Genomic DNA, 86,737 nt, shown 5'->3' on the forward strand with positions numbered 1-86,737 from the left:
TTGAATTCTATAATACAAAGCGCGTGACGTTGAAGATGGGATTAAGAATTCCAGCATAAGAAAAGCCATGCTTGAAAATCATACATGGCACAAAATAATTTGTTTTTTTACCTGTCTACTTGACAGGGGGCAGTTCATGATACTTGGCTTTCTTTCATTATTTATTCCGTTCTAATTCTAATTGACGTAATTCGACTCTCCGAATTTTTCCCGATGAAGTCTTCGGTAATTCATCCATAAATTCAATTTTTCTTGGATATTTATATGGTGCTGTATGTGCTTTCGTATAGTTTTGTAATTCTTCCATTAGCACTTCTTCGTCTTGTGCTTTTCCTTCCCGTAATACAATAAATGCTTTGACGATTTGTCCACGAATGTCATCGGGACTTCCGACGACAGCACATTCCTGAACAGCAGGATGTTTCACTAATACATCTTCAACCTCAAATGGTCCAATCGTATAACCAGAACTTACAATAATATCATCGTCACGACCTTCAAACCAAAAATATCCGTCTTCGTCTTTTTTGGCACGATCACCTGTAATGTAGTACTCCCCTCGGAATGACTTTTTTGTCCGTTCGTCATCTTTATAATAATTTTCAAATAATGCTGGACAGTTTATTTTTACGGCAATATCACCAACTTCCCCGATATCGACAGTTTCCCCGTCATCATTTATGACTTCGACTTCATTTCCAGGTGTCGGTTTTCCCATCGAACCGGGCTTTACTTCCATCCCTTTCATAATGCCAAGCAATAATGTGTTTTCAGTTTGACCGTATCCATCCCGAACCGTAATCGAAAAATAATTTTGAAACGTATCAATTACTTCACGATTTAAAGGTTCACCAGCAGAAACGGCACTATGTAAGTGACTTAAATCAAAATTTGCTAACTTCTCTAATTTTGCCATCATCCGATATTCTGTCGGCGTACAACATAAAACATTTATTTTTTCATTTTGTAAAAGGGTTAAATATGTTTCAGGATTAAATTTTCCATTATAAATAAAGCCTGTTGCTCCTGAACCTAGCACAGATAGAAATGGACTCCATACCCATTTTTGCCAACCTGGTGCTGCTGTTGCCCATACTTTATCTTCGCTTCCAATTCCTAACCAATTGGCGGCGACTGTTCGTAAATGTGCATAACCCCAACCATGCGTATGAACGACACCTTTAGGATTTCCTGTCGTTCCTGAAGTATAGGGTAAAAAAGCAACATCGTCTTTCGATGCTTCCACAATCGTTAATTCACTAGAAGCATGCTCTTTCAATTCATCTAGAAAATACCAGTTATCCACTTGTTGTCCAATCGAAAATTTCTTTAATGTTTCATACTCTTTTATTCCTTCATACACATGAGTATATGTATGATAACTAACAACTCCATCTACTTCCCCATGTGTCACACGATACTGTAAGTCCTCTGTCGTTAACATTTCAGAACTCGGTATAATAATGATGCCAGTTTTTAATGCAGCTAAATAAACTTCATACGCTTCTAGAATTCTCGGAACCATGATAAGGAGTTTATCCCCTTTTTGTAACCCTTTTTCTAAAAAAACATTTCCAATTTTATTCACATTTTTGAGTAGTTTTTCATATGTAATTTCTTTACTATTTCCCACTTCATCCATATAGACTAAAGCTATTTTTTCTTTCTCTTTCGCATGTTTTTCTATTTCCATCACAATATTATACTCATCTGGAGCAATTAAACCATCACGATCCATGATACCAACTCCTATTCCCTTTCTTAATAGTATAGCAAAGTAGATAGCCGATTTACATTATGAAGAGTTCATACTATAACTATTCCGAAACAATTCCCAGCGGATTCGCTAAAAAATTCGCTTTCTTTCATATGAATTTTATTCCAAATAAAACTTGGTTGTGATGCATTTATCCCTACCTAAAAATTAAACTTTTATAAGTCACGTCTCAGTAATAAAATGAGCTAATAAATTGTAGTTTAATAGTTTGACAAATCGAAATACTTCAAATATGATTATTTTAGAATTACTACCTCATTAAAGTATATTACTAGATATATTTTATATTGCTTTAAATTATCTATCTAACACAACATTTTCCAAATCTATGAAATCTAACAAAATTTAGCTTTATTGAATCTTTCCTTAAGGAGGTCTTATAATTGTTTCAATCAAAGTTGGCATTTTATTCCACAAATGAACTCCCTCATAAAATGAAAGAGCTGGAAAGTAATTGGGAATATTTTATGTTAGAAAATCAAATGCTTGAGACGATGCGACCTATCGTATTTCAATCTTGGAAGCGCTGTCAAAGATATGATGTTGATCCATTACAAAAGCAAACGCCAATAATAATGGATGAAAGCAAATTAATGGAATTAATTAGTCGCTCCAATTTATATGATGTGTCACTACCAGTTATTGAAGATTTGTACAATCAAATTAAAGGTACACAACATCTAATTACGCTAAGCGATAGTAAGGGAAGAATTATTCACTTAAAAGGTGATTATAAAATAGAAAGTCAAGCTCAAGAAATGAACTTTGTAGCAGGTGCGGACTGGAGTGAAAAATTTGCTGGTTCCAATGCAATTGGTACGTCCCTTGCATCTGGACAGCCAATCCAAATACTATCTCATGAACACTATTGTGAAGGTGTTCACCCTTGGGTTTGTTCGGCTGCTCCTATTAGAGATCCGTTAACGCGGAAAATATTAGGTATTATTGATTTGACTGGACCAAGTCAGTCAGCTCAATCACACTCATTAACTGTCGTGCAATCTGTTTCAGGAATTATTGAACAACGTTTATTACAAAGTTCCTATAAAATATTAGACCACTTACAAAGAAAATATGAAGAAGTGAAAAATAAACCATCAGCTGTCCATGTCGTCGTGGTGGATGAAATGTTAAATGTAGTTCGTGCCGATTCAAAATGTCTTTCTTTATTACAAATTAATGACTGGGATCAATTGTGGAAAAAAGAAGAATTGAAGCAATTAAAAACATCGCTTATCGATAGTAGTATACATGAATGGGAATGGGATATTACTTCATTAAAATTAAAAATCTTTATACAAAGTGTTACATTAGACTCTGAGCGTATTGGATTTGTCTTTTGTTTTGAAAAGCTTTATCAATTCCATCCTTTAGACTCCAATAGTGAAACAGTATTAAAAGGTGTCATTGGGAAATCTGATGCAATGAAAAAGGTAATCCAAAAAGTACAGGTTATTTCAGAAGTCAATGTCCCTGTCCTTTTAACTGGTGAAAGTGGAACAGGTAAAGAAGTTTTCGCCTATGCAATTCACCAAAAAAGTTTAAGAAAAAATGAACCATTTATCGCAATAAATTGTGGAGCTATTCCCGATAACTTAATTTCAAGTGAGTTATTTGGTTATGAGGCTGGTGCATTTACTGGGGGAAATCCCCAAGGTAAAAGAGGGAAATTTGAAGAAGCAAATAATGGTACTATATTATTAGATGAAATTGGAGAAATGCCTCTTGAATTACAAGTCCATCTATTACGAGTATTACAAGAAAAAGAGGTCGTACGTCTTGGCTCTTCCAAACCACTCCCTATTAATGTACGAATTATCGCTGCAACAAATAAGAATTTACAAAAGCTTGTCAACGAAGGCTTATTCCGTTCAGACTTGTACTTTCGTTTAAATGTTGTCGAATTACATTTACCACCGCTTAAAAAAAGAAAAGGTGACATCCGACTATTATGTGAGTTCTTTGCCAATGAACTTGCAAAAACACATAAAAAACAAATTCCAACGATTGATCAACAGGTTCTTGACTTTTTTCATCGTTATCAATGGCCTGGTAATATTCGTGAATTAATGAACGTAATGGAATACGCTGTACTATTTTGTGAAGAGAATCACATTACGTTAAAATCATTACCGAAATCCATTTTAGAAAACAACAATGATTACTTAACTCATAAAGATAATCATCTATCTCCTTTGGAACATAAGGAAAAAGAAAAATTAAAACAATTAATTTACGAAACAAATGGAAACCTTTCAGAAGTGGCACGTCGTTGTAAAATAGCTCGGACAACACTTTATCGTAAAATAGAAAAATATAACCTAGGTCATGTTTCAAATAAATGATCACACTACAATACTAATTAGTTTAATAAATCAAAAATTCATTCCTCACATCTGCTTGGAATGAATTTTTCTTTTTATAATGGATTATGACAATGTATCATTATCGGAGCCTTAGAATCCGATGTTTTTAATAAGTATTATATTCCACGGTTGTGTCTATGATCAAATCTGCTTCTGTTACCTTTTGTATTTTTTCAATATTATACCCTTGGGCAATCTCAACAAGCTTCAATCCTTTATCCGTCACATCGATAACTGCTTTATCTGTAATTATCCGATCCACAACTCGTTCACCTGTTAATGGTAAGTTACATTCCTTTAATATCTTAGCTTTCCCATACCGATCTACATGCTCCATCATGACGATAATTTTATTAGCACCATGAACAAGATCCATCGCACCACCCATCCCTTTAACCATTTTTCCAGGAATCATCCAATTCGCTAAATCCCCTTGCTGTGACACTTGCATTGCACCTAGAATGGCAATATTAATATGCCCGCCACGGATCATCGCAAATGATTCCGCACTATGAAAAAAAGTAGCCCCTTCAATAGCTGTTACCGTTTCCTTCCCTGCATTAATTAATTCTGGATCTACTTCTTCCTTTTCTGGATATGGTCCAATACCTAATAGTCCATTTTCCGAGTGCAATATAACATGTTTATTTTCAGGAATAAAATTAGCTACAAGCGTTGGCATACCAATACCTAAATTAACATAATCTCCACTTAGAATTTCACGTTCTGCTCGCCGTGCAATTCGCTCCCTAATGAACGATTTTTCTCTTTTCATAACCACCTATCCTCCTTTTCTTCAACTGTCAATTGTTATGCTGTTGTCAATCGTTCAATTCGTTTTTGTTGAACACCTTCAATCATTCGTTGTATATATATTCCAGGTGAATGAATAAAATCGGGTTCCAGTTCACCTATTTGTACAATTTCCTCCACTTCGGCTATTGTCACCTTTCCAGCTGCCGCCATAATTGGATTAAAGTTTCTTGTTGTTTTCTGATAAATTAAATTCCCCATCGGATCTGCTTTTTTAGCATAGATAAGACTAAAATCTGCTGTTAATGCATCCTCTAATAAATATTTCTTCCCTTTAAATGTACGCACTTCTCTTCCTTCAGCAATTGGCGTTCCAACTCCAGCAGGTGTATAAAAGGCAGGAATACCAGCACCACCCGCGCGAATTTTTTCCGCTAATGTACCTTGGGGTGTTAATTCTACTTCAAGTTCACCTGCTAAAAGCTGTCTTTCAAACTCATCATTTTCACCTACATAAGACCCTATCACTTTCTTAATTTGTTTTTTCTTTAATAATAACCCTAATCCCCAATCATCAATTCCACAGTTATTTGAAATAACCGTTAAATCTTTAACACCTTTTTCTACTAAAGCAATAATTAAATTTTCTGGAATTCCTACAAGTCCGAATCCACCAACCATTAAGGTCGCTCCATCTTCTATATCTGCGACCGCTTCTGAAAATGATGTTAGTATTCGTTTCATTTTTAGGACTCCTTTCAACATTGAATATTTAGTGTAAAAAGCGATAGCTATAAAAGCTATCGCTCCTTATCTTTACTTAACTTTAGGGAGTGGTACTTTCACCCAGTCATTATAAAAAGCATCAATATCTGGTTCGAAATCATGGATTACTGGATACCATGGAGTTACTGCCTCTACTTCAAGTTGTGACGCACATTCTGGACAATAATACTCTCTAATGACTTGCCATTCTGGATCCGGCGACATTAACTTCGGGTACACTTCGTTCATCTTTTCTTCAGAATCTCTGACAAAGACGTTCGCATGTAGCTTCCAGTTTTCTTTATAGTCACAAAACTCATGTCCACAATCACATTTCACCATTCTCTTGCCGTTTTCTTTTTGGACAATATATAAGTGTAGCCCTAATGGTAGAAGAATTGGATCGTCCCAGTCGACTCGACTTTGCATTACTTCTCGATATAACTCAAAGCGTTCTGCGTCTTTATAGCTCGACATCATTTCTTTTATCTGATACCATTCTAACGTTCCTTCAACTAATTCATTAATGACCTGTTTACTATATTTCCCCATCAACCTTCACCTCTTTTATCGTGTTAATTTCCTTTATTTTTAAACCGGTTAATATGAACCCCTAGTCTAGTTACATCTAAATCATCTTCATAAATCATCCAGTCTTCGTCTATACCCCAAAACTCTTTAAACTCGTCTGTAAATTGCTCACTTAGTGCAAAACTTTGCGCATACATATGTCTAACTTGTAAGGAAGCTTCTTTGTCTAATATATTTTTCTTTTCTGTTTTCATCCATTCTTTTGTTGGAACACTACGATTTAATCGTTCTTTTCGAATTTGTACTCGTTTTTGGGCTGTCGCTACTATATCAACTGTATACTCACCATCTTTCTCAGAGAACACACAACCGTAAACACTTTCTGCGTAACGAGGTAGGATATACTTTTCGTTTAAATCCGATTCTACATCTTCTGGTTTTCTATCGAGTGGATCACCGAACCCTGGACCTCCACGTAGATAGTTCATAATAACATCGTAATCACCAAACTCTTCTTGCGTTGATACAGCTTGCCTATCACGGTGAATGATCTCGGCGTTCATATTCTTTTCAAACGTTGGATTATCTGGATCAACATCTGCACCTAATGGAAGAGGTAATTTTTTATCAATTCGTTCCTTAAGATCTGTATCATATGCTGTAAACCGGTAACCAGCTGCTGCAGGGTATCCACCCATTAAGCCACAATCAGTTGCCATCGCGCCAGCTCCAGCGACGAACATTGTCCACTCTTTGGCACCCCATCCCAGTCGAAGGGACTGCCAACCGTTTCCACCACGATACTTACCTGCACCACCTGAGCCTGGTAATATTTCACGTCCTAAGTAGATTAAAGGTTCAAGTAATTCCCAAATCTCCATATCCCCCATATCACCCTCAGGGTTCCATAAAGCAGCCGAATGACTAATTCCATCCTTTACAGCACTTGCCCCGACGCCGCAAGCAGCAGTTTCAAAACTATTTAATGCGGATAGTTGACCATATTGATCATACCCTCCACCTTGTAGCCAGTTGGACGTATGTGCATTACCCGCATTAATTTCTTCCAAAAATCCTCGACCATAGTATCCACGGCTCAGTCCACGCCATAATGGGGTCCAGCCAGCTACAAGAGCATGCCAAGTATTTGAGTGTGCCGAACGTATATCGTCTGGATTAAACCAAGATCCCAATGGAATACCAAATTGACTAGCATAGTAAGCGCCATCATTTATCCGATCATTTGGTACGAGCGTTTGCGATAACATAACCCATATTCCACTCGTAATCGATACAGGCGTTGCATTAAACGGGTGCCATCCCCAACGGCTTGCACCTTCAAAGTCAATTTCTAGTTGCGCATCTTTATGAACAGTGATTTCTGACGGTGAATGAATGATAGAATCTTGTTGAGCGAATTTAGGTAAATCTAATCCTTCAAATGGTACATCGATAAAGGAAACACCACGATACTTACCAGGAATTAACATTGTTTTTACTTGGTTTACAAATCCACGTCGTCCATCTTCAATAATTTCACGAATAAACTGTTTGTAAGCGTCAACCCCTTCTTCTTCAATGACGTCTAAAACGAGATCTCGGATCATATGACAACCAGCGACACGAGTTTTCTCATCTAGTGTCCAATACTTTTCACCACGAACAGAGCGTGTACTTTCAAGTAGCCAATCTTTCGATAAGACATCATTTTGTCCAATTTTTCGGCATGTTACTTGATAACCATCATCATATCTTTGTACTGGACCCATTGGCATACTACCTGGTCCACTTGCTCCTGTATCAATAACGTGCGTTACTCCCCCAACCCAGCCAATAACTTCGCCTTCCCAAAAAATCGGTACGAGTGTATGGACATCACATGTATGCACATTACCTACGTGATTATCGTTATTACAGAAAATATCTTTATCATTTATTCCCGGGTTATTTTCATAATCATTCTCAATCATGAACTTGATTGCTGCACCCATCGTTCCAACGTGAATAATAATTCCAGTTGATGTAACGATTGAGTCTGCCTCAGGTGAATATAAACTAAAACATAATTCACCTTCTTGCTCAACAATTGGAGAAGCTGCAACTTTTTTCGCTGTCTCTCTTGCATGTACAACGCCACCACGAAGCTTTGAATATATTTTTTCAAATCGAATTGGATCGGATTCTTTAAAAGGAAGCTCTGTTAATCCAGCATAATGCCCTGTTTCTTTACTTACTTTATCCATCTCGTTACGCATTTCTTTTAACGTTTTACCGTCCCAACCAATTGGAGCTTTCTCCTCTATACGAAGTTCATCTATTACTTTTGCCAAAATGATAACCTCCTTATTTTTTTGTTACCTTTCGTTTATGATAGTTCCTTTAAATGGAAGATTCGATTTTGATCTAGATACGTTTCAAAACCAATGGGAACAACTAATGTTGTCGCAGTTGATTCAATAATAGAAAATGCTGAAATATGGTTTCCTGGCAACAATTTTTCCATTTCATATATGTTTGCTTCCACCCATTCTCCATCCCAGTAGATTTGACGTGTTCCTAAAAATGCTTCATCTGGTGGAGTTTCCCCTGCTAATGGTTCTTCTGGTATTTTGGGTTGGGCAACATCGACTACCCCACGAACAATTGCACCAGTAATGGAATATCCTAATTCAGGTGATAAAGCAGATTTTGCATAAACTCGTGTATACATTTCCTCAAATGTTTCAACAAGCGTTTGGTAATCGCTTACATTATTAAAACTAGAAATCGGAGCTTCAATTTCTAAATCATTTAACTGTCCTTGGTATTGCATACGATAAAGTAGTCGGTAATTTACCTCATCACCAGAGTAACCATTTTTCTTAAATTCTTCTTCGACCCTAGCTTTTAATTCATCCCAAGCTTCTTGAAGTTCCTTCCCAGCTGCTAAAATAGTGTCATCGTCTGCTTTTTCAGCTATATTAAGATCGAGTGTTTTATCATAACGATACTCAAAATCAGCTGCACCACAGCCAAATGCAGAAAATCCAGCAGCCCAAGCAGGGATAAGTACATCTTCAAATCCTAATCCTTTTGTATAACCCGCTGTGTGAAGTGGTCCACCGCCACCATAAGAGAAACAAACATATTGAGATGGAGAATATCCTTTTCCTAAAATCATCGATTCTAAATAATTTTTCAATTGTGATTCTAGTAATTCGGTTACTCCATATGCTGCATCCTCAACAGAAAGTCCAAGTGGTTCAGCAATTTGTTCTTTCACTGCTTGATATGCACGTTCTCTTGATAATTTAATCGTTCCACCGATAAAATTATCTGGATTAATTAAACCGAGAACAACGTGACAATCAGAGACAGTAACTGTCTCAATTCCACTATTTGGATTACATACACCAACTAATGAACCAGCACTATCAGGACCTAATGTTAAATTTCCATAGTTTGGATCAATCCGAACGTAACTTCCTGTTCCGGCTCCTGTCGTATCCATCGAAACGAGTGGTAAAGATAAAACAAGTCGTGCCATATCTGGACTTGATTCAATTGCTAAGTCTCCTTGAGTAATTAAACCGATATCAAAGCTCGTTCCACCGATATCTGAACAGGCAACATTTTTTATTCCGAGATTATCACTTAAATATTTTGCACCAACCATCCCACCGATTGGACCAGATACACATGTTCTTGCAAGCTCATTTGCTTTAATACTTATTGTTCCACCATGACTTGCCATAATTCTTAAATCAAAGTTTGTTCCATGATCTTGTAAAGCTTTATCAAGTTTAGCTAACGTTTCACGTGAAGGTTCTGCTGCATATGCTTCAACAATTGTCGTATTTGTTCGATGTGATTCTTTTCTTACAGGATAATAATCGACTGTCGCAAATACTTTAATATCTTTCTTCTGATCCTTTATCATTTTTTCTGCAACATCTCTTATCTTTCGTTCATGTTCAGGATGTTTATAGGAATGTAGTAAACTAATAACAATTGCTTCAACATCCTTATCAATTAACTCTTGTATAGCACCTTCTAATTCATGTTCATATAATGGGATAACTACATTACCAAACATATCGACTCTTTCTGTTACACCAACAGTCCACTTTCTTGGAACAAGTGGAGGATCAAAATGATGTGTATTCACATGAATTCGATCAGCATATGAATAACCTAAATGTGATTGAACTCCACGACCCATTCGGTGACTATCTTCCATTCCTTTATTAAGAATAAGTCCAACTCGAAGGCCAACACGAGAAACTAAACGGTTTAACATTGCTGTACCTGAATATACGCCTGCCAATAGATTTGGAAATTCTGCATCAATCGTTGAATCCCATTGTTCTAGTGCATCTTTGGCTGAATTTATTAGACCAATATGCTCATCATTTGGTGTTGTTTGCGCCTTTCCAACAACAAAATCCCCCTTTTCATCAATAATGAATGTGTCTGTCATTGTACCACCAGCATCAATAGCAAGAATCTGTGATTTTGCCAAATCAATGTCTCCCCTTTCTTTTTGAATTACTATAATATATTGCAAATTTCGTGCCAACTTTTGAATGAACATAAAAAATGCATCATAATAGTAACTTTACGACAGATTCGTTTGAAAAAAATAATAAATATAAAATAATAAATTGTTTTATTTTGCTACAGATGTAGCGATACATGCTACATAATAAGTACCAATACAAAAAGAAAACAAAAGACATTCTTAGAAAAGAATGTCTTTTGCAAAAGTATGTTTCATCATAAGTTCATCTAAACTTCTAAAGGTATACCCTTCTTTTTTCAATTGAATAATGACCTTTTCTAAAGCTTCAGCGTTATCTTCCGAAACAGTGTGTAATAATACAATTGCACCAGGGTGGACTTGATTAACAATTTGATCATAAGCATACTTCCAACCCTTTTGTTTATTCGTTTCCCAATCCCTAAAAGCAAGGGACCAGAAAATATGAACATAGCCAAATTCATCGGCCCATTTCAGTGTGTTTTCATTAAAAGTTCCTCGGGGTGGGCGTAGATAAGTCAGTTCCTTTTGAGCGGAAACTTTTGCAACAGCTTCTTCTAACATATCTAGTTCTTTTTTCATCGCTTCTTTTGACATGTTCGTAAAATCAGGGTGATTATATGAATGGTTCCCAATGATATGACCTTCATTTACCATTCTTTTCACTAATTCTGGCTCTTCTTCAACATAATGACCAGTGACGAAAAATGTCGCATGGACTCCTGTCTTTTTAAGTACATTGAGTACTTTCTCTGTATATCCTTGCTCATAGCCATTGTCAAAGGTAAGGTATATTTCCTTTTCATTTGTCATATCCGCGTAAAAAGCGTGATGATTTTTAAGCATTTCACCATACTTTCCTACATCTGGCAATTTATTATCATTATTTTTTTGATATCCCCAGCCATATCCATAAACGATGTCATTACTGGAAAACAATACAGCTAGCAAAAGGACATACGTAATGAACGACTTGCATATAGTATTCATTAAAAGACCCCTTTTTGATTAGGTTTCACTCTTAATTCTAGAATATGCATGCTTTCCATTGTAAAAAAAAGGGTGATTTGACAGTTACTTAGGAAATGGTTATTATATACCTTATGTATTTAAATATGAAAGGAGTAGAATAATGAAATTACTGAAGGGAAATTTGTTAACGCAAATTCTCATTGCTTTTGTAATCGCAATCATTCTTGGTTTAATTTTTGGGCAATCAATTGAAGTGATAAAACCACTTGGTGATTTATTTTTACGTCTAATTAAATTTATTATCGCTCCACTAGTTTTATCCACACTGGTAATTGGTGTTGCTAGTATTGGAGATCCAAAGTCACTTGGTCGTGTTGGCACGAAAACAGTTTCTTACTATTTAATTACGACAGCGGTTGCAATTATCATCGGTTTAAGTATCGCATTTATTATTTCACCTGGAAAAGGACTTTCAATCGAAGTTCCTAGTACTGAAGTAGAGGTGAACGAAACTGAAGGCGTTATTCAAACATTTTTAAACATCGTTCCAGAAAATCCGTTTTTATCCTTAGCGGATGGAAACATTTTACAAATTATCTTTTTTGCCATTTTTATCGGACTTGCAATTACTTTAGTTGGTAAGAAAGCGGATCCGGTTTATCGTTTTTTTGATGGATTTGCCGAAGTAATGTTTAAAATTACTGGAATCGTTATGCGCTTTGCACCAATTGGTGTACTAGGATTAGTCGCACCGATTATTGGGCAATATGGTCCACAAGTATTATTACCTTTATTAAAAATTATTATCGCAGTTGTACTTGCTTGTATTTTACACACTATTCTCGTTTATTCTATGTCTGTAAAAATATTCGCTAAAATGAATCCGCTTACTTTTTTTAAAGGGATTGCACCAGCTGCTGTTGTTGCTTTTAGTACAGCGAGTAGTGCCGGTACTCTACCGGTTACTATTAAAAACACACAAGACAATTTAGGTGTATCGAATAAAATTAGTAGTTTCGTCCTTCCTTTAGGAGCAACAATTAATATGGATGGTACGGCAATTTATCAAGGTGTTGCTGTTATTTTTATTGCACAGTTTTATGGATTAGAGTTATCAGCTATGCAATTATTAACGGTAGTGATTACGACTGTTTTGGCTAGTGTAGGTACTGCGGGAGTTCCAGGTGCGGGCATGATTATGCTGGCAATGGTTTTAGGGGCTGCTGGCTTGCCTTTAGAAGGGATTGCCCTAATTGCAGGGATCGACCGAATTCTTGATATGTTCCGGACAACGGTAAATATCGTTGGAGATGCATCAGCTGCAGTAGTAGTTGCTGGTACGGAAGAAGAGCTAGACCGATCAGCATTCGAGAAACAAGCAAGTTAAAAATCGAGAGACTAAATGACTACTTACATGTTTTACTTGCTTAAAAGGAATGAAGGAAGAGCATTACGTTAAAAGAAGGAATCATGAAGGAGTTTAGCGGGCTGATCTATATGATGAAAAGAACTAGGTGTTAAAAGGTATTTATGCTTTAACACCTAGTTTTATTTATGCAGCTGAATCTACATCAACATCTGTTTCTACTTCCGCGATTTTATTATTTTTAGCTTTCACAAAGAATAGAACTGCGAGAATTCCAGTTAATACAAATCCAATAATGAAAGATATCGTTAAATCTAAATTAAAACCAATTTTTTGATTTAGTATATATACAAATACCATGTAAGAAATAAATAGTGCTGGTATTAACGATATAAAGTAGTTTTTCCCTTTAATAAATAAATACATCGTCCCAATCCATAATGCGATCGCAGCAGTTGCCTGATTAGCCCACGAAAAATACCGCCACAAAATATTGAAGTCGATTTGTGTTAATAAAGCAGAGATCGCAAATAATGGAATAGCAATCATTAATCGTCTCATTAATTTTTGTTGATCTATTTTTAAATAATCAGCAATAATGGAACGTGCCGCACGGAATGCTGTATCACCTGAAGTAATCGGTAAAACAATTGCACCTAAAATAGCAATCGTTCCGCCAATAGCACCTAACAATGTGATCGATACTTCATTTACGACAGAAGAAGGTGTACCTGTTGCAATAAACTCACTCAATGTTTGTCCATCTAACAAGCTCATTGCAGCCGCTGCCCAAATCATAGCAATAATGGCCTCAGCAATCATCATACCATAAAATACATATCGTCCTTGTGATTCTTTTTGGGTTGTTCTTGAAATAATTGGTGACTGTGTTGCATGAAAACCTGATAATGCCCCACATGTTATCGTAAAGAACAGAATTGGGATAATTGGGATATTATCTGGATGCATGTTCGAAATCGTCATTTCTGGAATCGTATAGTCAGAAAATAATAAAGCACCTCCGACACCAATCGTTCCAATTAACAACACTGCACCAAAGTACGGATATAGTCTCCCAATTATTTTATCAATTGGTAAAATGGTTGATAAGAAATAATAAGCGAATATAAAGAGAATTAATAACGATATGGCGACTTTACCTTTCAAAACAATTGCGAGTAAAGATGCTGGCGTTGTTACAAAGACAGTACCAACTAAAAGAAGTAATAATAATGCGAATGCGTTTACAATATGTCTTGAAAATTTTCCAAGAAATTTCCCCGCTAATTCAGGAATATGTGCTCCTTTATTCCGAATGGAGATCATACCCGTTAAATAATCGTGCACCGCTCCAGCAAAAATTGCACCAAAAACAATCCATAAAAAAGCAACAGGTCCAAATAATGCACCCATAATCGGGCCGAAAATTGGTCCTGTGCCCGCAATATTTAATAGTTGAATTAATGCGTTTTTATGTTTATTCATCGGTACATAATCAATACCATCACTATTTGCATATGCAGGTGTTTTACGCTCTTCATTTACGCCGAATACCTTTTCTACAAACTTGCCGTATGTGAAATAGGCCACGACTAAAAGAGCAATTGATAAAAGAAAAGTAATCATTGACATCCCCCTATTTTCCATCTGATATCGTTTTCATCTTTTTAAAAAATAAAAACAGATCGATACAATCAATATCATTATAATGGAAACATACGAATAGACGCCTTTTTTGTCATAATATGTAATGGGGATGGAATTACATGTGGGAATCGAGGAACAAGACACATAAGCAACAAAGTTTATAATTCAAGACGTTCTCGTAAGTCCTTTACATAATTTCTACTTACAGGTAGTTTATCTCCTTCTCCTTCCAATTCAAGTTGATAAGCTCCATTAAACCACGGAGTTAATCTAGTAACATATGTTAAATTTACTAAAAAACTGCGATGAATACGAAAAAAAGAAAAAGGAATTAAACGGTTCTCTAGTTCCTTTAAGGAAGATTTCACTACGTATTCATTTTTACGTGTTTTTATCATTGTAGTCTTCCCGTCAGGTGATAAATATAAAATATCACTGATGAATACATAGTCAATTTCACCGTCTTTTTCAACAGCCAATTTACCAAGAGGAGTCGAGTGAGGTGCACTTTTCACTGGAAACATGATGTTTCTAATCCGTTCCATCGCTTGTGTCAATTGATCTATATCATAAGGTTTTAATAAATAATCTACTGCATTTATTCGAAATGCTTCTGCAGCAAATTGTGGGTAGGCTGTTGCGAATACTATTAATGGAGATTTTTTTAATTCTAACAATGACTTGGCTACTTCGATCCCATCCATTTTTGGCATTTCAATATCTAAAAATACTACATCTGGTTGCAGTTGTATCGCTTTTAAAATTGCCGCCTCCCCACGCTCTGCTTCTGCAATAACTTTACTTTCCGGAAAATTCTCCAATAAAAAAATAAGTTCTTCTCGTGCAAACCGTTCATCATCCACAACTAATACTTTAAAAGTCCCCACTAAATGTTCACTCCTTCTTTACTTATATGAAATGAAATGACTGTTCCTTCATGTTTTTTACTATGTATGGACAAAGAGGCTGATTCATCAAATGTCATCATTAATCGACGGTTTACATTATACAATCCCATTCCTGTTCCTGTCTCTGAATTAACTTGATGTGTGCCTAGCTGATCAATCCTGTCTGGTGAGATTCCCTTTCCGTTATCTTCTACTTTCACTTCTACTTTTTCTCCCACACCTTTCACAGTAACTTTAATGATACAATTTTCATCCATGTCCTCTATCCCATGATGAATGGCATTTTCCACTATTGGTTGCAATGTAAAAGGTGGAATTTTTTCCGTTAATAAATTTTCATCTATATCATAAATAATCGTTAATCGATCAATAAATCTTGCTTCGATAATTTCTAAATATGCTTTGACATGAGACAGTTCTTCTTTTAAAGTGACTTTACACGCAGTAGTTCCCGTCACATTTTGACGCAAAAAATAAGATAATGATCTTACTAACTTTCGTGCTTGTTCTGGATTTGTACGAATTAAAGACATAATAATATTCATCGAATTAAATAAGAAATGAGGGTTAATTTGAGCCTGTAATGCTTTTATTTCTGCCTCTTTAGCAAGTTGGTATGCCCTATTCGTTTCAGCTAACTCTAATTGATTACTCAATAATGAACAAAGACCTTCTATTAATTCAGTGCTTACCCCTGTCATTAATTTATTGGAAGGGTAATACAATTTTAATGTACCGATTATTTCATCACGTTGCTTTAATGGTGCAATAACAACAGCTCCTAATGGACAGCCAGGATAGTTACAATGAACCATCCCTTCTTTGATCACAACTAGTTTTCCATTTCGAATCACTTCTTTTGTTTCCTTTGTGCGAATCGGTATATTTGCTTGATGATGGTCAGATCCTATTCCAACATGAGCTAAAATCTCAGTCTTATTCGTCATTGCTACAGCACTTGGTTCAAGTTCACGGTATAAAATATTACAGACAGCGAGAGCAGTCGAACGATTCATTCCCTTTCGTAAAAATCCTAATGTTTGATCTGCAATCCTTAATGTTTTCTGTGCTTGGAGTGCAGTCACTTTTTCTTGTTCCCCAATCACATTATGAACGATCAACATAAACAGTGCTGCTCCAACACCATTTGCCAAAATCATCGGTAAGCCAATTACTTCAACTAATGTAAGTGCTTTTTCAAAAGGTTGAGCAAGCAGAAGGATTAAACCCATTTGTAATGATTCCGCTAATGCACAAACACCGAAAGTAAATAATGGCTTTACCTTTTTTCCTTTTCTATAAAAAACACTTGAAATAATTCCTGCTATAATGGTTGAAACACCACAAGCAAAGGCAGTAAAACCTCCTAAAGTCATTCGTTGTATTCCAGCAATTAAGCCTGCGCTAATTCCAACCCGATAACCGCCCATTAGACCTGCAACGACGACTCCAATCACTCTTGAGTTGGCAATTGCTTCATCTTCTACTAAACCTAAGGAAACATTAGTAAACTGTAATGTAGACGTATGAAGTGCAACTCCTAAATACGTACCGATAATACCAAAAAAACCAAAAAAAAGGATGGCTGTGATCTCTTGTCTTCCCGCTAATTTATCGTGATTAATTAAGTTTTTAAAAAATTGAAATCTCGTTAATATAAATGCTACTGCAATGATTGTTCCAACTCTTTCTAACATGATGATTAGTAAATCAAGCAACAAGATCCCTCCTACGTCGAAAGGGTTTTCTAAGATTATACATCATCTTAGTGACAATATACATTAACTTTCTTTCTGAGTGGACTTGGGGAAAAACTTCGTAAAATAAGCTGCTAAAAATAATAGAATGATATTTATTGTCCAAAATAATAACCCTAGTTTCTCCAACCAGACTAGAATAATGGAGTTTATAGCAATTAAGTAAAAACAAATGGGCGTTAAAGCTGTTTTAAACCCTGTGAAACCAAGTTTCTTTCTTTTTCTTATAACGAAACTTATCGATATCATTAAAATAATAATTGTAATGATTGTAAGTCCAATTTTCAACATGATTCACCCTCTCCTTTTTTCTAAGAACAAAAGCGCAAGCGCTCGTTTAGCGACGTACAAATTGCGCCCTACCAAGTAGGGTGGGTCGACGTTGCCACGCAAAGTGGCGAACTTAGTTGATCTTCCTTCTCCAACGAGATAAAGGAAACATGCCCCTTCATAGGGGTATGCCGGCGTTGGGCGCAAAGCCCGATTTTAGTCGGCCTTCCTTAAAACTTGAACCGATGTTGACTTTCACCCAAGGGCATAAGTGCGACTAAGCCTCTGTCTAAAGCCAATCGGTAAGTCTTCTTTATCGTAGGAAGAAGCTTGAAATTTGCTACAGCTTTAGCGCTTAAGCTAAACGCGACTAATATTGCAAATAAACTTTATCCACAAGTATAATCAAATATAATTTCCTAGACAACAAAAAAAGGATCAAATCATTGACCCTCTTTTCATTTTAACATATACAATTGTTGTTTTGGCTGCAGATCTTCAATAGAATCAATGTCCATGTAGTCAGGAACAACTAAGCCAATTTTCGCCCCGACTAAATTTGGTCCTAAGTCAACAAGTACTTTAATTGTTTCGCTTTTAAATAGATAGCATAAGTGAATTACCGCGCCATTCTTCTGTCATATAATCCATGATTGACTTATTTACTTGATAAGGAGCCTTTTGTACAATAGGTTCGTATTGTTGAATATCACAAATTGCATAATTCGTATGTGAAACATCTTTTTGAATCATTATTTTGGTATCTTTACCATACTGTGTAGGTGATTGAATTTTTTTTAACATATCAACAATTTCTTTTAAAATATACCTTTTTTCCATCGTCGGTATATTAACCAATTTAATTACTACATATTCTGAAGTATAATATGTATGAATCATATATTCCAAATAATTTTTCAATAATGCTGGTAATATTTCTAACTTCGCTTCATTCATAGAAGATAAGTTTACAGAAATATTTGTTTCAAATACATCCGCTAAAATTTTCATTCCTCGTAACTGTATTTGTTCATGGTTTTTAAAAACGAAGGTAACTTTATTTCTTTGATTATATGGTATAATTCTTTTCAGTAAACCTACTGCTGATAAAGTACATATCGGTTTAGTCGATTGTAATTGTATATCAAAACAACTTTTCGTATGATATGTGACATGATGAAGATCCCATTTTAAACATTGATTAACAGCCTTTATAAAGTGGTGATCAATACCAATTACAATCATTTCATGTTGTTCATTCGGTATTTCTCGAATCATATTTATATCATTAATATCAAAATATATATAGTCCGAAGTTTGCATCGAAAATACATTTTCCTTTAATGTATGAAACAATATTTGTACATGATTATATATATTTTTAGTTTTTGTACATATGATACTATCTATAATATCTTGCAGTAATTTAACATGTTCTTTCATCCATTTTTCATTTGATCCATTGTGATGGTTAAAAGAAGATTTTAATATTTGAAGTAACAATTCTAATTTATCTACCGTAAAAAAATGACGATATTTTTCTTTAAACTGATGTTCTATTTGTTCATATGACATGATTGTTGATTGAAAAGAAACATTCACTTGTTTACCGTCTCTTACATTCATTTGTTTCCCACCTCTTTTTAAATAAAAACAGCTAACATACCAACTTTATGGTAGGTTAACTGTTTTTAAAGAGAAGCAAAAAAACACTATACGTAAAGTATAATTTTTATTTCGCTTCTACCTCTCAACCCCCGAAGAAAGTATCGCTTCTACGAATATAGGCAGGTCTCCTGACTTCGCACATCATATCATCAATATTACCTTCCCGTATGTACAGTGGCATTGTATATTGATTATCCGTGCTTACAGTTGCGGGGACAGTTTCGTTTCACGAATTCCCTTTTAAACCAAAATATAGTACCTTCTATTCGTCCGTTTATTTAATTCTTAACAATCATTGTAATTGAACATTCGGAAATTTGCAATTTACTTCATGAAATTACTTGATCACAAATATTAATGACTGACTGTACAGCATTTGCCGAAACAGCTAAACCATCTTTCTCTTCATTCGTTAATGGTAACTCAATTACACTTTCTACACCATTTCCACCTAAAATAGTAGGAACACCTAAGTAAAGATTATGATAGCCATATTCACCTTCTAACAGTGTGATAGATGGAATAATTTTTTTCTTATCGAGAATAATCGCTTCTGCCATTTCTACAATTGCAGCTGCTGGTGCATAATACGCACTACCATCTCCTAATAAAGAGACAATTTCTCCTCCACCCTTTCTTGTTCTTTCAATAATTTCTTCTAGACGCTTTTCTGGAATTAATAATTGTAAAGGGATACCTCCAGCATATGAATAGCGGATCAATGGAACCATTTCGTCACCATGTCCTCCTAATACAAAACCAGAAATATCTTCAACTGAAATATTTAATTCTTCTGCAACAAATGTATTAAATCGTGCCGTATCCAATATTCCCGATTGTCCAATGACACGATTTTTAGGAAACCCTGTTACGTTATGACATACGTAAGTCATCGCATCTACTGGGTTACTTAATACTAAAATAATACTATCAGGTGCATAAGTTTTCACTTGTTCTGCAACAGACTTCATTACACTTACATTCGTATTTACTAAATCATCTCTACTCATACCAGGCTTTCTCGGTATACCTGCTGTGATGATAACCATATTCACACCTTCTATATCTTCATATGAAGAAGTGCCAATAATGTTTGAGTTAAACCTTTGGATTGGAGAAGCTTCTAACATGTCTAATGCTTTTCCTTTTGTAGGATTTTCTACATTTGGTAGATCTAATAAGACAACATCTCCTAATTCCTTTTGCGCCAACATTAATGCAGTCGTTGCCCCCGTATAACCTGCACCGATTACTGCTATTTTATTTCTTTTAAAAGACAATGGATCATCTCCCCTTTTGTCTTACTTTTTGTTTTCATTTTTCTTTTTTATTTCTGTTGCTTTCGGTGGTCTTGTTTTTGTCTTTTTTTCTTGCAGTTCTTTCGGCTTTATCATTTCATAAACAGCATCAGTTGCACGCGGAATAACGTGTGCACTTAATAATTTCCCATTCATTCTTAATACTGTTTCTTTACCAGTATCTACTGCTGCTTGTACTGCTCCTACATCACCTTGCACTGTCATTGTGACAATACCGCCATCTACTAAGTTGTGGCTTACCAATTCAACATTTGATGCTTTCATCATTGCATCAGCTGCTTCAATCGCATAAACTAAACCATGTGTTTCAATCATACCTATTGCTTTACTCAAACGTTCCACCTCTTTCTATTTCGGTCGAATCGACAATACCGATGATGACAGCATCAATTGGAATTGAGCGTTCTTTTAAAATATATCTTGAAGATCCTCCACTTGTAACCAACACTTTATCTCCTATACCAGCTCCAATACGGTCAGCCGCTACGATATGGTTGCGAATTGGTGCCTCATGTCCATCAATTGGTTGAATAATTAAAAGTTTTAATCCTTCTAATCCATCTTCCTTCCGGGTGGCCCAAACATTACCAATCACTTGACCTAATTGCATCTTCCATCACTGCTTTCTTACACTATTTTAATTTGTTTTTTCTTTTCTCGAGCATAATCATAAGCTAATGCGGTTACAATTGTTTGTTTACTTATATGGATCATATTCGCTTCAATCTTTTCCATATCTTCTCTTGATAATAGTTTTTTATCATATTTTTCAATGGAAGGTTTTGTCGTTTCATGTGCCATTGTTTCTACACTTTGTGTCTTAATTGGTCTAGCTGTCACTGCAGAAGTGATAATTTTACCAATTGTTCCTTTAGATATAAACGCTGCATTTGCTTCATCTGTATCGACATGCATTTCTAGACGAAATCTTTCAGATACCCTTATTTTCACATGATTAAATGTCATTGGACGCTCGCTATTTATAGCAATGTTTACATATTGACCATCTTCTACTTGAAGTACACTCGCTTCTTTAAAATTCATATGAATATGTGCTTGTGCGATGATTAATCCTTCTTGTAAATAGACAGTTCCTTTAGGACCAATAAGAGTGATTGGGCTTGAACCATTAATATCACCTGATTCTCGTAAAGGTGGTTTTACACCTAATTTAAATGCATCTGTTAAACTAACTTCCACTTGTGAAGCCGGTCTAACCGGACCTAAAATACGTACTCGTTCAATGCTTCCTTTAGGTCCAGCAATCATTAAAGTTTCATTTGCCGCAAATTGACCCGGCTGTGATAAATCTAATTTTTTCGTTAGTTCGTACCCTTTTCCAAACAAGATTTCTACATGTTCCTTCTGTAGATGAATATGACGAGCTGAAACTGCAATTGGAATTGGACCATCAGATGTTAAATCTGTCGAATCATTGTTTAACTTAGCAATTACTTGCTGGACAATTTTCTCAATCATTTTCTCCTTCATCTACATTCATCCTTATTGTATTATTTTTCAGTCGTTGGTAAAATTTGCTCTAATTCGTTGTGTGGTCTAGGAATTACGTGAACAGATAATAATTCTCCAACACGTTCTGCAGCAGCAGATCCTGCATCAGTCGCTGCTTTTACAGCACCGACATCTCCACGTACTAATACTGTCACAATTCCTCCACCTACATGTACTTTTCCTACTAAGTTTACAGAAGCGGCCTTTACCATTGCATCTGCTGCCTCAATTGAGCCTACTAACCCTTTTGTTTCTACCATTCCTAAAGCTGTTCCTTGGATATTCATAATAAATTCCTCCTAAATAATTTTATGACATTTTTTTAATTACTTTTTCTACAACACTTTGAATTAATGCTTGGTCTAATTCGTTAGAGATATGAGCATTTAAAGTCTCTCTTATTTCATCATCATCAAATAAATCTTGATATGTTGTTACTTGTTTCGGTAAATCAACCGATTTATTGCCGTATGCTATACGTTTAATATTAATTAAATGTTCTGCGGAAATATTATCTGACGTAATATTTCCACCGTATGACCCACATCCAAGTGTCATTGACGGCTTTAATCCTGTCGTTCCTCCAACCGCTCCAATCGAACTCATCGTGTTCACTAAAATTCTAGATACTGGCATTTCTACTGCAAATGTACGTGCAATTTGATCATTTTCTGTATGGATAGATAATGAATGCCCTCTTCCACCTAAATTTAATAATTGTGTACAAATCCGTTTTGCATCAACGAGATCTTCTGCTACATATAAAGCGAAGATAGGAGCTAACTTCTCTAATGAGAATGGGAAGTTCTTCCCTACTTTATCTTCTAAACCGATGATAACTCTCGTGTTTTCAGGAAGCGTGATCCCTGCTTCTTTTGCGATAAATGAAGCACTTTTTCCGACAATTGCTGGATTCACTCTACCTGGTTGTGGAGAGATTAAACACTCCATTTTCTTTTTCTCATCGTTATTTAATATATATCCACCTTGTCGTTCCAGTTTTGCAATAAATTTGTCTTTAATTGTTTTGTCCACGATAATTGCTTGTTCCGTCGCACATATTGTTCCATTATCAAATGACTTACTATCTATAATATGCTTAATTGATACGTCTAGTTTCGCGCTTTTTTCCACATAAACAGGCACATTTCCCGGTCCAACACCATACGCTGGTTTCCCAGAACTGTATGCCGCTTTTACAAGTCCTCCACCTCCAGTTGCTAAAATTAACTGAATATTTGGATGCTTCATTGCTTGAGAAGTAGCCTCCATCGATGAATACGTTAAAATTTGCAATAAATCTGCAGGTGCCCCGGCTTCCTCTGCTGCTTCTTTACAAACTTCTAATGCTGCTTTCGTACATTGCACTGCATAAGGGTGTGGGCTAACAACAATAGCATTTCTCGTTTTCAAAGCAATTAATGTTTTAAAATATGCTGTCGAAGTTGGATTTGTTGTCGGTATAATAGCTAATACTACTCCGAACGGATCGGCAATTTCTAACAGTTTATTTGCTCTATCTTCTCGAACGACCCCAACAGTCTTTAAATCTTTAATACTTTCATATACATCTTTAGAACCTACTTGATTCTTAATTATCTTATGTTCGACAACACCCATTTTCGTTTCTTTTACAGCCATTTTTGCTAAGCGTTCTGAAGATTGATAAGCTTTTTCTGCAACATGTTTGACAATTTCATCAACTTGTTCTTGGGTAAATGTTTGATAAATTGCTTGAGCTTCTTTCGCTTTTCTTACAGCAGTTCTCATTTCTTGTAACGCTAATAAATCTTTATCATAAATAGTTGCGCTAGACATATATACACTCCTTTCTCAGTAATCTAACGGATGGGCCGTTATTTGATAGACTTTATCACGAAAAGTATCTACTGCCGCTGCACATGAGGATTGACTACCTTTTAAAATTGCACCAGCAAAATTCGTTTCTGTCGGCGGTGAAAACAGCTGACATATTTCCACATCTGCTGCTTTTAATGCAGCATCAACCGCAACGAGTGCTTCTATCGGTGGAGCAATTAAATATGCTAAAGATTGCCCTTCTTGTACATCGTTTTCTTTCGCCAAATATGTTCCACAACTTGATATCGTCTTTGCAAAAAGTAAATGTTCATCATTACCATTAATTTTCTCAAAATATAATGTAGATTGAACAATTTGTTGGATAGAATCTAGGCCACTTTTCACTTCTTCAGGTGTAGATCCGGCAATGATACCAATAAATTCACCAGATAAAGGACCTGAAGCGAAGTCTGATCCTGCATAAAAACTTTTTGCATAAACAACTGTAACATCTGCTGCCTTTGTCGCTTCATCTAACGCTACATAACCTACATCATCCAATGTTAATGTCACTAACCCTAAACTAGTTTGATCATTTTTTAAATGGAATTTTTCTTTTAATGCATCACTCGCATTAGATATTAATTGTAAAGAACAAATATTTGCATATACTTTATTATCAAACATGTCATCAACTACCCTTCTTTTTGAATCAGCTTGACACCACTAGCTTTATGCTTTAACATTCGTTCCACTACTGTGCCTAAATATGCACCAGCTTCAATTGGAGGAATTCCACCTTGATGAATATTAGAGATGACCATTCTGTCTGATTCAATCGTACCGTGACGTGGTTTATAACATAAATACGCACTCATCGATTCAGCTGATACAAGCCCTGGACGTTCTCCGATTAAATTGATGACAACTTCTGGCTCTAATACTTCTCCGATATCATCCATTAATCCTACTCTACCTTCATGTACATAAAAGGGAGTTCCTACTTGAATGTTTAAGTTCTTCAACGATTGTTGTAACGACAAATAAACATCTTCTAAATTTTCATTAATTGCGCTCGCACTTAATCCATTGGAAGCAATAATTTGAACTATTGGTGCATACTCGCATTTTTTTTTCAATATTTGCTTTGATTCTTCTGAAAGTCTTCTACCCAAATCTGGTCTACGAATATATACTTCTTTTTCTTCTACCTTCGTATATACTGTAAATAAATTTAGCCTATCTAATAATGTTTGTGACACTTCTCCATATACCGCATCAACTGCAACAGCATGGTCAAATCTAAATTTTAATAATGTGGATGTCCTCGGTCGTGAACCTGCTCTTCCAACAGCAACTCTAGCTGGTGTATATTTTAAATATTCTCCGGGTTCTTCCGTTAAACGATCTGAACTATGATGCAAAAATTCTTCTTCCTCATTTGCTTCTATTATGTCCTGTTTCTCCTGTTTTTCTGGATACAACGGAATAATGGTACTGTATTGATTCGGATTAATTTCTGCTACGTCTTGTTCATTGCTTTTTCCATATAACTGAACGACAGATGTCGCCACTTCATCCGTTTGCTTAGATGTATTTGGTTTCGTATTTAATGAACATATATCTTTCGATTGCTTTATTTCTTCTCCTTTATATTTACCTAATTCTTCCACGACGAGCTTCACAATTTTTTCTAGTTTTTCTGTTTGCAATATTATCACCCCCTGCTTAATCAAAAATTGTTAAATCTCCTGCTTTCGCACTTAATTGCCCATTTTCGTAAATGCCCATTTTCTCTAACCATACGAGATATTCTGGAGCAGGTGTTTTATTAAATGTTCTTAATAATGTTGCAATATCATGATAGCTCATAGATTGATAGTTCAACATGACATCATCCCCCATCGGTGCTGCAATAATAAAATTAACACCTGCTGCGGTTAATAACACACCTAAATTTTCATTGTCATTTTGGTCGGCTTTGATATGATTCGTATAACAAATATCTACCCCCATTGGTAAGCCGTGCATTTTCCCCATAAAATGATCTTCTAATCCTGCTCGAATCACTTGTTTACTATCATATAAATATTCTGGACCAATAAAGCCGACAACTGTATTAACAATAAATGGGTCATAATGTCGTGCAAATCCATAGTTTCTAGATTCTAATGTTACTTGGTCAATGTCAAAATGTGCTTCTGCCGACAATTCAGACCCTTGACCTGTTTCAAAATACATCATATTGGGACCTGTACCAGTTCCATATTCTTTTGCTAACTGATTTGCTTCCCCAATTAGTTCTGCTGAAATGCCAAATGAACGATTCGCTTTTTCTGTTCCTGCAATACTTTGAAAAATCATATCTGCCGGTGCTCCTTGTTCAATTGCTTTCATCTGTGTTGTCACATGTGCAAGCACACTATTTTGAGTAGGGATTTCCCATTTCTCCATAAATTCTTTCGTAGCGTGAAAAACTCTTTTTACACTTTCAACAGAATCATCAACAGGGTTGATTCCTAATACAGCATCCCCAATTCCATAAGATAATCCTTCTTTTAACGATGTAATAATTCCATCAATATTGTCTGTTGGATGGTTAGGTTGCAAACGGGATGTTAATGTCCCTTTATGACCGATAGAAATATTTGACGTTGTAATGACTTCTATTTTATTTGCTGCATGTACTAAATCCAAATTAGACATTAATTTAGTGACTGCAGCAATCATTTCGGAAGTTAATCCTCTACTAATCCTCATTAATTCTCTATTTTGTACTTCATCGCTTAAAATGTACTCACGTAAATCTGAAACAGACCAATTTTTTATTTCATGATAAATTTTTTCATTAATATCATTTTCAATAATTCTCGATACTTCGTCTTTATTAGGGTCTAATAATGGCTCGTTTCTAATTTCATGTAATAATAGATCTCCAACTAGATATTTTGCAGCCACTCTTTCTTGAACTGTTTCTGCCGCAACCTTTGCTAAAATATCGCCTGACTTTTCTTCGTTTGCTTTCGCTAATAGATCTTTTAAGTTTTTAAATGAATAATGCACTCCACCAAGATTAATTTGTAATTTCATCTAGATTTCCCCCTTTCTTTATTGTTCAGAAGAATGAAATGTTAAGGTTTTTACAATGACTGGTACTACATCTGTTTTTAATGCTTTTCCAATGTCAATATAATCACCAGTATCTACATGTATTTGATCAATACTTATAACAGGTTGTTGTACCCCTATCGCTATTAATGATTGACCTAACACTTTTGCTAAATCAGATTCAACGACTAAAATAATCGGTAAATCTGGATGATTTCTTTCATTCATCAACCTTTTTATCTCATTGGCAATTCGTTGAATATCGTTAAACTTTACTAAAGGAATATTCGTTAATGATAAAGCAAAATTATTTTCTACATATGCTGTATCATAAATTCTTCTCGCTTGTTGAAATGTCTTTTCTAATGTCGAGATCCCATTTTCAATTTGTTCATGAAAATCATGTTTTATAATTGGGATATTTTTTAACGGTAATTTGGATGGATCTATTTCAATTGTTGCTCCACTAATTTCAGTCGTTTGCGTCCCTGCGCCTAATACTGTTGCACGAACTGTTTCCATCGGTGCCTCTACTATAAATTTTTCGTATATAGAACTTTGTTGAATTTTTGCTGCTAATAAAATGCCGATATCATTATACGAAGCTTTACTTTCGATCGTTTCTAATTGATACATACATTCTGACACACCACCTGAAAATGTGACAACATCAATCGGTAATCGCCAATCTGGTTTATGCCCCAAAATAAGTGGTCTATCTTTTTCTTGTAATTCATTTGTTAATGTTCGAGATAAAGTACCAAGCAACATATTTAATACTTTATCTATGTGAGGATGATTATGGCTGTCTCCAATTTGTAAACGAATTCCCTCTTGTTTTAACATGCTCCTAACTGGAGGCGATATTGATTTGATCACATGATGGTCAAATTCAATTAATCTTCCTCCTACATGTAATGTACATGTACCGAGCAATATTTCATTTTTGTATACAGCTATATTTGCTGTTCCACCACCAATATCAACATTCGCACGAACTAGTCGATTTCCTTTCGATTTCGCAAATACTCCGGAACCTTTCGCTGCGATAATTCCTTCTAAATCTGGACCAGCTGTCGCAACTAAAAACTCCCCAGCTTCTTTGGATAAATAGTGGACCATTTCACTCGCATTGTTTTTCGTAGCTGCTTCTCCTGTAATAATGACCGCACCTGTTTCAATCATATGTGGTAAAATATTTGCTCGGTCATATTCATGTTGAATAATTTGCTCTACTTCACTCGTATTAATTGTTGTTTCATCTAGTAAAGGTGTTCGGTATACTGGGCTTTGATACAATATTTCTTTATCGACTATTTCAATTCTTGGAACATGAGATATACCAGCTACATTTAATAATGACAGACGGCTAATAATTAATTTTGTCGTACTCGTTCCAATGTCGATCCCTGCACTTATGATAGATTCCCTTTGTTTAGACAACTTCTATTACTCACCTCGCAAAATAAAAATAGCCATTAAGACTCTCACTTCCCAAGAGTCTTAATGGCTTCTTTGCCTACATTTATTCACTTTTCTAGCTAAATTATAACAAATGTATAATGTCATGTAAAGGCTTTCTATTCTACGTATAATAACAATGGATCGTTATGCTTTTCGGCATATGCTTTCATCTCTAATAAACTATTACAAATGACTAAAGGTTGTATATGTTTTAAACCTGTTTTATTTACAACACTAGTAATTATGACAGGTCCTCTTAACATGACACGCTTTAATATATTGAAAGAACGTTCAATATCAGCACCCTTCGCATCTGCTTTTGTTATAATGCCAATCGGTAATTTCGGGACACCTCCACCAAATCCTGGTGGAAAGATATTTTTGTGTGTTGTAGCATCTTGTACATATGCTACATGTGTTACTTGAAAAGATGTAGCCATAATATTTTTATAATATAACGGGTTCTCAGTATATTCACCTGGTGTATCTACTACCCAATCATGATATTCTAAAGATTGCGTTTTTCTAGCTTTAGTACCAATATCAACAAGTTCATTTACTAAAGTTGTTTTCCCTGCATCAATTGCACCAATCATCATCACTTTATTTTTCATGTGAATCATCCTAAGATTTCGTAATATTTGATGGTGTGTATCCTAAGTTTTCTGCTAAAAAACGATTAATTTCGATTAATGCTGTTTCCACTTCTGACACATCACCAACAACGACTAAACTGCCTGTAAAACGATCTAAAAAACCTAAATGAACATTCGCTGATTTCGTCGCAATATCTCCGGCTATAATGACAGTTTCACTAGGAGTACAAGTCATAATTCCTAGAGCACCTGCTTTTTCAATGCCGAGCATTTGAAATAGGTCATCATTCGGGTTTGCGATTAAATGACTTAATGTTAATTGTTTTCCTGGTACAAATTCCTGTATGAACCTTTTCTTTTCTTCTTTTTCATTGTTAAACATGGATAATGCCTCCTACTTTAACTCACAGCGGTTTTCTCTTGATCAGATTCATTATCTATATCTAAATACTCTTTTTCACCAATAATTCCTTTTGCTCTATCTTCATTCTCTAATTTCAATGCAGTCGGAACAGATAAATAATAAGCAAAAATAATCGCAATCACTCCACCTGCAAATTTACCAATCATAACTGGTAAAATAATGGTCGGTTGGAAATTCGCTGAAAATGATAAGTGATCCCCTAATAAGAATGCAGCAGTAACTCCAAATGCGATATTAATTACTTTATCTTTTGGAGGCATATAACGAACTAAAGAAAACATTGCTAAAATATTTGCCATCGTCGCTAATAATCCGGCACTACCGACCGATGATAACCCCATCTTCTTACCAATTTTCGCTAAAATACCTGCACCATATTTACGTAATAAATAAACCATCGGGAATGCCCCCGCTAACATAATACCAATATTTCCAGCTGTTTCTAATGCTCTAAACTGATCTTCTTTATCTGCCATAATCGGATCAAAGCCCCATACACCAAATACAGTAGAGAAAACACCTGTGAAAATTTCTACGATAGAGAATACTAATACTAATTTAATTCCTGCATCCATTAATCTTCCAAAAATCATAAATCCAGTAATCATAATATTCGGTACTAATTTTAACCCTAGCGCAATTAAAATGACAAAAATAACTAACGGAAGTAAGTTTACCATAATTTGAAAATAACCTATAGCAAAGTCAATATTTGATAGACCAATCGTATTAATTTCCTCACGAACTTTCGTGTTAAATAATACTAATAAAGATGAAGCAATAAATGCTCCAATTGGAATCGTTAAAACTCCTGACATAATACCTAATGCCATATATTTATGGTCACGTTTATCTAACATCGCTAGTCCCATTGGTACTGAGAATACGATTGTTGCACCAGCCATAAAACCAACAATCATTGCCATAACAAGACCTTCAACAGTTGATTTCAAAGCATCCGCTAATTGATATCCCCCCATATCAGACGCTAAAATCGTTGTAGCCGCAGTTGCTGGGTCTGCTCCAATGGATAAAAATAAAGGGCTAATAAATTTACTAATAAAAATTGTCAAATAAGGAATAGACGCCATAATTCCTGCTGCAGGCACAAAAATATGCCCTACAGTATGTAAACCTGACATAAATTCTTTACCTAATCCATTTTCTGAATCTTTGATTGCTGCAGCAGCACCTAGTACAGCACATATCATGATGATATAAATAACAACATTACCTATCATCTCCATATAAAATTCCCCCAATACTTTTTATTTACTTACTTCGTCATCCTTTTCTAATTTACACCTCCCTTAATGTAAAAAACAAAAAGACGCCAAAAGAGAACTTCTCTTTTAAGCGCCTTTGCTTAATCATATTCACTTGTTTTTGTTTATTATTCTCATAGCTAACTCATACATAGATAAACGATTGGACATACTCGTATCTCGTAAATATTTAAATGCTACTTGTTCAGTGATAGATTTCTGCTCCATCACAATTCCTTTTGCTTTTTCTATCACTTTCCTATGCTGTACTTCTTCTTTCGCACGATCAATATTTTGTTGTAATTTCTTCGCCTTTTTCGCTTGATGTAACGCTACTTCAATTGCAGGAATCAAATTTTTACTTGAAATCGGTTTAACAATATAGCCGATAACATTATCTTGTTGAGCCTTTTTCACAAATTCTCTTTGACTATATGCTGTGATGATAATAATCGGAACATCTAACTGTTTACCGATTATTTTACTCGCTTTTAAGCCATCTAACTTTGGCATTTTTATATCCATTAAAATAATATCTGGTTTTAATCTTAAAGCATATTCAACAGCCTTTTCGCCATCATTTACTTCTTTAATAACTTCATATCCTTCAGATTCAAGCATTAACTTTAAATCCATTCGAATGATAGATTCATCTTCAACTAATAGGATTCTCTTCAAAACTTACCTTCACCTCCGGGCTTTTCTTAAACGAAATAACTGCATGAGTCCCCAAGGTCATGGATTGAAAAGCAAATTCACCTTCTAAATCACTCTCTACTAAATTGCGAACGATTTTTAATCCTAAAGAAGGTTTTAATATTTTTATACCAACCCCATTGTCGGTCACATGAATATGTATCGTGTCATTTTCCACTACAAATTCAATATTAATTTTCCCTTCTTTTTCTTTTTCGAAAGCATGCTTCAAAATATTTTGAATCAATTCATTTATAATAAGCGATATTGAAACCGCTTTCCTTTGACTTGTGAATATTATATTATTATTTGTTTCAATAATCAAGTCTATTTTTTTATAAATTGAATTAATCACTAATTTAGAACATACTTTTCTAGTTAATTCAATAATGTTTACTAATTCTGAATTTGATCCATCTTTAGATAAAATTAGTTCATATACTGCAGATATACTGAAGACTCTGTTCAATGCTACTTCAAAATGTTCATAGCTATCCCCTAAATGACCTTGGTGCATTTGTAACCTTAATAAACTTGCGATTGTTTGCAAATTGTTTTTTACACGATGATGGATTTCTTCAATCATAATAGATTTCACCGATAATTCTTTTTCTTTCATTTTTAATTCTGTTAAATCTTGGATAATTAATAAAGTATTCATTTTATTTTTTGTATGTCTTAATTTAATTTTTTTAATAATTAGACTTTTCTTTCCAATTGTTCGCTCAAACACATACACATCTTCATCATTTCCTTCATAAATTTCTTGCAGAAATGGCAATAATTTCGTTATTTTTTCTTTGTATATTTGATTTGTTTGATTCATTTCTACTAAAAATTTAATACCAACTGGATTAGCATAAATTAATTTATGATGATGATCTGTTAAAATAAACATTTCCATCAACATGTCAGAAACAATTGGTACAGAATCATTGTCATAGGATAAAATAATATCGAGTACTTGTGTCGGAATCGATAAATTACTTTCTTCTATATGAATATTATTTAAATATTTAAGCCCTCTTTCTTCTATAAGTACTGCGATAATTTCTTCGGTTTCATTTCTTACTGGGATAACTGTTTGGTGTACACTTCTTCCTTCTTGATTAATTGCATGCTTTATTATTGATTTTTTCCCCTTTTTAAAACTATAAAAAACACCTGGTTCAAAAATTTCAAACACATTTTTGCCGACAACCGATTTTTTATAGATTGGATGATTAATTTTTGGAAATGCCTCTGCGACAACGATAGCATGTTGATGGTTTTTGCTCAAACAGTCAATAAAAATATATGACTGAGACAATTCCGCAAATAAAGATATTGAAGATGCTATTTTCATTAAAATTTTTATATCAGATGGGGATAAATTCGTTTCTTCTTTACATATTTGTTCTAGTTTTTGAAGCATATAATCACCTAATATTTTTTAAAAGTTTATTTCATCATATCATGTTTATCAATTATCTCAAGATAAGACTTTTTCTCTTCCTGCATCATGCCCACGTTTCTTTAGACGAAATCCATAACTATAATGTGAGATTGATGGGTCATACACCTGTGTAAGAACTTCTCTGTGGGTAAGCACTCATTCTTCCGCTCCATCTCCCTACTTCATTTATTTGATGATGTATCCTTTGGCAGTAAGAACTTTGATTTGTTTGACAATCTCATTTCAAATACACCTAGCCTTATCTGAAGTTCGTGTCCCTTAGGGCGGAGATTTGCCGCCGATTTCCTTCAGATTCCACCTAACGATGAACACCCTTGTCTTTAGCTAACCGCTACTACGGCCTTCGCGATTCAGGACTTTAACCTTATAGAATATGTGCATGCCACGCACAACAAAAAAAGGATCAAATCATTGACCCTCTTTTCATTTTAACATATACAATTATTGTTTTGGCTGCAGATCTTCAATTGAATCAATGTCCATGTAGTCTGGAACAACTAAGCCAATTTTCGCCCCGACTAAGTTTGGTCCTAAGTCAATAAGTTCATCTTTATGCTTTTCGTAAAAATCCTTATGGGTAGCAGGTAACCAAGCGGCTAATGTTGCATCTGCATCACCATTTGCTAAAGATTCAAAAACAATTGCTACATCAACCGGAGTTACAGTAACTTGAAATCCCTTTTGTTCCATTACCTTTTTTACCACACCAGAAGATGCGCGTTCGGAATCCCATGGTGTTGAAACAAGTTCAATTTCAACTCCATCCACATCATTCACACCCTCTGTCCAGACGGCAACTTTTTCTTCATTGTCAGCAACCCAACGTTTAGCAACTTCTTCCACTTCTTCACCAGTTTCTTGAGCCTCATACATAATATTTTCCATATCTTCCACTTCCCACTCAAACTGGTTAATTAATTTGTATGCTTCCGGATTCTCTTCTTCAAGTCCTAGTCTTGTTAAAGTATTAATCCCTTCTTCTCCACCGTAAATTTCTTTTGGATCATCTAAATATTTCATATCGGGATATTTGGCGAACATCCAATGAGGATTCCAACCTGTAATAATAATTGGTTCTTCCTGTTCAATTGCTTTATCTAATTCTGACATCATTGCTGCTGTTGAAGATAACTCAACAGACCATCCTTCCAAAGTCTCATACTCTTCGATCGCTCTTTCTGTCGTAACAGAGATACCAGCACCAGGCTCAATTCCTGTAATCGTATATTCGACCATTTCACTATAATTATCCGCTTGGTCTCCTTCTTGTTGTCCCTCTTCCTTTGAATCATTACTTGAACATGCTGTTAAAAACAGTGCACAAGCAATTCCTATAAATAAAAATGTCTTTTTTATTGGATTTTTCATGATGCATATAATCCTTTCCAAGTAGATTTTATAAAGAAAAGAAAGAAGCTAACCTAGAGCTTCTCTCTTAACCATTTTATTTTATATCTAAATCCTCAATTGAATCGATATTCATGTAAGATGGAACGACTAATCCGATTTTAGCACCTTCTAAGTTTCCACCTAAATCAACTAATTCATCTTGATATTGTTCGAACAATTCACCATGTGTGCCCGGTAACCATGCTGCAACCATTCCATCAGCTTCACCAGTTGCAACAGCTTCCCACATGACAGCATTATCTAATGGTGTAATTGTTACATCATAACCGATGTTTTCTAAAACTGTACCAATAACATTCGTTGAACCAATTTCTGTATCCCACTCAACGTAGACTAGCTCAATTTTATCTCCACTTACCTCATCTACACCTTCCGTCCATTCAGCAACTTTATCCTCATTTGCTTCAATCCATTCAGAAGCAGCTTCTTTTGGATTTGCACCATCGGTAATTTCTAACATTACTTCCTCTAAATCTTCTGCTGCCCACTCAAAATTATCTAATACTGCATAAGCTTCGGGAAGATCATCTTCAAGTCCTTCGCGAACCATCGTATGAATTGTTTCTTCCCCACCAAAAACTTCTTTAGGATCTTCTAAATACTTTAAGTCATATTTAGCAAATTTCCAATGTGGTGACCAACCTGTTACGATAATTGGTTCCTCATTTTCATATGCTTCCCCTAAAGCAGTAGCCATTGCACCACTTGAAGATGCTTGCACTTCCCAACCATCTAAACCATATTCTTCCACAGCTTTTTCCGCTGCTTGGAAGACACCTGCACCAGGCTCAATACCTGTAATAGCATAATTCATTTCTTCCCCATATTTCACATCAGCATTATCTGATGAATTTTTATTATCTTCGTTCGAGGCATCATCTTCAGCACCTCCACATGCAGCAAGTAATAAAGTTGCTGAAAGTCCAGAAATAATTCCGAAACGTTTTAAACTAGTAAACATAAAAAATACTCTCCTTTTAAAATATATATGGAACTTTTCATGAGGCAGATAAGAAAGGATACACTCTTTCTTACTGCTCACTGGCTAAAAACGCGACGTTCTGAGACTGGGACTTGGCTTACTCGTCCCATCGAAGGGCATTTGCACTCTCGCTCATAAAGAATTGTACGTCGTACGTTCAACTAATGCATTCGCTGTAAAGGATTGGTAAATAAGTAATTAGTTACTTACATAAGTGCAACTTCACCTAGTCACCCGCCTTGACGGCTTGCCAAGTTTTTAAATAAGAAACGAACAAAAATTACTTCTTTTTATTCATACTTTGTGTGAATCGGTCAATGATGATTGCCAATATGACAATTCCAATTCCCGCAACAAAACCTGTACCTACTTGAGCCCGTTGTAATGCGGACAACACTTCCCGGCCGAGACCCGGTGCACCAATCATCGATGCAATAACAACCATCGATAATGCGAGCATCACTGTTTGGTTAATCCCTGCCATTATCGTTGCTCTTGCCATCGGTAACTCAACTTTAAATAGTTTCTGCGCACCAGTACTTCCAAATGCATCAGCTGCCTCCACTAACTCTTCCGAAACTTGTCTAATTCCAAGGTTCGTAAACCTAACTGTCGGTGGTGTTGCAAAAATAAGTGATGCAAACACACCTGGCACCATACCGATTCCAAAAAAAGCAACAGCCGGTATTAAATAAACGAAAGCTGGCATCGTCTGCATAAAATCAAGTACGGGGGTTATAATTGCCTCTGCAATTTTACTTTTAGACATTAATATTCCGGCAGGAACTCCGATAATAACTGATAACAAGCTCGATATTAACACAAGAGAAAATGTATCAATTAGATGTTCCCAATATCCTTGGTTGTAAATAAGCCATAAGCCAACGACTGAAAAAGCTGCCAAACCTAGACGTTTTCCAGACAATAAGAACGCTAAGATTGCAACAATAACGATGAACACAATTGGTGGAACTGTATTTAAAAGATCAGCTGTCCATTCCATAAAATTACCGAAATGTGTTTTGATTGGGTTAAATAAAAACGAAAAAGTCTTTGTTACTTGTTTTGTAAACCACTCTGTTCCTTCTGCAATAGGTATTTGAGGGATAATGGAATTGATGATCATCTTAATCATTTCCATTCACTCTCCCTTCACTAGCTAATCCAGCGATAATCGCCCCGCGAACGAGAATCCCAACTAATTTTTCATTTTCTACAACAGCAATTGGAATAGGTGAATTACAAATCATATTAAATATATCATTCATAGGCTTATGTTTACCTACCGTTTGAATGTCGTCACGCAATATCTCTTTCAAATCTGTCACTTCATTTTTTCTTGCCTCTAATACATCATCTGCCGTGACATAACCTTGTAGCTTTCGATCATTATCTACTATTAAAATGCTTGAGATTCCTTCTGCCCTCATTCTCTCTAACGCAACGCGTGGACCATGTCTTTCAATATTTATTGTTTCAGGTCGTTTCATCACATGTTTTGCTGTTAATACTTTGGAACGATCAACATCTTCTACAAATTTTTCAACATAGTCATTTGCTGGATTGACTAATATTTCCTCTGGTGTTCCAATTTGCACTATAGATCCATCACGCATTAAAGCTATTCGGTCTCCGAGTCTAAGTGCCTCATCTAAGTCATGCGTAATAAAAATAATCGTTTTTTTCATTTTTGCTTGTAGGTCGATTAATTCATCTTGCATATCTTTACGAATTAATGGGTCTAGTGCAGAAAATGCTTCGTCCATTAACAAAATTTCGGGATCATTTGTTAATGCCCGTGCTAATCCAACCCTTTGTTGCATGCCACCAGATAATTGACCTGGGTATTGTTCAAGATAGTCACCTAATCCAACCATTTCTAACGCGTTTTTAGCTTTTTCGCGGCGGTCTGTCTTATCCATTTTTTGAATTTCTAAGCCAAATTCCGCATTTTCTAAAATAGTCCGATGTGGAAACAAAGCAAAGCGTTGAAATACCATACTTAACTTTTCTCTTCGTACATCCCGAAGTGATTTTTTATCTAAGTTTGAAATATCTTTGCCATCAATGAAAATATTTCCCTTTGTCGGTTCAATTAGTCGATTAATAAGGCGAATAAGTGTAGACTTCCCACTTCCAGACAATCCCATAATAACGAAAAACTCCCCTTGTTCAACAGAAAATGTAGCTTGATTAACTGCTACTGTACTTCCTGTTTTATTTAAAATTTCTTCCTTGGAAAGTCCTTCATCTAACAGGCTTAATGCCTCTTCTGTCTTTCGTCCAAATACTTTTGTTAAACCTTTTACTTCTATTACTGGCACACATTTTCACCTCTAATAATTTTTGACTAACACATTAGAGAATTTAAAAATGTCACCTTAAAAACATGAAGTTTTTTACTTCCAAAAATGAACAACACATTTTATTAATTCTCTTATTTATAGCCACTGCTATTTAGGTTAACATTGTTTTACTATTCAATTCAAACATGTTTGAACTTCATTTACAGCTACATATTAGTGTATGAATCGGTTAGGCTGATGAAACATGATGAAATCTCACTTTTCCTCGCTTATCCTTCATAATGGTCTATTTTGATTACTTTTATCAACAAATTCTATTACAAAAGGCCGATTAGAATCAAGAAAAGCATCCATTATATGGATGCTTCCCTTCTATTTTCCTTGAAAATATGGTTTCCGTTTTTCTAAAAAGGCTCGTACCCCTTCGCGATGGTCTTTTGTCAGAGCTGCTTCAATTTGTTCTCGTTTTTCCTCTCGTAAAAAATACTGCAACACTTCCTTTTGTTGATGATGTAAAATCATTTTTGTCTTGATGATAGCTTGAAGTGGGGATACTTGTAGTTTTGCAGCAAGTTGTAATGCTCCTTCTTCTGCCGCTCCTTTAGTTAATATGTCGACAAATCCCATCTTTTTAGCCTCTTCTCCATGTACTTGATCAAGGCTCCAAATAAACTGTTTTGCCTGATGTGTTCCTAAACGCTCTTTTAAGAAGAAATGACCGCCTCCATCTGGAATTAAACCGATTCCTGCAAATAACATACCGAACTTTGCATCTTTTTGTGCTACAATATAATCTGAATTTAATGCAATACTCATTCCAAGCCCAGCGGCAGAACCGTTAACTGCAGCAATAACTATTTTTGGCAGCAAATATAATTTCAGCGTAATTTGTTCTAGCGTGTCCATTAAACGATCAAATAATTCCATATCCTTAAAAACAGCCATCATACTTACATCGCCACCAGCACAAAATGCTTTTCCTTCTCCGGTAAGTAAAACGATACGATCATTATTTCCTTCAATTTCGTTCAATATGCCAAGTAATTTCTCTAACGTTTCCAAATCAAGCGCATTATAACTATCAGGCCGATTAAACTTAATCGTAGACACACCATTTTCTCTTATCAGTTTAACTTTTTCCACGTTTCCACCCCTAACTAAAAATGAATGAATGTTCATTTATCTATTATAGTACATATACAGAAAATTTGAAATACACTATAGTAAATAAAAAGTACCAATACAGATATATGCATTGATACGATTACAAGGGTCTAAACTATTTATCGTTTTGGAGGATTTTTAGTTGACTCTGTCCCTATTTCCTTTTCTGTATTTGCCGCTGATTCATTATCAGTCATTAAATCATTAGCTGATTTTTTAAATTCATGTAATGTTTGTCCAGCGGCTTTCCCTATTTCCGGTAGCTTTTTCGGTCCGAAAATAATTAATGCTAGTGTAACAATCAATATTAAGCCTGGGATGCCAATATTAGCTATACCCACCACGTTCACCTCTTCTCGACTAATTTATTCTTTGAAAGACTCAAAATTATACAAGGGAACCTCCACCATTTTTTAAATATTTTTCAATCCCTTCTGCTGCTCGATAAGCGAGCGCTCCAACTGTTGCAGTTGGATGATGGTTACTAAAGTGAGGAAACGCAGAGGCACCAACGACAAATAAATTTTCAACATCCCACATTTGCAAATAAGTATTTACTGCTGAAGTATTTTTATCTGCACCCATAATGACCCCACCTGCATAATGCCCACCTTGGTAAATATGATCGAATTCTTCTGGCACTTCATCTTCATCAACAATATCTGCACCCATTGCTTCTACAACTTCTCGACACTTTTCTACCCCAAATTTGGCGATATTTCGATCTTGATCCGTATATTTAAATGTGACTCGTAGTAGTGGATCATTAAAAATATCTGTATATGTCGGATCTAAATCTGTATAATTATGCCACCAAGACATAACCGCTGGAGTATACCAAACAAGCAGATTACGATTTGCATAATAGATTGCATTTTTTTTGAACTCTGACCCCCATCTTGAGGTTCCTTTTGGCACTTTATTACTTGCAATTGCTCCATCACCATATTGGCGATGTTCCACCCCACCACCGTGAATAAAGTCTAAATCGGTATGATCAAAATTATCGCCTGTTAAATCGGTAAAATTTGCACCTAATGCTCCAGCACCCATATAAAGATTAAATTTTTTATTATTAAAAAATCCGCGTGCTCCTAAAAAAGTAATCCCGAATTGACCGTTATAATTGCGCCCGATAACCCCTTTTCTAGTCTTTGGATCATATGGTTCTCCAATTTTTGATAACATTAGTAACCGATTGTTTGTAAAGGTAAAGGCTGCTAAAACGACTACATCAGCAGGCTGTTCATACTCTTGGCCTGTTACCATATCCACGTACAGAACACCCGTTGCTTTTGTACCATTATGTAGTACACGTCGTGCATAACTTTCTGTCCTAAGCTCGAAATTGCCAGTTTTTTGTGCTGTCGGTATAACCGTTACAATCGGATCTCCTTTTGCACCAAAATCACAACCATATTGCGTACAAAAAGCACAATAGACACATTGATTAATTGTTTCACCATCAGGATTTTCGTAATGCTGTGTAATATTTGCAGAAGGTACTTGATAAGGATGATATCCTAAGCTTTTTGCTGCCTCTTTAAATAATTTTATATTTGGTGTTTCTTTTGTTGGGGGGTTCGGATAATCACTCGAATGTTTTGGTGCATCTGGGTTTGGATCTTGTTCACCAGAAATTCCTGCTGTTTTCTCAAAGCGATCATAATACTTTTCCATTTCATCATAGGTGATGCCCCAATCTTGCAACATCATCCCTTCTGGAATTTTTTCTTTTCCATATCGTTCGACTGTTTGCGTATATATTTCAAAATCATAAGGAATAAATCGATAAGTCGCTCCTGCCCAGTGAACACTTCCACCACCTAAATCAGTCCCTACTCCTATTTCATGTTTTGTTCGAACTGGTAACGCTGTTTCTTCAAGTGTATTACGTGAAGTAATCGTTTCATGGGATAAATCTTGCATCATTTCAAATCGATTTGTAAAACGTAATTCGTCTTTTACACCTATGTAGTCCTTGGTCGACTTTTCTTCTCCTCGTTCTAAAGCAACTACTTGATACCCTGCTTTTGAAAGTTCAGCCGCGATGATCCCACCGGCCCAGCCTGTTCCAACTACAACGACATCAACTTTATTTAGTTTTTTGACCATCTTTTTAACCTCCCGTAGTTAGGACTGATAATCCCTCAAACTTTTTTGTTCCATCTCAATAAACTCCTCGGACTCAATATCATTTATATAAGCTGCACGTGGGCCGGGGTACTCTTTCATTTTCCAGCCTAGCATGTTTTTATTCCCTCCATAAACTGGATCCGCATATGCTCCTTCTATCGTCAATTGAAGTAGTAAATTAAAGAAAGTCCTCGAATCGATCCCAGGCATTGCAATTTCACCATTTTCAAAAGCCGTTAATATTTCGTCTTGTTGTTCACCCTCTAACTGATCAAAGGATGTCCCATATTTTTCTTGACTCACTTGATCGATTGTTCTTATTCCAAGTAAAAAAATTTCTCCACGATTTAATCTCGTTTGATAGCGCGGTGTTGGAACGTCTGGCAATACATCCGTATTTGGTCCTTGTTCAGACTGATCACGATCCTTCTTTTCGTAATCCCGAACAAAACTCGTTTGTAAAAAAGGTCCCTTCATATATACTTTTGCATTTGTTCCCCATGAACTATTTAATTGCTTGTCAATAAAATACGGAACCGCAAGCTCAATCGCTCCAGGTCCACTATCATCTTTTGGAAATAGTCGCTCTGTGGCCGCACTTAAAATAGTAAAATCTTCTTTCCGATCAAAAAACATTCTTGCTTCTTGAAGAGTGGCAGTATCTAAATCTTGAACAGGTGTGTTCGTTCTAGTTTGAAATTGATTTGTTAGAAAACTCCCAATTACTGATCCACCAACAACACCACCAGCTAAAATCCCAGTGTTTTTTATAAATTTTCTACGACTCGGGTCATACTGCTCTTTATTTTTTGAATCATTATCTGACACGATCGTTCGCCTCCTTTTAGTCAATTATGCATTATTATTTTATTTGAGTTATCGTGTAGAGTAATAAAGTAGGTGGGATAAAACTTAGCAAGTGGAAGATGCGAAACTTCTAGTCGGTAGAAGGAAGCTAATGAAAAAATCCTTTACTTGGAGTTCGTCGTGGGAAACGAGTATATTCCATTTGCGATTAGAAAGTAATACTTCCACACTATTTTCTAATGATGATTATTTCTTTAAATAAATGTAAACTTATTTTGTACTATTTTTTAAAAAGTATTACTCCCCCCCTTTAAAAGAACAGCGATGAGAGTATTATGCAACTTTTACCAAAAAAGTTGGAATGTTGGGTGGTTCCGTTTTTAATGTTTCAAGGACAAGCCGGAGAAGCCATGAATGATTCCCATAACATGGATGATTCCAAAATTGTTCATTTACAGAGATGATTTCTACGTAAAGAGTGTAATTTGTCTTTTACACTTCTTTCTCTTTTGATTGACCACATGATTTCATAAGAGGAAATAGATTCGATTTAAGAGGATTTTTATTAATGGTAGAGATGAATTGATGCTATTTGATTAATAAACAGAGTAAGTTTGTCATAGCAATTTGCATTTCCAAAGTGAAACAAAAAAGATAGAGAAGCCAATATTTTCTGCTTCTCTATCCAAATAAAGATTATATTTTTGATAAAAACTCTTCTATTTTTTGTTCAAATTCAACTGTTTCCATTTCATGAGCTTTTATATGACCAACATCAGGGACAAGCCAAAGTTCTTTTTCCCCACTAGCTTCTTCATAAATTTTCTCTCCCATCCAAGTTGGGACTAGTTCATCGGCCATTCCGTGAATGATAAATAAGGGTAGCTTATTTTTCTTCACTTGTTCGATCGTTGACACTTCCTCAAAAAAGTAACCAGCACGAAATTTCGTCACAACACTTGTAATATCAAGTAGTGGAAAAGAGGGTAAACCATAAATATGTTTTAACTGATGAGCTAACTCCTCTTTCATCGTGGAATAGGCACTATCAGCAATTACTGCTTTTACTTGTTGAGGTAAGTTTTCACCGCTCGTCATTAAAACAGCTGCCGCCCCTGCTGAATTTCCGTGCAATACGATTTCCTCTATCCCGTAATCTTCCATTAAAATATGAATCCATCCAATAAGATCAAAGCGATCATGCCATCCGTATCCATAGTATTTACCTTCGCTTTCTCCATGTCCTCGGGAATCGGGCATTAAAATATGATAACCATGATCATGATAAAATTTCGTATAGTCTCCCATCACTGACTTATCTTTACGAAATCCGTGTACAAGAATGACCGCTTTTTTGCTATTTTCTTCATCCTTGATAAAATCAGCCTGCAAAAGTAAATCATCATAAGAAGTTTGAGTTATTTTTTCTGGATGTTGTTCCTCATACCACAATTGGGCTTCTCGTAACAATTGTTCATCGGCAGAAGATTGTGCACTTGCTACGATTGTTTCATCCTCTGGTTCAGTATGTAACTCAACTTCCGATCCACGTTTTACACTTTCTCCATAAAAAAAGTTACCAATAAATAGTAAGATGGTTACTAAGAAAGCTATCACACTTGCCAAAATGATTTTTAGTCTTCTTTTCACTTTACCTACCCCCATTTGAAACCGTTTACCTACTTTTTACTTTATCATAAGTTCGATCAGAAATGGAGAGATTTTTAAATGAAAAGAAGATAGGAACCGTTTTCCCCAAAAATGAATCTTTCATCTTAGATAACTTGGCTTGCCAAACCTTTACCTAATAGCGAGGATGAATGTTCCACTTCCGATGGATAAAGATAATGTTTATTGCGACGGATCATGACAATCCGAGGATGTCGCGTTTTTAGTTAGTAAACAATAAAGTGATTCTTATCTGCATAAAAAACTGCCTAAATCAGTTTAGACAGTTCCTTACTTAAGTTGGAATGAAAATGAAACATGATCTTGAATTGGAATCCAAGCACCGATGCCTTGTTTCGTTACATTTTTAATGACAATTTCTTTTTCCGATCCTTTTAATTGTATATATACTTCTCCAAATGTTATTTTTCCTTTTTCATTTACGGCAGGAGAAAACGCATGTAAATAGCCGATTTTTTTCGTTGGAACGTTATAGAAATTATCTAGTTTGGTATTCGTACCAACTACTGTTGAAAATGAAAGAGGTAAATTTGTTTTTTTCGTTGCTTTTTGTAACATCATTTTTTTAATAATTTCTGGATGTTCAATTTTATTCGTTAATGCCCCTTTTGTCTCCTTTTGATTTTGTTGTACATATCGTATTTCTTGAACAACATCCCCACCAATATTATTTAGTTCATTTTTATTTATTGGATCATAATCCCAAATAACAGATGTGTTTTCTGATTGATAATTTAATGGCCATCTCCCAAGGTATACATGCGCTCGATAACCAAATGCAATTGGAGTCGGCTTGATCGTTGATTCATTTAATAATTTAATAAGGTCAGGGTTATCAACTGGAATATCTACTCCATCCAATAACTCTTTTGTCATCTTACTCGGTTCAATTACTTCAAAATCTTCTGATGTATTTGGAAAGGTATTTTCCTTTGAGATAGATAAAACGTTTTTCGGCAGTTTAAAAGCCTCTTCTTTTTCTTTCTCTTGTTTCTCTTGTTTCTCTTGTTTCTCTTGTTTCTCTTGTTTCTCTTCGGCAACAATCGGTCCATCTACTATATAAATCGAAGCTAAAATGATGATACAACCCAATAATAATAGTTTAATCCGTTCCTTCATCTATCCATGTCACTCCTTTTCAACTAGTTTTTCTAGATAGATGAAATTTATACATCATGAAAATTGTCAAAAAGACTGTCTAATCGATTTTTCGGGCTGTACAGCTTTTCCTATTTACATTATTTCTTTTTTGTACTGCTAATAGAGCGATCATTTCAAATATTATATTGGCTGCTAATGATGCCGTAATGTTGCTCTGGTCATGCATCGGTAACACTTCTACGACATCAAACGCGACAAAATGGATGTCCGTTAATCCTCGTACAATTTGTAATGCTTCTCGTGACATAACTCCACCTATTTCTGGAGTGCCAGTTCCAGGTGCAAAGGCAGGATCAACAAAATCAATATCAAATGTTAAAAATACAGGTGCATCTCCCACCCGTCTTTTAATTGTCTTGATTAATTTTGGTATACCCATTTCAAATAATTCGACGGAACGAATAACTTGAAAACCTAATGTGGTAGCATCATCAATTTCTTCAGGTCCATCTAGCGATCCGCGTAAGCCTACCTGGATAGAATGTGATGTGTCAATTAACCCTTCTTCAACCGCTCGTCGAAATGGGGTTCCATGTGTATATTTCATACCAAGGTGAATATCACCAACATCTGCATGAGAATCAAATTGCAGCAAGGCAACAGGTCCATATTTTTGGGCAACGGCTCTTAGTTCCCCCAAAGTGATCGAATGATCTCCACCCATTACAATTGGAACGATGTTTTTCTCTAAAAGCGGTACTAGATAATTTTCCATCCTTTTATATGATTCATGAATATCTCCAGGGATAACTGGAACATCACCATAGTCAATCCCAGATACATATTCAAAAAGATCAATTTGATGGTCATATGAATAAGTTCTCACCAATGGAGAAGCATTTCGAATTGCTTCTGGCCCAAAACGTGCACCAGCTCGAAAAGAGGCTGCCGTATCAAAAGGAACACCGACAATCGCAAAATCAAGTTCTTCACACAATTCTTCAGACGGTAATCGCATAAAAGTACGTATACCAGTAAACCTTGCATGTAAGGACGGATCTACTGGTCGAAATTTCTTCGTCATCTTACTCCCCTTTCTCAAAGTTCCTTATTTATATAATTCCTTTACTGCGTAAATAAGTCGATCAATTTCTTCTTCTGTATTATATGGAGCAATACCCGCCCGTACCAAGCCACCATTTACACCGAGCTTTTCAATAAGTGTCATTGCGTAAAAATCGCCATATTCTAAATGGAGTGCATCTTTTTGTGCTAAATGATGGCAGACCATTTTGGCTTCCATTCCTTCTACTTGAAAGGCGACGGTCGGCGTTTTAAGAACATCTTCTCCTGCCTGATAAAGGATGGCATGATCGATTTTTGCCAACCCATCCCTTAATCGGTCAGCTAAATTATTTTCGTAACGGACCATTTTTTCATAAGCGGAAACGAGCTGTTCACGAAGTAAATTTCCTTCTCCAATACTTGCAATAAAACGGATTGCTTCTGTTACACCGATAAGTCCTTCGAAATTTAATGTTCCAGTTTCTAATTTTTCGGGGAATTCAGTTGGTGCAGGAATTAATTTAAACGGTTCAAGAGCATGAAACACTTTTTCATTAATCGCGACGACCCCAATATGGGGGCCAAAAAATTTGTATGCTGAACAAAATAAAAAATCTACACCTAAATCATGAAAATGTAACGGAAAATGTGGTACAGCATGAACTCCATCAAGTGCAACTAACGCACCTACTTCTTTCGCTCGATGAATAATAGAAACATAATCATTTATCGTTCCAATAGCATTGGAAGCAAGACCGAGTGCAACTAATTTTGTTCCTTCCGTAATGAACTGCTCGATATTATTTAATGTTAATGTTTTTGTTTCTGGATTTAAAGGAAGCTTATGTACCGTTAAATTAGCGGATTTAGCTGCTGTAATCCACGGATCAATATTTGCATGATGATCCATTTCTGTAACAACAATATTCCCTTCTTCCCCTTCCCATTGCTTACTTAACGCACGCGCAATTCTAAAGGCTAAGGTTGTCATATTAGCCCCAAATGCGATATTTTTCTTATCCGCCCCTAATAAAGTTGCTACATGCTCACGCGCGTTATTAACAAGCATCGCAGTTTCTCTAGAAGTTGGATACACTCCTCCAAGATTTGCCACGCCATTTTTCATATAGGTAGCCATTGCATCAATAACTGATTTTGCAACTTGTGTACCACCTGGGCCATCAAAGTAGGCTACAAAGTGGTCTTGTTCAATTCTTTGTAAAGCAGGAAATTGTTCACGTATTTGGTCTATTGGATACAAATCGATTGCCATGTTGATCTCCTCTCCTATTAGGTCGAATATGTAATTTTGCGAAAATTCACATGCTTTTCTATTTATATAGTACATGAAATTATTTTATTTTTCTACATCTTATTTACTATTAACACGGTGAGAAGCGCCTTCATTTACCAACAGATTTTTTTGAATCATTAACAAGATAATTGTCATTAAATTGTTTTAAATAAGTGAGTTTTTATCTTGACTCCAAAAACCTAATTTATTATAATGAATTTAAATTTATAATTATTATAAATAAGATTCAAATGCTTTTATCACTTGAATTATAAAGGTTTTTTGAAACTGATTATTGTTCTCAATTAGATTTACAATTAACTTTATTCATGGAATTTACAAATTGATTCTCAATTAGATATGGAGGAATGAAAATGACAACCGAGACAAAAGTAAGCAATAAATTACATGTTACAAACAGCAAGGAAGAAAATGTGTTTTTACAAAAGATACTAACTCACGGTGAATTAATCGCTGCCTTACTTAGTGGTGGAATTATTTTAACAACTTGGGCTTTAACAGATCTTATTCCCTATGCAGCCTGGGTTGTGTTGCACATCATTGCTTTTATCATTGGAGGATATGCACAAGCAAAAGAAGGAATTATCGATACGATTGAAGAAAAAGAATTAAATGTTGAATTGTTAATGATTATTGCGGCAATTGGATCAGCAGCCATTGGTTACTGGACAGAGGGAGCAATCTTAATTTTTATTTTTGCACTTGCAGGTGCACTTGAAACATATACATTAAATAAAAGTAATAAAGAGATTTCTTCCTTAATGGAACTTCAACCAGAAGAAGCGCGAATGATCGAAAACGGTGTGGAAAAAATGATCCCAGTTTCACAATTACGTATAAATGATTACATTTATGTTCGAGCAGGTGAACGAATTCCAGCAGATGGTAAAATTACCAATGGATCAACATCAGTAGATGAAAGTCCAATAACCGGGGAATCTATCCCAGTTACGAAAGAAATTAATTCAGATGTTTTCGCTGGCACGGTTGCATTAAATGGATCGATTACGATTCAATTGACAAAAGAAGCACATGAAACTACTTTTCAAAAAATAATTGAAATGATTCAATCAGCGAAAGAAGAGAAGTCACCAGCACAATTATTTATTGAGAAATTTGAAGGGACGTATGTTAGAACTGTCTTAATTTCGGTTGCCATCCTTATGTTTTTGCCATATTTTCTATTTGGCTGGTCTTTAACAGAAAGTATTTATCGGGCAATGATTTTACTCGTGGTCGCCTCCCCATGCGCACTTGTCGCATCCATCATGCCTGCAACATTATCAGCTATTTCAAAAAGTGCTAAAAACGGGGTACTTTTTAAAGGTGGCGTACATGCTGAAAGCTTAAGCCAAATGAAAGCAATCGCATTTGATAAAACTGGTACATTAACGAACGGAACACCAGAAGTAACCGATGTATATGTACATCCTGATTATAATGAAGCAGAAATACATGAGGCTGTCGGAGCGATTGAAAATGAATCTTCCCATCCACTAGCAGTAGCGATTAAATCATATAGTTTGGATTTCTTAGAGAAAAGTCAGTTTGATGTGACAGTAAAAGAAATGAAGACTGTTAGTGGTAAAGGAGTTATTGGTTTCATCCGTGATAAACAATGGTTTGTTGGTAAAGAAAATTTTGCTAGTCATAAAAACACTACAGAACATTTTTACGGAACTAAAGCAAGCGAATTGGCGAAAGAAGGAAAAACAATTGTCTATGTTGGACTTAATGATCAAATTGTTGCTATTTATGCATTAAAGGATACGGTAAGAAAAGAAGCGAAAGAAGCAATTGCTGCCCTTAAAAAGCGTGGAATTTATACGATTATGCTAACAGGTGATAATGAATTAACGGCAAAAGCAGTGGCAAAAGAAACTGGAATTAACGATTTTGTAGCCGAATGTCTTCCAGATGAAAAAGTAGTCTATATTAAAAATTTAATTAAAGAACATGAAAAAGTCGCGATGATCGGTGATGGAATCAATGATGCACCAGCTTTAGCAATTGCTGATGTTGGAATTGCAATGGGAGAAGGTACAGACGTAGCACTTGAAACAGCAGATGTCGTTTTAATGAAAAATGATCTATCGAAAATTACCGAAGCAATTAAAACCTCAAGTAAAATGAATCGAATTGTGAAACAGAATGTATTTTTCTCATTAGCTGTTATTGGAGTATTAATTGTCTCAAACTTTTTCCAAGCAATTGACTTACCACTAGGAGTCATTGGACACGAAGGAAGTACCATTTTAGTTATCTTAAACGGATTACGTTTACTGAAGTAAATAGGAAAAAGGCAGAAAAGGATAATACCACCTTTTCTGCCTTCTTCAATATAACTCAACTTCCGTAGAGTAAAATGAACAAAACCGCCTTCGTAGAATGAAGTGGGATGAAAATACAGAGCTCAAGTTGACTTTGGATGAACTGTTTGCAGGAACAGTCTGTTCTACATCTGAACTCCACACACACTTTTTACAGCTATTGTCACGCATTTGAACGAAGCTATGCAATAACTTAAAATAGTGAATATACCATCGCTACGGAAATGCACTCCGCTTTCACCACAGGGCATAAGAGCGACATCTGTTCTACCTGCGCTATCGCTTGTTTTCACAGAGTCTTCTTTACCGTGGGCGGCTGTTAAGCCTCCTCACTCGTAATTAAAGGAAGGCCAACGTCGGCATACCCCTTGCCGGGGCAGGGTCTTATCTAGGCCTATCCTGAGGGCACTGAAAAAGTCCCCAAGGTTTGTGTACATGTGTTTCATCCGAATCCACTTCGCTTTCCGCGGGCAACGCCTCAACTAATTTCAAACGTTTTATTCAAAACGTTTGAAATGGATTTTCGGCTGTTGCTTTTCCCACAGGAGTCTCCGTGCCTTTCCTTCGCTGGTAGTGTGCTAATAAACAGTACGATACTCGTGCTTCTACTATTTTGGTAGTTGTTTGGAGCGAAGGATCATTGACTCCTGCGGGAAAAGCAAATGTTCTTCGATGGGACGAGTAAGCGCAGTCCCAGTCCAACTTGTCTGAAGACCCCACAGCGGTGGTCTTTCCGCGAGGCAGGTTAAGTACGCGACGTCCTGTCGCAACACCTGCACTAGCACGTCCTGTGCGTCGGAGGCTGAAGCCGTGCCCGAGGAAAGCAGTGATCCGCAGCGGAAAACAACCTAGCAGTTACTGCGCAGTTTATATCTTATGTGTAACAAACAACAAATCTATTTGGTAGGAGAAGGATTCGTAATTCTATTTTTTGAAAACAACTTATTCTACAAAGATTGTCAAGGATATCATTAGAAACATCCCAAGCTCATCCAAGCCGACTGCTTGATCTCACTTTATTGATGTGAAAGTTGAATATATAATATTTAACACTATTGTTATTCTACTATTCTTTCACTACGATCTTTCATATAAGCGTTAATTACTCCGCCAGTTGTAATAATAATGCCAGATAAATAAAACCAAATCATTAAAACAATAACCGTTCCTAAACTTCCATATGTTGCTGAATAATTTCCGAGTGTGTTTACATAAAAGGCAAAAACTAATGAGGTAATTTGCCATAAAGCGGTAGTAAACATTGCTCCCCACATAGCATGTTTTATCTTGATTTTTTCATTTGGGGCTAACTTATATAAAATAAAAAATACGATAAAAAATGTAATCGTTGAAAAGGTCCAGCGAATGAAATTCCAGGATTGGATCAAATCATAAAGCCCGAATAACCCGAACACTTTTTCACCTATGATCCTACCGAAAACAGATAGTAGTAATGCAATAGCAATAACTAAAACTAATCCAATCATTAAACCAAAAGCAACTAACCGATTGACAAAAAATGATCGTTTTTCATCTACCCGATATGCTTTATTAAACGATTTCGTAATGGCATTAAAACCATTTGAAGCTGACCAAAGTGTACCGATAATCCCGATAGATAAAAGTCCCCCACTACGATTCGTAATGAGATGTGTTAAATTGGCATCAATCATCGCAATTACTTCTTCCGGAAGATATGTTCCAAGAATTTCAATGATTGCCCGATCATCTATCGGCAAAAAGCCTACAAGTGTAACTAGAAAAAGTAAGAAAGGAAACAATGATAAAAGAAAAAAGTAAGCTAATTGTGCGGATAAGCCTGTCACGTCCGCCTCATCAATTCGTTTCATTAATTCTTTTCCGAATTGAATCGTTTTCGACATCATCAACATCCTTTCTCAATCCACTGTTTCCTTCGATTCGTTAGATTACTTTTTTAATACTTTATTTAAGGAACTTTCTACCTGTTCAAGCGCATTTACAGCACTTCCAGTATTACTTTCAATCGTTTCATTTAAAGTAAGTACTGTGTCCCGAACAGTGCTAACTGCCTCAGAAGGGTTTTTTGCATAGTAAGAAAGTGTATTACATGACGAGGTTACTAATTCTTTTGCATACTTTCTTGCATCTTCATTTAATAAACTAACTAATCCACCGAGAGAGGCTCCAACAACAATTCCTGTTATTAACGTTCTTTTCCCCATATTCATAACTCCTAATCCTTTAGTTGATGTTTTTTCGTAATATTAGTTAACAATTGTTCACATGCTTCATTGATAAGTTCGTATGTGTAATCAAAATCACCAGTATAGTAAGGGTCTGGTACATTCACTTCGCGTGGACTTTGTACAAACTCCATTAATTTACAGACTGTAACACCTTCACCTGGAATGTTATATTCAGACATTAAATTAGTCATATTTTGATCATCCATTGTAATAACATAATCAAAGTCTCTAAAATCCCCTTGAAAAATTTGTCTCGCTGTCATTCCTTCATACGATATGTTCAACTCATCTAATTTTGCTCTCGTACCTTTATGTGGTGGTTTTCCACTATGCCACAGAGCCGTACCAGCCGAGTCTACTTCTATTTTTTGAGCCAAACCTGCCTGATGAACCTTTTCACGAAATACTGCTTCAGCCATTGGTGATCGACAAATATTTCCTAAACAAACAAATAAAATCCGTATCAATGTAAACCATTCCCCCTTAATAGTTTAACAAATTTCTTTGGTGTTATTTTATAAATAGGCAGGAAGGAAAATAAGTTATCAATTACGTCTCGGCACATTTACGTCAAGATTTTTCAATTAAACAATCTAAACGATTGGCTCAATACATGTTGCATCATTATTTCTAGCATTATTCACAACATTGCTCACTGTGTAAGATGATAACTCCTCTGTTTCGACTGTTTGCAAAAATTGATGGACATCGAATGCCGATGAAAAAGGTTGTTCTATCCAAATATCTTCTTTATCTTTCGGTAAAATAATCGGCATTCGATGATGAATATCTTTCATAAAGTTGTTTGCATCTTTCGTAAGTAACGTACATGTAAATAATGTTTCGTCTTCTTGCTCCCATTTATCCCAAAGTGCTGCAAACGCAAAGAGTTCTCTATTTTTTAATTGAATTCTCTTTGGTACTTTTCCCTTTTCCGTCCGTTGCCATTCATAAAAACTATCAGCAATGATAAGACAATGCTTTCTACCCATTAAATGTTTAAAACTTGGCTTTATATGGGCTGTTTCACTACGAGCATTCATCATTTTATAACCGATTTTGACATCTTTCGCCCACGATGGGACTAGTCCCCAACGTAAATAACCAGCCCGTCTTTTTTCACCGTCAAATATAATCGCAAGCACATTTTGTCCTGGAGCAATATTATAACTTGGTTGATAGGAGTCAATTGCGTATGGAATCTGAAATCGTTCTTTTATTTTCAATTCATCTGCAAGTAACGTATAACGACCACACAAAAGCGCCCCTCCTATCATAATAAAACACGCGAGTTACGAAATATGTACTACTCTAGTATTGCCAATCATATCATGGAGCCCTTTTTTTTCATTTGAAAATGCGACGACAAGATAAAGTAGCTTTAAAATAAACATTATATTATAAATAAATCGTCCGACAACTTCTCTGAACACAAGATCATTCCATGATAATGAATCACTACTTTCGCTAATGACACGAATACCAAGAATCATTTTCCCAATCGTTTGCCCGAAATATTTCGTCATAAGTAAAAAGTAAATGTAATAGACGATCGCACCTAAAATACCGTTTACTGTCCATAAACTAAGTTCTATAGGGTACCCATTATTGATAAAGGCCAATGGGCTAAGTAACAGACCATTTAAACTAAACACGATAATTACATCAATGAGATACGCCCAAAATCGCATCCAAAATCCAGCATATTTATATTCTACATTAGGTGAAGTTGTAAGTTGATTTTGCTTTATTTCCGTTTCTTCTATCTCATTTTCATTATAGGAATCCATTTTCTTACCCCCTTCACTCAGTATATGTACATCGCACGTGGTTTATCAGATTGTCTTAATAAGGACATGACAACATCAAGTTCCGAATTTTTTCCTTGGATCAAATTTTGTGCTTTAACAGCAAACATATTAAAGAAACCAAGACCATATCCATATTGAATTACTTGTGCATCTTCCAAATCATAATCAGCTCTTACTGCATTTAATGTGTCGTCAAACGTTCCTATTTCATCAACTAATCCAACTTCTTGTGCCTGTCTTCCTGTATATATACGTCCATCTCCGACTTCTCGCACTGTTGCTTCATCCATTTTTCTGCCATCCACAATTACTTGAACAAAATCATCGTACATTTCATCAATAATGGATTGTAAAATTTCTTTTTCTTCTTTTGTCATATCGCGTGACGATGACATAATATCTTTATGTTTTCCACTTTTAATTGTATTAAATGTAACACCATATTTTTCAGCCAAGCCTGCGAAATTCATATTTTCCATAATGACACCAATTGAACCGGTAATTGTAGCTGGTTCAGCAAAAATTTTATCTGCTGGTGCAGCAGCATAATAACCACCTGAAGCAGCCATGGAACCCATTGAAACATAAAGCGGTTTATCAAATTCATCTTGCATTTCAGTTAGCGCACGATGAATTTGGGCTGTTTCCCCTACGGCTCCGCCTGGAGAATTAATTTGTAATATAATCGCTTCAACTGTTGGATCTTCTGCTGCTTGATGAATCATACCGATAAACTCGTCATGCTGGTATTCTTGTGTACTAAATAATGAATCATCTCCACCCATAATAATTCCTTCTAAATTAAGGACAGCAATTCGACTATCCCAGTCCCCATCAGCGATAATTTCTTCATCAAAATAATAATCATCGAACGTAAAAACATCATTCAAAAACCCAGATGCTAAATTTATGGTAAATTTAAATCCGATTGAAACAAATAATAATACAATTGCTAAAACTAGGGCTAACCATCGTTTTGTATTCATCTTTTCTAAATCAATCCTTCCTATGTAGAAACTTTTAGTCTATATTAAAATCGTACAATAAATCAAATGTAAATACCACTGTTTGCATTATTAAACATAGCCGAAATAATGAATATTTTTTTTGGAAGGCGAGTTTTTAAGATTCGCCAGATTTATTGCAAGATGCGCCAGATAACTGACAAAAGAAGCCAGGTAAACTGCAAGAATCGCCATATCTTTAGCAAGATGCGCCAGTAAAATTCAAACTTGCGCCATATTACAATAACCTTTTTGGGAGATTTGAATCGTGGAAAGAAGTCCTTTTAGATGGAACCATCATTTCACTTGTTCTAACTTCTAAAAAACGGCCATTAGTCAATAAAAAATCCCGAACAGAGATGTTTCATCTTGTTCGGGAATCGTAAACTTATTTACCAATAAATTGTTGTGTCCAATGATTACCTTGTTCTACATAGCCAACACCGATATGTGTGAAGCTACCATTTAAAATATTTGCACGGTGCCCTTCACTATTCATCCAAGCATTTACTACTTCCTCTGGTGTACGTTGTCCTTTTGCAATATTTTCACCAGCTGAACGATAATTAATCCCATATGTCTTCATCATATCAAATGGAGAGCCATATGTAGGGCTATTATGGTCAAAGTAATTATTTGCTGCCATATCACGTGATTTTTCTCTCGCTACTTTACTTAACTCGTAATCAACCTTTAATGCTGGTAAACCATTTTTCGCTCTTTCTTGATTTGTTAAATCAAATACTTGCTGTTCAAATTGATTTAATTGACCTTTTTCTTCATTTTGATTTTGATTATTATTTTGTTCCGCTTGCTCATTGTTTCCTTGTTCCACTTGTTCATTTTGCTCTGGTTGTTCAGGTTCTTGTGGCTGTGGTTGTTCAACTTCTTGTTCTGGCGCCTTGTCTACAGGTTCCTCAACAACTTGATCTTTTTTCGGTTTTGAATTGTTCTTCCAACCGTTTTCTTTTTGTTTCCAAGAGCTGTCGTTCCACTTTACATTCCATTTGGCTAAACAATTACTAAGAAATTGTTCTAACTCGGCATATTGATCTTTGTCTACTTCTCCTTGATTTACGTATCTATTATTCTCTTTCTGTGTGTCTACATCTTCTTCATTTGCTGATGCACCTACAGTTTGTCCAAAGCTACTAGTTACTAAACCGACAGTTAAAATTCCTACTATTAATTTATACTTCTTAAACATTACTTGCACTCCCTTAAATTATTTGTGATAACATCATATCATCCATTTTTCGTAACAATGGAGCCAGTCATTTCCAGTTTTTAAAATATGGACTCCACCTTTTACAAAGCTTGATAGTTCAATAGTTTCTCTTGTACCCAAATATGGGCAAATGGGTTAAAACTAGACTTGTTACCATTTGTTACATGCTATTTCCTCTTGACAAAATTTAAAACATCCTATTTTATTACAAAAGTATTAATAGCTGTAATTTTTCTGTTACATCTTCCTAATATTTCAGCATACCTATTTACAAAATTTTTAAAATACTATAAACTAATCAATAGGAAGATTCTTTTCACTAAGAATAAATAACGAAACAACTGCCTAACTTGTTTACAATTTAACGCCTAAATTGTCCCAACAAGTAAAAGCCAGTTTTAAATTAACTTAAGGATTTTAAGTTAGTTTGAGCTGGCTTCTTTTATTTTATATAAGGAGGTGACTATTTCAACATGCCTCATGCATTGAGTGGAATAAAAATTTTAGATCTATCACGTGTCTTAGCCGGACCGTACTGTACAATGATTTTAGGTGATTTAGGGGCTGAAGTAATTAAAATTGAATCACCTAATGGTGGTGATGATACACGCAGATGGGGACCACCTTTTCAAAATGAGGTTAGCGCATATTATCTTTGTGCAAATCGGAATAAAAAAAGTATCACGATTGATTTAAAGTCAAAGGAAGGGATTGAACGGGTAAAACAACTTATTATAGAAGCTGATGTTATTATTAACAATTTTAAATCAGGCACCATGGAAAAATTCGGATTAGACTATGAAGCCATTGCCTCGATCAATAAGCGAATTGTTTACTGTTCCATCACTGGATTTGGTGAAACTGGTTCATATAAAGATATGCCAGGTTATGATTTTATTATCCAAGCAATGAGTGGGTTCATGAGCATTACGGGAACAGAAGCATCTGGACCGCAAAAAGTTGGTGTCGCAATTGTCGATGTGCTTACAGGACTGTATGCTACGATTGGGATTCAAGCTGCCTTACTAGAAAGAGAGACTTCGGGAAGAGGGCAAAAGCTAGATTTATCACTTTATGATTCAGCCGTCAGTGCACTGATTAATATAGGAAGTAATTATTTAATGAATGGAAAAATTCCTGGACGGCTCGGTAATGAACATGCGAATATCGTTCCTTACCAAACATTTATCACATCAGATGGAGAGATGGTTATTGCTGTTGGTAATGATCATCAATTTAAAACATTATGTACCATGATTGGTCATCCGACATTAGCAGAAAACCCAAAATTCATGACGAATCCCGCCCGAGTTGAGCATCGTAACGAACTCGTTCCTATTTTACAACGTGCCTTTTTACAAAAAGAAACGTCTTATTGGAAGCGCTTATGTGATGAACATACTATTCCTTGTGGGCCGATTCAAGATTTGGATCAAGTTTTTCATGATGTACAATTAAATGAAAGAGAAATGTTTATACAAAGTGAACACCCGACAGCCGGTACGATACGAATGATTGGTAGCCCACTAAAACTATCAAGGACACCCGTAACATATCGTCATCATCCACCTATTGTCGGAGAACATAATGATGAAGTTTTTAAAAATTAAGGAGCTGATCTAAGATGGATTTTCAATTTACAGAAGAGCAAAATATGTTAAGAAGTTCAGTAAGAAGTTTTGTCGATAAGGAGATTATGCCTCATATTGCAGAATGGGATCGTGCCGGAAAATTCGAACCTTCCATTATGGAAAAATTAGCGGATCTAGGGTTAATGGGGGTTTGTATTCCTGAAAAATATGGTGGAAGCGGAATGGATTATAATGCACTTGCCATCGTTTGTGAAGAACTAGAACGAGGCGATACCGCATTTCGAACAGCGGTTTCTGTACATACTGGGTTAAATAGTATGTCGATTTTACAATGGGGGACCGAAGAACAAAAGCAAAAATACCTCGTCCCACAAGCGAATGGAGAAAAAGTTGGAGCTTTCGGTTTAACAGAACCGGCAGCAGGTTCAGATGTTGCTGCCATGCAAGCAACTGCAGTAAAAGATGGCGATTACTATATGTTAAACGGTCAAAAAACATGGATCTCGCTCTGTGATATTGCTGATCACTTTTTAGTATTTGCCTACACAGATAAATCGAAAAAGCATCACGGTATTTCGGCATTTATTGTGGAACGGGATTGGGAAGGCTTTTCCTCTAAAGCGATTAAAGGAAAATTAGGTATTCGTGCTGGAAATACTGGAGAAATATTTTTTGACAACTTGAAGGTACCAAAAGAAAACCTACTTGGTGAAGAAGGCGAAGGGTTTAAAATTGCGATGGCCTCTCTTGATAATGGCCGTTTTACCGTTGCTGCTGGTGCCGTTGGGCAAATTATGGCTTGTATGGAGGCATCTGTTGACTATTGTCACGAGCGAGAAACGTTTGGAAAACCAATTGGAAAGCACCAACTTGTCCAGCAAATGATCGCTAATATGGAAGCAGGATTACAAATGAGTCGCCTCCTTGTCTATCGTGCAGGAGAACTTAAAAATGCTGGAAAAAGAAATACGAGGGAAACGTCACTTGCTAAATGGCAAGCATGTGATTTTGCAAACAAAGCGGCCGATGATGCTGTACAAATTCACGGTGCTTATGGCTTCTCGGACGAATACCCTGTAGAAAGATATTTACGAAATTCGAAAGCACCTGTTATCTATGAAGGAACAAGGGAAATTCATACGGTTATGCAAGCAGAATATGTTTTAGGTTATCGACAAGATAAGCCACTGAATAAAATGTTACCAGCTTGGGAACAAGATTAAAAAATTCACAAGTCAAAGTGATATGCCCCTTTAACTAAACGAATGTCCGTTTACTTAAAGGGGTAAATTCAATCGCTGATTGTTTTAAAACAGTTCTGTTTGTTTAGTTAAGATACAATCATTTCCAACGGGACTCCTTAGCCGTAGACCTTAACGATGCTTCTAGCTCCAATACGGAAATCAGCGTAACGGATGCTAAGATTATTACAGAAAGACTTATACATTTCTTTGCATAAACTCTTTTTTTGAAATAGCAATTATCTTTGGGACTAGAAGTTCCGATTTCGTTTGTAATCTTTGTTTCCCTTGCAAATGGACAACAAACAATAACAAACACAAATATCTATTTACAAAAAAGGAAAATGGCCCCTTAGGAATATTGATAACGTTAAATCCAAATCTTTTAGCCCCACGATGAATGATTGAAACCCCGTATAAGCCCTTTATTTGTTTATATTTCGGGTGATTTTGTATATATGTGCTCGTTTTTCGCAATGAACTTTCCGTTGCCCGAACCATTTGAACAGCTAGTTGAAGAGGTGATCGACACTTTATCGCCATATTAAAAAGTATTTTATTATTTAGATGGAGTTCCAATATATGGTCTCCCTTTTTTATGACCTCTCCATCTGACAAGTGAATCGGTTTCCCTCGGTATGTTCGAACTCTTGCACATAATAATGGATTCTCCTTATCTATAGGTTGTATGTGAAAAAATTTATAAAATAATTTATCCCATAACATCCATAAAGAAATGATTAATTTCTTCTTTCTACTCACTAGCTATTCCAACTCCATCATCTGATCGATTCGAACACATGTATACCCACGGTGACATATTTCATGAAATACAACTTCCAATGCTTGGATCATATAAAATGGTGCGTCTTGATTGGCTCCCAAAGTTTCACCACTATCATGTAAAAGCACAATTGATCCGTCCTTAATCTTATGTAGCAACTTACGGATGATTTTTTCACTTCCACCTTCACTTCGCCAATCACCAACCATTAAAGACCATAATATGATACGATATTGTTTGTGTAAAAAAAAGTCAAAAAGATTAAGCAACCCCCAGGGTGGTCGGTAATAGCTAGGACGTACACTAGTAAGTTGTTCAATAATGACAGCTGAACGATTTAGTTCTCGACGTATCGTCCACGGTGTCATTAACCAATTTGTTTGATGTGTATAATTATGAATTCCGATTAGATGACCTTCTTGATACATACGACGGATTAGCTCGGGATTCTTTTCCGCCTTCGAACCGAGTACAAAAAAAGTGGCTTTAATATCAAATTTCCTTAGAAGATCAAGTAATTTCGGAGTATACATTGGGTCTGGTCCATCATCAAAAGTAAATGCAACTTTTTGGGCTGATGTACCTTTACGAAATACACCAAGACCAAACCCAGCTGAAAATATTCCTGGAATCAGTCCATACAATAAGAAAAAAACGATGAAGATCCAAAATATCACTTTTCTCAAGTATAGTCTCCTCCCTACTTTATCGACCCAATAAAAAGTAAAAAGATAGTATTCCATCTACTAATGAAGGATTAAATGATTCTTTAGCTATTTTGACTAATGAACTAGCACTACAACTGTCCAAAAGAATCAATTCTTTCCAAGCTTTGAGTTTCTTTCTCACTTGTCGTATTTCTCGTTCGCACAATAACATTTAATGCAGCTAAAAATGATGTTTTCATATGAATTCGTTTTCCATTCTCGATCATCTGCTCTAACTGTTGGGAGTTATTTAGTAAATTCGATATATTAGCCTTTAAATCATTAAGGTTCTTCACGTGAATCGCAGCTCTTTCCCGTACTAAAAATGCAGTATTATCTTGCTCTTGTCCAGGTAGAGGTTTATAAAAGATCATTGGTAATCCAGACGCCATTGCTTCAGTAGTCGTTATTCCGCCAGGTTTTGTAATCATCACATCTGATATTGCCATCAATTCATGAATATAGTCAACATACCCGGTTAAATGAATTTTCCTATTAGAGTATTTTACTACCCTTTTCATTCGATGAAGTAATTTCTTATTATGCCCGCAAACAATAATAAGCTGGATAGATGATGGTAAAGTGTCTAACTCTCTTATAATATTATCCCCAATGATTCCATATCCTCCGCCCATAATCATAATAATTGGTAAATCTTTCTTAAATCCAAATTGGGACGTTAACTCATTTCGTGAATAACTTTGATAAAACTTTGATTTAATCGGAATTCCTGTAGCAGAGATTTTAAAGTGCTCAACTCCCTGTTCAATTAATGCTTGACGTACTAAGCTTGAACCAACAATATAATGATCTATATAAGGGTGGAGCCAAAGACTATGATTCGTATAATCAGTAATAATTGTTACAGCTGGAATATTTGTTAAGCCATGTTCTTTTAATTTTGATATAACTCCAGATGCTATCGGAAACGTACTCACGACAAAGGTTGGCTGAATTTCTTCCAATAACTTTAGCATTTGTAGCATCCTAAATGAAAAAAATTTGTTTAGCTTTTGAGTAAAAGAATTCCTCCGACGTGTTTTTTCATAAAAATGACCGTATAAGCGCGGAAACTTTATAATTCCTTTTAAATACACATTCCGACTTATCGAATAGAAACATGGGGAAATCCATTCCATAAAATCCACAATGATTGATTCTATATCTTCTGAAGCCTGTGTAGCCTCGTGGATTGCTTTAGCTACCTGGCGATGCCCTTCACCAAACGTACAAGTTAAAATAAGTATTTTATCTTTTTTCTCTACTTTTACTTCTTTTACCGATTCTTTCACTTTTTTATCACACCTAAAGGACAATTTTCTAGCTCATAGAGAGACTTTTCCCTTTCCTGTCTCTTTCTATACCTTATTCGGATTAATTTTCGATTATGAGGGGCAATAATGGAATGGAATATAAAATTATCAAGAAGAGGAAAGGAAAAAGGTTCTAAAAAAGTGTGATAATAAAGCAAAACAATATTATTTTTGTTAAATAAAAATGAGACTGACACAAAAGTATTTCATTAAAGAAAAACCGAACTAACTAGATAATGATAAGTGCATACCACTCGTTCCGAAAAAAGACTTCGCTAAGGCAGTGCATTGTTCGTCTTTATATTTAATCCGCTTTCGTTATGTCCCAGCCTCGGCACCATGATAAACGTTTCTTATCTTTTTTCTTATTTTTATTCTTTTCTATAAACAGTTATTTTCAAATAAATCATTTTAAGAATACATTTTTTCATATTGTTTAAATAAATCTTTTAATGCTGATTCCAGTGCACTGCCCGCTTTTCCCAAATAATGTTCGCGAATTTTATTTACTGGTTCAACAATTCCATCTTGTAAACTATATCCTTTTAATAAATGCTCAACAAATTGTTGCGCATGTAGCGTTGCCAATGTACAACTCGTCGAGACGATGACACCGTATTTTTTATCAATTTCTGCTGTAATCGTTAATGTTTCATAGATGCTTTTAGCAGCCATGCCAGATGGAAGTCTAGCATGGCCAGCAATAAAGATAGTATTCATTCTTTTCAACTCCACTCAGTAACGATACCCTAATTGTTTTGACATTTCATTTGCAAATGTTGTACCACTGTCTTTAATATTCTCAAGTCGCTCTCCCATAAAACGGCTTGACAATCCACTAACAGCGAGCGCAGCGATTACTTTTCCCTCATGATTAAAAATTGGAAAAGATACCCCTGTTGTATCAGCATCTTGTTCTCCGATACTAATGGCAAATTGGTTTTTCCTAATTTTTTTTAATTCTTGTTTTAAAGCTATTTTATCAATTTTTTGATTTGTTAAAGTGACTAGTTCACCTTGATTCAATATTTGTTCCCGTTCTTGCTCAGGTAAAAATGCGAGCAACATTTTTGGTCCAGAACCGACATAAAGCGGAGTACTTCGGCCAATTTTCGTATGTAAACTAAGCGCTCTTTTACTATTTACTTTTTCAATATACGTTGCTTCTTGTTGATAAGCAATAACTAAATGGACAACTTCATTTATTTCCTCTGCAAACTTCTCCATGAATGGAAGTGCAATATCTCTTAATTCCAGTCGTTCTGAAACAAGATTTCCATATTCAAGTAGTTTTAACCCGAGGCCATATCTACTATCATGTGGATTTTCCTTTAGTTTGTATAAAATTCCAGAATGCTCTAACGTTGAAAGGAGCCGATATGCAGTCGGTTTTGGAATATCAGCTTTACGTGCAATTTCTTGTAAGGAAAGCTCTTTGTCTTCAATGAATAGGTCTAATATAGACAACGCTTTTATGACACTCTGATTCATACTTATACCTTCCTTCAAATAAATATACTATTAAATCAATTTCATCATTTAATATTTCGGTAAAAATCCGAACAACGGATTAGTTATTCGTTTCCAACTCTAGATGATCGCTTTTTAGCGGGAGGCTGTTAAAAACAAGGCTTAGTTCCTTGTATAGCACAAATCCTCTAAATTGTAGTAAAAGTCCCTCTACGATTTTGTAGAGGGGACCTTTTACTTGGCTTTTGCAATTTTTGTCTGCTTTTGCTTTTTCTTCTCTAAAATGTGTACATCTCGTTTTCGTAATTCTTCCATATAAATATTTCCGGGAACAATTTGTTCAGGTGGATATACGCCACGTTTATTAATCGTCCCCGCACCGATCATTTGAGCAACAATTGATATGGTCGTTGCGGTTGCTCTTGCCATCGCAGTAATCTGGTGTACTCGATCTTTAAATATGGTCATCTCATATTCATACGTCATTTCCTGATTATCTTTTTTCCCTGTGACCATGACACGTAGTAACACAGCATCGTCTTTATCCCCTAACTCAACGATCGGATCAAGCACTTTTAAAAACACTTCTCTTGGGCTAACCTTTTCTCCATTTACATCAACGACATAATCTTTTTTCGTTAAATTTAAATCGACGAGTAATTGGAATTTTTCCGCATGACCGGGATAGCGAATTGTCTTATATTCAAGCGTATCCAACTGAGGAAAAGATAAAGATAGTGTCGATGTCCCCCCAGAAGTATGAAATGCCTCTAATGGTCCAAATTTATCAAAGTAAATTTCCTCCACCTCAGAAAGAGATGGAATTTCTTGCTTTATCCCGTTACGGATAATAAGGGATGGGTCTGTATAATGATCAAATACCCCTTCCATTGAAAAAACATGATTATAAGCGAGTGGTGGATCAGGCTGTAATGGAATACCTCCGACATACAGTTTTAATGACTGGACCTTATCCAATTTACTTGCACCGTAACCTGATAAAATATTGATCATCCCAGGTGCAACACCTAAATCTGGAATAATCGTTACACCTTTTTCCTTAGCAGCGCTATCCAATTCAAGCACTTTATCGGTAATATGTCCGATATGCCCCCCTAAATCAACAACACTCACTCCTACTTTTATACCCGTTTTAGCGACCGTTTCGTTAAACGAATAAAAAAGTGCATTTATAATAACATCAAATCGCTCCATAAAATTGGCTAATTCCTTTTCATTTGAAGCATTTACGGCAAAAGCTGTTAATTTATCTGAATCAAGCTGATGACAAACTTGCTCAGCTCGACTTAAATCAATATCTGCTAAACCTACTTCCATCACGCGATCACTACTTACTAGATCTCTTGCCGCTTCTTTTCCCATTAATCCAGAACCTAAAACACCTACTTTCATCTAATCAGCTCCTCACTATTTAAAATAAGAAATATCATTTTTTAAAGTTCCTTATTCCACATCAATTTGAGCACGTTGTAATTTTCCACTATAGTCGACATAAACAGCTTTCCATTCGGTAAAGACATCAAGTGCTTGCACTCCTGAATCACGGTGACCATTTCCAGTTCCTTTCGTACCACCGAAAGGTAAATGAATTTCAGCACCCGTTGTTCCCGCGTTTACATAGACAATTCCGGTATCTAAATCACGCTGTGCCTTAAATACGCGGTTCACATCTTTTGTAAAAATCGAACTAGATAGTCCGTATGTGACACTATTATTTACTTCAATCGCTTCTTCAAATGATTTCACTGGAATGAGTGAAACGACAGGACCAAAGATTTCTTCCTGAGCAATTCTCATCTCACTCGTTGCATCTGTAAACAAAGTTGGGGCAAAATAGTTTCCATTTGCAAGATCTCCTTCTGTTAATACATGGCCACCCGCTAACAGTTTTGCGCCTTCTTCTTTTCCAATCCCAATATATTTTTTAATTTTTTCCATTCCCGCATCATTAATAATTGGACCAACTTTGACACCGTCATGAAGACCATTTCCAATCGACAACTTTTCCATCTCTGTTTGCAATCGCTTTTCTAATTCTTCTTTTACATCTTCATGGACAATGACACGACTACATGCCGTACATCTTTGCCCGCTCGTTCCAAACGCACTCCATAAAATTCCTTCCACTGCTAAATCGAGATCAGCATCATCCATCACAATAACAGCGTTTTTTCCACCCATTTCAAGCGAAACCTTTTTCAACTGCCTACCACATTCTGCTGCAATATGACTCCCCGTTTCATTCGATCCTGTAAACGAAATGACACGAATATCAGGATGATGAACCATGGCATCACCTACAGTTCCACCAGAACCAAAAACAACATTAATAATCCCTTTCGGCAAGCCAGCGTCTTCATAAATTTTTGCAAGTTCATAAGCCATAATTGGTGTTTCCGTTGCCGGCTTCCAGACGACTGCATTACCTGCAACAATTGCTGGGAATGACTTCCATGTTGCAATTGCAATTGGAAAATTCCATGGCGTAATAATGCCAACAACACCGATTGGTGCACGTACACTCATTGCAAATTTATCTTTTAATTCCGCATTTGTCGTTTGCCCGAATAATCGTCTACCTTCCCCCGCCATATAATAGGCCATATCGATACCTTCTTGCACTTCACCACGTGCCTCTTCTAACACTTTTCCATTTTCAAGTGTAAGTAGTTGGGCTAAATGTTCTTTTCGCTCTTTCATAATATTACCAACTTCATACAACACTTCTGCCCGTTGTGGTGCTGGAGTAAGCGCCCATTCCTTTTGCGCTTTTTTCGCAATTTTCACCGCTTCATCGACAGTACTTTCTTCAGATAACGGAACTTGCACCACTTCTTCTCCCGTAGCTGGATTCGTTACAGCTGTAAAATTTGTTCCTTCTACCCACTCACCATTAATATAATTAGCTAATTTTTTTACATCTAATAATGTGTTTCCCATTGTATAAGCCTCCTATTTATCTGGTTTTAGCATTTTCTCTTATTTGTTCGATCGTTCTATGTGGTGCAATTTGCTCTTTTTCGGTCAAAATTTCGATGACTACAACTTCATTACCTTTTAATGCCTCATCAAAAGCCACCGCGAAATCATCCACGGAATCCACTGTATATCCTTTTGCTCCAACACTTTCTGCCAGCTTTTGAAAAGAAACCTCTCCTAGATCGGTACCAATTACTTTTTCGGGATAATGCATTTCTTGATGCATCCGAATCGTACCGTACATATTATTATTAAATACGAGTGCAATGACAGGAATATGATAACGAACTGCTGTTTCAAGCTCGTTTGCTGTCATCATAAAGCCTCCATCCCCAGCAAGTGTGACAACTGTTTTCTTTGGAAAAGCAAGTTTTGCCCCAATCGCAGCTGGGAGTCCATACCCCATTGCCCCCGAAGTTGGTCCGACATATGTATGAGGTTCATTAAACTTAAAATAATCATGTAGCCAACCAGCAAAATTTCCTGCATCATTCGTAATTAAAGCATCTTGTGGTAAGTTTTTTTGCATATAATGGATCACACTGGAATTGATCACATTTTCATCTAAAATGTCCAACTGACTTGCTTTTTTATATTTAGCATTTTTCGCTAATGTCCACTCCTCCCAGTGACATGGAAGACGCATTCCCATAAACGAACGTAACGTTTCTGATCCATCAGCAACAATCCCAAGATTGGGACTATATACTTTTCCTAATGTCTCATCATTTATATCGATATGAATCAATGTATGATGATCTTTTAAAAGTGAATAATCCTTCGTCGTTACTTCTGATAATCTCGTGCCAAGTGCAATGATTGTATCTGCCTCTGCAATTGCTTCCTCTATATGCTTACTTGTTCCAAGACCTAAATGGCCGATAAATAAAGGATGATCATGGGGAAAAACATCATGTCTCCGAAAAGCTACTAACACTGGAAGGGTAAACTTTTCGGCAAACGTAATGACGAGTTTTTCTGCACAAGAACTTTTTATGCCACCTCCTACAATTAATAGAGGCCTTTTCGCATTAGATAGAATCTCCTCCATTTTCGTCATTTCTGCTTGTGATGGGGCTGGACGTGGTTTTGTAAATGTACTTCTAAACACCATGTCACTTTCCATTGGTAGCACATCTTCAGGTAATGAAATAACGACAGGACCGGGCCTTCCCGACTGAGCAATACGAAATGCTCTTTCCATTATTTCAGGCATTCGTTCGGGGTCACGGACTTCAACAGCCCATTTGGATATCGGCCCAAAAAACTGATCTAAATCGACTTCTTGAAATCCCTCTCTTCCTCTAAACTTACTATGAACTTGCCCAAGTAACACAATCATCGGTGTTGAATCTTGATAAGCTGTGTGTACCCCAATGGAAAGATTGGCAGCCCCCACTCCTCTCGTTGCCAAGACAATGCCTGGTTTTAACGTTGATTTCGCATATCCTTCAGCCATAAAAGCCGCCCCACCTTCATGGCGAGTAGAGATTACTTGAATAGTAGATTCATCATGTAGGGCATCTAAAACAGGTAAATAACTTTCCCCAGGTACACAAAATACGTGCTGAGTCTCTTCCCTTTTCATACATTCAACAATTGCCCTTGCTGCAGACATTCTTTTCTTCTGAACAGTCATGAATGCGTCCCCTTTATTCATTTTTTAGAAAAAGTTCACTATAAGCATATGATTGAAATCGTTTTCAATATACATTTCATTAATTGAAACGATATTTCATAAATCTATCATTAGTATATCGTAGTTCATTTTTGATTTCAATGGCTTTTTTCACTTATTCTCATAAATTGTCTGTGAAAGAAATGGGATTATCGGAAAATAGCGTGAACATCGTTATCTTCACAACCCACAAATCGAACATACTTGCTTTCCTTGATGTACAATGTTTTTATTGCAACAAGTAATGACAGTCGCAAAGGCTATCGGTGGGGCAAGCGAATGCCAATCCCAAAGATTTTGGTGAGACGAGAGTTTAGAAGTCCTAGGGCGTACTTGTGTCAATGTAAGTCACATATCTTTGCGGTGGGACGAACACAAGCGTAGTCCTAGGACAAAACTGCCTTTAGTTAGGTTAGCTGGTTGTCTTAGCCTCCGATGTATGAAAGCATAATGTTGGCATAAGTCAGAAGAACGCGAACGTTTCTAACTTCTCGCCGACTAGGACTAGCATATTCCATTTGCTAGGTGTGCTAACATACTTATTTTCCATACGATACTCTACCTTCCAATCCTTTTATCATTTGCAAAGGACTTTTAAACATAAAAAAAGAGGATATCTTTCATCCTCCGCAAATACTAATATCTCGATAATCTTGTTTCTTGAGTATGTGTAATGTTTCTAATGATCATAATTAAATAAATACCAGAAACAACTAATAATGGTTCAGCCATCAAATTATATAATGCATCCATTTTATAACTTGCGATCGTTTCATCATTTCTAAAGAAACTTTTAGTAAATAACGAGATTCCAATAATAAACGTTAACCACCAAATAATAATTGGCGATGGTGTTTTATTATTTTTCCATTCTTTATCCCCTTGCGAATAAAAGGTTGCTAACCAAATTTCTTTCATTATAATAAGTGGCTTAATTAATCCAGCTATTGGTATGAAGTACCAACATGCTGCCCATTTTGGCTCATGTTTCAATCCTTGGATTTTCGCAATTTGTAAATTTTTATATGTCCAATGTTTCCAAGTTAAAAACATGATGATAAACATAATATTTAAAATAATCCATAAAAAGTTCATATACGTTCTTAATAAAATAAAGATCATTTCTCCATATGATAAATCAAGAAACAGTTGCTCATTACTATATGCTGAATAAATACTTATCTCTATTAGTGTAGACACCGTAGTGACAACCGATAAACTGATAATTAGTTTCATCAATAAAATAGATATTCTTGCTTCTCTTACAACTGATTGATGAGTAAGTTCCAATTGTTGTTCCATTCTTTTTTCCCCTTCTCGAAAATGTATGATCATTTCATAATAAATTTCTGAACTGGATCAACTTATGTCTTACTCCAAAAAATAAATTCTTTCTAAATCAATATCATAATCAACGAATACTTGTTCATGGACATCTTCGAGTTGTTCAAGAATTTCATTTAATTCGTTCTCCATCGGCTCAAATGTTGTTTCTATTTCCTCGATATGTTTATCGTCTAAAGTATTGGTAATATTTTTATCAAAATACTCGTCTACTATTGTTAAGGCTTCAAATGAAATATCATAACCTGAAACGATCATATCGAAATAATTTTCTCCTTCTTTTGTTTTAAGCTTTGGATAATTTTTAATAAATTCGCTTTTTTCCTTTATAAAACTATTCACTTCTTTTGAGTGTTTATCAATTGCTTCTTCTTCAGAAATCGATTCATTTATAAATTCAATTTCAATCTCATCCAATGTAAGAATCAATTCTTCTAACGGTGCTTGTACATTTTCTATAAATGCACTATTTATTTCTTCATATTCAGGCTTACTTTTTCCTCCTACCCCTTTACTACATGCACTAAGCATACATAATAAGAATATCAAACTAATACGAAAGATATACTTTTTCCTCATTTTCTTTACCTCTCTTTATTAAATGTGTACTGAAGGCCTTGAAACAAAACAATAGTTGCATTATATCAGAGCACTTTAAATGGACAAGAGAAATTCGTAACAGGTCTTTGAACCCTAAAAAGAGGATAATTTTTAGTTTTACAGTCCTAATAACTAACAATAAACAATAAAAAATAGGCCTTTCACATCAAATAGGAAAGGACTACGATAGATTGGATCATTATTTTTGTATTTATTCATAAGCTAGTTATTAATAATACTTACTATTGAACTATATGTCTTTGTAAAATTTTGTTTAATTTTGGTTTTTATTCGTCAATTTCTTCATTTCTTGCTTCAATATTTTACTTTCTATTTTTAGTTCAGTTACATCCGCCATCGTAAACAGTAGGCCTGCTAAAGTTAGGCACATCTAACCCTATGTTCATTTTCCATAACCCATTTTATAGTTAGCGCATGTAAATGTACGATTATTAGATGAATCGTGCTAGCCTTTAGTATGCCGAGCGATTTGTCGGAAATAAGGACGCATACATTGCTCCAACATCCTTATTCGTTGTGAAAAATACTAACCGATGAATGTTTCTACAAAATCATCGTTCATACGAAGATCCATTATTAACTTGGGGTATTCTGCCATGAGGAGCTGGAAAACGATAAACTAGGCACGATTGGTTTCTAACTGGTATTTATTTTTTCTTTTTAATTAATGCGTATCCAGCAATTGCTTGTAAAGTAGGTGGTATGATTGTGAAGAACGATGAAGCAGCAGCACACATTAATAAGCACCCTGCTAAATTATCCCCCCATTTCCTATATCACCAATTCCGTTTCTCTTTTTCCAATGTTTCCATCGTAATCTTGCTTTTTTGAAAAGGTGGAGGACAAATAATGTTATATTTTTCAATTTTTTCATTAATGATGATTAGATCTTCCTCTATGGTACACGAATGAATTAAACTAGTTATTTCTTTTTGCAGTTTTAACCATTCAGGCAAAAAACCTGCATCCTTAGCAATCTTTTGAAAATTTTGATACAGATCCATTTCCAAGTAATTTTTAGGTAACGGCTTGCCTTTACCTTCCACTTCCATGTCATCCCCTGATCTTTTTAAAATATCCCCAATTAAATCATTATATTTCTTTTCCACACCTTCACCTCATTAAGTTCAAACTCACTGTTAATTTTTGGATGCAAGTCACTTATTACGTTATAATAAAAGTACCAATTTTTACAATATATTACATTTTTTTTAATAACTTAGACTAATATCAAATTCAAAAAGCATCATCTGTCAAAAGGAGTGAACTAGTTGTCCATCTTATTTAGAGTAGAATTTTATGTGAAAGATATTGAGAAAGCATCTTATTTACCACGCTTCATCCATTTGATACAATTGCCGGTAATATTCATTCGTTTCCATCAAGTCTTCATGACTGCCCTGCAATTTAATATTTCCTTGCTCCAAAAAGATCACTTCATCCATTAATTCCGCACCTGCTAAATGATGTGTAACCCAAATGACGGTCTTTTCTTTCGCCGCTTCAAGCATCGTTACGAGTAAATCTCTTTCTGTCTTTGGATCAAGCCCTGTCGTCGGTTCATCCATTAAAATGATAGGTGTATGTTGGATAAGTACACGTGCAAAAGCGATCCTTTGTCTTTCTCCACCCGAAAAACGCTTTCCCATTTCATCCATTTGTGTATGAATACCTTTAGGTAATTGTTCAATCATTTCTAGAATTTGCGCTTGTTTTAGTGCCTCCCTTATCTCTTCATCCGTCGCATTAGGCTTACCAATTCGAACATTATTTGCAATCGTTGTATGAAACAAATGAGGTTTTTGATTTAAAACAGAAACTGCTTCAGCTAAAAAATCACGCCCCATTTTCACATCATCTAATCGGATTTCCCCTTGATCTGGGTCAATGACACCTGCAATTAGTTTTAACAGTGTCGATTTACCAGTACCACTTTTCCCTAAGATAGCGATTTTTTTTCCTGGTTCGATTGTTAAAGTCAAATGATCGACCGTGTTTCTAGTTGCGTGGTCGTAACGGTAACTTACATTTTCAATATAGAGAGTTGGCGAGTTCCAATTGATTTTCTTTGCTGGGTTCGTATTATTTGCTACAACCCGATCCCCATCGGTTTCTTCCATGCGTTCCAGCGAATCGAGATAAGCAGGAATTTCCTCTACTGCATCACTAATTGGTAAAAGTGCATCCGTAACGGAAAACATCATCAGAACAAATGCCGCGATTAATGTGGCTGAAATCGTTCCATCACCAGTCATGGAATTTGCCCAAAACATCATAGCAACAATAACAATCCCGACAACAAAACGTAAAAATGCATCGCGAATATGATGCCAACGATTTACATCCGCTTCTTTTTTTAATAATGCGCCATTTTCAATCGTTACTTTCCTTATGACTTCATTTACTCTACCACTTACGAGCCAATCAAGTTGACCGAACATCGCATCCGTAATATGTTGGTATAACGTACCTCTTTGCTTTTTCATAAACAAATGGTTTTTCTTCATAACAATATACGAAATAAATGGCATAAGAAATACAATGATGCCGAGCAAACATAAAATCATCACCATAAACATCCAATCAAAAAATCCGATTACGATGGCAACTATACTATAAACAACAATTCCGATAATGCTTGGGAGTAGTGTGCGAATATAAAAATCTTGAAGTTTTTCAATATCATTGGATAAGACACTCAATAGATCGCCTGTTCTAAAACGACTTTGCAAAAATATCGCTTGCGGTTCAATAATATCGTACAATCTTTGTCTATATTTGACCAAAATTCGTAAGACAATGTCATGGCTTACTAATTTTTCTAGGTAAGGAAAAACCGCTTGCCCGATACTGAAAGCACGTACGGAAACAATCGGTACATAGACGACCATAATATTTTCTGGTCTAAGAGAGGATTTCGAAATTAAATAACCAGAAACGAATAAAAGCATCGCCCCTGATGTCACACCTAAAATAGCGAATAAAATTGCAAATACGATGCGAGCTTTATATTGCTTTACATACGGTGTAATCCAGCTATTCATTTTCCTTCCTCCCTTCTCCACTGGATAAATTGTTCATATTTTCCTCGCTTAGCGACCAACTCTTCATGTGTTCCTTGTTCCATTAAGTGTCCCTGTTCTAACATAAAAATATGATCCATCTGCATCATCCAATGAAGGCGGTGGGTTGCTAAGACAACGAGCCTTCCCTTAAATAAGTGGAGAATTAATTGTTTTATTTCATATTCTGTTTCGATATCTAAATGGGACGATGGTTCATCAAGCAAGATGATTGGCTTTTCACTTAATAATGCACGAGCAAGAGCAACCCGCTGTTCTTGCCCACCACTTAATGCCCGACCGCCTTCCCCTATTTTTTCCTCCATGCCATTCGGTAAGGTCGCGACAAAATCTTCTAATCCAATTTTCTGAATGATTTGCTGTACCTGTTCATCTGATGCTTTTGGTCTATAAAAGCGAATATTATCTGCAAGCGATAACGGGAAAATATATGGCTGTTGTGGAATGTACGCAATTTGGGATAGCCAAGATTCGTCGTTTAGCGATTCGACTTTTTTTCCATTCAGAAACATATCCCCTTCGCTAGGCTGAAGCCTTCCCGCAAGGATATGTAGCAGTGTTGATTTTCCAGCACCGCTTGCGCCGACAATACCAATCATTCCTGTTTTCATTTGAAAAGAAAGATTGTTTAAAAGTAATTTTTCCTTCATTTTAATTGTAATATCGTAAAAAGCAAGTGTGCTCGCAGCATCCCATTGTAAGGATGAATTGGCGGTAGTGACTTTCGATCCGCCTCCCTCTATTAACGTATTAATCTCCGTCATCGCAATTTGACCATCCAATGTTGCATGATAATCTTTTCCGACTTGTTTAATTGGCGAAAAATATTCTGGAGCTAAAATTAAAATCGTTAAGGCAGGAAGGAGCGTAATTTCCCCATCAATTAACCGTAGACCTAACCCAACTGCTACAAAAGCAATGGACAAACTTGTAAAAAAGTCTAAAGCAAAAGAAGATAAAAAAGCTACTCGCAACGTTTTCATTGTTGCTTTTCGGTAATCTGAACTAACACGACCAATCTTCTTTGCATGCTGCCGACTTTTACCTAAATAGGTTAATGTTTCGAGTCCTTTTAGCGAATCAATAAAATGATTGGAAAGTCTTGTATATGTTGCATATTGTTTATCTGCCATTTTTTCTGCAGCCATTCCTAATAAAATCATAAAAACAACGACGATCGGTACGGTAACAACTAAAATAATGGAAGATATGGGATCATAAAAATAAACGTAGATAACGATTGCTATAGGGATGATCGCCGTTTTAATCATGCGGATCCCAATTATCTCTACATACTTTTTTACATGGTCAACCCCTTCCATCAAAAGTGTCACTAAATGACCTGTTCCTAGTTGTTGAACAAAAGAAAGGTTCTGATGAAAATAACGATGTAGCAATTTTCCGCGTAACATTCGTGCTGTATTGATCGCGTACCTTTCTGCGATCGCGACTTCTATATGTGTAAGCACATAGCGAATAATAAAAGCAGCAAAAAAGAAGCCAATATCAGTTACCACGTCCCCGATCGGCATTCTTTGAAATAAAAAGGTGATTGCCCGAGCTAAAAAGAACGCTTGGGCAATAATAGCAACAGCTTCACCAATAATTAATATCGTAAGCAAACTATGTGTGAGAAAGGATCCTGGGTAATTAGGCAATCCTTTTTGTCGTTTTTCATTCATTAATATTCCAACTCATCATCTTTTTTAAGTCGTTTTCGGAAGATAAAATAACTCCAAGCAGTATACCCTAATACAAATGGTAAAAGGGTTAATGAAAAGTAAGTCATTACTTTTAATGTGTAAGCGCCTGATGCAGCGTTGTACACTGTTAAACTATACGCATCAGAAATCGAACTGATCATGACGCGTGGAAACATACCGATAAATATACTGCCAGTTAATAATATAATAGTAATAGTTGTTAAAATAAAAGCATTAAGGTCCAATTTTTGATTATTATAAAGGTTAGCAAAGAGTAATGACACCCAAGCCAGAATTGGAATTACCATAAATGTTTGACCATGATACGTAAATACATCTGAAATAAAGTAGCCAACAACGATAAATGCTAAAAATAAAATAATCGTTACAGGCGCGACTTTTCTTCCGATATTTCGAGCGCGTTCTTGTAATTCTCCTGTTGTACGTATCGTAATGAATTGTAGACCGTGTGTAATAGTTAACATAAGGAACATGATCCCACCAAGTAAGGCGAATGGATGTAAAAACTGTAAGAAGCTACCTACCATTTCTTTATCTTGGTTAATTGGCATTCCTGTCATGAAATTAGCTAAAACGACTCCCCATAAGATAGGCGGTAAAAAACTCCCAAACCATAATGCCCAGTCCCACGTATTTCGCCAACGCTGGCTATCTACCTTCCCACGAAATTCAAAGGAAACTCCCCGTAAAATAAGCGCGAGCAGCATAAAGACGAGCGGGATATAAAATCCACTAAACATCGTTGCATACCAATGAGGATAAGCTGCAAACATCGCACCACCTGCCGTAATCAGCCACACTTCATTCGCATCCCAGAAAGGGCCTATCGTGTTAATATATAAACGCTTCTCACGATCATTTTTTCCTAAAAAGCGTGAAACAATTCCTACCCCAAAGTCAAAACCTTCTAAGACGAAAAATCCAACAAATAAAATGGTAATCAATATAAACCAAAATTCATTAAGAGACAACTTCCGCACCTCCTTCTTTATCGAAAGGATCTTGCGCTACATCATGTTCTTTTTCATCATGATCTTTCTTCTTTATATGGCGAACGAATAAATAGATCGTCACAATTGCAAGCACTGTATAAAGCAATGTAAAAGAAATAAGTGAAAATAACATTTCATTTGCTGTTACTGAAGGTGATACAGCATCTTCTGTTTTCATCAGACCAAAGACAACCCATGGCTGTCTACCCATCTCCGTTAAAATCCACCCAGCCGTATTTGCGATAAACGGTAAAGCTATTCCATACGTCATTACTTTTAAATACCATTTGTTATTCGCTATCGTATCTTTTCTTGAGGCGTACATACCGTAAAAGCCGAGTAATAACATGACCCCACCAGCTCCGGTCATAATCCGGAAAACCCAGAACAATGTTTGAACAGGTGGTATATAGTCACCTGGCCCGTATTTTTCTACATACATTTCTTGTAGTTGATTCATTCCTTCCAATGAACCGCTAAACTGATTAAAAGATAGAAAGCTTAGTAAAAATGGGATCTGAATTTCAAAATCATTTTGTGTTTCTTCTGTATTAATTTTTGCAAGTACCGTAAATGGTGCTGGATCTGAACTTGTTTCCCAAAGTGCTTCAGCTGCCGCCATTTTCATTGGCTGTGATTTCACAAGATACTGCGCTTGCCAGTGTCCTGTAAAGAGAATAGCAAATGCGGATACGGCGCCAATTGTAATTGCAATTCGAAAAGACTTTTTAAACATTTCAAGATCATGTTTACGTGCAATTTTCCATGCACTGATTCCTGCGACAACAAACGCTCCTGTTGCCAAAGAAGTTAATAACACATGCGGAAATTGTGCCCATAAATGTGGGTTCGTTAAAATCGCTAAAAAGTCATTCATTTGTGCTCTACCATCAGCAAATTCAAACCCTACTGGATTTTGCATAAAGGAGTTCGCTGATAAAATCCAAAATGCGGATAAAATGGTACCAATTGATACAAGCCAAATAGACGCTAAGTGTACCTTTTTGGAAAGTCGGTTCCAACCGAATACCCAAATTCCAATAAACGTTGATTCCATAAAAAAAGCGAGTAACCCTTCAATCGCAAGAGATGGACCAAATACATCACCGACAAATCGTGAATATGTTGACCAGTTCATCCCAAACTGGAATTCTTGTAATATACCAGTAACTACACCGACAGCAAAATTAATGAGAAATAAAACAGCCCAAAATTTTGTCATCTTTTTATAAATGTCATTACCTTTGATTACATATAAAGTTTGCATAATGGCAATCGTAAAAGCTAAACCAATTGAAACCGGAACGAAAAAATAATGAAAGATTGTCGTTGACGCAAATTGTAGGCGGGCAATGACTAACGGATCCATTTATTAACATCTCCTCTGCCTTAAAAGTACGTGTTCAAAAAGACCGATAAAATGGGGATCTAAGAAGTTCCACTGGCTAATAACGCCACGTCCTGGGACTGCGCGCCTTTAGCCAGTGATCAGTAAGAAAGGATTTACCCTTTCTTATCTGCCAACGGAGAAATTCGATGTGTCATGTTTGTTGGACTTTTTGAACAACCTCTTATAAGTAATCTATTTAAAATAATTGATTATCCACGTAACTGTACTTTTAGTATACGTTATATTTGCTATGCACTCGTTAGCAACTATTACAAACTCCGTACGGTTTCATGGCGGTTTATTGACATTTTGTGGAGAATGCGTTTTCATGTTAATATATGTTATTTATTTTCTATTCCCTTTCATTAATAAGAAAAAACTCCTAATAGAATTAGAAGTTTTTCATGATCTTGCTGCTTACCCTTTATCGTGATTCGTCATTTTTCTCTTTACGGTCACTAATAAACTTTTTCCCAGTTAAGACGATTAAAAATAATAACCAAGAGGTAACAACATAATAAATTAATTTACCTGCTCCTTCAATATCTTTCAGAAAAAAAGTCATCCCAAGCCAGATAATTAATACACCCAAAATTTGATAGCCATAAAACTTTAAATCCACTTTCATTTTAATCATCCCCTAAACGATCATTCCTAAAGCCAATTTTAACGCACTATAGGAAAAAATCCAATGAGAAGGGACAGGAATAAATAATGATTAGCCTCTTCTATAAAATATAAGGTAGGATTAAACTAGTTACGGAAATTCTGCCCATTTAGCTGTTTTTTCATTATCCCATGGTAAATGAGAGCGGAATTGTAACTTGTTTTACATTTTTCCATCATTGAATGGTAGGATTGGAAATTAAGTCCTTATTGGTGAGTAAAAACCCGATCCAAGTCTTCAACCTATTTCTGGTTTCTTATAGTTTGCGCTTGGCTTAAGGTTTTACGCACTTTCCCGAAAATTTCCGCACTAGACTCAAGGGTTTCCGCACTTTCCCGAAAATTTCCGCACTGGGCTCAAGGATTTCCGCACTTTCCCGAAAATTCCCGCACTGGGCTCAAGGATTTCCGCAACTTCTCGAAAATTTCCGCACTAGACTTAAGATTTTACGCACTTTCCCGAAAATTCCCGCACTTTCCCGAAAGTGTTAGCGTCCATTCACTAGTTCCTTCCTTGCGATATGCCGCACCACTTTTCAAATCCATGAATACCAAGACCCTAGTCATAACCGGACGAAACTTGTAGTTTGTCGGCTGTAAAGCGATATTAAGTAAGCTGTTTTACCAGAATGATGGTACAAACATCAAATCGCTTTACTATAGGTTCTTTTTTTCAATTTCTTTTACCAAGTTTGCCATTTCAATTGCCGACACTGCTGCATCTGTACCTTTATTCCCGCTCGTTGTACCTGAACGTTCGATCGCTTGCTCAATCGTGTCTGTCGTGATAACTCCAAAAATAATTGGTTTTCCAGTTTGCAAACTTGCTTGTGCAATACCTTTTGCCGCTTCATTACAGACATAATCAAAATGAGGTGTCGCACCACGTATAACTGCACCAAGCGCAATTACTGCATCATAGGACTGTTCTGCCATTTGTTTTGCAATTAACGGTATTTCAAAAGCGCCTGGTACCCAGGCGACATCAATATTTTCCTCAACTACATCATGGCTCTTCAATGCACCTAGTGCACCTTCTAGTAAGTTTTTAGTGATAAGATCATTAAATCTACCAATTACAATTCCAATCTTCAAATTTGTTCCAACGACATTTCCTGAAAAAGTTTTCCCCACTTTTATCTCTCCCTCTATTAAGTTAATAAATGTCCTAGTTTCTGCTTTTTAGTTGCCAAGTATCTATAGTTTTCATCATGTGCAGCTATTTCAATTGGCACACGTTTTACTACCTTCACCTCGTTTGATTCTAATGCTGCAATTTTCCTCGGATTATTTGTTACTAATTCAACCTCACGAACTTGTAAATCTTTTAAAATAGCAGCACTAATCCCGTACTCTCGTAAGTCATCCGAAAAACCTAAGGCGTGATTCGCTTCAACCGTGTCAAGTCCTGTATCTTGAAGTTCATAAGCACGTAATTTATTAAAAAGTCCGATGCCTCTTCCTTCTTGACGCATATATACTAGCACGCCACTACCGTGATCATTTATCATTTCAAGTGCCGATTCCAATTGGGGACCACAGTCACAACGGAGTGAGTGAAAAATATCTCCAGTTAAACATTCTGAATGGATACGGGTTAAAACAGCTTCATTATGATCCACCTCCCCTTTCACAAGGGCAAGATGTTCCTTATCATCAAGATTGTTGGAGTAACCAATCATCCGAAATTCACCAAACTTAGTTGCTAACGTCGTTTCAGCCTCACGTACCACTCTTGTTCCGTGTTTTTTACGATAGGCAACTAAATCTTCAATCGTAATCATTTTCATCTTGAATGTTTGAGCGATTTTTTGTAAATCGAGAATACGAGCCATCGAACCATCTTCTTTCACAATTTCGCAAATCACACCAGATGGAAATGCCCCACTTAATAAGGCCAAATCAGTCGATGCTTCTGTATGACCTGGACGCTCTAAAACGCCCCCCGCTTTCGCGATAAGTGGAAACACATGACCTGGCTGTTTAAACTCTGATTTTGTTACGCTCTTCTTTGTTAAAGCTTTGATCGTTAACGCCCGTTCAAATGCACTTATGCCTGTCGTAGTATCTTTATGATCGATACTAACTGTAAAAGCGGTACTGTAAGGGTCGGTATTTCGTGCTGTCATTAAAGGTAATTCTAGCTTTTCCGCAAGTTGTGGTGTAATGGACGTACAAACTAGACCTTTTCCATGTGTAATCATAAAATTAATCGTTTCAGGTGTTATTTTTTCAGAAAGTGCTACAAAATCACCTTCGTTTTCACGATCTTCATCATCCACCACAATGATTATCTTCCCTTGTTGTAAATCAGCAATTGCTTCTTCTATCGTATGAAACATTTTTTTCCCTCCCTTTTAGTTTTGTACCTGTAAATAATGGTGTACATGTTTTGCTAACATATCACATTCAATATTGACAATATCTCCAACAGCTTTTTCCCCAAGTATCGTAACATTAACGGTGTGGGGGATTAATGAAATCGTAAAAACACCGTCGCTTGGCTTAATACCAAAGATCGTTAAACTAACTCCTTCGACAGCAACTGATCCTTTCATTATAAAGTAACGGATTAATTTTTTGGACACGTTGATATCATAATAAACGGCATTTTCCACAGGCTCTCTACGAATAATTTTTCCGACACCGTCTACATGCCCTGTTACAAAATGACCGCCAAACCGATCTTGCGCCTGTAAAGAACGTTCTAAGTTAACAGGAGCTCCTATCTTTAGATAAGCAAGTGATGTTGTTTTTATCGTCTCAGGCATGACATCAACTTGAAAAATGGTATGATTAAAGGCAATTACTGTTAAACAAATTCCATTTACAGCAATACTGTCACCAAGTTGAATATCAGCTAATATTTTCTCAGCTTTGATCGATAATTGAATTGCCTGTTTAGACAATTCATGTATATGAGTAATTTCCCCGACTTCCTCTACTATCCCAGTAAACATTACATCATCCCTTTCTTACAGCTACAATTTTCAAATTGTCATCCATTTTTTCTACTTGCTTTATTTGAAATTCCAGCGCTTCTGTTAATTTTTGAAAACCTTCCCCTGCAAACGATGTTTTTGCATTTTTTCCACCAATGATAATCGGGGCTATATACATAATGAATTGATTCATTAAGTTCTTTTGCAAAAAAGCATCATTTACCGTTGCTCCACCTTCCACAAAAACAGAGGTAATGCCTTCCAATGCAACAATTCTTAACACATTTTTTATATCAATTTTTTCACTTTCAACAGTAAAAATACGAACGAACTGGTTATTCTTAAATGGTTCTTTTCTCTCTGCTGAAACTCTCTCCCCAACGAATATCCATGTTTCAGCTTGCTTATCTGTTACAACATTTGCATGTAAAGGTGTTCGTAAATGTGTATCTAATATGATACGAACAGGGTTTTTTCCATTTTGTATTCGTGTCGTTAAGCGTGGATTATCATTTAAGACAGTATTGATTCCGACTAAAATAGCATCATGACAATGTCGATAGTGATGCACATCTGTACGAGCTGTTTTATTCGTAATCCATTTACTATCTCCTTTGGCTGTTGCTATTTTTCCATCAAGACTAACAGCCGACTTTACCGTAACATAAGGTAGTTTGTTTTTAATATAATGGAAAAAAACATCATACAGTTGCAAAGCTTCTTTGTGCAATAGTCCTACTTCAACATCAATTCCAGCTTTCGTTAATTTCATTATCCCGCTTCCAGCAACTTTTTCATGGTAATCTGTACAGGCAATCACAACTCTTTTTATCCCTTTTTTGATGATGAGATCTGCGCAAGGAGCGGTTTTACCATCATGACTACACGGTTCCAATGTAACAAATATCGTTGCATCATGTGCTTTCTCACCCGCCATTTGTAATGCAATAACTTCCGCATGCTCCTCCCCACTTTTTAAATGGGCACCAAAGCCTATTATGGCACCATCCTTTACAACAACTGCACCAACTGGTGGATTCGGGGTTGTTTGACCTTTCACACTTTTTGCGAGTTGCAATGCTAGTTTCATATACTCTTTATCTAACAACCTAATCCCTCCTTTTAAACGTAAAAAAACCCCTGATTTCCTCAGAGGTTTAAACTTAATAGAATGTATTAAATAAGCAAATAGACGTGCTAAAAATACACGTAAACAGACACAACTATCCTCTCTTTTTTCCATTACAAAATATGCAAGCTCAAAGAAAAGAGGCATGTTGCACCATTACCTATTCACTCGTTTAACAATTCTTCTCCCATCCAGACTTTAACTGTCGGCTCTGGAGTTACACCAGATCAGCCATGCCACCCTAAATGTAGCACAGGTCACGGGCTTATAAGGATTGTAGTCCTTATCACCGTCGATTGGGAATTTCACCCGACCCCGAAGAATTAATTTTGTATGCAGTTGTATGTTTACTTTAGCTAAAGTGCGCTTAAATGGCAAGTTTAAAGGCTTTTTGCTTTTTCAAATACGTTATTTTAAGCTACTTTATGCTAGTTTAGGCTGAATTTGGGCAACAATTGGGCAACAATTGCCAACTTGTTGACGAGATATTATATTAATTAGCTTTTCAGCCCTCAATTACATTATAACATCAATCCTTATTATGTAACTAATTCGTGTATAGTATTTTTATAAAAACATGTTCTTGTTTATTAAATAATCAGATAGAGAATACGATAAGATACAAGGTAATTGTTGTATCCCTGACAATTCCCCCCTTTTATCCGAATTAGCACAAAATTCATAACCTTCTATCAGACATGGTATAAATTGACCATTATAAATACCATATAAATCCCACAAAGCCATTATCCACCAAATATGGTATTGCATTTTTACGGATAATATAAAATAATCAAACTATTAAAAAGAAAGAGGTGGTAAATTTTGAAGAAAATAAGTTTAGTGGTTTTAGTAACATTATTAAGTGTTTTTTTAGTTAATTCAGAAACTACCTTTGCTAGCGAGAATTACGATAATAGTGAGGATTACGGTAACTACATTGAATTAGACGATCAGTCATACCGTGTTGTGTTTGAAGAAGAAGTGATTTTAGATTATATGAAAAAAGAAAATACAGACCGAACAACAGCGAAAGAAGCATTAGGGATTACAGATTCCGTCAATGCATTGGCATCATGTACTACTCAATGGAGACACTATACTAGTTCAAAAAAGAAAATTGAAATGGGAGTTTATTTAACCCTTTCACCTTATGTACGCGTACAAAATTGCAGTGGCAATGAGTCTTTCCTGAGTATTTCCAGCGCTCGACCGGGGTATGCGTTTAGCGGTACATTAAGTAAATGGGCCCATCTTACAACAGCTGGGGCTGTTAGGTCGTCAAATAAACGTATAGAATTGCACGCATCAGGATATATGAAAGACCTTACAACACGATACTGGAATTATAGTAATTGTATAAGAGCTAAAACTTCCAAAGGAAGTGCAGGGTGTTTTTAAAGTAGATAAAGAGGTTGTCTCTAAAAAGGAAAAATTCCAGAGACAACCTTTTTATTTTTAAGTTCATCAAGTTTTATCAATCTTCTTTTTCATTAATAGCATCATCATGCATCTCGTTTAAAATCTCAATAATAATGTTATTTTGATCACGTAAATTTATTAAATGATGGATTATTGTTCCTAATCCAACAAAAACTATAAGCGTTAGTATTATTAACATTCCATACCTCCATCTAATGTCCGATTGTTTAATGGTTGCCAACTAAAACATTCCCAAGAGACTAAAGGGGTACTCTCTAGGGACATTATACAACAAACAAATACATTTAGCATCCAAGAATTGCAGAATAATCATATTTTTGATAATGCCAAATTCCGGACGAATCGCAAACGGTTTACGAACATTCGGTTTTAATAAGATTTCTGAAACTTGGATGTTTTGGAATCCTCTTTATTTTACTAAAAACAAAAACGATAAAGATACAAAAGAAGGCAATTAAGCCCTCTGACTAAATAATTTCCATTCGTATATAGCGTATGAGTATTTTTTATATTATTGTGTGCATAAAAACACCGCTATCCTTACCATTGGAGATTAGCGGATTGTTTTGTTATTCGTTAAGGGCGACTTATCCTTCTTTTACTAGAAGTAGTTAAAATATAGGAGTAAGTTAAATAATGTTCAAAACGGTACTTTTTCCATGGTATAAGCCCACATATATTAATAGATCTTCATATTTCTAAATATAACTATTTTACTACTATTCTTACATTTTTTACGATATTATCATGGGCATAAGGAGGAGATACATTGAGGACTATTGGAATAAGAGTTACTCCGAAAACGATATTTTATACAATAATTGTAGACGATGAAAAAATTACACACGAAACACTAATTATCCCCATTGCATTAAACAACGACACTCCTAGGCAATTATCCTTTATTAGGACTACATTACACTCTATTATTTGTGAATATGACGTTCAATATGCAGGGATTAGGACTATCGAAGGGAATGCAAGAACTTGGAATCGTTTTAGGATAAACATAGAAGGAGTAATACAGGAATTATTTTCGGACAGCACAATACTTTATTATTTTGCTGGTACTAAATCTTCAATCCAATCAAGGCTAGGAATATCCGCCACAGAAATTAACGAATGTATTGACGGTACTTCAAATATTTATTTAGTTAATAACTGGGAAAACATAGATCAAAACCACAGAGAAAGTTTTCTAGTCGCAAAATCAGCGTTACTTTCATCAAGGAGAGATTAAAGTTGTTAAAAATAAATCAGGTAGAGATACAATTATCTTTATCACAATGGAAAGAAATTGGAAATAATGAAGGTAAAAATTCAAAGGTTTGGCTTGCAAAAGACGATCAATTAGACCAAGCGTTAATCTTAAAAAAAATAACTAAAAAGTCTCTAGACAAACAAGACGTATCAGATTACTTTGCTGAAGCAAAAATTCTAAATAAAAGTAAGCATCCTAATATAATGCCTATACATTATTCTGGTGAAGACGATGAATTTATTTATATCACTATGCCTTATTATTATAATGGTTCTTTGAATTCGATAATTGAAAAGCGAATGCTGTCCGTAAGAGAAATTATTAAATATTCTTTAGATTTTCTTTCAGGATTATTGTTTATACATATAAACGGACTGGTACACGTGGACATTAAACCTTCTAATATAATACTTAATGATTCCGATAGGGCAATATTAACTGATTTTGGACTATCTGGATACCTTAATGAGCATGGGCTGTTCTCTCAACCAATACAATACCGGACTCATCGATCACCTGAATCATATAATGTAAATGAAAAGTCTATTCACGATGACATTTATCAAGCTGGGCTTACACTATACAGAATGTGTAATGGAAACGATTCCTTCGACAAACAACTTGAGAACTTGATAAAAAAACATAATGGAAAAAACGATAAAATAGTGGAGGATATTCAAAAAGGGAAATTTCCTGACAGACATTCTTACCCTCCACACATCCCTAAAAGTCTTTCTAGAGTTATAAATAATATGCTAAACGTCGATACTGATAAAAGATATAATAGTGTGCTAACAATAATAAATCATCTTAGTAAAATTGATAAAATGCTTGATTGGGTATATAATAAAAATGAAAATAATTATGAATGGACGCTCAATACTGAAAGTTCTATTTTAACCGTAAGTTTATTAAGAAATCAAAATGATTTTATCACTTCTGCGGAAAAATTAACAAAAGGAAGCGGAAACATTCGAAAACAACATAAATTTACGGGCACTCATGATTCAGAAAAAGATGCTTTTAAATTCCTGAGAGACAAATTTTAAAAAATAAAGGGCGGTGTAAATGATGTACTTTGAAGAAGATAAAATAAAAAGAATACATTTATCTAATCCTTCCATCAACACACCATTGTCCAAACGATTAATTAAAAATAATTCTATTGACTTAAGAAACAACTCTTATACTATAGATCATGGTAATGGATATGATGAAATAAAACCTATTGATCCAAATAAGTTAATAAAAGCACATATTAAGAGATAGCCCCTCAACGATCGAGGGGCCCTGTTATTTATTTAATATCCTTTCGACTTAAGCACAGCTTGCAATTTCTCACGTGTATGCGGACCATATACCCCGTCCACTTCATACGGTAAGTAAACCATTTGGAAGCGTCTAATTGCATCTACTGTTTTAGGGCCTAGTATTCCATCAACAGAACCACATTTAAAATAAATCGCATTAAGGGCACGTTGTAGTTGTTTAACGCCATTACCGCGTGAACCATTTCTTAAAATTCCGCTTGGTAATGGGTACTTATAAGATGACTGTGGTTTCTTTGGTTGGCTAGGCTTACGAGTAAATGTATTTTTAGCCTTACCTAAGTTAATTGTCTGACCAACTTTTAACTTTTTAGGATCTCCTTTTGGATTGGCAGTAATTAAATCTTCTACGCTAATGCCATCTAAGTTGTGAGCAATGCCCCAGAACGTGTCACCTTCTTGAATTTTATAAGTACTTGGAGTTTTTGCAGTTGGTTTACTTAAATTCAAAAACTTAAATGCCTCTTTATAATTGTAAACACAGCAAGCCTTCCAACTATAACCAGGCATTTCATGGTGTGATTTATCCTGGTTACCAATTTGATCAGCAACTAATGCTGCATGTAATTCCGCAATGGATCCTTTAGTTGCATCGTCTAATTTATCACTTCGATAATCTCCAGCAACACAGACACCTAAAGAATATTGGTTGCTGTTCCCGACATGATAAGTACGTTGATTAATATCATTTGCATAAACAATTCTTGCACGATTACCTTTATTAGTTTTGACAACGTTTTGAGGTTCAATGATAAATGCATAACCTACACCCGGCCAACCTAAGGAAATATGAAAACGCGCGAATGCTGCTGCAACAGATCCACCTAACGTTTTCTTAGTTAACGAGTGGTGCCAAACACGGTCAGTAATTTTTCGTGTACGTCTTGAATACGACCCATTTTTAAGAATGGATGATCTATGATCTACTAACTGTGGTAACTTTTGAAATGCGTAACTCATGTTAATATCCCCTTTCACAAATTAAAATAGAGCAACGACTTAATCGCTACTCTTTGATTTACTGTTTAACGTTTCTACTGCTTTCCGTAAAACATCTGGTACTGGTAAATTCGTTTTACCGACTGTTTCTAAGATGGACAACAATTCATTCGCTAAATAAAAAAAGATGACTGCGTCACGTATGAATGTGCCATCTCCCATAATTGTATCTATCGAATATGCTACAGCGACTAACGCTAAGATCATTACTTTTTTAGCAATACCCCTAAAGCCGATTTTACTATTTAATTGCCCATAACTTGCAGCAACTAAAACCCCTAAAATATAATCAAATGCAATAAATAATACTAAGACTTGCAACAAAGGCGACCAACCTCCCAATAAAAATGTGACGATCGCCCCAAGGACAGCGACAATTGATTTAAATAAAGTTTCCATAATTACCTCCATTAAATTTTTGACATAAAAAATACGCCCCTAATTGGACGTGTTAATATTTTCTAAAAAAGTTTCTGATAGCTTCAAATCGTATATTGTGACTACAATCTTCGCAT

General features: G+C 35.7%; 78 protein-coding genes and 2 riboswitches. Of the genes, 9 read left to right on the plus strand and 69 right to left on the minus strand.

From position 1 onward, the window contains the following. Positions 1–157 precede the first annotated feature (157 nt). Positions 158–1,738 (minus strand): acyl-CoA synthetase MbcS, encoded by a 1,581-nt coding sequence (gene mbcS / locus DFR56_RS19020; protein ID WP_110397041.1) that lies wholly within the window; start codon positions 1,736–1,738, stop codon positions 158–160. Positions 1,739–2,160: 422 nt separating this feature from the next. Between mbcS and DFR56_RS19025 the strand changes: the two genes are divergently transcribed. After that, positions 2,161–4,122 carry a sigma-54-dependent Fis family transcriptional regulator gene (locus DFR56_RS19025; RefSeq protein WP_244916586.1) on the plus strand — a complete coding sequence of 654 codons (1,962 nt, stop codon included), beginning with the start codon at positions 2,161–2,163 and terminating at the stop codon, positions 4,120–4,122. A 127-nt stretch (positions 4,123–4,249) separates the two neighbouring features. On the opposite strand, the gene DFR56_RS19030 is transcribed toward DFR56_RS19025, so the two are convergent. The 6 genes from DFR56_RS19030 to pdaA form a co-directional block, all read right to left on the minus strand. Then, entirely contained in the window at positions 4,250–4,918 is a 669-nt protein-coding gene (locus DFR56_RS19030; protein WP_110397042.1) for a 3-oxoacid CoA-transferase subunit B, read from the minus strand. Positions 4,919–4,953: 35 nt separating this feature from the next. Continuing rightward, positions 4,954–5,640 (minus strand): CoA transferase subunit A, encoded by a 687-nt coding sequence (locus DFR56_RS19035; protein ID WP_110397043.1) that lies wholly within the window; start codon positions 5,638–5,640, stop codon positions 4,954–4,956. Between the two features lie 72 nt (positions 5,641–5,712). Continuing rightward, complete coding sequence (locus DFR56_RS19040) at positions 5,713–6,213, minus strand: acetone carboxylase subunit gamma (protein ID WP_110397044.1); 501 nt, start codon at positions 6,211–6,213, stop codon at positions 5,713–5,715. A gap of 23 nt (positions 6,214–6,236) precedes the next feature. Next, the gene (locus DFR56_RS19045; RefSeq protein WP_244916587.1) at positions 6,237–8,522 is read right to left on the minus strand and encodes a hydantoinase B/oxoprolinase family protein; all 2,286 of its coding nucleotides are present in this window, start codon (positions 8,520–8,522) and stop codon (positions 6,237–6,239) included. Between the two features lie 35 nt (positions 8,523–8,557). Further along, complete coding sequence (locus DFR56_RS19050; RefSeq protein WP_278250587.1) at positions 8,558–10,693, minus strand: hydantoinase/oxoprolinase family protein; 2,136 nt, start codon at positions 10,691–10,693, stop codon at positions 8,558–8,560. Positions 10,694–10,912: 219 nt separating this feature from the next. After that, entirely contained in the window at positions 10,913–11,701 is a 789-nt protein-coding gene (pdaA, locus tag DFR56_RS19055) for a delta-lactam-biosynthetic de-N-acetylase (RefSeq protein ID WP_110397046.1), read from the minus strand. Positions 11,702–11,843: 142 nt separating this feature from the next. On the opposite strand from pdaA, the gene DFR56_RS19060 reads away from it, so the two are divergent. Then, positions 11,844–13,070 carry a dicarboxylate/amino acid:cation symporter gene (locus tag DFR56_RS19060; RefSeq protein ID WP_110397047.1) on the plus strand — a complete coding sequence of 409 codons (1,227 nt, stop codon included), beginning with the start codon at positions 11,844–11,846 and terminating at the stop codon, positions 13,068–13,070. A 165-nt stretch (positions 13,071–13,235) separates the two neighbouring features. On the opposite strand, the gene DFR56_RS19065 is transcribed toward DFR56_RS19060, so the two are convergent. From DFR56_RS19065 to DFR56_RS19220, 32 genes are all read right to left on the minus strand, one after another. Then, complete coding sequence (locus DFR56_RS19065) at positions 13,236–14,675, minus strand: carbon starvation CstA family protein (RefSeq protein ID WP_110397048.1); 1,440 nt, start codon at positions 14,673–14,675, stop codon at positions 13,236–13,238. Positions 14,676–14,854: 179 nt separating this feature from the next. Then, a complete protein-coding gene (locus tag DFR56_RS19070; RefSeq protein WP_110397049.1) occupies positions 14,855–15,583 on the minus strand; it encodes a LytR/AlgR family response regulator transcription factor in 729 nt (242 codons plus the stop codon). After that, positions 15,583–17,322, minus strand: coding sequence for a sensor histidine kinase (locus DFR56_RS19075; RefSeq protein ID WP_110397050.1), 1,740 nt, complete (start codon positions 17,320–17,322; stop codon positions 15,583–15,585). The genes DFR56_RS19070 and DFR56_RS19075 overlap by 1 nt, the downstream gene beginning before the upstream one ends. Positions 17,323–17,385: 63 nt before the next feature. Then, positions 17,386–17,652: a hypothetical protein gene (locus DFR56_RS19080; protein ID WP_110397051.1), complete on the minus strand. Its 267-nt coding sequence runs from the start codon at positions 17,650–17,652 to the stop codon at positions 17,386–17,388. A 576-nt stretch (positions 17,653–18,228) separates the two neighbouring features. After that, the gene (locus DFR56_RS19085) at positions 18,229–19,257 is read right to left on the minus strand and encodes a hypothetical protein (protein WP_110397052.1); all 1,029 of its coding nucleotides are present in this window, start codon (positions 19,255–19,257) and stop codon (positions 18,229–18,231) included. A gap of 143 nt (positions 19,258–19,400) precedes the next feature. Then, positions 19,401–19,578, minus strand: a riboswitch (cobalamin riboswitch). Between the two features lie 50 nt (positions 19,579–19,628). After that, positions 19,629–20,579, minus strand: a complete 951-nt coding sequence (gene mdh, locus DFR56_RS19090; protein ID WP_110397053.1) for a malate dehydrogenase — start codon at positions 20,577–20,579, stop codon at positions 19,629–19,631. A 21-nt stretch (positions 20,580–20,600) separates the two neighbouring features. After that, on the minus strand, positions 20,601–20,951 hold the full coding sequence (locus DFR56_RS19095) for a BMC domain-containing protein (RefSeq protein WP_110397054.1): 351 nt from the start codon (positions 20,949–20,951) through the stop codon (positions 20,601–20,603). After that, positions 20,944–21,228 carry a EutN/CcmL family microcompartment protein gene (locus DFR56_RS19100; RefSeq protein ID WP_110397055.1) on the minus strand — a complete coding sequence of 95 codons (285 nt, stop codon included), beginning with the start codon at positions 21,226–21,228 and terminating at the stop codon, positions 20,944–20,946. The genes DFR56_RS19095 and DFR56_RS19100 overlap by 8 nt, the downstream gene beginning before the upstream one ends. A gap of 17 nt (positions 21,229–21,245) precedes the next feature. Next, the gene (gene pduL / locus DFR56_RS19105; RefSeq protein WP_110397056.1) at positions 21,246–22,109 is read right to left on the minus strand and encodes a phosphate propanoyltransferase; all 864 of its coding nucleotides are present in this window, start codon (positions 22,107–22,109) and stop codon (positions 21,246–21,248) included. Positions 22,110–22,129: 20 nt separating this feature from the next. Then, positions 22,130–22,417, minus strand: coding sequence for a BMC domain-containing protein (locus DFR56_RS19110; RefSeq protein WP_110397057.1), 288 nt, complete (start codon positions 22,415–22,417; stop codon positions 22,130–22,132). 22 nt (positions 22,418–22,439) lie between these two features. Beyond that, a complete protein-coding gene (locus DFR56_RS19115) occupies positions 22,440–23,948 on the minus strand; it encodes an aldehyde dehydrogenase family protein (protein WP_110397058.1) in 1,509 nt (502 codons plus the stop codon). A gap of 15 nt (positions 23,949–23,963) precedes the next feature. After that, on the minus strand, positions 23,964–24,617 hold the full coding sequence (eutL, locus tag DFR56_RS19120; RefSeq protein ID WP_110397059.1) for an ethanolamine utilization microcompartment protein EutL: 654 nt from the start codon (positions 24,615–24,617) through the stop codon (positions 23,964–23,966). Positions 24,618–24,625: 8 nt separating this feature from the next. Continuing rightward, entirely contained in the window at positions 24,626–25,642 is a 1,017-nt protein-coding gene (gene eutC / locus DFR56_RS19125) for an ethanolamine ammonia-lyase subunit EutC (RefSeq protein ID WP_110397060.1), read from the minus strand. A gap of 16 nt (positions 25,643–25,658) precedes the next feature. Continuing rightward, positions 25,659–27,020, minus strand: coding sequence for an ethanolamine ammonia-lyase subunit EutB (locus DFR56_RS19130; protein ID WP_110397061.1), 1,362 nt, complete (start codon positions 27,018–27,020; stop codon positions 25,659–25,661). A gap of 18 nt (positions 27,021–27,038) precedes the next feature. Then, positions 27,039–28,481 (minus strand): ethanolamine ammonia-lyase reactivating factor EutA, encoded by a 1,443-nt coding sequence (locus DFR56_RS19135; RefSeq protein ID WP_110397062.1) that lies wholly within the window; start codon positions 28,479–28,481, stop codon positions 27,039–27,041. A 137-nt stretch (positions 28,482–28,618) separates the two neighbouring features. Then, on the minus strand, positions 28,619–29,116 hold the full coding sequence (locus tag DFR56_RS19140; RefSeq protein ID WP_110397063.1) for a EutP/PduV family microcompartment system protein: 498 nt from the start codon (positions 29,114–29,116) through the stop codon (positions 28,619–28,621). Positions 29,117–29,126: 10 nt separating this feature from the next. After that, complete coding sequence (eutS, locus tag DFR56_RS19145; protein ID WP_110397064.1) at positions 29,127–29,480, minus strand: ethanolamine utilization microcompartment protein EutS; 354 nt, start codon at positions 29,478–29,480, stop codon at positions 29,127–29,129. 17 nt (positions 29,481–29,497) lie between these two features. Then, positions 29,498–30,769 carry an ethanolamine utilization protein EutH gene (gene eutH, locus DFR56_RS19150; RefSeq protein WP_110397065.1) on the minus strand — a complete coding sequence of 424 codons (1,272 nt, stop codon included), beginning with the start codon at positions 30,767–30,769 and terminating at the stop codon, positions 29,498–29,500. A gap of 129 nt (positions 30,770–30,898) precedes the next feature. Then, positions 30,899–31,465 (minus strand): ANTAR domain-containing response regulator, encoded by a 567-nt coding sequence (locus tag DFR56_RS19155; RefSeq protein ID WP_244916588.1) that lies wholly within the window; start codon positions 31,463–31,465, stop codon positions 30,899–30,901. Next, positions 31,443–32,897, minus strand: a complete 1,455-nt coding sequence (locus DFR56_RS19160; protein ID WP_110397066.1) for a sensor histidine kinase — start codon at positions 32,895–32,897, stop codon at positions 31,443–31,445. Before DFR56_RS19160 ends, DFR56_RS19155 begins: the two co-directional genes overlap by 23 nt. A 483-nt stretch (positions 32,898–33,380) precedes the next feature. After that, positions 33,381–34,307, minus strand: coding sequence for a glycine betaine ABC transporter substrate-binding protein (locus DFR56_RS19165; protein WP_110397067.1), 927 nt, complete (start codon positions 34,305–34,307; stop codon positions 33,381–33,383). A 76-nt stretch (positions 34,308–34,383) separates the two neighbouring features. Next, positions 34,384–35,310, minus strand: coding sequence for a glycine betaine ABC transporter substrate-binding protein (locus DFR56_RS19170; RefSeq protein WP_110397068.1), 927 nt, complete (start codon positions 35,308–35,310; stop codon positions 34,384–34,386). A 301-nt stretch (positions 35,311–35,611) separates the two neighbouring features. Beyond that, on the minus strand, positions 35,612–36,466 hold the full coding sequence (locus DFR56_RS19175; protein ID WP_242694444.1) for an ABC transporter permease: 855 nt from the start codon (positions 36,464–36,466) through the stop codon (positions 35,612–35,614). Continuing rightward, the gene (locus tag DFR56_RS19180; protein ID WP_110397069.1) at positions 36,459–37,655 is read right to left on the minus strand and encodes a quaternary amine ABC transporter ATP-binding protein; all 1,197 of its coding nucleotides are present in this window, start codon (positions 37,653–37,655) and stop codon (positions 36,459–36,461) included. Before DFR56_RS19180 ends, DFR56_RS19175 begins: the two co-directional genes overlap by 8 nt. A gap of 354 nt (positions 37,656–38,009) precedes the next feature. Then, positions 38,010–38,780 (minus strand): enoyl-CoA hydratase-related protein, encoded by a 771-nt coding sequence (locus DFR56_RS19185; RefSeq protein ID WP_244916589.1) that lies wholly within the window; start codon positions 38,778–38,780, stop codon positions 38,010–38,012. Between the two features lie 140 nt (positions 38,781–38,920). Further along, a complete protein-coding gene (locus tag DFR56_RS19190) occupies positions 38,921–39,142 on the minus strand; it encodes a twin-arginine translocase TatA/TatE family subunit (RefSeq protein ID WP_110397071.1) in 222 nt (73 codons plus the stop codon). Between the two features lie 46 nt (positions 39,143–39,188). After that, positions 39,189–40,916: a GMC family oxidoreductase gene (locus tag DFR56_RS19195; protein ID WP_110397072.1), complete on the minus strand. Its 1,728-nt coding sequence runs from the start codon at positions 40,914–40,916 to the stop codon at positions 39,189–39,191. A gap of 18 nt (positions 40,917–40,934) precedes the next feature. Continuing rightward, complete coding sequence (locus DFR56_RS19200; RefSeq protein WP_110397073.1) at positions 40,935–41,765, minus strand: gluconate 2-dehydrogenase subunit 3 family protein; 831 nt, start codon at positions 41,763–41,765, stop codon at positions 40,935–40,937. A gap of 675 nt (positions 41,766–42,440) precedes the next feature. Further along, a complete protein-coding gene (locus DFR56_RS19205) occupies positions 42,441–43,394 on the minus strand; it encodes an alpha/beta hydrolase (RefSeq protein WP_110397074.1) in 954 nt (317 codons plus the stop codon). A gap of 309 nt (positions 43,395–43,703) precedes the next feature. Next, a complete protein-coding gene (locus DFR56_RS19210; RefSeq protein WP_110397075.1) occupies positions 43,704–44,552 on the minus strand; it encodes a YfkD famly protein in 849 nt (282 codons plus the stop codon). Between the two features lie 79 nt (positions 44,553–44,631). Continuing rightward, positions 44,632–45,618 (minus strand): agmatinase, encoded by a 987-nt coding sequence (speB, locus tag DFR56_RS19215; RefSeq protein WP_110397076.1) that lies wholly within the window; start codon positions 45,616–45,618, stop codon positions 44,632–44,634. 24 nt (positions 45,619–45,642) lie between these two features. After that, positions 45,643–46,872, minus strand: coding sequence for a cysteine desulfurase-like protein (locus DFR56_RS19220; protein WP_110397077.1), 1,230 nt, complete (start codon positions 46,870–46,872; stop codon positions 45,643–45,645). Between the two features lie 395 nt (positions 46,873–47,267). Here DFR56_RS19220 and DFR56_RS19225 point away from each other — a divergent pair, with 395 nt between their 5' ends. Beyond that, positions 47,268–49,205, plus strand: a complete 1,938-nt coding sequence (locus DFR56_RS19225; protein WP_110397078.1) for a heavy metal translocating P-type ATPase — start codon at positions 47,268–47,270, stop codon at positions 49,203–49,205. 1,097 nt (positions 49,206–50,302) lie between these two features. Here the strand turns inward: DFR56_RS19225 and DFR56_RS19230 are convergent. The 7 genes from DFR56_RS19230 to DFR56_RS19260 form a co-directional block, all read right to left on the minus strand. Next, positions 50,303–51,127, minus strand: coding sequence for a YihY/virulence factor BrkB family protein (locus tag DFR56_RS19230; protein ID WP_110397079.1), 825 nt, complete (start codon positions 51,125–51,127; stop codon positions 50,303–50,305). A 45-nt stretch (positions 51,128–51,172) separates the two neighbouring features. Further along, entirely contained in the window at positions 51,173–51,448 is a 276-nt protein-coding gene (locus DFR56_RS19235; RefSeq protein ID WP_110397080.1) for a YtxH domain-containing protein, read from the minus strand. An 11-nt stretch (positions 51,449–51,459) separates the two neighbouring features. After that, positions 51,460–51,939 (minus strand): low molecular weight protein-tyrosine-phosphatase, encoded by a 480-nt coding sequence (locus DFR56_RS19240; RefSeq protein WP_110397081.1) that lies wholly within the window; start codon positions 51,937–51,939, stop codon positions 51,460–51,462. Positions 51,940–52,065: 126 nt separating this feature from the next. After that, positions 52,066–52,731 carry an SOS response-associated peptidase gene (locus DFR56_RS19245; protein ID WP_110397082.1) on the minus strand — a complete coding sequence of 222 codons (666 nt, stop codon included), beginning with the start codon at positions 52,729–52,731 and terminating at the stop codon, positions 52,066–52,068. Between the two features lie 33 nt (positions 52,732–52,764). Beyond that, positions 52,765–53,262 (minus strand): RDD family protein, encoded by a 498-nt coding sequence (locus tag DFR56_RS19250; protein WP_110397083.1) that lies wholly within the window; start codon positions 53,260–53,262, stop codon positions 52,765–52,767. 17 nt (positions 53,263–53,279) lie between these two features. Continuing rightward, positions 53,280–54,269 carry a signal peptide peptidase SppA gene (gene sppA, locus DFR56_RS19255; protein ID WP_110397084.1) on the minus strand — a complete coding sequence of 330 codons (990 nt, stop codon included), beginning with the start codon at positions 54,267–54,269 and terminating at the stop codon, positions 53,280–53,282. Positions 54,270–54,675: 406 nt separating this feature from the next. Next, positions 54,676–55,494: a CAP domain-containing protein gene (locus tag DFR56_RS19260; protein WP_110397085.1), complete on the minus strand. Its 819-nt coding sequence runs from the start codon at positions 55,492–55,494 to the stop codon at positions 54,676–54,678. Positions 55,495–55,988: 494 nt separating this feature from the next. Between DFR56_RS19260 and DFR56_RS19265 the strand changes: the two genes are divergently transcribed. After that, on the plus strand, positions 55,989–57,125 hold the full coding sequence (locus DFR56_RS19265; protein ID WP_110397086.1) for a CaiB/BaiF CoA transferase family protein: 1,137 nt from the start codon (positions 55,989–55,991) through the stop codon (positions 57,123–57,125). 14 nt (positions 57,126–57,139) lie between these two features. Continuing rightward, on the plus strand, positions 57,140–58,330 hold the full coding sequence (locus DFR56_RS19270; RefSeq protein ID WP_110397087.1) for an acyl-CoA dehydrogenase family protein: 1,191 nt from the start codon (positions 57,140–57,142) through the stop codon (positions 58,328–58,330). A 216-nt stretch (positions 58,331–58,546) separates the two neighbouring features. Here DFR56_RS19270 and DFR56_RS19275 read toward each other — a convergent pair whose 3' ends face one another. From DFR56_RS19275 to ribD, 20 genes are all read right to left on the minus strand, one after another. Beyond that, on the minus strand, positions 58,547–59,110 hold the full coding sequence (locus DFR56_RS19275) for a YkoP family protein (RefSeq protein ID WP_110397088.1): 564 nt from the start codon (positions 59,108–59,110) through the stop codon (positions 58,547–58,549). Positions 59,111–59,113: 3 nt separating this feature from the next. Further along, positions 59,114–59,809, minus strand: coding sequence for a polysaccharide deacetylase family protein (locus DFR56_RS19280; RefSeq protein WP_342353176.1), 696 nt, complete (start codon positions 59,807–59,809; stop codon positions 59,114–59,116). Positions 59,810–59,928: 119 nt separating this feature from the next. Further along, complete coding sequence (locus tag DFR56_RS19285) at positions 59,929–61,131, minus strand: MGDG synthase family glycosyltransferase (RefSeq protein ID WP_110397090.1); 1,203 nt, start codon at positions 61,129–61,131, stop codon at positions 59,929–59,931. A gap of 432 nt (positions 61,132–61,563) precedes the next feature. After that, a complete protein-coding gene (locus DFR56_RS19290; RefSeq protein ID WP_110397091.1) occupies positions 61,564–61,872 on the minus strand; it encodes a DUF3870 domain-containing protein in 309 nt (102 codons plus the stop codon). Between the two features lie 15 nt (positions 61,873–61,887). Continuing rightward, positions 61,888–62,643 (minus strand): IclR family transcriptional regulator, encoded by a 756-nt coding sequence (locus tag DFR56_RS19295; RefSeq protein ID WP_110397092.1) that lies wholly within the window; start codon positions 62,641–62,643, stop codon positions 61,888–61,890. 213 nt (positions 62,644–62,856) lie between these two features. Continuing rightward, positions 62,857–64,035 (minus strand): saccharopine dehydrogenase family protein, encoded by a 1,179-nt coding sequence (locus DFR56_RS19300; protein WP_110397093.1) that lies wholly within the window; start codon positions 64,033–64,035, stop codon positions 62,857–62,859. Positions 64,036–64,086: 51 nt separating this feature from the next. Next, positions 64,087–65,583, minus strand: a complete 1,497-nt coding sequence (locus DFR56_RS19305) for an aldehyde dehydrogenase family protein (RefSeq protein WP_110397094.1) — start codon at positions 65,581–65,583, stop codon at positions 64,087–64,089. Positions 65,584–65,599: 16 nt separating this feature from the next. Continuing rightward, entirely contained in the window at positions 65,600–67,261 is a 1,662-nt protein-coding gene (locus tag DFR56_RS19310; protein WP_110397095.1) for a thiamine pyrophosphate-dependent enzyme, read from the minus strand. A 675-nt stretch (positions 67,262–67,936) separates the two neighbouring features. Continuing rightward, the gene (locus tag DFR56_RS19315) at positions 67,937–68,602 is read right to left on the minus strand and encodes a DUF4328 domain-containing protein (RefSeq protein WP_158525726.1); all 666 of its coding nucleotides are present in this window, start codon (positions 68,600–68,602) and stop codon (positions 67,937–67,939) included. Between the two features lie 69 nt (positions 68,603–68,671). Beyond that, the gene (locus DFR56_RS19320; RefSeq protein ID WP_110397097.1) at positions 68,672–69,223 is read right to left on the minus strand and encodes a hypothetical protein; all 552 of its coding nucleotides are present in this window, start codon (positions 69,221–69,223) and stop codon (positions 68,672–68,674) included. Between the two features lie 818 nt (positions 69,224–70,041). Continuing rightward, positions 70,042–70,374 carry a DnaJ family domain-containing protein gene (locus tag DFR56_RS19325; protein ID WP_110397098.1) on the minus strand — a complete coding sequence of 111 codons (333 nt, stop codon included), beginning with the start codon at positions 70,372–70,374 and terminating at the stop codon, positions 70,042–70,044. A gap of 219 nt (positions 70,375–70,593) precedes the next feature. Further along, positions 70,594–72,309, minus strand: a complete 1,716-nt coding sequence (gene cydC / locus DFR56_RS19330) for a thiol reductant ABC exporter subunit CydC (protein WP_110397099.1) — start codon at positions 72,307–72,309, stop codon at positions 70,594–70,596. Next, entirely contained in the window at positions 72,306–74,030 is a 1,725-nt protein-coding gene (gene cydD, locus DFR56_RS19335) for a thiol reductant ABC exporter subunit CydD (RefSeq protein ID WP_110397100.1), read from the minus strand. Before cydD ends, cydC begins: the two co-directional genes overlap by 4 nt. Continuing rightward, positions 74,030–75,043, minus strand: a complete 1,014-nt coding sequence (gene cydB, locus DFR56_RS19340) for a cytochrome d ubiquinol oxidase subunit II (protein WP_110397101.1) — start codon at positions 75,041–75,043, stop codon at positions 74,030–74,032. Before cydB ends, cydD begins: the two co-directional genes overlap by 1 nt. Continuing rightward, entirely contained in the window at positions 75,033–76,433 is a 1,401-nt protein-coding gene (locus DFR56_RS19345; protein WP_110397102.1) for a cytochrome ubiquinol oxidase subunit I, read from the minus strand. The genes cydB and DFR56_RS19345 overlap by 11 nt, the downstream gene beginning before the upstream one ends. Positions 76,434–76,878: 445 nt before the next feature. After that, the gene (locus tag DFR56_RS19350; RefSeq protein WP_110397103.1) at positions 76,879–77,082 is read right to left on the minus strand and encodes a hypothetical protein; all 204 of its coding nucleotides are present in this window, start codon (positions 77,080–77,082) and stop codon (positions 76,879–76,881) included. 695 nt (positions 77,083–77,777) lie between these two features. Then, the gene (ribH, locus tag DFR56_RS19355) at positions 77,778–78,254 is read right to left on the minus strand and encodes a 6,7-dimethyl-8-ribityllumazine synthase (protein ID WP_110397104.1); all 477 of its coding nucleotides are present in this window, start codon (positions 78,252–78,254) and stop codon (positions 77,778–77,780) included. A gap of 17 nt (positions 78,255–78,271) precedes the next feature. Further along, the gene (locus DFR56_RS19360) at positions 78,272–79,462 is read right to left on the minus strand and encodes a bifunctional 3,4-dihydroxy-2-butanone-4-phosphate synthase/GTP cyclohydrolase II (protein WP_110397105.1); all 1,191 of its coding nucleotides are present in this window, start codon (positions 79,460–79,462) and stop codon (positions 78,272–78,274) included. Between the two features lie 15 nt (positions 79,463–79,477). After that, positions 79,478–80,080, minus strand: coding sequence for a riboflavin synthase (gene ribE / locus DFR56_RS19365; RefSeq protein ID WP_110397106.1), 603 nt, complete (start codon positions 80,078–80,080; stop codon positions 79,478–79,480). A 4-nt stretch (positions 80,081–80,084) separates the two neighbouring features. Next, complete coding sequence (gene ribD, locus DFR56_RS19370) at positions 80,085–81,170, minus strand: bifunctional diaminohydroxyphosphoribosylaminopyrimidine deaminase/5-amino-6-(5-phosphoribosylamino)uracil reductase RibD (RefSeq protein WP_110397107.1); 1,086 nt, start codon at positions 81,168–81,170, stop codon at positions 80,085–80,087. A gap of 196 nt (positions 81,171–81,366) precedes the next feature. Continuing rightward, a riboswitch (FMN riboswitch) is annotated at positions 81,367–81,518 on the minus strand. Between the two features lie 498 nt (positions 81,519–82,016). Between ribD and DFR56_RS19375 the strand changes: the two genes are divergently transcribed. After that, positions 82,017–82,592 carry a hypothetical protein gene (locus tag DFR56_RS19375; protein WP_110397108.1) on the plus strand — a complete coding sequence of 192 codons (576 nt, stop codon included), beginning with the start codon at positions 82,017–82,019 and terminating at the stop codon, positions 82,590–82,592. Positions 82,593–82,668: 76 nt separating this feature from the next. Here the strand turns inward: DFR56_RS19375 and DFR56_RS23125 are convergent, their stop codons facing one another. Continuing rightward, positions 82,669–82,812, minus strand: a complete 144-nt coding sequence (locus tag DFR56_RS23125; RefSeq protein WP_158525727.1) for a hypothetical protein — start codon at positions 82,810–82,812, stop codon at positions 82,669–82,671. Between the two features lie 591 nt (positions 82,813–83,403). On the opposite strand from DFR56_RS23125, the gene DFR56_RS19380 reads away from it, so the two are divergent. Genes DFR56_RS19380 through DFR56_RS19390 form a run of 3 tightly spaced genes read left to right on the plus strand, consistent with a single transcriptional unit; the run spans position 83,404 to position 85,164 of the window. Further along, complete coding sequence (locus tag DFR56_RS19380) at positions 83,404–83,874, plus strand: hypothetical protein (protein WP_110397109.1); 471 nt, start codon at positions 83,404–83,406, stop codon at positions 83,872–83,874. 2 nt (positions 83,875–83,876) lie between these two features. After that, a complete protein-coding gene (locus tag DFR56_RS19385) occupies positions 83,877–84,944 on the plus strand; it encodes a serine/threonine-protein kinase (RefSeq protein WP_158525728.1) in 1,068 nt (355 codons plus the stop codon). 19 nt (positions 84,945–84,963) lie between these two features. Then, positions 84,964–85,164 carry a hypothetical protein gene (locus tag DFR56_RS19390; RefSeq protein ID WP_244916591.1) on the plus strand — a complete coding sequence of 67 codons (201 nt, stop codon included), beginning with the start codon at positions 84,964–84,966 and terminating at the stop codon, positions 85,162–85,164. Between the two features lie 32 nt (positions 85,165–85,196). Here DFR56_RS19390 and DFR56_RS19395 read toward each other — a convergent pair whose 3' ends face one another. After that, positions 85,197–86,183: a peptidoglycan-binding protein gene (locus DFR56_RS19395; protein WP_110397111.1), complete on the minus strand. Its 987-nt coding sequence runs from the start codon at positions 86,181–86,183 to the stop codon at positions 85,197–85,199. A 39-nt stretch (positions 86,184–86,222) separates the two neighbouring features. Next, positions 86,223–86,621: a phage holin family protein gene (locus DFR56_RS19400; protein WP_110397112.1), complete on the minus strand. Its 399-nt coding sequence runs from the start codon at positions 86,619–86,621 to the stop codon at positions 86,223–86,225. Positions 86,622–86,737: the final 116 nt, after the last annotated feature.

Origin of the sequence: Pseudogracilibacillus auburnensis (assembly GCF_003201975.1) — a bacterium.
Taxonomy (GTDB): Bacteria; Bacillota; Bacilli; order Bacillales; family Amphibacillaceae; genus Pseudogracilibacillus; species Pseudogracilibacillus auburnensis.

Bases quoted from the DNA above. Each gene is read 5' to 3' on its own strand.
- DFR56_RS19295 (WP_110397092.1), bottom strand. From the start codon at position 62,643: ATGAATCAGAGTGTCATAAAAGCGTTGTCTATATTAGACCTATTCATT.
- DFR56_RS19065 (WP_110397048.1), bottom strand. From the start codon at position 14,675: ATGATTACTTTTCTTTTATCAATTGCTCTTTTAGTCGTGGCCTATTTC.
- DFR56_RS19040 (WP_110397044.1), bottom strand. From the start codon at position 6,213: ATGGGGAAATATAGTAAACAGGTCATTAATGAATTAGTTGAAGGAACG.
- DFR56_RS19035 (WP_110397043.1), bottom strand. From the start codon at position 5,640: ATGAAACGAATACTAACATCATTTTCAGAAGCGGTCGCAGATATAGAA.
- DFR56_RS19230 (WP_110397079.1), bottom strand. From the start codon at position 51,127: ATGTCGAAAACGATTCAATTCGGAAAAGAATTAATGAAACGAATTGAT.
- DFR56_RS19290 (WP_110397091.1), bottom strand. From the start codon at position 61,872: ATGAATACTATCTTTATTGCTGGCCATGCTAGACTTCCATCTGGCATG.
- DFR56_RS19175 (WP_242694444.1), bottom strand. From the start codon at position 36,466: ATGATTAAGATGATCATCAATTCCATTATCCCTCAAATACCTATTGCA.
- DFR56_RS19115 (WP_110397058.1), bottom strand. From the start codon at position 23,948: ATGTCTAGCGCAACTATTTATGATAAAGATTTATTAGCGTTACAAGAA.
- speB (WP_110397076.1), bottom strand. From the start codon at position 45,618: ATGACGAAGAAATTTCGACCAGTAGATCCGTCCTTACATGCAAGGTTT.
- DFR56_RS19360 (WP_110397105.1), bottom strand. From the start codon at position 79,462: ATGTTTCATACGATAGAAGAAGCAATTGCTGATTTACAACAAGGGAAG.
- pduL (WP_110397056.1), bottom strand. From the start codon at position 22,109: ATGAAGGAGAAAATGATTGAGAAAATTGTCCAGCAAGTAATTGCTAAG.
- DFR56_RS19300 (WP_110397093.1), bottom strand. From the start codon at position 64,035: ATGAAAGTAGGTGTTTTAGGTTCTGGATTAATGGGAAAAGAAGCGGCA.
- cydC (WP_110397099.1), bottom strand. From the start codon at position 72,309: ATGAATAGCTGGATTACACCGTATGTAAAGCAATATAAAGCTCGCATC.
- pdaA (WP_110397046.1), bottom strand. From the start codon at position 11,701: ATGAATACTATATGCAAGTCGTTCATTACGTATGTCCTTTTGCTAGCT.
- DFR56_RS19390 (WP_244916591.1), top strand. From the start codon at position 84,964: ATGATGTACTTTGAAGAAGATAAAATAAAAAGAATACATTTATCTAAT.
- DFR56_RS19315 (WP_158525726.1), bottom strand. From the start codon at position 68,602: ATGGAACAACAATTGGAACTTACTCATCAATCAGTTGTAAGAGAAGCA.
- DFR56_RS19210 (WP_110397075.1), bottom strand. From the start codon at position 44,552: ATGAAGGAACGGATTAAACTATTATTATTGGGTTGTATCATCATTTTA.
- DFR56_RS19195 (WP_110397072.1), bottom strand. From the start codon at position 40,916: ATGGTCAAAAAACTAAATAAAGTTGATGTCGTTGTAGTTGGAACAGGC.
- DFR56_RS19220 (WP_110397077.1), bottom strand. From the start codon at position 46,872: ATGGCAATCGATTTGTATCCAATAGACCAAATACGTGAACAATTTCCT.
- cydD (WP_110397100.1), bottom strand. From the start codon at position 74,030: ATGAATGAAAAACGACAAAAAGGATTGCCTAATTACCCAGGATCCTTT.
- DFR56_RS19270 (WP_110397087.1), top strand. From the start codon at position 57,140: ATGGATTTTCAATTTACAGAAGAGCAAAATATGTTAAGAAGTTCAGTA.
- eutS (WP_110397064.1), bottom strand. From the start codon at position 29,480: ATGTTTAACAATGAAAAAGAAGAAAAGAAAAGGTTCATACAGGAATTT.
- DFR56_RS19100 (WP_110397055.1), bottom strand. From the start codon at position 21,228: ATGCAATTAGGTCAAGTGATTGGTAATGTTTGGGCCACCCGGAAGGAA.
- eutL (WP_110397059.1), bottom strand. From the start codon at position 24,617: ATGTTTGATAATAAAGTATATGCAAATATTTGTTCTTTACAATTAATA.
- DFR56_RS19320 (WP_110397097.1), bottom strand. From the start codon at position 69,223: ATGAGGAAAAAGTATATCTTTCGTATTAGTTTGATATTCTTATTATGT.
- DFR56_RS19235 (WP_110397080.1), bottom strand. From the start codon at position 51,448: ATGGGGAAAAGAACGTTAATAACAGGAATTGTTGTTGGAGCCTCTCTC.
- DFR56_RS19140 (WP_110397063.1), bottom strand. From the start codon at position 29,116: ATGAAAAATAAAGTGATGATGATTGGTGCAATTGATGCAGGGAAAACA.
- ribE (WP_110397106.1), bottom strand. From the start codon at position 80,080: ATGTTTACTGGGATAGTAGAGGAAGTCGGGGAAATTACTCATATACAT.
- DFR56_RS19265 (WP_110397086.1), top strand. From the start codon at position 55,989: ATGCCTCATGCATTGAGTGGAATAAAAATTTTAGATCTATCACGTGTC.
- DFR56_RS19160 (WP_110397066.1), bottom strand. From the start codon at position 32,897: ATGCTTCAAAAACTAGAACAAATATGTAAAGAAGAAACGAATTTATCC.
- DFR56_RS19260 (WP_110397085.1), bottom strand. From the start codon at position 55,494: ATGTTTAAGAAGTATAAATTAATAGTAGGAATTTTAACTGTCGGTTTA.
- DFR56_RS19030 (WP_110397042.1), bottom strand. From the start codon at position 4,918: ATGAAAAGAGAAAAATCGTTCATTAGGGAGCGAATTGCACGGCGAGCA.
- DFR56_RS19250 (WP_110397083.1), bottom strand. From the start codon at position 53,262: ATGGATTCCTATAATGAAAATGAGATAGAAGAAACGGAAATAAAGCAA.
- DFR56_RS19080 (WP_110397051.1), bottom strand. From the start codon at position 17,652: ATGTTGAAAATTGGACTTACAATCATTACAATTATTATTTTAATGATA.
- mbcS (WP_110397041.1), bottom strand. From the start codon at position 1,738: ATGGATCGTGATGGTTTAATTGCTCCAGATGAGTATAATATTGTGATG.
- sppA (WP_110397084.1), bottom strand. From the start codon at position 54,269: ATGAATACAAAACGATGGTTAGCCCTAGTTTTAGCAATTGTATTATTA.
- DFR56_RS19085 (WP_110397052.1), bottom strand. From the start codon at position 19,257: ATGAATGTAAGAGACGGTAAACAAGTGAATGTTTCTTTTCAATCAACA.
- DFR56_RS23125 (WP_158525727.1), bottom strand. From the start codon at position 82,812: ATGTTAATAATACTAACGCTTATAGTTTTTGTTGGATTAGGAACAATA.
- DFR56_RS19225 (WP_110397078.1), top strand. From the start codon at position 47,268: ATGACAACCGAGACAAAAGTAAGCAATAAATTACATGTTACAAACAGC.
- DFR56_RS19060 (WP_110397047.1), top strand. From the start codon at position 11,844: ATGAAATTACTGAAGGGAAATTTGTTAACGCAAATTCTCATTGCTTTT.
- DFR56_RS19165 (WP_110397067.1), bottom strand. From the start codon at position 34,307: ATGAAAAATCCAATAAAAAAGACATTTTTATTTATAGGAATTGCTTGT.
- DFR56_RS19110 (WP_110397057.1), bottom strand. From the start codon at position 22,417: ATGAATATCCAAGGAACAGCTTTAGGAATGGTAGAAACAAAAGGGTTA.
- DFR56_RS19310 (WP_110397095.1), bottom strand. From the start codon at position 67,261: ATGACTGTTCAGAAGAAAAGAATGTCTGCAGCAAGGGCAATTGTTGAA.
- DFR56_RS19305 (WP_110397094.1), bottom strand. From the start codon at position 65,583: ATGGGAAACACATTATTAGATGTAAAAAAATTAGCTAATTATATTAAT.
- DFR56_RS19400 (WP_110397112.1), bottom strand. From the start codon at position 86,621: ATGGAAACTTTATTTAAATCAATTGTCGCTGTCCTTGGGGCGATCGTC.
- DFR56_RS19170 (WP_110397068.1), bottom strand. From the start codon at position 35,310: ATGTTTACTAGTTTAAAACGTTTCGGAATTATTTCTGGACTTTCAGCA.
- DFR56_RS19350 (WP_110397103.1), bottom strand. From the start codon at position 77,082: ATGAAAGTGGATTTAAAGTTTTATGGCTATCAAATTTTGGGTGTATTA.
- DFR56_RS19130 (WP_110397061.1), bottom strand. From the start codon at position 27,020: ATGAAATTACAAATTAATCTTGGTGGAGTGCATTATTCATTTAAAAAC.
- eutH (WP_110397065.1), bottom strand. From the start codon at position 30,769: ATGGAGATGATAGGTAATGTTGTTATTTATATCATCATGATATGTGCT.
- DFR56_RS19395 (WP_110397111.1), bottom strand. From the start codon at position 86,183: ATGAGTTACGCATTTCAAAAGTTACCACAGTTAGTAGATCATAGATCA.
- DFR56_RS19345 (WP_110397102.1), bottom strand. From the start codon at position 76,433: ATGGATCCGTTAGTCATTGCCCGCCTACAATTTGCGTCAACGACAATC.